This is a genomic window from Bacillus sp. UMB0728, assembly GCF_002858875.1.
GTDB lineage: Bacteria > Bacillota > Bacilli > Bacillales > Cytobacillaceae > Bacillus_AB > Bacillus_AB infantis.
This window is the reverse complement of record NZ_PKLA01000003.1, coordinates 220,177-316,135: the sequence shown is the minus strand read 5'-3', so window position 1 is coordinate 316,135 and position 95,959 is coordinate 220,177. Positions and strand designations below refer to the sequence as shown.

The following is a 95,959-nucleotide window of genomic DNA, read 5'->3' as shown; positions in this document are numbered from 1 at the left end:
TCCGGTCCCCCGCCATTTTCCAAAGATACAGGAAGCCCCCGGGACGCTTCTGGATATAGGAGGATTACATGCAAAACCAATTGCCCTTTGCAGTAGCAAAAACAGAATCATTTTTTGAAAAGCTTGGCGACTGGATCGGGGATGTTTTCTATGATCTGCTCCCTGAAGCCGGTTTTGAATTAAGAGACGAACAAATCTATATGGCTTTCCAGCTGGAAAATGCCTTCAAGGAGAAAAAGACAATCTTTGCTGAAGCTGGTGTCGGAACAGGAAAAACGCTTGTCTATCTCCTGTATTCCATCTGCTACGCGAGATATACGAATAAGCCGGCCATCATCGCCTGTGCCGATGAAACTCTCATCGAGCAGCTTGTTAAAAAAGAAGGTGATATTGCGAAGCTGGAAAAGGCGCTTGGATTGAATATTGATGTACGCCTGGCTAAGTCAAGGGATCAATATCTTTGCTTGAACAAGCTGGACAAGGCTGTAGCGGAACAGGACTATGAGGCATATGGAAACATTTATGACCAGCTTCCGTCCTTTACCCACAGCGGAGGATCGCTGCAGAATTTCGAAAGATACGGAGACAGGAAAGATTATCCTGAGCTGACAGACAGCGAATGGACCGGTGTATCATGGGATTCCCTTCAGGATTGCTTTACATGTGAGAAAAGGCACCGGTGCGGCCAGACACTTCACAGGGATTATTACCGGAACAGCCAGGACCTGATCATCTGCTCGCATGACTTTTATATGGAGCATATCTGGACAAAAGAATCCCGCAAAAGGGAAGGCCAGCTGCCCCTGCTGCCTGAATCCTGCACGGTTGTATTCGATGAAGGGCATCTGCTTGAGTATGCCAGCCAGAAAGCCTTGACATACAGGCTGACCGAGCAGATTCTTGAATCGCTCCTTACCCGCCTGATGGCAAATGACGTAAGGGAAAAAACTTTGAATCTGATTGAAGACACCATCGTCCAGAATGAGACCTTCTTCCATGCCCTTTCAGCTGCTGCCGGCAGCCGGACGGACTCTGAGAAACAGCAGATTGCCAAAGGGCCGGCTGTTCTGAAAGAAGGAAAGCTCCTGCTTGAAATGATCGGCTCGCTGGAAGAGGAGCTTGTCTTTGAAAGCGAAATGTATGTTATAAATGAATATGACCTCAAGGTTGTTGAAGAATATCTTGAGCAAATATCATTCTCGCTCTCCCTTTTCATGAAAGATAAGGGAGGAATCAATTGGTTTGAAGAACATAATGGTGAACGGACCCTTGTCATCATGCCTAGAATGGTAGAGGAAATCATGAGGGATGAGGTGTTTTCCCAAAAGAAGCCATTTATCTTTTCTTCCGCCACATTATCGGAAAAAGGCTCCTTTGATTATATGGCCACGAGCCTTGGCATCGACGACTATTTATCATTCACTGTAGCATCACCTTTCAGCTATGAAGAGAAAATGGCCATTCATATGCCTGAATACAGTGAAGAGGATATCACCGGCAAAATGGAATATACTCTGGAACAGCTTAAGAAATCTGGAGGCAGAGGCCTTGTGCTCTTTACAGATCAGAGAGAACTGAACCTTTTTAGGGACTATGCACAGGGCAAAACGGAATTCCCTGTCTATTTTGAAGGAGAGGCTGAAATCAGTACGCTCGTCTCAAAATTCCAGAACGAAGAAGAAGCGGTCCTTTGCTCTACAAATCTTTGGGAGGGCTTAGATATACCTGGCAGATCACTCGAAAATGTAATCATTTTCTCACTCCCGTTCCCTCCGCATGATCCGGTGTTTGATGCCAAGCGTGAAAGCGCGGAAGATTCGTTCCGGGAAATCGACATGCCATACATGCTCCTCAGGCTCCGCCAGGGAATCGGCAGGCTTATCAGGAGCCATGAGGACAGAGGAACAGTACACATCCTGACCAGCAGAGAAGAAGATGTTTCTGTGCTTGAGTCTGTTGAAGCTGTGCTGCCTGTCACACCTGTTAAATAAGGTTTTGATTGCCCCCCCTTGGCAGAGGGAGGGGCTTTTTGCATCCATTGAAGGGGACGGACAGGGAGAATAAACTTTACTTTGGTCCTCATTCGCTGCAGGTTTGTATTCCCTTTATTCAAGCAGGGATCAGCATGCAAACTAACGGCACAACCATAAAGAGAGATCTATTCCTTCAGCCTTCTTCACTGCATTCAAAGCAGATCGTTTTCTTGTCATCCGTTATGATTCCGTTGAAAAATCCGTCCAGGCAATAAATCGTTTTCCCGCATTGTACGCAGGTTCCGGCAGGTTCCCTCATCATTCTTCCTCCTGTTTTTAGGTGATTTGCAGTTCTATTCTAGCGTTTTATTCAGAAAAATGTGATAAAATATATGTTGCAAATGATTTTTAGGGGGATGCCAGCATGAACGAAGCATTGAAAAAAACTGAAAAAGACTTTCTTGATTTTGTTAAAAAGATGGGCGCTTATAATGAGGCTCTGTCATTAATATACTGGGATCTCCGTACGGGCGCTCCCAAGCAGGGGGTTGACCAGCGCACTGAAGTAATTGGCATGCTTTCTTCTGAAGTGTTCAAGATGTCCACTTCCGAGGAAATGGCTGCATACATAGCAAAGCTTTCAGGAGAAGAAGCGGCTGCATCACTTGATGCAATTACTGTGAAGGTTCTTGAAGAAAGCAAGAAAGAATATGACCGGAATAAGAAGATTCCGGCTGAGGAGTATAAGGAATACGTTATCCTGCAGTCAAAGGCTGAAAGTGTATGGGAAGAGGCAAAAGACAAATCGGATTTCACGCTTTTCCAGCCGTATCTCGAAAAGCTTGTGGAAGCCAATAAGCGCTTTATCCAGTATTGGGGCTATGAAGGCAATAAATACAACACACTCCTGGATTTGTATGAGCCGGGTGTGACAGTCGATGTGCTGGATGAAGTCTTTGGCGAGCTCAGAAGCAAAATCGTGCCTCTCGTCAAGAGCATATCCGAATCAGATTCAAAGCCGGATACCAGCTTTTTGTATGAAAATTTCCCAAAGGAGAAGCAGCGTGATTTCAGCCTGGAAATCCTGAAGCAGATGGGCTATAACTTTGATGCAGGAAGACTTGATGAAACGGTACATCCATTTGCGACCGGCTTGAATCCAGGGGATGTCAGGGTGACAACGAAATATGATGAGAAGGACTTCCGCACTGCTGTATTCGGTACAATCCATGAAGGCGGCCATGCGCTGTATGAACAGAATATTTCCAAAGACCTTATAGGCACTCCGCTGTGCACAGGGACATCAATGGGAATCCATGAATCACAGTCTCTCTTTTATGAGAATTTTGTAGGGCGCAGTGAGTCATTCTGGAAGAAAAATTACGGACTGCTCAAGCAGTACGCTGATGGCCAGTTTGATGGGGTGGAGCTGGAAGATTTCTATCGTGCCATCAATGAGTCAAAACCGTCGCTGATCAGGATTGAAGCAGACGAACTGACCTATCCGCTTCATGTTATTGTCCGCTATGAAATCGAAAAAGGACTGTTCAATGATGAAATTGAAGTGAAGGACCTTCCGGAAATCTGGAACAGCAAATACGAAGAATACCTGGGAGTGCGACCATCCAATGATGCAGAAGGAGTTCTTCAGGATGTCCATTGGGCCGGGGGCAGCTTTGGGTATTTCCCTTCCTATGCACTCGGATATATGTACGCGGCACAGCTAAAGCAGGCGCTGCTGAAGGATCTTCCTGATTACGACCAGCTTCTGGAAAAGGGGGATCTTGCGCCAGTCAAGGAATGGTTCACGAAAAATGTCCATCAGTACGGCAAGCTGAAAAAGCCGCTTGAGATTCTTGAAGATGTTACTGGCGAAGGGCTGAATGCCAGCTGCCTGTCAGAGTATCTTTATGAGAAATACGGGAAGGTTTACCGTTTAAAAGAGTCCTCCCGTTAATTTGAAAAAATAAAGAAAGGGAAAAAGAGCGGGGTGCAGCCGCTCTTTTTCTGCAGGGTGAGGCAATGAAGAAGCTGATGCCGTATTTTGCAATCTCTGCCGGTGCATCTTTATGGGGCCTGATTGCCTATTTTATCAGGGGCTTGTCCGGGTTCGGCTTTTCCTCAATGGAAATCGTCGGGATCCGGGCAGTAACTGCAGCTGCGGCTTTGCTGCTGATAGGGCTTTTTCTGGGCCCGGGCCGGCTGGCTTTAAAAAGGACTTCTGATATTGGCCTGTTTGCCGGCACCGGAATTTGCAGCATTGTATTTTTTAATTGGTGTTATTTTACGAGCATTAATTTGATGGATATTTCGATTGCAGTCATACTGCTGTATACTTCTCCCGCTTTTGTCGCAGTGTTGTCCTATATTTTCCTGAAAGAGAAAATAACCGGGCGGAAAATCATTGCCGTTTGCGGGACTGTTGCCGGCTGCATCCTGATTGCAGGGGTGGGGGGCGGTTCCGGTTTGAGTGTGATTGGGGTGGTAACTGGACTGGGAGCAGGTCTTGGCTATGCGCTTTACAGCATATTTGGGAAGTTTGCGCTCCAAAAGTATGAGCCGTTTACTGTCACGCTGTATACCTTCGTGACTGCCTCTGCTGTTCTGCTGCTTGTTACCAGGATATGGGAAAAAGCTTCTCTGTTTTTACAGCCGGAGGTTCTGTTCCTTGGCCTTGGCCTAGGCCTGCTGCCGACCGTCCTGGCCTATTTTCTGTACACCTGGGGTTTAGAAAAGACAGAAAGCAGCAAAGCAGCGGTCATTGCTACAATTGAGCCTGTCGTAGCCATCTTTATGGGTGTTGCTTTATATTCAGAATCACTGGGTTACATGCAGCTGTCCGGCTCTATCATAATCCTTCTGTGCGTCATCCTCGTGAACCTCCCGGAAAGAAAGGGGAGAACACCCCTTGAGACAGGGAATAGTGCATAAAGAAACACTCCAGCAGCTGCTGGAGTGTTTTCTTTCAGTCTGGAAAATTATTTTGGCTTGTCTTAAGCTGGCCCGCAGGACGCGGCGTTATTTGCCTGCGTTCCTTACTTCTGGCAAGATGATTACCATAGTTTATACCCTTTAGATCCCGGCGGTGCGTTTTGGATCAGGTCGATGAACGGGATGGTGTAGGCAAACAGGATGAGGGCAGCGGTGATGCCGAGCCAGAGCTTCCAGTTTTCAAAGACAAGCGGCGTTTTTTCGGCATTTTCCGCTGTTTCGCCTACCGGGAATTCTTCAGAGCCTTTAGGGGCCATGAATGCGAGATTTACAAAGATATACAGCATCAGGATGATAGCAAGGAACAGGATGGATCCTCCAATTGCCTGTGCGACCTGATAGGGAATCCATTCAGCTGCCTGTGCCGCTCCGCCGTACTCAGAAAAAGAAGAGCGGCGGGGGGCGCCCAATAATCCTGCAGCATGCATGGCCCCGGACATGAATGTCATGCCGATTGCCCAAAGCACTCCTTGTGTAATGGCGAGGCGGTTCATCGCTTTCGTAAGGACTCTGCCAGTCAAATGCGGCACCAGCCAGTAAGAAATGCCGAAGAATGTCAGGACCACAGCAGTTGCAACGGTCAAATGGAAGTGGCCGGTTACCCAGATTGTGTTGTGGACTACCTGGTTCATCTGGTGTGATGCGTTAACAATGCCTCCTGCACCTGCAGGGATGAAGGCAACCATTCCGATGAATGGAACTGTAAAGCGGGCATCCCCCCATGGCAGTTTTTTGAGCCAGCCGAATAAGCCTGTTGCCCCTTTGGATCTTCCAAATCCCTCAAATGTAGCAAACAGTGAAAAGGCAGTCATTAAAGAAGGGATAACAACCAGGAATGTCAGGATTACCTGCAGGAATTTCCATGCCGCGTCGATACCCGGCTCCATCAGCTGATGGTGGAATCCGACCGGTATGGAAAATAGCAGAAATAGAATGAATGACATCCGGGCCAGTGAATCAGAAAAAATTTTTGCGCCAATTACTTTCGGAATGACAACATACCAGCCCATATAAGCAGGAAGGAGCCAAAAATAGACGAGCGGATGTCCGAAATACCAGAAGAGCGTCCGGCTGACTCCGACATTGACGGTCTCGACCAGGCCAAGCGACCATGGCAGCAGCTGTATCAGCACCGTTGCGGCCACTCCAATGGTAGCGACGATCCACATGATGGTATTTACCAGGCTCATGAATGTAAGCAGGGGACTCGGCTGCCTGGGATTATCCCTGCGCCACTCTGCATATTTCATGATAATCGCAGCGCCATCAAACCAGCTGCCGACTACTACGAAAGTCAGTCCAAGATAATAAATGGCATGTGCCTGCAACGGGGCATAAAAGGTATACAAAACGCTTGCTTCATTCAGCAGTATCATGACGGCTGCCATCATGGTTCCGGCTGTCATGAGCCAAAAACCGATCCAGCCCATTGTCCGCTGCTTTTTCGTCAAGGTCCCGGCTGTTTTGCTGACTGCTGCAAGCTGGAAGCCCATAATGAAGAACGTTGTCAGTACCAGTCCCAATACGACTCCATGGACAGTGAGTATCTGATAATAGCCGATTCCAGCCGGCAGCTGGAACTTGCCGGAGCGGACGAGCACCTGCAGTAAGCCGGCAAGGCCGCCGATTGCGAGCGCTGTGAAGGCTACATAGAAATGAGCCATGGCTAGCTTCCCGTCCTGTCTGTCAACCTTTGTATTCTGATTTTGCTTCATGATGCTTCAACCACCTTTATTTTTGACGTCATCATATGATGTCCTGCACCGCAGTACTCATTGCACAAGATAAGATACTCTCCAGCTTTATCAAAAGTTGCTGTATGCTCACTGATATATCCGGGCTCCAGCATCATATTGATATTTGAGCCGGCGACCTCAAAGCCGTGGATAACGTCCTTTGTCGTTGCCATGATCTTCACCTTTGCCCCAAGAGGTATTTCAATTTCGCCAGGATTATAGGAAAAGGCGGAGGCAACGAATACAAGCTCATAATCCCATTCCTTTCCCTCCACTTTTTTTAGGCCGGGCTCATTGAAAGGCGCCGTCTGGTCCACCTTCTCCGGATTGATGGTTGCAAGGCAGCTCGGGGGCTGGTTGCCAAGATAGAATGCGCTGATGCCAAGAACCGTCAAGAAAACGATCAGTGAGCCGATTCCGAACCCGAGCCAGGCTTTTTCAAATTTATGCATATGCATAGCTTTCTTCTCCCTTCAGGCATTTCAATCATAATGGATAGCATGCTTGATGATTAAAATCGATCTGTAAATAAAAAATAGACGCCTGCCCATACTCCGATTAAAAATAAACCCAGAATAAACACAGAGGCCAAGGTTCCCTTTAAAGATGAAGCATCCTCGATCTTTGTTTTATTTTTCCTGCCAAGTTCCGTGTTTGCCATGGCTTTTTTCTCCTTTCAATATGGATGAATAAATAATGATTACATGTTCATCATACAAGGAATTTCTCCGGATTCTACCAGTCTTCACCTGTTTCACAAAGTGTTCATTCATTCTGTTGGCACTATGCCAATAGTGTAAAATTGCTGCAGCAGGCCGGAAGGACCGGGATTCTTATATAGAAATGTGAAATTTATGTGAAAAGGAGAAATACTCAATGCGTCATTAAGTAAATAAGCCCAGGCTGAGAAATGGAATGACTCTCCCCAGGGGATTATATTCACTATTTTAGGATTATTCAGAAATGGACTGTATAAGTGCTTCTCAAGAGCCAAAAAGCACCATATTATCACTAAAAGCGAACAATGCAAGTGGAATAAAAACAAATAATTCGACCTTTTTCTCTTATTAAACTATTGAAATATCTTGCTGGGGTGTTATAATGAAACATAATTTCATAACGATACACTCATATAATCGCGGGAATATGGCCTGCAAGTTTCTACCGGACTGCCGTTAACAGTCTGACTATGGGTGAGCAATGGGAGGCATTGGGATCTTTTGCTGTTGCCCCTGCCTTATAAAAGCCTGAAGGGATTGCTTCACTCATTTTTTTGCAGTGAGTGATTTCCTTCAGGCTTTTTTATTTTTCTATTCATAGGGAGGATAATGATGAAACTACTAGAAGAAACAATCAAAAGAGAAGGACGGGTGCTGTCTGACAGTGTCCTTAAGGTAGACTCGTTTCTCAACCATCAGATCGACCCTTTCCTGATGAAGGAAATAGGCAAAGAGTTTGCAGCACGTTTTGCAGGGGAGGCTATTACGAAGATTCTTACGCTGGAATCGTCAGGGATTGCTCCATCTGTCATGGCTGGGATCGAGCTTGGGGTGCCCGTGCTGTTCGCGAGAAAAAGAAAATCATTGACTCTCTCAGAAGGGCTGCTTTCCGCCAGTGTCTATTCTTTCACAAAGCAAGAGTCCAACGAGATTTCAGCATCTTCCAAATATCTTGGCGCTGATGACAGGGTCCTTATCATTGACGACTTCCTGGCCAATGGCCAGGCTGCTTTGGGGCTCATCGAACTTGCCGGACAGGCCGGGGCTTCAGTTGCGGGCGTTGGAATCGTTATTGAAAAGTCCTTCCAGGAAGGACGCAGCCTGCTGGAAGAGAAAGCTGTCAAAGTGGTTTCCCTTGCACGGATCCAGTCGCTTGGGAATGGAAGCATCACATTCTTGGAAAATAGCAGGGAGGCATCAACACGATGAAAAACTCACCATTTAAAATAGCTTCATTGGGAATCCAGCATGTTTTAGCCATGTATGCAGGTGCTGTCATTGTACCCCTTATAGTGGGCGGGGCCCTGGGGCTGTCAGGAGAAGAGCTGACATATCTTGTTTCCATTGATATCTTAATGTGCGGAGTGGCGACGATCCTCCAGGTATGGCGCAATCAATTCTTCGGCATCGGCCTTCCGGTTGTGCTTGGCTGTACGTTTACCGCAGTCAGCCCGATGATTGCGATTGGCGGGCAATATGGCATTACAGCTATTTATGGATCTATTTTGGTTTCGGGCCTTTTTGTTATACTGGTAGGAAAATATTTCGGAAATCTTGTGCGTTTCTTCCCTCCGGTTGTAACAGGCTCGGTTGTTACCATCATTGGTATCACACTTATCCCGGTTGCCATGAATAATATGGCTGGCGGCGAAGGCAGTGCCGATTATGGTTCGCTTTCCAATCTGGCCCTTGCATTTGGAACTTTATTCTTCATCATTATTTTGTATCGCTTGTTTACCGGATTTATCCGCTCTGTTTCAATCCTGCTAGGACTATTTGCTGGAACAGCCGCTGCATTCCTGATGGGTAAATCAGATTTCTCGGCAGTGGGTGAGGCTTCATGGTTCCATATGGTCCAGCCTTTCTATTTCGGGATGCCGACATTTGAACCGGCAGCAATCCTGACAATGATCATTATCGCGATGGTCAGCCTGGTTGAATCAACAGGCGTTTATTTCGCCCTGGGGGATATTTGCGGCAAGAAGCTGGATAAGAAAGACCTGGCAAACGGCTACAGGGCAGAAGGGCTTGCGATTGTCCTTGGCGGGCTGTTCAATGCATTTCCATATACAACGTATTCTCAGAATGTCGGCCTTCTCCAGCTGTCAGGTGTGAAAACCAAGAATGTCATTTACACAGCGGGCGTATTCCTTGTCCTCCTTGGCCTGGTTCCAAAAATCGGCGCCATGACTACAGTCATTCCATCAGCTGTATTGGGCGGCGCAATGATTGCCATGTTTGGGATGGTCATCGCCTATGGAATCAAAATGCTCAGCCAGGTGGACTTTTCTTCACAGGAAAATCTGCTGATCATCGCCTGCTCTGTCGGAATGGGGCTTGGAGTCACAGCAGTTCCAGGCCTGTTCGCTGAAATGCCTGAGAGCATCAGGATCCTGACAGATAACGGCATTGTAGCGGGAAGTTTGACGGCTATTGCACTCAATCTTGTATTTAATGTAAAAACCTCCAAAGCAAAGACCGCGGCCTCTAAGCTTGAAGAGAAGGCAGCATAATAATAGCCAGCCATCCCGCTTTTAATGGGGATGGTTTTTTTGTGAAACATATTCTCATGATAAACGTATTGAATAATATGAAACTTAAAGGAGGAATGAAAGTATTGAAGATAATCTTCCGGCTGTTCATGTTTGCAGTGACAGCCCTTTCGCTTGCAGGCTGCTCCTTTCTGGAAGAGGCTGCCGGCACTGCAGAGTATGCCAATAAAGCTGCAGAGCATATTGAAAAGCTGAATGCATTTGCCGAGGATGCCCCGGGGATGATTGAAGTAGCTGCCGGGGATTCAGAAATCCGGCACCAGCTTGAGGAAAGGCTGGTTAATCTAAAACAGGATATTGAGAACTTTATTCAGCTTCAGGATATACCTGCTGCCGCTGAGGCCATTCATGAGGAGCTGGCTGCCAAAAATGAAGAGCTGCTGGAAGAAATCAATCTGGCTATAGATGGCGGCAATCTGGCCCTTGATCAATTGGAAAACTCAGAAATGATTAAAACAATAAATGATGCATCTGCCCTGCTGAACCGGATTGAAGGGCTGATGAATTAACTGATAAAAGGGCATCGCCATGATGCCCTTTTAACTTGTCATTTTCCTTCCAGCAGCTCATCCGTAAATTTAATGCTCTTTTCCAGCCTCTCCCGGTAGCTGCCGTTGATTATTTTATAGCACACATGATGTTCATCAAGAAGAGATTTCAGAAGGAGATGATTCTTCCAGCGCAAATCCTGATGCCCGAAGCTTCTTGTTCCGTCATCGACCCAATCTACATCCGGCTCCAATAAAAGCCATAAATCATACTCCTGCAGTCTGGCCATTTCATCGAGCACAGGCTGTCTTTTATTCAGATAGGCGTGAGAGAAAAACTGGGTGGTGATTGCCTCAGTATCAACAAAAAGGATTTTGTCTGCCAGCTTCAGCTGCTTCCATTCCTCCAGCTTATGGGCATATGCAATATGGGGGTAGTCTTCCGGTACTGTTATTCCCTCGCATCCTCCAAGTTCTTCATAAAAGGTCCGGCCATACTCCTTCACAAAAGAAGTATTATAAATCTGGGCCATATTGGCTGTCAGCGTGGATTTTCCGCAGCTTTCAGTCCCGGCAATCACCACTTTTTTGACGAAATGCGGCCGGACACATTTAGGCACCATATCCCAATGCTTCAGCACGCCATCTTTCCTGAACATCGTACCTGATACCGGATACCTTTTTCTCTCCGGATCTATGAGGATATGCTCAGCTTCCGGGTAAAGACGGGAAAAAATCGGTCCGTAATCCGGCTCTGAGCTGAACACAAAATCGATCGGACTGCCGATTGCGGCACGGATCTTTTTTGCGCCATTTTCCCAATCGGAGAAAGAGCCGGTCTGTTCATCATAAATTTCATGGACATGTACATGCGGCAGCTCCCTGGTCAGCTGTTTCCACCAGCGGAGCCGCAGTGTAAAGCTGACATGCTCTGCACAGCCGCCTTCAAAAAGCTTTCTTTCATAGTCGCTGTCGTGTGAGATGATGACATGAAGCTCGTCAGCTGTTGCAGCTGCCGCCGTCATGCTGTATACATGGCCAAGATGGGGGAAAGGCAGGAACTTTCCCCCGTACATACCAATTGTTTTTTTCTTCAAACCGCTGCAGCTCCCTGTTTTTTATAAAGTTTCGTCCAATTTATATACCCATAAATGCTGTTAAACAAGAATGCCGTCCACATGACGAGCATAGATATATCATTGCCCCCTGTTGAAATCAGAGCATTAAACCAGAGGATGACCGACAGGACATTGACAAGGATCCATAGAAGCCACTGCTCGGCGAATCTTCTCAGCATCAATATCTGTGCTGTTACGGAAAGGACATTTGTGGCAGAGTCAATATAAACAGATCTCCCCCCCAGATAGTCAAGGAGGAGGGCATATAGAAAAATGGACACCAGCACAGTAATTCCGAGAAGGGACCATCCCTTGGAATCAAGCGTCTTAACCTTCACATCTTCCCCTTTTATGCTGTCCTTTGTCATATTCTTTCTCCAGAGATAAATGCCGATAAACTGAATGGGAAAATAGAACAGGCCATTGAGCATGGCTTCCCCATACAGCCCGTAGGTATAGGAAATATAAGCATATGTCCCTGTCTGGATAATGCCGAAATAATAGTTTGCGATTTTTCCCTTTGCTACGAGGACAACACAAAGCATCCCGGCCAAAGAAGAAATAAGGCCAAGAAGGGAATCCTGCCAGGCAATAAACAAATACACATTAATAAGTGTAAAAACAAGAAGCCAGCTTATTTCAAATATCGTCCAATCGCGGAATATTTTCATGGTTTCCTCCTATGAAAGCAGATGCGGCCATACAGCCTAAAACTTATTATAGGTGATTATTTTCTGAAAAGGGAATAAATTTCCTGTTTTTTTACCATGGAAGCTTAGCAGAGGAACATTTTGTTTTTTAATAAATAAAATATAATTGCAGCAATACAGAATGAGGGTGAAGAAGTGGAAAAGTTCTATTGCGAGCATTGCAGGCTCCTTTACAATGAAGAGGGAAGCTGTAAAGTATGCGGTTCTGCTGCAGGCAAGAAAATTATCATAAACGTCCAGGCACAGGAGCTTTCATCTGATAAATCCAAGGAATAGGCTGGAAGGGCGCCGGCAGCGTGCCCTTTTTCCTGCATGAGGCAGAGAGTTAGGTGTCCCGGCATGCTGTATGTTAAAATTTATATGAATTTTCTAAAAAGGGTGATGGATATGTATTTGCCTGATTTCAGGGTAGAAGGGAAAAAGGCATTAGTGACCGGTGCGGGGCGGGGAATAGGACGGGCCCTTGCAATTGGGCTGGCAGAAGCGGGTGCAGATGTAGCCCTGATGGCAAGAACGAAGGCCGATCTGGAGGAAACCGCCGCAGAAGTGAGGAAGACTGGCAGGGAGGCCATTGTCATCCAGGCTGATGCAGCCAAAAGGGAAGATGTACATAATGCAGTCAAAACCGCTGCAGAACATTGGGGAAGACTGGATATTGCCGTCAATAATGCAGGCATGAATATCCGTTCAAAAGCGCTTGATGTAACAGATGAAGAATGGCAGACAATCATGGATACTAATCTCAAATCCGCATTCATGGTCTCCCAGGAGGCCGGAAGGGTTATGAAGGACAGCGGGACACCGGGCAGGATCATTACGATTGCCTCAGTTGCCGGACATGTTGCTTTAAGGACGGGAGTTGTGTATGCAGCAACAAAAGCCGCATTAATCCAGATGACTAAAGTACTTGCCATGGAATGGGGCCCTTACAACATCAACGTCAATGCAATAGGTCCGTGGTATTTTAAAACGCCGCTTACAGAAAAGCTCCTTGCAGATCCGGAATATCTGCAGGAAATATTGGATGTGACGCCGCTGAACCGGGTCGGCGAGCTGGAGGAGCTGGTTGGTCCGACAGTATTCCTGGCGAGTGCTGCCGGCAGCTATGTGACCGGCCAGACACTATTTGTTGACGGCGGCATGACGATTAAAGGATTTTAGACAGAATAGTCAAATCCCCCGGCGATGTGCCGGGGGATGTCTATTCCTTTTATCCAGCTGATAGGCGTCCGCTGCGGCTATTCAAGCATCAGGACGACCATCAGCTCACCTGCGCCTGAAAGCTTTACAGGCAGGCTGTAGGCCTTCTCAAACCCATAGACCTTCGTCTCGCCTACAAGGACCGTAGGGGGAGTGATATCAATCTGAAGGCCCTGCCCTGATAAGTTAATAGATAGATTGCCGGCAATCATATTTCCGAGTTCACCCGCGAAAGATTCCAGCATTTCACCTTCCAGCAGCATTCCAAACATAGCTTCGCCGATTTTGCTGAAAGCCTGCTCTTCTCCATCTATAATGACTCTGCCCCGCAAATCGCCCGTCATTCCAATCAGCACACCAATGCTATGCTGTGTAAAGGGCTGTGAAAATTGCGCCGGCTCCTCAACTGAAGATTCAAAAGGAAAAACACTTTTAATTGATTCAATAGTCCCGCTAATGATATCTTCAACATTTTTTGTCAATGACATGAATGATCCCTCCAGCAACCAGCTAACATTAATATTAACATAATTTCCCGCTGCTGGTAGTAAGTTTTTTGCAAAAACGTATCTTATTATTTCCCAAAGGCTGCGGGTCAAAAGTCTCTGGGCTGAAAGTATCGCTTCGGGTGGATATTAATTGGAAAAGATTAAATAATGAATGCCCCAGTAAAACAATATATAATAAAAGAGCACAGCAACTCCTTCAAAACGTGAAGCTTCCTCCAGGCGGGGAAGCTTTTTTTTGTCCGCGCTCCCGCTGTTCCTGCTGCATCCCGAAAGCCGTGCCAGATGAGAAACTGTGTATAATACTTCTTTGTTTGGAAAAATTAACAAGGAATTGTTTATAGAGCGAGGAGCGTATAAAAATGCCAGCTATCATCTCGGCTGCCGAAGCCATTCCTGCCCACAGGCTGGAGCAGGGACAAGTAATGGAGTTTGCAAGGGACTTGTTTTCGGAGTCCTTCAAGGATGTTGAAAGGCTTTTAAAAGCCTTCCATAATGGCCAGATATATAAGAGGCATTTTGCCAAAGGAATGGACTGGTACAGGAGAGAACATTCTTTTGAAGAAAAAAATCAGGCTTTTATTGAGTGTGCGGTAGAGCTTGGGGCAGAAGCCATCCGGAATTGCCTCCATAACAGACAGTTCCTGGGACGAAAAATAGATTATTCGGAGATTGATGCCATATTCATGGTGACAAGCACCGGAATTTCCACTCCAAGCCTGGACGCAAGAATCATGAACGTCCTGCCTTTTTCACAGCATACAAAAAGGATCCCTTTATGGGGGCTCGGCTGTGCCGGAGGAGCGTCAGGGTTATCAAGGGCTTATGAGTACTGCCTTGCTTATCCAAAGGCGAAAGTGATTGTCCTGGCAGTCGAGCTTTGCAGCCTGACCTTCCAGAAAAATGATCGGAGCAAAAGCAATCTGATCGGCACTTCTTTATTTGCAGACGGTGCTGCATGTGTCTTAATGGCCGGTGATCAAGCGGAATTGGTTAATATGGAGCGTTCTCACGCCATTCCAAGGATAATTGGCACAGCTTCGACAACCATGCCTGATTCCCTTGACGTAATGGGGTGGGATGTGAGGAACGAGGGTCTCTATGTAGTGTTTTCCAAGGATATTCCCTCCATTATTGAAAACTGGCTCAAGCCCAATGTAGAAAGCTTTCTGAAAAGGATGGACACCAGACTGGACGAAATAGATCATTTTGTTGCTCATCCCGGCGGGAAAAAGGTGCTGGATGCCTATGTCACCAGCCTGCAGTTTTCTCCCCATATGACAGATATATCCCTTCAGGTGCTGAAGGAGTTCGGCAATATGTCTTCAGCTACAATCTTGTATGTACTGAGAAGATTCATGGAAAAAGGGAAGGCAGGCGAGCTTGGGATTGCGGCAGCACTGGGGCCGGGCTTCAGCTCTGAACTGCTATTGCTGAGGTGGGAATGATATGGATTGGTTCACTGTTTTTATTTTGATCATCATGCTCCAAAGGGTCGGGGAACTGGCAGTAGCCAGAAGCAATGAAAAATGGATGAAAAGCCGGGGAGCCCTTGAGTTTGGCAAGGGGCACTACAGTATAATGGTCATGATTCATGCTTCTTTCTTTCTTTTTTACAGTTTTGAGGTTTCGTGGGGGAGCAGGACCCTTTCGTCCTTGTGGCCGGCAATTTTGACAGTGATCATAATCACTCAGGCTGGCCGGCTCTGGGCGTTGCTTTCCCTGGGGAAGTACTGGAATACAAAAATCCTGGTTATACCCCATGCCAATGTGGTCATGAGAGGGCCTTACCGGTTCATCCGGCATCCGAACTATGTAATTGTAACCTTGGAATTCCTCGCTTTTCCTCTGATGTTCCAGGCGTATTGGACATTGGCCGTATTTTCAATTCTTAATCTAGCCATCCTCTCAGTCAGGATACCTGCAGAAGAACAGGCTCTCAGCGGCCTGACTGAATACCGGCAAAAATTGCGGCGTAACCGTTTTCTTCCTGGAAGAAAACGAATTTCTGAAGAAAGCAGTTGAAAATGATTATCATTGATGATAAACTTCTAAATGAGGCTGAATATTATTCTCAATTGAAAAAATAATTCAACCAAGGACGGTGTTACATATGGTATCTGTTTTTATTATTGGTGTGATCGCTGTATACTCGTTTGTCATGAAGCACGTCTTAAGCCATGTTGCTAAGCCGCAGACAGTGAAATAAAATATTCCAGGCCCTTTCCCTTTAAGGAAAGGGTTTTTTGTTTATTTTTTTTAGCTTATAAGAGCTCCTTCCGCACGGCCTGGCAGCTGCATAGTTATAAATATATGAAAAGAGCGAATTATCGTTTAAAATGATAGTAAATTCATAAAAGCAAGGAGAAGTATCGGATGTCATTCACATTGCCTGAACAGCGGACAGCAGAGAAGCTCAACAAAGCCGCTGCCTTTCATGATTATTTAGCAGAACAGAAAGATGCCCAAACAGCAGAAAAGGCGGGCCAGCTTGCCAGAAAAATCAGCCGGGATGAGTTTACTATTGCTTTTTGCGGCCATTTCTCAGCCGGAAAATCAAGCATGGTCAATAAAATCATCGGTGAAGACCTCTTGCCGTCGAGCCCGATCCCTACCAGCGCCAATTTAGTGAAAATTAAAGCGGGGGAGGATTATGCCAAGGTCTATTTTAAAGAAGGTAATCCCCGCCTCTATCCTGCTCCATATGATTATGAGCGTGTAAAGCAGTATTGCCGGGATGGCGGCCAGATCCACTCGATCGAAATCAGCAAGCCGGGAACAATCCTCCCGGAGAATATCGCAGTCATGGATACACCGGGAATCGATTCGGCAGATGATGCCCACAGAATTTCAACAGAATCTGCCCTTCACCTTTCCGACCTCATTTTTTACGTGATGGATTATAATCATGTCCAGTCAGAGCTTAATTTTCTGTTTACAAAAGAGCTTGCTGCTGCTGGAAAAGAGATTTATCTGATCATCAATCAGATTGATAAACACAGTGAAGAAGAAATAAGCATGGCAAAGTTCAAAGCCAGTGTGAGAGAGTCATTTTCTTCCTGGGGGGTTCAGCCTGAACATATTTTCTATACCTCACTAAAGCAAGAGGAACATCCTCATAATGAGTTCGGAAAGCTGCGCCAATTCATCCATGAAAAGATGGCTTTAAGCAGGGAATTGCTTCCCCGGGCAGCAGAGGAAGCTATAAAAAGGCTCGCTGATGAGCATATCCGATTCCTGGAGGCGCTCGATGAGTCAGAAGAACAGCGTTTGAACGGAATATTGGAAGGGCTTCCGGGACAGCGGAGAGAGACTCTAGAAAAGGACGCTGCTGCTTTGGCGGATAAGCTCAATAAGAGAAAGGCAGAAAGGGATTCTTTCCAGGAACACCTTGGAAAGGAGCTGGAAAAGGTCTTAAAGAATGCTTACCTGATGCCTTACCAGACAAGGGAGCTTGCAGAAAAGTATCTCGAATCCCGTCAGCCGGGATTTAAAGTCGGCCTGTTTTTCTCACGCCAGAAAACCGGGGAGGAATCAGCCCGCCGCCTTGATGCCTTTTATCAGGACCTTCATGACCGGGTAAGGTCGGAGCTGGTCTGGCATATAAAGGAAGTGTTTTCAAGAACGATAAAAGAAAAAGAGCTGCTTGATCCGGAACTGCTGGAAGCGGTGCAAAGCTTCTCCATCCCGTTTACAGCACAAATGATCGAACAGACTGTGAAAAGCGGAGCCATGCTGACAGGTGAATATGTGCTTAACTATACAGAGGATGTTGCCTCAGCGGTCAAAAAAACGGCTAAGGATCATTTCGAACAAATCAAAAACATCATGATCCAAAAAGCGGCAGAAAATTCTTCCGAAGCAATTGAAAAATCAGAAGCGGAATACAGGGAAGTCAAAGGTCTTGCAGAGGCGTGGATCAGCCTGAATGAAATGAAAGAAAAACAGCTGGCTGCAAAAATGAGGCTGGAGCAGGTAATCCATGAAGACTATCCTTCTGATCAGCTCAGTGCCAGCGCAATCGAGCTGACAGCAGACACAGAAACAGCCGAAGTTGCGCCGGATGAAGAAGAAGACTTTTTGGATAAGGTGAACGATAAAGCTGAGATGGAAGAAGAAGAGATTCAATTTGCCGGGCGAAGCGCAGATCCGGATGACATAATCAAAAAGCTATTATTTACAGCTGAGAAATTGAAGGGCGTTCCCGGCTTTTCCAAGACGGCTGCCGAATTGGCCAGAAAAGCAGTGCGGCTGAAGGACAAGGACTATACGGTTGCATTATTCGGAGCCTTCAGTGCCGGCAAGTCATCGTTCGCAAATGCGCTGATTGGCGAAAGGCTGCTGCCGGTTTCGCCAAATCCGACTACAGCAGCAATCAACAAGATCAGGCCTGTCGATCATGATCATACCCATGGCACAAGCCTGGTGCATTTTAAAACAGCCGAGGTCCTTTACGGAGATGTCAATCGTTCCCTTAAGGCTTTCAATGAACAGGCAACAGATCTTGAAGATGCCCTGCGAAAAATAGGAAAGCTGAGTGAAGCAGGGGATCTGAACAGCAGTGAAAAAACCCATCTGGCTTTCCTGAATGCCTTTTCGAAAGGTTATCCAGATTACCGTGCCAAGCTGGGAGATACGATGACAGTGAGTCTGGCAGAATTCGGGGCCTTTGTGGCAGATGAAGAGAAATCCTGTCTGGTGGAGCTGATTGAGGTGTTTTATGACTGCCCATTGACGAGGCAGGGCATCACCCTTGTCGACACTCCTGGAGCCGATTCCATCAATGCCCGCCATACAGGTGTTGCATTCGATTATATAAAAAATTCAGATGCCATCCTTTTTGTCACCTATTATAATCATGCATTTTCAAGGGCTGACAGGGAATTCCTCATCCAGCTTGGAAGGGTGAAGGAGTCTTTTGAACTCGACAAAATGTTCTTTGCCGTCAATGCAGTAGATCTCGCCTCAAGTGAGGAGGAGATGGAGTCTGTGCTCCGCTATGTGGAAGATCAGCTGACTCAGTACGGCATTCGCCGGCCGCATCTGAATCCGGTCTCAAGTCTGCTTGGACTTCAGGAGAAGCTGGGAGAGGCAGCCGGCAAATCTTATTTGGCAGAGTTCGAGGAACGGTTTTATTCGTTCATTTCCAGCGAGCTCTCTGCCATTGCCGTAAACTCGGCTGAAAATGAATGGGAACGAGCCATCGGTCAGCTCAGGAGTTTTATCCGCTCTTCCCGGGTAGATGAGTCGGCAAAGCAGATGAAACGCGAGAAGATAGCAGGGGAGAAGGCTGGAGTCCGGGATATTCTTGAAAAAGGCTCTTCCCTGATGCTGAAGAAAAGACTTGAGCAGGAAGCGGATGAGCTCATCTTTTACATTAAGCAGCGGGTATTTTTCAGGTTTGGCGATTTTATCAAAGAAGCCTTTAATCCTTCTGTCCTGAAAGATGATGGAAGGAATATGAAGAAAGCGCTCCAGGATGCCCTGGCAGACTTCCTCAGCTCTTTCGGATTTGATTTTGCCCAGGAGATGAGGGCGACCTCGCTGAGACTTGAGGTATTTGCCGGCAAGCTGGCAAAGGAAGCCCAGGCCTCCCTGGTATCTTCCATCAGCAAAATCAGCGGAGACATTACTTTTACAGAATTTGAAGTCTCCAGCCATCCAGGGCTTGATTTCACATCCGCTTTTTCGGACCTGGAGCCCGGACTGTTCAAAAAGGCTTTAAGCTATTTTAAAAGCCCTAAGACATTCTTTGAACAGAATGGCAGAAAACAGCTGGGCGAGGAACTGCACAAAGTGCTGGATGGACCGGCTGACAATTATCTGGCTTCCGAGAGCAGCAGGCTGAAAGACTATTATGCACGCATTCTGGAAGAAGAATACCGAAAGCTGACTGCCGAAATGGCAGATCAGGCAGCAGAATACTATGAAGGGATTTCCGCAGCGCTGAGTGATGAAATTCCTCTTGATAAATTGATTGAACTGGAACGCTCACTCGTCCAGTTCACATCTGGCAGTAAAGGGTGATCACGTGAAGGAATGGCTTCAGGATCTGGAAAAGAAGCATAACATCACCATATATTATGCATGTGAAGCAGGAAGCCGCGCCTGGGGAACGGCTTCCGAACAATCGGATTACGATGTTCGTTTTATTTACAAATACAATGAGGTACGCAGCTATTTAGCGTTAAAGCCTGAACAGCAGACAATTGTCCATGCCTCGCCGGCAGACTCGGCAGGCTGGGATTTGTTCAAGGCTTTCAGCCTGCTGGAAAAATCGAATCCGAGCCTTTATGAATGGGCGTATTCGCCAATCGTCTATATTGACAGGCAGGATTTTGCCAGCCGTCTCCGGAACTTCATCAGTGAAGAATATTCTTCTTTTAAGCTTGCAAAGCATTATCAGGGACTGATGGTTCGGAACTTAAAAGAAATCTCGGGCAAGGAATTGACGCCAAGGAGGCAGAAACAGCTGATTCACGCTGCAAGATCCGGCCTGCTGGCAGGAATGCTGTCAAAAAAAATGAAAGCTGTGCCTTGGTCCGATCTCTTTGCCTGTGCTCCTGAAGGACAGGACTTTGCCCAAATACTGCCATACTATCATATCCTTGGAGAATCAAAGGCGAGCGGCAGACTGATAAAGGAAAGTGAAAGAGCAGAATTGGAGATCCTTTTATACCGGCAGACAAACCAGCTGGACATTCCGGCGGGGGAGGCTGGCAAAAGGGAAAATACCAGGGGGAAGCTGAACCAATGGCTTTGGGAACTTCTCAATATTTAGGGGGAAATGATGGGGAAATCATTTCATGCTTGTGCTACCTGCATCCATTTCCAGGCAGAAAGGGCCGGGGGAAAAATGGAGTACCGGTGCAGGCGGCTCGGCTTTGACACATTGCCATATTACCAGTTCAATTGCTGGGATCCAAAGGAAAATGTCAGGAAACTGATGGAGAAAAGGGAAGGGGGAAAAGAAAATGAAATGGGTGAAAGAACTGAATGAGGTGATAGAAGGGCTCGGCAGCGAAGACGTCAGGTTTTGTGATTGCCGGTTCAGTCTGGGGGAGCCGGAAAAAGGGGAAAAGGCCAATCTTGAAGAACATATCCCGGGCGCTGTTTATTTTCATTTGGAAAAGGACCTTTCCGGACAAGTGTCAAAGCATGGCGGAAGGCACCCCCTCCCGGATATGGATGATTTCAAGGGAAAACTTGAACAGGCGGGAATCTCCAATCATTCAACTGTCATTGCTTATGACGGCGGAGAAGGGGCGTTTGCTGCAAGATTATGGTGGCTGCTCAAATATGCCGGCCACGAAAACGTCTATGTCCTGAATGGCGGCTTCAAAGAATGGAAGAAGGAAGGACAGCCTGTGACAAAAGAAATTCCCCACATTGTGAGGAGTGAATATGCCTTAAGCCTAAATGCTGAGATACTGGCTGATACAGAAGAGGCAACAAAGGTTTCCGAGGCTGAAAGCAAGAAAACCTTAATAGATTCACGGGAGGCAAAACGCTATCTGGGAATAGAGGAGCCTATTGATAAAAAAGCTGGCCATATTCCCGGAGCAGTCAATTATCCATGGACAGACGGATTCGCTAGCGGAAAATACAGGAATGCGGAAGAACAAAGGAAAAGATTCAGCAGCATCAGACTGGAAGATCCTGTCATTGTTTATTGCGGTTCAGGCGTCACGGCCGCCCCGAATTTCATTGCTTTAAAGGAAGCAGGCTATGAAAATGTAAAGCTGTATGTCGGCAGCTTCAGCGACTGGATTTCCTATCCGGAGAATCCAGTAGCTCAGGCAGCTGGCAAATAAAAAGAAAATCCCTCAAAAAGGGATTTTTTTACTTTTTCGTATATTGTATAATTGAGAAGGTTCTGAAATTTTAATAGGGGGATCTTTTTTCATGAGCACAGGCTATACCATTACAAAAAAGAGAAAAACGGAAAAGAGCCAAATCTTTGTTTCATGTGCAATCATCTTGATTTTGTCGTCATGTTTTGTGCCGATTTTCATTCTGATACCACTGCAGGAGATCCTGTTTTCACCATCAGGCGAATGGTTCTTTGAACCCTTAAGGGCTGCTTATGGCGTTTTCATTGCCGGCCTGCTGCTGCTGGCAGCCATATGCATAACTGCAGCTGTACTGCTCAGCAAGCAGAGAATGACAGCAGGATTGAAAGGGTTATTGGCAGGCAGTGCTGTTATTGGTGTGCTGCTCATCCTGCTTAGTACAGACGGGTATCATTATGCAGACCAGAAGGGCATTACAATCGATCCTATTTTTTCGCTGAAGGAAAAAACATACACATGGGATGAAGTGGCAGCTGCGGAGCAGACAGCCAAACTATCAGGAGGAATAGCAACTGATGACAAATTCATTGTGACCTTTAAGGATGGAAAGAAATATTCCATGGTGCTGAATAACAATGTAGTCAAAGCAAGGGTTGCCATGCAGTATGTACTCAAAGAAAAGGGAATAGAAGTCATTAAAAAAGACCCGCAGGCAGAGTGATGGACCTGTAAACAGAAAGGCCTTTACAAGGCCTTTTTCCCGTTAAAGGAACCTAAATCTTTACAGGGAAGCCGTGTCTTCATCCATGTTATAATAGTGAAATATGAAGAGAAAAGGGGCTGTACATGATGAATGAAAATAAACCTTCCCTGCTGCTTGTTGATGGCATGGCACTGTTATTCAGGGCGTTCTTTGCAACTGCTGTCACCGGCCAGTTTATGATCAATTCAAAAGGGGTTCCGACTAATGCGATTCAGGGATTTCTGAAGCATTTTTTCACAGCCGTATCATCCTTTAAGCCAACACATGTGGCTGTTTGCTGGGATATGGGCAGCAAAACCTTCAGGACTGAAATGTTCAGCGGCTATAAAGCAAACCGCTCAGAAGCGCCAATCGAATTGCTTCCTCAGTTTGATCTGGTCAAAGAAGCTGTAGAAGCTATGGATATTCCCAATATCGGGCTGGCCGGGTTTGAAGCTGATGACTGCATCGGCACGATTGCGAGAAACCTTCAGCCGGAGGCCAGGGTTTCTATCCTGACGGGCGACCAGGATATTCTGCAGCTCCTTGACAAAGATATTTCGGTCATCCTGCTTAAAAAAGGGTTTGGCAATTATCTTGTCCATACAGCAGATACCTTTTATGAAGAAAAAGGGATTACGCCAAGGCAGATGATCGACCTCAAAGCTTTTATGGGAGATCCAAGCGATAACTATCCTGGGGTAAAAGGAATCGGCGAAAAAACAGCATTAAAGCTTTTGCAGCAGTTCGAACATGTGGATGGCGTTATCGAGAATCTGGACAAGCTCACAAAAGCGCAAAAAGCTAAAATTGAAGAGGGGCTTGAAATGCTCCATCTAAGCAGGCAGCTGGCAGAGATTAAATGCGATGTTCCAGTCCAATGTGTCCTGGATGATGCTGTTTATAAAATCAATCAGCAAAAGGCGATGGAAAAGTTCAGTGAACTGGAATTAAGGGGGCTGTACAGGCATCTCGAAAAGCTTGGGGAAAGCAAGAGCCTTGCCTGAGTTCTGCAGATATAAGATTGGAGGAGCTGCCACAGCTGCAGCTCCTTTTGCTGTTATTTCGTATTTTTCTTTTTTGCAGCATTCTCAAGCTTGCTTTTTGGCTCTTCAGCAAACTCGGCATCCTGTCCGTAGCCTTGGGGATTGACGCCAGGGGCTTTTTTCCCCCTGTTGGCATGGCCATTTTTACTCACGTGCATTCACCTCCGGAAAAGTGATGCAGCTGCTGATTATTGCACCTGCAGCTTTAGTATTTGCCAAACGAATATTTAAACCCCCTCATCTTCACAATATAAAATGAGGTGATGGCCATTGAATAAAGGAGTCATTGTAGCGCTGCTCAGCATCATCATTGCCCAGGGCATGAAAATACCTCTCCACTTTTTAAAGAAAAGGGAATGGAAGCCGGGTTTGTTTTTCCAGACAGGCGGGATGCCGAGCTCCCATTCAGCAGGCGTGTCCTCCCTGACTACATTTATCGCCCTGAAACGCGGGCTGCCGACAATTGATTTTGCTCTGTCTCTTGTATTCGGCTTGATTGTCATGTATGATGCGCAGGGAATTAGGAGGCAAACGGGCGAGCTGACCTTGAAGGTTAACTCTATGGAAGAGCTGATGGACAAAGTCCACAAAGATGAAGCAGTGGAATTCAGTGAAGAAAAACCGAAAAAGCTTAAAGAAATGCTCGGGCATCAGCCACAGGAAGTGCTTGGTGGCGCCCTGCTTGGAATCCTTACCGGTTCGGCAGGCTATCTGCTCTCAAATAAAGATAGAAAATTGTCGAAATTTAAGGTAAAATTTAGAAGATAGGATGACAAGATTCAGGGAGCTGCAGCATATTGAAAACCGTTGAAGAATATTTGACTCACCTTGAAAGCAAAGGCTTTCAATTCCGTGAAGACGCAAAAGGATTTGTATACTTTGGCAAGCAATATACGAATGCCTCGGATGAACTGGCAAATGCCGCTATCGAAATAACACTAAAAGCACAAAAAGCCTTTGACGGGAGCTTTTATGTGTCCCTGCTGGAAATGCTGATCGCCAATGGGATCACTACCCGCAAAGAAGCGCTCCATTTCATCAAACAAAAAGAGCTTTTGGCTATATAAGCCAGAGGGGAGGCCCGTGCCTCTCCTCTTTTTTATCCTGCAGTTTGAATTGGTGCAGCTGAAAAAGAAATATAGGCCCTGGCAAGTGCCAGGGCCTTATCGTCTCTTTACACAGCATTCAGCCGTGCTTTCTGCTGTTTTCTATATTAAGCGGATTTTTGCTCGCGCGCCACTTCCCTTTTTTCCTTCCTTGAAGGCAGCTCTGCATAGACCATTCCCGCAAAAATCAGCCCGCATCCAGCAAGGGCCGAAATCGTGAGGCGGTCCCCTGCCCAGAGATAGCCGGCTGCCGCTGCAAAGACAGGCTCCATTGCAAAGATAAGCGCCACTCTTGTGGGAGTGGTGAATTTCTGGAAAGCAGTCTGCGCCAAAAAGGCGAGAGCGGTAGCAAATATGGAAGTCACCAGCAAAGCCGTAACAACATTTCCTTCGAGGAGAATATCAGGATTCAGGGCTGACTGCCAATCCTCGAATAAAAGAGCAGAAACACTTGCAAGACCTGACACAGTCAATATTTGAACAACCGTCAAAAGCAGGGCCGGATGGTGTTTGCTGAATTTGCCGGTGAAAATGATATGAAGGGCAAATCCTGCAGCACAGACAAATGTCAGCATATCCCCTTTGTTCAGGGAAGATGCATCTGTCATGGCGAGCAGATAGAGGCCGGCCGCAGCAGCAGCCACTCCGATGACGCTGTTGGCGCCTGGCTTAATTTTCAGCAGAGCAAAGGCCAATAAAGGGACCATTACGACACTTAAGCCCGTAATAAAGCCTGCTTTTGAAGAAGTTGTATAAAGAAGGCCGGCTGTCTGGAAGGCATATCCTGCAAACAGCCAAAGGCCTATGAAGATGCCTGAGGATACCAGCTTCCAATTGAGGCGGGCCAGCTGTTCCCGTTTAAAAATAAAGAGCCACATGGCAAGGAGCATTCCGGCGATAAAAAAACGCACCGCATTGAAAGTGAATGGCTCCAGAAAAGAAATGGCATTCTGGACCAGCACAAAGGTCGCACCCCACACGAGTGCTACCAGAAGAAGGCAGATATCTGCCAAGGATCGGGACTGTGTCATTCAGCGGTCCCTTCTTTCCCATTGTCGCGGACCGCTTTCCTGGCCAGTTCATCCGCTGTTTTATTCTCACTGCTTGGAATCCATTTCATAAAGAAAAGGTCGAACTGCCTGGAGAGGCCCAGAGCTTTTTCCAGAAGACTGCTGTAAAGAGGGTTCTTGACGAATTCCTTCTCGACTGCTGCATTCACAAGCTGGGAATCTGTGCGAAAAGAAACGGTCCTGTAGCCACTTTGCAGGCAAATCTCCAGTGCGTGGATAAAAGCGTGATATTCTGCCTCATGATTGCTCATTTCACCGAGCGGTATGCTATGGCGTTCAACAGTGCCTCCAGCCTTGATGAAAATTCCGGCGCCGCTTGGTCCAGGGTTGCCGGCGCTTGCACCGTCAATATATACTTCGATCATCGCAAATCCTCCATTTAAAAGAATGAAACTTGCTTATCCCGCATGAGAACGGGTAACACTATATGTAAGTTTATCACAGAAACGGTTCTTTCTTATCACCGTGAATGCAAAAAAAGAGTGCCGAGGCACTCTCTTCATTCTATTGGTCGATGGATGTATTCGCCTTATTTGTTTTATGCATTTTCTTGGCAAGATAGCCAAAAGGCGTATCCAGGATGGCAACAAAGAACTTCAGCAGGTAAGTTGTAATGAATATCTGGATCCATTCATTGAAGGGAAAGACCCCTGCAAAAGCAATCCCGGTAAAAACAAGTGTATCAATAAACTGGCTGATGATCGTACTTCCGTTATTCCTGATCCAAAACTGATTGTCTTTGGGGAATTTCCTTTTCAGGAACTGAAAAATATAAACATCCAGGAATTGGCTTGCAAGATAAGCAGCAAGGCTTCCCAGCGCTATTTGCGGAAGAAACGAGAAAATCGTGCTTAATGCACCTTGTGCCATATCAATTTCATGCGGTTTGAAAAGCAGCACCATCTGCATGATCACTGTCATGGACAGAAGTGTCAAAAATCCAAGCCAGACCGCCTTTTTCGCTTCTTCTTTACCGTACTTTTCGTTCAGGATGTCCGTAACAAGGAAGGCGGTGCCATACATGGCATTTCCAAGTGTGGCAGTCATACCGAATATTTCAATTGTTTTTATAACCTGCAGATTGGCAAGTACAGTAGAAAGGCCAATCCAGACAAAAAGTCCGGTTTTGCCGAAAATGCGGTAAAATAATAGGACAAAAGCAAAATTAACTAAAGCAAAAATGAGGCCAAACCATTCGTTAAACATAAGATCCTCCTAGTTTTGATAGTGCGGGAAGTTGCGAACCGCCATATATTTAATTGTCCTTGACCATTATAGCGTGAATATAGAAGGAAAGACACATCTCAGGAGAAGTGAAAGTTTTAGCAATTTTGTGATACTTGTGCACGAACTGGAATAGGTTAAACAAATACTTGATACTGAAGCGAAAGGCGGATACTATGAAATACAAGTTAGAGTGGCTTTACAGGCTGAAAGGAACAGACGGAATCCGGTTCACCTCAGACTGGATGGACGGGGAAACTGCGCTTGAACTCGGCGGAGATCTCGAAAAGGGAGGAAAGGCCCTGGATCTTGAGTTTTTCGATGAGATGGGTACCGGCTGGTCACTGAAGGAAATGAGGAAGCTGCTGGCCGAAGTGGAAGCCGAGCCTCATGACATAACCGTGTACTTTGACGGCGGATTCAATAAAGATACCTATCAGGCAGGACTGGGAGCAGTCATTTATTATAAGCAGGGAAAAAAGAAGTTCCGCATCCGGGCAAATGAAAGAATCAGCGAAATGGAAACCAATAACGAAGCGGAATATGCTGCCATGCATTATGCTGTTACACTGCTGGAAGAAATGGGAGCTCATCATATGACATGCCGCTTCCTGGGTGATTCACAGGTCGTGCTTAAGCAGCTTGAAGGAGAATGGCCCTGTTATGAAGAGAGTTTGAACAGATGGCTTGACCGGATAGAAGAGAAAATAAAAAAACTTGGCCTTGAGCCGAAATATGAGCCTATACCGAGGTCCGAGAATAAAGAAGCGGATAAGCTGGCCAGCCAGGCGCTGGAAGGAAAGCTGATCAACAGCAGAATGCAGATTATATAAAAGCTGGAATATTGTTTTCTGAAGAGGAAAGGAAGGACAGAGTTGGAACGAAAGGATATCTATAAAGAAACAGAAGAGCTTATGGAACAGTACTGCAAAGGCTGCTTTCTCCACAAGTATCACAAAGAAGAAAAAGGGAAGAGGTTCGCTCACCGATTTTGCATTACTCAATGCACAATCGGGGAAAAAATAAAAAAATGCGGCAGCAGACTGTCTTAGAAACAGTCTGCTGCCGCTTTCATTTACCTATGTAAAAAAGGCTGGCAAAATGCCAGCCTTTTTTAATTGGTCTCCAATGGGCCAATATCTATAAGTGCTGATTAAAGTTTTACAACATTAGCTGCTTGAGGTCCGCGGTTTCCTTCAACGATTTCAAAAGAAACTTCCTGGCCTTCTTCCAAAGATTTGAAGCCGTCGCCTTGGATAGCAGTGAAGTGAACGAACACATCGTCTCCGCCTTCAACTTCAATAAAACCAAAACCTTTTTCGTTATTGAACCATTTAACTTTGCCGTTTTGCATGTGAACTTTTCCTCCTAAGCCTTTCAAGACACAGATTGTGTCGAAATAAATATTATCACTAGCAGAATAATTAACTAGTTCTGGAAAACTCAAAAATTATTCTGTTAAATGATGTCTATAATATACACGAAGGAAAATTTCCAGTCAAGGAATAATGCAGAATTTTTACAAAAATCTCTTAAATTTTTTGAATCTTTTGTATTTATGAAAAAAAGGACAAAAAATGATAGGTGGCGTTTCCTGTTTTTGTTAAAATTAAAGCTATAAAATAATTCTGGAGGCAGGGTGAGATGGTGAAAACCTTTAAGGAACCCGGCAGGGAGAAGCCTTTATCTTCAGCAGAAATCGATCGGCTCCTTTTCCAGCTGAAAAGAGACAGGCCAGGACCTCCTGCGTTTGCTTCAGGCTCCATAAGCGATGGAGGAGGCGGGAAGGATACTGCCGGGCTGATCGATCATGCGGTGGGGCAGGTGGAGGATATATTCGCTGGAGCAAGACTAGGGAAGGGTGTTGGAATAACTGCAATCAAAAAAGATATATTGCCTGCCATCCGGACACTTGCGGATATTCCCGGAGTGTCCCATGTTTTCCATCAGCTCGACCGAAAAGACAGATATACCTCGAGCCATGCCGTATGTGTCAGTATGATAGCCGGGATGATCGGACGCTGGCTTGGCATTGGCGGAGCACTGATGGAGGATTTGCTTCTTGGATCCATCCTTCACGATATCGGTAAAATTAAGATTCCGGATGAAATTCTATCAAAACCCGGAAAACTTACTCTATCAGAATATGAAGAAATGAAACTTCATTCTGTTTATGGATATGAAATGGTCAGGGATTTGGATGCTGTAAGCCCGAAAGCAGCCCTTATTGTTCTGCAGCATCATGAAAGAGAAGACGGAAGGGGATATCCGCTGGGCCTGAAAGGAAGGGAAATAGAGCATTTAGCAAAAATTACAGCCATTGCAGACGTTTTTCATGCCATGTCGTCTGCCCGCATTTACCATGAGGCCCTGCCATTTTACCAGGTCATGCGCAAGATGAAGGATGGCGCTTTCGGTTCATTTGAACCTGGTTTTATGCTTATTTTTATCCAAAACCTGATGAACAGCCTGGCCGGTTCTAGGGTCAGGATGACAGACCAGTCAGAGGGCAGGATCCTGATGATTCACCCATATGATCCTTTATCCGCACTTGTGCAGACAGAAGACCGCCTCATTGACTTAAGATACAGCAGGGGGCTGCAAATCGAACGGATATTATGAATAGGAGAGATTGCTTGTCATTTTCAGCCCTTTTTCTCATAAATTATAAAACAGCCGGCTGCATCCTGAATAAAGTGCAGCCTGCTGAAAAACAAAGAAAAAGGTGAGAAGATGTTCAGGTTCTTGATAGGGAATGAGGAATGGATATTAAGATTTTCCCCGAATATCGAGCTGGATCCTGAAATCAAACAGGCTATCTTCAGTTCGCTCATACAGCTGGGCAAAACTTTTGTGCAAAGTTCTCACGGCGATTCCTTTTCTATCATAGATGAACAAATCGGCATGATCATTTTTACTCTCGAGAAAATTCCGTCCCTGATCCTTACTGTATCACATGTGATTCCAAAAGAAAGATGGTATACCCAGTGCAATCTGTCTATAAAGCCATATCAACCCTAAACCGGCGCAGCCGGTTTATTTTTTTTTATTAAATAGATTGACATATCTTACACTGAGGTTAAAATGTTTACCAAGGGAAACTTTTATGTTTTAGTTAAAAATTTATAGTCCTGTTTAAAAAGTGTGCACATCGCTAAAAGAGGTGCATACAATTTAGGACTGAGGATGAAGAAAAACAGAAGGAAGAGGTGTCGGGATTGAAAAAATGGATGATGTTAGCTTTTGCTTTTAGTCTGATTGTGCTGGGGGGATGCTCCGGGAAGACCGCTGAAAGTGAAGGGGATGGAAAGAAGCTTTATATCACCACAACGATCGGGCAGATAGCCGATGCTGTGAAAATAATAGCGGGGGATAAGGCGGAAGTGCACAGTTTGATGGGGCCGGGCACAGACCCCCATCTTTATAAAGCAACACAGGGTGATATGGAGAAGCTTCAGGAAGCGGATATCATTTTTTACAGCGGTCTGCACCTGGAGGGAAAGATGCTTGATATCTTTGAGAAAATGAATGAACAGAAACCCACATACGCCATAGCTGAATCTATAGAACCAGAGAAGCTTTTGGCTGCAGACGGCAGCAAAGCCTATGATCCCCACGTATGGTTCGATATCGATCTATGGAAAACCGCTCTCAAAAAGGCAGAAGAAGGACTGATTAAGGCAGATCCTGATAATGAACAATACTACCGGGAAAATGCAGATGCCTATTTTGCAGAAATGGATGAATTAAAACGATTTGCGGAAAAGGAAATGGCAGGGATTCCGGAAGAACAGCGTGTGCTGGTTACAGCCCATGATGCTTTTGGCTATTTCGGAAGAGCATACGATATGGAAGTGATGGGCCTTCAGGGATTGAGCACTGATGCCGAATACGGACTCGGCGATGTTCAGGCCCTTGTCGATACACTGGTCACGCGTAATATAAAGGCAGTTTTCGTTGAATCGAGCATCTCGGAAAGATCCATCAACGCGGTCATAGAAGGAGCAAAGGAAAAAGGCCATACCGTTTCTATCGGAGGAGAGCTGTTCTCTGACGCAATGGGAGAGGAAGGGACAGAGGAAGGAACTTATCTGGGGATGTATAGGCATAATGTCGATACCATCGCGAAAGCGCTGAAATAGGAGGAAAGGCCATGAATCCAGTAGAAATAAAAAATCTGACAGTCGCATATCAGAAGAAGCCGGTCCTGAGCGATGTAAGCTTTTCGGTCGGGGAAGGAAGCCTGGTAGGAATAATCGGGCCGAATGGAGCCGGAAAATCTACGCTTATTAAAGCCATACTGGGGCTGATTCCGAGAGCTTCGGGGGAGATAAAGGTATACGGCAGAGAATACCGGCCCAAAGACAGGCTCGTTGGGTATGTGCCGCAAAGGGGTACTGTAGACTGGGATTTCCCGACGAATGCGCTTGATGTTGTCCTTATGGGGCGATACGGCCATGTCGGCTGGTTCAAGCGTCCCAAAAGAGCCGATGTGGAAGCAGCAAGGGAATGCCTGCGCAAAGTAGGCATGGAAGCTTTTCAGCACAGGCAGATCAGCCAGCTGTCAGGAGGACAGCAGCAGAGGGTCTTCCTTGCAAGGGCACTTGCACAGGATGCAAGCGTCTATTTCATGGATGAACCATTTGTCGGGGTGGATGCCGCTACAGAAAGGGCAATCATCAGCCTGCTGAATGAATTGAAGGCCCAGGGGAAAACGGTGCTGGTTGTGCATCACGACCTGCAGACTGTAAAAGAATATTTTGATTCTGTCATCCTGCTCAATATGAGAACCATAGCCCACGGTCCGGCAGATAAAACATTTACAATGGAAAACCTGCACAAGACATATGGCGGCAAGCTGGCCTTCCTGGAAAAGGGCCAAGTGATGGTCGAGCAAAAGTGAGGTGTCTTATATGAATGAACTATTGCAAATGCTGGGCAACGCGAATACACAGTGGGTCCTGTTTGGAACAATGCTGCTGGGTGCAGCAAGCGGAGTGCTTGGAAGCATAGCCCTTCTGAGAAAGCAAAGCCTGATCGGGGATGCTGTTGCACATGCAGCATTGCCGGGGATATGCATTGCTTTTATGCTCACAGGTCAAAAATCTCTGCCTGCCCTCCTTATCGGAGCAGCAATTACCGGTCTGCTTGCCGCCTATTGTATCCAATTCATCACTTCCAGCTCAATTCTAAAAGAGGATAGCGCGATTTGCCTGGTATTGTCTGTATTTTTCGGATTCGGGATTGTCCTGCTGACAAAGATATCCCAATCGCCTGCAGGCAACAAGAGCGGGCTGGATGACTTTATCTTCGGGCAGGCTGCTTCCATGGTAGGGAGCGATGTAAAGCTGATGGCAGGTGCCTCTGCCGTTCTCATCGTGGTGACTTTGCTGTTCTTTAAAGAGCTGAAGGTCCTGACCTTCGATCCTGATTTTGCGAGGGGGCTCGGACTTCCTGCCGGCTGGCTGAACTTTATGTTTCTTACCCTTCTGGCTGGCACTGTTGTCATCGGTATCCAGGCGGTAGGCGTAATCCTTATGGCTGCAATGCTGATCACACCAAGCGTTGCTGCAAGGTATTGGACAGAGTCACTTGGGAAAATGGTCATCATTTCAGGAGGATTCGGGGCCTTATCAGGAATGGCCGGAACCCTTCTGAGCACGCTGGGGCAGGGGCTTGCAACTGGGCCGTTCATTGTTGTTACGGCTACTGGCTTATTTCTGTTCTCTGTCCTGGCTGCCCCGCAGAGAGGACTGCTGACAAAGCTGGCCAAAAGAATCGTCTTTAACAGGAAGACGAAGAGGAGCCAGGTGCTTAGGGCAATGTACAAACTGACAGAATCTGCTTACAGGGAGACAGGGAAGGAACAAATGATCATAGCTGAAAGCAGGATCTCCGATGAGCTCGCTTTCTCAAAATCACATACCATGAGGCTGATGAGCGACCTGTACAAGGAGCACTTAATTGCAAAAGATCCAGGAGGATGGATGCTCACGGACAAAGGCGTTCTCGAAGGTTATATCCTGACGCTGAAAGGACGCATAAATGAACTTTGCCTAATGCACAGTGAAGAATTTAATGAGGACCAGAGGGAAGCGCTGGCTGAAAAGCTGATGGTAAAACCGTCAGATCCGCTTGCCAAAAGAGCGGAGAAACTGCTCTGGCAATATAATATGATGCCGGTCCTTTCACCTTTTCCCCTTCCAGAAAGGAGAGAGAATCTATGAGCTATGAATTATGGATTTTGGCAGTAGGATCACTGGCCGGAATCACCTGTGCCATCACCGGATGCTTCCTGATATTGCGGAAGCTGTCCATGCTTGCCGATGCCATCAGCCATACCGTGCTCCTTGGAATCGTCCTTGCTTTTCTGATCAGCCAGAGCATGAACGGATTTTACATGCTCCTTGGAGCAGCAGCAACAGGTCTGGCAACGGCCTTCCTTGTCCAGACCTTTAACAGCAGCGGCGTTCAGGAGGATGCTTCAATCGGCGTAGTGTTCACCTTCCTGTTTGCTGTAGGAGTAATCCTGGTCTCGCTTTTTGCTGAAAATGTCCACCTGGATGTCGACCATGCATTGATGGGGGAGATTGCTTTTGTCCCTTGGGATGTCGTCCGGATTGGAATGCTTCCAGAAGTCCCGAAAGCCTTTCTGATGCTTGGGGGTGTCCTGCTGTTTAATCTGCTGCTGATTGGATTATTCTACAAGGAATTCAAAATTACATCTTTTGATCCCCAGATGGCAGCAGCGATAGGGATTCCGGTTCTGTTCATCCATTACCTGCTCATGGGAATGGTTTCGATTACAACTGTAGCTTCTTTTGACAGCGTCGGGGCAGTCCTTGTCGTTGCTATGCTGATTGCACCGGGAGCATCAGCATACCTGCTGACAGACAGGCTTGGGACCATGCTTATCTATAGTGCATTGATCGGAGCGGCTGCCGCTGTCGGCGGATATTTCGCTGCAAGCTGGCTGAATGCCTCGATATCCGGAAGCATGGCAGCTGCCAATGGAATACTATTTGCCCTTGTTTTCCTGTTTTCGCCTACTAAAGGGTATATAATGAAAAAACGGAACAGCATGCGGGTCCGTACAGCAGAATGATCATACTCTCTAGTCTTTTGGTTTGCAGGGAGCTTTAAAGAGAGAAAGTTTAATAGTATAATAGAAGAAGCGCCGGGAATGGCGCTTTTTTCTGCTGCCTCAAGCCATATGTACATCAGCAGCTACCCTCAAGCCATCCATCTCCCATAGAACCCCCCATTTATTCAATTCTGAAAAAAGTGCATGATCCCAATCTGACAGGAGCTAAAGGGTGCCTGAACAGCCTGGAATCATGTATAATCTTTTTTTTCGGGCCCTGCTGCCATTGAGGTTAGCAGTAAAATAATCAAGTCGGACTTGCGCAGTCCCGAGCAAGGAGAATGAATATGAAACTGATTATTGCAGAGAAGCCTGATCAGGGAATGAAGCTTGCCGCCCCATTTTCATTCAAGAAAAAAGAAGGCTATCTGGAAATCGCTCCGAACCAACTGTTCCCTGATGGTGCTTTCATGACTTGGGCCATTGGCCATTTATGTGAACTGGTTCCTCCCGAGGAATATGATTCTAAATGGAAAAAGTGGTCACTGAGCACTCTGCCGATACTTCCGGAGCAATTTAAGCACCGTGTATCCAAGTCAAAGTGGAAGCAATTCAAAGTCATCAAAGAACTGGTCCACCATAAAGAAGTCAATGAAATCATCATTGCCGGTGATGCAGAAAGAGAAGGGGAAGCCATTATCCGAGTCATTCTGACTCAGTGCGGCAGCAGAAAGCCGATGAAGCGGCTATGGATTTCATCGCTCACCGCCAAATCTGTAACAAATGGCTTTGCCAATCTCCTTGATGAGTCTAAGACAAGAAATATTTATTATGAGGCGCTCAGCAGGGCATGTGCCGACTGGCTTGTCGGTATGAATGCTTCGAGGGCATACACCCTGCTGCTCCAGCAAAAAGGGATCCAGGATGTGTTTTCTACCGGAAGGGTCCAGACCCCGACCCTTGCACTGATTGTAAAAAGAGAAAAAGAAATCGAGAATTTTAAGTCAGAGCCTTTCTGGGAAGTCATGGCTACTTTCAATATGGAAGGAAAGACATATAAAGGGAAATGGCATAAAGATGGGAATTCCCGTCTCGATAATGAAGGGATGGCCAGGAAAATCCAGCAGTTTGCAGAAGGAAAGAACGCCAGGATTGAATCAATCGATAAAGACAGGAAGGAATTCCTGCCTCCTTATTTATTCAATCTCTCGTCCCTGCAGGCTGAAGCAAACAAACTTTACAAATATTCCCCGCAAAAAACATTGGAAATCGCCCAAAAGCTTTATGTGAAAGGAATTATTTCGTACCCTCGCTCTGACTCAAGCTTTGTCACGAAAGAGGAGGCGGCGGCATTTCCTGAAACACTGGAAAAGCTTTCGAAAATGGATGCTTTTAAAGCTTTTTTCCCGCTTCCTGTTTCATCCATACTGGATAATAAAAGATTTGTGAATGAAAAGAAAGTGACAGACCACTATGCCATCATTCCTACAGAACAGGCAGCCGACCCGGCTAAAATGGGTGCCGATGAAGCAAGGATTTATGAGCTGATTGTAAAAAGGCTGATTGCCGCCCATTATGAAAAAGCCATCTTCGATTATACAACCATCCATACATTGGCGGATGAGAGAGCTGCTTTCCTGTCAAAAGGGAAGGAAATGATTCAGGAAGGCTGGAGGAAGGTCCTGTTCAGCAACAAGAAGAGTGCTGCTAAAGATGAAGATGAGCAGGATCTCCCGTCCCTCGAATCCGGCGAAAGAGGGATTGTACAGGATACAGAGGTTAAAGAGAGCAAGACGCAGCCGCCTAAGCGGTATACCGAGGGGCAGCTTATCACCCTGATGAAAACTGCCGGGAAGCATTTGGAGGATTCTGATCTGGTCAAAGTGATGAATCAGACTGAAGGGCTTGGCACTGAAGCTACGCGTGCCGGGATCATTGGCATTCTTAAGGACCGGATGTATATTGATGTCCGCAAGAACCAGGTGTATGCGACGAACAAGGGAAAGCTTTTGATCGATTCAATCGGCGAAAGTGTGCTTGGATCCCCTGAAATGACCGCCAAATGGGAGCAGCGCCTGAATGAAATCGGTGAGGGGGCAGCATCGCCAAAAGAATTTATGGAGCAGGCGAAGAAGCTGTCAATCAAATTAATCAATGATGCGACAGAACAGAGTTCCCGGTGGAGCTTTGATGGATATGACCTGGAGGAATTCAAGGATAGAAGGCCGGGGAAAAAAGGCAAAAGGGGCGGTGCGGGCACGAAGGTCGGCAAATGTAAGCTGTGCGGCGGCGATGTTGTTGACAAAGGGACTTTTTATGGCTGTGCGAATTATAAAGCCTCTGACTGCCGTTTCACCATATCCAAAAAAGTGCTTGGGAAGACCATAAGCCAGGCAAATGTCCGCAAGCTTTTGAAAGATGGGCAGACAGATCTTATCAAAGGGTTCAAAAAAGGCGAAAAGGAATTTCAGGCCAGGCTAGAATGGGGAGAAGGCAGGCTTAACTTCGTCTTTGAAAACAGCATAAAGCAGCAATAAATGCAGGGGAGGGGCACAAGCTTCTCCCTGGTGTTTCGCTTGCCTGACTTGTTTGTCCTCCCCATCTATAGTAAAATTTTTATTGGACAATTTTTACGGGGCTGCATGGTGGAGCTTTCTGTTTGCAGGAAAGCAATGGGCCGGTGACGATTATTTAACAGGACACAGCAGTAAAGCTGAAACCGGATGTGTATTTCTGTCCGGCAAGAAGCTGGTTTTAATACTTAGGAGGTTATCGGATGCCTACTCCAAGCATGGAAGATTATATAGAACAAATATACATACTGATAGAAGATAAAGGTTATGCACGTGTATCCGATATCGCCGAAGCTTTGTCAGTCCATCCTTCTTCAGTTACTAAGATGGTGCAGAAGCTGGATAAAGACGAATATCTTGTTTATGAAAAATACAGAGGGCTGATCCTGACTCCAAAAGGCAAAAAGATCGGCAAAAGGCTTGTATACCGCCATGAACTTCTCGAACAGCTGTTAAGGATCATCGGCGTGAAGGAAGAGAATATTTATGAAGATGTGGAAGGCATAGAGCATCATTTAAGCTGGGATGCGATTGACCGGGTGGGTGACCTAGTCCAGTTCTTTGAAGAAGATCAGGGGAGAGTGGATTCTCTCCGCGAAATCGCCAGGAAAAATGAGCAGACTGAAGGATGAAGACAGAATAAAAAGCGGTAAGGCGTTAAAGGATGCCTTGCCGCTATTTATTATCACATTTTTAAAAGGGATCGAAGGGGTGGTGGTAATAAAGAACTGCCATTTAATTATTTGAGCCCTGTTGATCTTCGTTCCAGGCACGTAGACTCCTGCGGGATTGCAGCGGCAGAGCTGAGACCCCGCAGGAGGTACGGAGGCTCAGCGCCGCCCCGCGGAAAGCGAAGTGCCTGGAACGCAAATCAACAGACTACATTTGAAAGGCATACTTCATGAAACTTTCTTATTTCTTGTGCCAAAGGCATAGATGAATACGAATATTTCTTAATTTTACCTTAACGGTTATTAAGCCTCGTTTATACCCTTACCCAAAGCTCGGAAAATCCTCTAACAGATTCACCGTGTTAACATTGTTTTCCATCAGGCTGTGTTCCGCCTCTGCAAGCTCGATGAGTCCTTCTTCTGCTTCCATCATTGCTTTTCTGAACGATATGATCCGCCCTCCCGAGGTCTGGAAAGACATAATCTCTCCCAGGTGGTTTCTTTGGACAGCAATTAATTTTTCCGGCTGCATGTAAAGCCCCTCCTTTAATTTCCTTAGTACAAAGGATTACCAGCTGCCCTTATAGAAATACAAGAATGAAACTTTTTTAGAATATATCCGTAATAAAAGTGAGGGATCATCAGGATGGAATTTAATTGGGCCTCTGAAGCAGAAAGGCTTTGGGATGAGAAATCCGGCTCATGGAGCCGGCAGAGCAGGGAAATGTGGGAATCAGGCAGCCGGAAGGAAATTGCAGGCTTCTTCAATCAGCATGTCCCTGCAGGTTCTGCAGTCTGTGACCTTGGATGCGGAGATGGCTTTGGCACACTGAAACTCGCAAATGCCGGCTATAAAGTAACAGGGGCAGATGTTTCAGAGGAAATGATACATAAAGCCATTAAGGTGAATGAAGGAAATGATGCAAGATTTATTAAATCTGATATTGCATCTTTGGATGTTCCTGATCATGCCTTTGATGCAGTGCTTGCGATCAATTCCCTTGAGTGGACTGAGAGCCCACTTGCAGTCCTCAGGGAAATGCAGAGGGTGGTCAGGCCGGGAGGATTTGGATGCGTCGGCATTTTAGGCCCCACTGCGAAGCCGCGGGAAAACAGCTATGAAAGGCTTTACGGCAAGAAAGCTGTCTGCAATACAATGATGCCATGGGAGTTCGAAAGGCTAGCTGCTGAAAACGGATGGAGCAGGACAGCCGGGTTCGGTGTTTATAAAAGGAGTGCAGAACTGATTTCCAAAGGCTCCTTAACAGAAGAATTGCAGCAGGCATTATCGTTTATGTGGGTATTCATGATCAAAAATGATAAATAAGAGGAGGTAGTAGGGATGAGCAGATATTCAATCGAAGAATTCGTCAGCCAGACAAAACAGCAGGATAAAGGAGAAGGCCTGTTTGAGCTTGAAACACCAAGGATGCTTGAGATCAACCTGACAAATCAGATCTGGGCAAAAACCGGTGCCATGGTTTCCTACAGGGGAAACATAAAGTTTGAAAGAGAAGGGATCCTGGAGCACGGTCTCGGGAAAATGTTCAAAAAGGCGCTGACAGGGGAAGGGACGTCACTGATGAAAGCGACAGGGAATGGCAAACTCTATCTGGCAGACCAGGGGAAAAAGATATCAATCCTTAACCTTGGCGGTGAAGCGATTTTTGTGAACGGAAATGACTTGCTGGCATTCGAACCCGGCATCAGCTGGGATATCAAGCTGATGAAAAGGATCGCCGGCATGATGGCAGGCGGGCTCTTCAATGTCCGCCTTGAAGGGCGCGGCATGGTCGCCATCACTTCCCATTATGAGCCGCTGACACTGCTGGTCACACCGGATAATCCAGTGTACACAGATCCAAATGCTACAGTAGCCTGGTCAGGCAGCCTTCAGCCGGAGTTTGTGACTGATATATCCTTTAAGACCTTCCTTGGAAGAGGAAGCGGGGAATCAATCCAAATGAAATTCTCGGGCAACGGTTTTGTTGTAGTGCAGCCGTTTGAGGAAGTCTACTATAGCCAGCAAAGCTGATTGAATGGATGAAATGAAATGGCTGCCTCTAAGAGTGCAGCCATTTTGCCATTCTTTCAGAAGACAGGGCGTTACCATTCATATGGAGTTTCCTGGTATACATAATAGTTCAGCCAGTTTGAAAAAAGCAGATGCGCGTGAGACCTCCATCTGTTCTTTGGAGGCAGCATAGGGTTGTCTTCAGGGAAATAGTGCAATGGCAGGTCTGGCACAAGCCCCCTTGCTTTGTCCCTTTCATACTCATCAGCCAGTGTGAGTGCCTCATATTCCAGATGGCCGGTGACCATAATTCTTCTGCCGTCCTTTGAACTGATGATGAATGCGCCGGCCTCTTCTGATAAAGACAGAAGCTTCAGGGAAGGATGCTCGTTTATTTTTGCAATCGAAACGTCTGTATTCCTTGAATGAGGAGCAAGGAAATGGTCATCAAATCCTCTCAGCAGCTTTATGGAAGGGTCGCAAACGGTATGGGCGTATACCCCGGAGCATTTCCGCGAAAGGATCTCCTTGCCGATCCCATAATAATGATAAAGCGCAGCCTGGGCGCCCCAGCAAATATGCATGCTGGAGGTCACATTCTCTTTCGCCCAATCCATGATCCCAGTCAGTTCTTCCCAATAATCGACTTCCTCGAAATCCAGCATTTCAATCGGAGCCCCGGTTATGATCATCCCATCGAATTTATGATGCCTGATCTCTTGAAAAGTGGTATAAAACTGCTCAAGATGCAGTTCACTTGTATTTTTTGATTCATGTGTCGCTGTTTTAAGGAACGAAATATTTACCTGGAGCGGTGTGTTGCCAAGAAGCCTCAAAAGCTGTGCTTCTGTTTTTTCTTTTTCAGGCATGAGATTCAGGATGATGATATTAAGCGGACGGATGTCCTGCTGCCTTGCCCGGCTGTCATCCATGACAAAGATATTTTCTTTCTCCAGGATCTCACGGGCAGGCAGCAGAGGCGGAATACAAATGGGCACGGGCCTTCCTCCTTGTTTGAATATTCAATTATCTAATTATAAAAGCAAACGGCATGATCAGGCAATGCCGGGCAAAAGATTCATTATTTAAAATTCTATCACTTATTATTGGACGCGGTGGTACAATATAGAAGGAAACTTTGCATATTTCGGGGGGACAAGAATGAACGTGAAACCAAAGGTAAAGTCAGATATCGAAATCGCACAGGAATCAGAACTGAAACCGATCAAAGAAATTGCAGCCGGAATCGGGCTGGAAGAAGATGATTTAGAGCTTTACGGGAAGCACAAGGCCAAGCTCTCATATGAGGCCATGAAAAAGCTGCAGACAAAAGAGTCTGGAAAAGTCATTCTGGTTACAGCCATCAATCCAACTCCTGCAGGAGAAGGGAAGTCTACAGTGACTGTCGGTCTTGGTGATGCCCTGACAAGACTCGGGAAGAAAACCGTGATAGCGATGCGTGAACCTTCACTTGGCCCAACGATGGGAATCAAAGGGGGCGCCACCGGCGGCGGATATGCACAGGTACTGCCTATGGAGGATATCAATCTTCATTTCACGGGGGACCTGCATGCTATTACTTCAGCAAATAATGCGCTCTCTGCCTTGATTGATAACCATCTGCAGCAGGGAAATGAACTGGGTATCGACCAGCGGAGGATTGTCTGGAAGCGGGCAGTCGATCTGAATGACCGGGCCCTGAGAAAGGTGATCGTCGGTCTTGGCGGCCCTATGCAGGGAGTGCCAAGGGAAGATGGGTTTGATATTACGGTGGCCTCGGAAATCATGGCCGTTTTATGTCTGGCATCCGATCTGGCAGATTTGAAGCTGAGGCTTTCCAGGATGGTCATCGCCTATAATGATCAAAAGGAACCTGTAACAGCCGGAGATTTAGGTGCAGAAGGCGCGCTTGCCCTGCTTTTAAAGGATGCTATTAAGCCGAATCTGGTCCAGACGATTGAACATACACCAGCTTTGGTGCATGGAGGGCCATTTGCCAATATCGCCCATGGCTGCAACAGCGCTGCCGCGACAACAGCTGCCTCAAAGCTGGCCGATTATGTGGTTACAGAGGCCGGGTTCGGTGCAGATCTTGGAGCAGAGAAATTCCTTCATATTAAAACAAGAAATGCTGACATCCAGCCTGAAGCAGTGGTGATCGTGGCCACAATCAGGGCGCTTAAGATGCATGGCGGAGTAAAGAAAACAGATCTTGCAGAGGAAAATGCCGCTGCATTGGCAGAAGGATTCGCCAATCTGAAGAAGCACGCTGAAACGATTAAGAGCTTTGGCCTTCCGTTCACTGTTGCCATAAATAAATTTGTAACTGATACAGATCTGGAAGTGAGCACACTGCTTGGACTCTGCGAGAAAGAAGGCTTCCCTGCTGCCCTTACAGAAGTATGGGAAAAAGGCGGGGAAGGCGGACTTGCATTGGCAGAAACTGTCCTGAAGCTTATTGATAAAAAGGAAAGCAGTTTTGCTCCGTTATACAGCCTGTCAGATCCGCTTGAAGAGAAAATCAGGACTATCGTCCAGAAAGTATACGGGGGAGCCGATGTAGAATTTGCGGGCAAAGCTAAAAAGCAGCTTGCTGATTTTGAGACCTTTGGCTGGGGAAGCCTTCCGGTGTGCATGGCCAAAACTCAGTATTCGCTGTCAGATGACCCTGTAAAGCTGGGCAGGCCTGAAGGATTCACTGTGACAGTCCGCGAGCTGAAGCCTTCCATCGGGGCAGGTTTCATCGTAGCCCTTACAGGAGATGTCATGACAATGCCGGGGCTTCCGAAATCGCCTGCTGCTTTGAAAATGGATGTGGATGAGAACGGAAATGCTGTTGGTCTATTTTAAAAGGGGTGTTCAGCTTGTTTGACCCTACTGCGTATGAAAATATGAAGATCGTCATGGAAGGCCTTCTGTATGATAAGGACCTTGCCGGTCAAATCAGCATAATTGACCGCAACGAGCTGATTAATACCGCCAAGCTTTCGAGGACATTTGAAATCACTTTTCAGGACAGGGAATCTGTCAAAGCTTCATGCACCTTCATCATGCAAGCGGCGCTCGAAAATCTGGCGGCTGAGCTGCATCCCGCCCTCCTGTCTGAAAAGCTCTCAGGCTGCATGATCAGCATCCGATTTTCCTTCAGCCAAAAGAATGAGCCGGAACAGACAGCCGGGATCGACAGGCTCATGAAGGCCATTTGGGGAGAAAATAGAAGCATCACCCAAACAGTTTCCTATGATCCATTACGCAAGCCGGACACTGTGCAGAATATAACGGAAATCACTTTTGGCAGACTCATTTATGAAGACCAGATTGATGATCTTGCCCTTCTGTCCGATCATATGGCCGAATGCCTGAGGAAGCTTGAGGATGTGCTTTTTTAACCAAGAGTTTAAACTGGCATTATAGACTGATCGTGATTACGATAATAGCAGGAGGTGCGATGATGTCTATATATCAATTTAATGCAATGAAAGCAGATGGCTCGGATGTCCCGCTAAGGGAGTTTGAGGGGGATGTGCTCCTCATTGTCAATACAGCCAGCAAATGCGGCTTTACACCACAGTTCAAGGAGCTGCAGGAAATCTATGAACAGCTCCACAGGGAAGGTCTTGAAATTCTCGGATTCCCCTGCAATCAATTCATGAATCAGGATCCGGGCAGCAACGAAGAAATCCAGCAGTTCTGCCAGCTGAACTATGGGGTGTCCTTCCCTATGTTCGCGAAGGTGGATGTGAACGGGAAAAATGCCGACCCTATTTTTCAATATTTAACAGAAGAAGCGCCTGGCATGCTTGGCATGAAGGCTGTCAAATGGAATTTCACCAAATTCCTTGTGAACAAAAAAGGAGAAGTCGTCAAGCGGTATTCTCCCAATACAAATCCCAAAGAAATCCTCGGCGATATTAAAGAAGAATTGGCAAGATAATGCATCCGGTCCTAAACTGGATGTAACAAAAGGCTCTGCTTTGGCAGGGCCTTTTTGCCTGCCAATTTTTCTGTTTTAAAAATTTAGAATTGTCTTTACTTTGATTCTTTAACCTAATACGATAAGAATGGGCGTGCCAAAATGTTCCACCAAGGGGGAACAAGGCAAATAACTGCCCTGATCGAAGGAGGAAATAAAGATGGACAAAGCAGGAAAAATACAAATTCAATGCACCGATAAGATGGAAGGCACGTAGTTAAGAATCGAGGAGGAAGAGACATGGAAAAAGTGATGAATAAGATACAGGTGGTCCCCTACCAGCCTGGATTGGCGGATGCAGTTGCAAAAATGTGGAATATGAGCCGCGATAGCTGGGGCGGCGACAACCGGGTGATGACAGGGGAGCAAGTGAAGACGAAAGAGGAAAACTCGGATAATATCGAACTGTATATCGCCCTGGATGGGGAAGAGGTCGTAGGCTATTGCGGACTTTCAGAATATAAGGAAGATGAAGGTGCGCTTTATATTCCTCTCCTGAATGTGCGGCCTGATTATCATGGCAGAAAAATCGGCAAGCTCCTTGTTCTTGAGGCACTTGGAAAGACTGTGGAGCTCGGGTGGCCGCGTCTGGACCTGTATACTTGGCCAGGCAATACGAAGGCTGTGCCATTGTATAAAAAATGCGGATTCTTTTGGGAAGACAGAGACGGATAGAAACACACATAAAATTCACAGTATTATTTTAAAAAAGGGGCTATTTTGTTTTAACCCACTCGTCTAACTGTTCAGCGTTTTTCATCATACAGAGAATAGTTAAAGCTTCTTCAATATCATCATTCTCTAGTGTTTGCTGCAGATCCATTAACATTTCATTCATCTTTTCTTGTCTGGACACGAATCTCACATCCTTAGTAGTTTCATTTTCTTTACCAACTAGATAAATACAGGCTTTAAAAAGTTGATATAATAGGATTCCTAATTTTTAGTTGTTCCATTTTCTTTACCAACGAATTAACTCCAAATGCTTATGTATCAAGGGTTTTAACCACTATGACGGTTTCTATATCTCTACTTATTCTAACTATATTAACTATATTAACTTATATTATATTAATTAATAGTATATGTATCCTTAGAGTATTGATTAACTAATTCCTCTTCTAATTGACTTAGAAAATTATCAGTATCAATTTCTAAATCCTCCACAGGCTCATCATTCTCTTCATTGTTTACATTCTTCCATGTATCAGTAAATAGTTGATTTAACTCTTTAAATTTACCTTTGAGTTTTGTATCCATCATTTTACCTTTGTAGAATATATAGGGAGTGACCATATATCTCTTGGCATTATTAACTGTGTCATGCTGCTTTTCAAATATTAACTTCTTCTCAATTAAACCTTTGAGTAATCTGGAAACAGTAGGCTTTGACATTCCGCTAATCGCTACAATATCCTTTTGAGTACAGTTAGATCCGTCAGGATTCCTTAACGTATTATCCTCGTATTGAGTTAATTTTAATGCTAAAAATACCATAAATCCTAACTCCTGAAAGTTAATCACACCGTTATCAAATAGCATCTCCAACTCTTTCTCATATAACTTAATAAAGCGAGCCTTAGAGGATTTCCATTGTGACTTAGACATATCTTTTACATAAAGATTAATAGCAACTTTTTCTACATCTTCAACAGGTATTCCATATTTATCTGACATCTCATTCATTTCATCTTTAACTCTTGCAATTATTATTTCATGAACCATTCTGGCTAATTGGGACTTATCGTACATCATCTTCTATTACATCTCCTAAACATATAATATAATTTATTTAATTAATTGTTATTAAGGTAATTCTTTAATTCTCTAAATGCAGATATAAATTTCTTCAATTCATCATTCTTGTTGTATTCTCTTACAGCATCATGTAACGCATCAGTTTTGGTGAAATAGATAGTTACACCTCGTTCAATTTTCCTTTTACCTACTGGACTGAATCCTTTAGCCATTAGAAATGAAGCCAAGTTTAATGACTGTGTGTAATATAACTCTTGCATGTAAAACACTCCTTATCGATTTAATATTTGAAGATATTAATCTTCATTCAAATCACCAATATTGATGAGTTGTAGAAAATTAATAAATGGATTGTTCAAACGCTACTCCTGAACAATCTCCCAAGGAACTTTCGTTAGAAAGTGGGTGCGGGACACCGATCTTCAACAATCATCTTCAATAAAATAAAAAGGAGAAGCCCACAACAGACTCCTCCAACTTGCATATCTAATTAATTTACCTTATACTGAAGTTCATCATTTGTAACAATTTACGAAGGGAAGGGGTTATCCTTTCCCTTTATTTGTACAGTTCAGCAGCTTTGGCTAGTAATGCTTTGGATGGCGTCTCATATTTAATGTAACCGTCCATTTTAGTCAACCAACAACCTCCGCCTAGGTCATACTGTCCACCGTAATCGTTTCTGTAACCATATACTCGATATTGAGAAGGAGGCTGAAGGATCTTTACAACTTCCAGCTTTCCATTCTCTCCATCACGCCAGAGGTTAATTGGTTTCAGTATGGTTACTCGACCAATTTGCCCTTTCCTATATTCAACATCTCCCCACATTAGTTTATCTTGTTTTGGAGGAGCAGGTTTAACTGCAGCAACTTTCTTCAGTTTCAAATCACCGTACTCAGCAACAGCTTTTGCAACACCAATTCCAGCATTCCTAAGTACGTTGTCATCCCTGAGCTTAACTATATCTATAGTGGAATCCATATAGCACCCTTCCAATAGTACAGAAGGCATTCTAGTCTCTCTGCAAATATGTAGATTTGCTTTCTTAACTCCTCTGTCACGAAGACCATAAGCCTTGACCATTTCAGGGTGAATAAGGCTGGCTAATTTCTCACTCTTAGGATTTGATCCTGTATAAACGAATGTCTCTGTTCCAGTCCAATTACCCCATTTTCCAGTGTTGGCATTATGATGTACTGAAATATAGATGTCAGCTCCCCAAGCATTTGCTATATTTGTACGAGTTGAGAGGGATACATCTGTTCTACCTGTAGCATCATCCATACGTCTAACTTCTACATTTTCATACTTATTAATTTCAGCCATAAACGCACGTACAACTTTATCATTAAAATTCCATTCGTATTCATTGTCAGGAGTTCTTTTGCCCGGAGTCGAATTGTTACCACCATGACCAGCACATATAGCAATTTTCATATTGGAACACTCCTTATCATATTTAGTTAATTCGTATTGCTCAATGACTCTTATAATTTTGGCTACGTACAGTGGATCAGTTGCATAACCTGCATTTTTAATTATGTTTATAGCATTTCTATAATCCTTTTCACCAACTACAGCACTATAGAGAAACTTATTCCAACTTACTCCGTTGACATACTTATTAGCTAAATCTCTGAAGCTTTCATACCAAGAGGGATACTTTCTAAATTTAGTAGTAATGGAGTAGGGGATATGTTCACCGTTTTCTAATTTATACTCAGTTGTTTTGGCTTCAATAGATTGACCGTTATACTCACCTTTGATGCCAAAGAGATTCTTACCTTCAACAGCGAGTACACTTCTTCCCATACTTGACTCAAGGACTGCCTGAGCCATCATTACTGATGCTAATACATTACTTTCTTTGCTTACTTTCATTGCATATGGAGCTATTTCATTAATAAAATCCAATTCAATCACATCCTAAGTGTTGTCTTGGTTATTTTTCTTCTTCGTTCTCATTCTTCAAAGCAGCTTTATCAACAGAAGCTTCAGCAAAGATATAGACTGCAACTGATCCAAAAGCAGAAATAATTGCAGTTACTTGAGCAATGTCATTTTCACCCATGTTAAATGCAACTAGAAGTGAGCCGATAAATCCAGCCAATAAAGCCCAAAATTTCCTTGAGGATAATTTGTTAATTAGATTTTTACTCATTAATAAAACACTCCTTATTTGTTTATTTCTTCTTCATATGTGACTTCTTCTGGATAAGTTATCTCATCTGGTATATCTCCATAATCAGGAGTAGGAGGGGAGGAGATAACTTGTTCCTTTTTAACATTAACCTGTGTTGTTCTCCTATTAGTAAAAGCCTCAACAGCATTGATACCGAAGACACTCCCAACAATCATCATGACTACAGGGCTTACCATATCTAATAACGAAAGATACATCTTGTCTATTTCCTGATTGAATAGGATCATGATTAATCCAACTGAAACAAACAGAAAGAAGATTGTAGTGGAGATGAGAAGTAAATAATCTTTCGCACTTAGTCCATCTTTGTCATTTAGAAAAGTCCTAAATTTCCGTGGAGGAAGAGGGGAGTTAGTCATTTAAATCAACTCCTTATTTTCTATAAATTAAGCTTAAATAGGACATAAGCCATAATTATGCCGCCTAATAATGTTCCTACATAACCTAAAATCTTCATGAAAACTTGCACAGCATTAATATTTTGTGACTGTAAAGTGCCTTCGATATCTGATACACGTTCTCCAAGTTGCTCCTGAGTGCTAGTTAGTTTTTCTTGGGAATTGTTTAAGTTAGTTAAGTTCAAATCGATATTACTCAATGTCGTTGCAAAACGATCCATTTGCTCCTGTTGACGCTTATCACGGTCTTCATATCTTCTTTCACGCTCTAGGTTGCTTCTTTCTTGATTTTCAAATTGAGTTACCAGTCTGATTAACGAATCGTTTTTCTCTTCCTGTAAACCAATCCTTCTCTCAAATTGATCAGACCTTTCCTCGACTCTTGTAATTCGCTCATTTAAGGTTTCTAATGACATTTGTAATCAACACTCCTACAAGTTAGTTATTTACTTATTTACAAACACATCACCACCTTGATATAATAAAGATGGTACATACGTGTACTGGCTGACTGTCTACCTCAACCGTGGCAGTCAGTTTTTTATTTTTACATAAAGAAAGCACCCAAAAGAGGGTGCAAGTGGTGGAGATTCTAATACATTCATTAAGATACAACAAATAAAAAAAGTTTGTGAAAAATGAGTTTTCTGACCCCTTGGTATAAAAGGGTTTCTAACTCAATTTCACAAACTTTTTCTTGTTTTTCCCTATAAAAGGACTGTTTTAATCTATCTTAGTTAAATATCTACTTTTTGATAAGGAATCGGGAGTAAGGAAGACATCCTTATCCAACAATTCAATTCCAACTAAAGAAAAAGCGTCAACTATTAACTCGTCACATGAATATAAATGTTCAGAGTTTTTAATCTTAGTTCCAAATAGTAAATTCATTCCTCGACTGATAACAAACTTTTTATCGTAGCCACTAGCAATATTAATTTTTATAAAATTTTTTATTGCCTTTTGCTGTTCCTCGGTCAACTCTATATTCAACTGATAAATCTCGTATCTGTCCAAACTGTAGGAAAAATGCTGAATCACACATGGCAACCTCCAAGTAAGCTCCAGCGTATGTAGAGAGTCAAGTGTCATGGCTACATGACTAAATTTACTCTTTGATACTTTACGAATAACTTTTGATATTAAACTATCAGACTTTGCGAAAATAAAAGTAAAAGGCTGAAACATATTGTCTCAACCCTCCTCACCAATTGATATTGTCTATTTCATAAGCGGTTTCTGCCTTTTCAACCATTGGTTGTAATTCATTTCTCAACTTGCTGATATTATCATTAATATGCTGGAAAACATGTAGTTTTATTGAGGTAAACATTTCTTTGTCTATTAAAATCCTCTCAATCCTACCATTCTCAATATTTTCAACTGTCCATTCAGCTTCCGTTATTAATCCATCTTTAAACAATGCATCAGAGCCTTGAAAATTTGCCTGAGCAGACAGAGAGCAGGAGAATAGATAGTTAATACCATTAATAGGGTGAATGAAACCTTTGATAATGGATAGATTACATGCCTCGTCTAGTTGTGCCATCTTGTAAATTTTCATCTCTTCAATAGGAGCACTATTTTTATCTAAAAGCTCATATTTTTCATTTGCTGTTAGTTGCTTTTCTTTTAGTTGATTTATATCATTCTGATTGGCAAGATATGAAATATATTCGTCCTTATTCCACTGTACTTCATCATATTCCCAACCAACAAATTCATCAGTTTCAATTCGTTGAATATTAGAGCGAACATAAACTGTATCAACATTTACTTCAATTTCTTTTACATAGTCCATACTACCTTGAATCCTCAATACCTTCATTCCTTTCATCAGACATAACACAATCGGGCAGTGATATCTGAATATGCATCTGAAGCAGAGAAAAACACACGTAATCTAAAAGCGCCAGCATTAGACGCCGCACTCCAATTTCCACCGAAGATAGGTAGAGCAGATTCCTTCAAAGATCCATTATCACAATAATAAGTAGAGGAGGTCCCATTTCCAGACTTAGAAATAAAGCCGGTTACTGTGCCTCCTTGAATCTCATTTGTGTATCCCGTAATAGTTGAAGCGGATGCTTGCCCATAGTTTAGATACTCTGAACCATTATCATTAAAATAACTACTACTAATTAATAGATTCCTATTTATGTCAGTAACTAATCCATCAATCCAGTAGTGACTATTTCCCCAAAAATCTTCTATTCCAGCAAATTTCATTTGTCTATTTCCAGTTGTTTCTCCATAGTAAAATTCTCTCAGGTTGGCTCCACCAGTCATGGCTGCAGATGAATTTCCATCTACATACCCTCTTCCTAACGATGTTTGAGAATCGAGAGATTTATAACGAACAAGATATAGGATTTGCAACATCAACAATTGAAAGTACCCCATTTGCTGATAATTATTGCCGTTATTTTGTGCCGAAGTCCTGAATGAACCTATGGTTTGAGCTGTAGTAGGTTGCTTATCGCTAAGTGAGCGCAATTTAGAAGAAGCCAAATAACCTAAATATGCCCCAATGTATATTTTTTCTTTTTCTTCATTACCCTTTGTATGTGCTAAGCATTTCCAACTAGAATCAATTTGTTTATCTGTATACTTAATAAACAAGTCGGTACCGATAGTCTCAAACTTCCACCATATCTTTGGAAACTCAATCATTACGTCCCCAGCATTTCCTGAAGTGATATCAGCTACTGACCCATTTAGAAACTTACTAAAATCATTTTTCCGCAACTCTCCAACAACTTTTCCATCCTTTAATATGACAGGTCTAATTTGATTGAAAGGATAGACATTATCCCATCCAGAAGCACTACCTCCTGCAGGGGCTGGAGCCATTCCCACTGCATCATCTGTGTAGGTTACCGCAGTAAGTGGATTAGAGTTGTTTTTATCAATTTTAACGCCATATATCTTAATAATTTCTGGAGTAGCTGTTATTTTCTGAGTGCTATTTCCATTAACATTCAATGAATTATCATAGGTAAATCCTCTAAAAAAATATTGTGTATCATTAGTTAATCCAGTAATACTTGCGGAAGTACCAGATCCCTCATAGCCAACAAATCCATCCGTAGGTGAAGTAGGGTATCCACCTGTCTTGAATAGGATTTTAACCTTTAAGAAATCAGTATCTGAAGGGTTAGCCCATGAGAGATTTACTCTTGAATTATTCACCGTTGCTAACATATTCACTATGGGAGAAGGTGGAGTAGTATCAATTGCCGTTACTGATGAAGTAACTCCACGAGAGACAACTGTTTCTCCAAATGTTGTGTAGGTAACATAGGCTTTAAAATAATATGCAATACCAACAGTTGAGTTATGCGTATAAGATGATTGAGTCCCATTAATAACTCTGGTTGCATTAGATACTGTTTGATCGTAATCTAAATTCGATATATCTGAAGTAGATACAAAAAGTTCAGTTTTCACGTATTCTGGAATAGTGGGATTTGTCCAAGTTACAGATAACTGTGTCCCATTAATTAAAGTCTGAACAGCTAAGTTACTAACACTTTCATAGATGATTTTGCTCCCACTGTCTCGCCCTGTAATCCCATGAGCAGCGAGCACATAGTTAATATTCAAGTTTAGGAAACCTCCTTTTTCATGATGACCCCTGATTCATCATATGTGATAGTCCAGTTTACAACCAATGCCTCAGTGGAACCGTCTGTTGAGTAAAACTTCCAATTGACAGTTTGGTAATTGCCACTTCCATTAGGGTTTGAGAGTACTGATTTTAGATAAAGTGTTCCGTCAGACCTTTTAAAATCAACAGTTGTATAAACTCCATTTACATCAGGATTACTTGCGAACTCAGATAATCCACTGTCATGAGGCATGTAATCACTAAGATGATCATCAATTTTTCCATCAACTGTTTGAACATCTTCCGATAAGAGAGCATTTTTATTGTCCACAGCTGATAATTCACTTTGAGTAGCAAACTCAGAAGTGTCAGGAATTTGGATAGAAATATCTCCATTTTCATTAGGGGAGATACCATTGACACTCTTTACTTTACCTTCAACCGCATTTCCGTTTTTATCCAATACCTGTCCTTGTTCATTGAATCCTGCAATATTGACACCAATGTCAAAAGAGGAGAGCGCACCAAAGTCACTAGCTGTTAAAGGAACATTTCCATTATCATCAGGGGAAATACCGCCTACAGAAGTAACTGACCCAGTTCCATCAATTCCTCTTTGAGCTACAAGTGTCCAGTGTTCTCCCTCGGCTGGGGTAACGCCTGTACAGTTAATCATACAGCGCCAAGTGGAACCATTATGTCTTACTTGGTTATTTTTAATATAACTGGTTGTTGAATTGTATTCTCTTAGGTGTACAGATGAGTCTATTAAGGACTGAGCGTTGATAGTTGCCTCGTTTACGTTATTTAATGCAGTACTCGTATCTATCTGCCTTTGCTCTTCATTGAATTGTCTTTTAGCTTCACTAGTTTCTCTATCGGCTTCATTACTTTCTCGATTCAATTCATTTGAAATTCTTACATCTTCATTTAGAGCTCTTATGCTTTCAGAGTTAGCTCTGATTTCTTCTGCAGTTTGTCTTTCTTCTTCGTTAGTAAGGCGCTCTTCTTCATTAGATATTCGAATATTTTCCTGAGAATTTCTTTGGGTTTCATTGTCAATCCAAGTAACTTCTTTTGAATCATAGCGACTTTCTATTTCTCCAATTTTATCTTCAATTGCAGAATTACCGTAGGCATCTATTTCAGAAATTTTATCCTGAATGAGATTGTCTGCGTTATCTATTTTTAAATGTAACTCAATAATCTTTTCTTCAGCTTTACCAGTTGCTTCTTTGGCAAATTCTGCAGACTCATTTGCATTGAGAATTGCATTCTCAGCGTTATTGATAACCATGTTGACTTCTTTAATATTCTCAATTGCAGATTGACCTGATGTAACAATATCATCTAAAGTCTCTACAACATTTCCGTTATTTTGTTTGGTGTAAACAGATTTAACACTGATAAAAGTATTACCTGTTCCCAAGTAATTAAAATTAAGTTGTTTTCCTACATTAGTAGAGTTAAATGTTACAGCTCTACCTGCGTAATCAACTTTATATTGTGTCTCATTAGGAATGCCACGAGTAATCTCTGACCACTCTGTATTCTCTCCAGTAACAATAACTCTGTTAAATTTATCAGGTTGCTCAGTTAAATCCACTTTCCCATTCGTATTAACAACCAACGACTCATCTTTCTCAATGAAAGGATCATCTTTTTTCCCAGTTCTTCTTCGATGAATTATCATACTGTCTTCGTTGTACATAATTATCACATCCTAACAATTAAAGAGTAGGGTATATCCCTACTCAGTAACTTGAATTTCACCAGTTTTAATAATTGTCTTGATATTATGCTTATTGATTACTAAATCACCGATAGCAACCATAAGTTTCTCTTGAGTGTTAATACTGTCTGCTATTTCATTTGCACTATATTCAGGAAGGTTGATACTGAAAATCTTTCCATCCAGTAATGTGATTTCAATGTTTATCATTATTTATTTTCCTCCATTTGAGATGTTATTTGTTAAAGCTTCGATTTCTTCTTGAAGCATTTCATTCTGAACTTTAAGGATTGCGTTTTCTTTCGCATACATACCGATTTCCATTGTCAATTTATCAATTACTTTATTAGCATCCACATTTACATTCATCCTTTTCCTCCTTATGTAACTCCATTTAAAGCATTCATTAAGGCATTAAAATAAGAGGCATATACTTGGCTACCTCTTGTCACGTTACTAATACCTGTTGATCTCATCGCACCGATAGCTGTATTGGCTTCGTTGAATATATAAAAATAAAAATCACTTCCCCTAATGGCAGAAGTGAAATTGTAGTTACTCAATCCTTTAAAACTCCTAAAGGCATTTATTCTATTGGCAAAGGCATTCCATTCCGAGGCTAACATACTAAACTGAACACCACTTATTTTATGACCATTTGAGTTAGCTGCAGTCGTCCATTTCCAATTCTCAGGTCGTGCTGCTTCATTCTTTATTGTTAGCCATCCACCATAAGGGGAGGTACTTGTATACGTTCCATCACTTCTAGTTTTAGATGCTTTTGCTCTGAATAAATAGCTTGCATTCTGTACTAATCCAGCAAATTGTACAGTGAAAGCAGAGCCACCATTCCATCCTTGTGTCTTGGATGCAATCATTCCTTGTGCGTTTATATCCCACATTTCAACTGTGATTAAATCGAATCCACTTCTCGGACTAACATTGACAACGATTGTATTATTACCTGCTGTACCACCACTAGTTATACTTGGTGCTTGGGTTTCTGTTAAAGCATAAGCTAACTTTTCACCTGTGGAACCCGAAGCATTTATTCCGATTGCACCTATGATATATTCTGTACCGTAAGAAGGTGCATAGAAAGCTTCAGTATAAGGTGTGCTCTGTACTGACCTAGTATAAGTACCAAATGGAGTATTCCATTGAATACTAGTAGCACCATAAGCATTATCTACAATCATGTAAATGGTCGTACCGGAAGCACTATGCTGCCTTATTGCAGGTCTGTCAGTAGGTGGACGAGCAGAGGGAGTAAAATAAAAGGAGACAGGCTCATAATACCCATCTCCGTAATACCAAACTCCATTTACCATCATTCGGGAATACACCATGTAACTGTAACCCGGACTTAGGCTTATATTGAAGTTTGATGAATAGTAACCGTTATAGGAAACAGGGGGAGTATTAGTCCAACCTGATGACCAACCTGTTGTCGTATTATAAACATTATACTGAGTGCCGTCATAAGATGAGCGACCAAGATTAGCAAAGCGGAAGGTGACAAAATTACTGTTGGGATATTCCGCAACTTTCTCTATAAAAGCTGTCATCCGAACACCGCCACCGAATTCAGTGGTTGCCCATTGTGATACACTCCTGTTGGATCAACCCTGAAGTATCTAGAGCCTTGCCTGTATAGGTTGAGGGAGTCGTAATATACTTCCATTGCTTTATCACTCTTAGAGCCAATGTAAATGTTAAATGGAGTGGTGTGATGATTACTCATCCAATCAATACCTGTAATTGTTCCACCGACAATCTTATCGGCACTAATTGTTCCAGAGTATACTCCATTTTGGTCTATATAAGTGAAGCGAGAAGATGTATTTGATACTCCACCAAGTTGCTCAACTGTCGGTTTATCTCCTATCTGACCCCAACTAATAACCGAAGTAGGAGACATAAATATTCCTTCTTCTATCATCGCTTTACCAATTTTGGCAGTTCCAGCAACCAACTGATTAGTTGTTATATAGTTAATATTCCGTCCATCAATTTGTAATTGGTCAGCAGTAAGAACACTTTTACCTTGAACCTTTAAGTCACGAGCATTGATAACACCGTCAACATTTAAATTTGCAGAAACAGGATCATAATACAGAGCATCCACATATTGAGTACCACGTTTAACACTAAATTTCAGTCCGTCCGTAGCATTAAATGTAGCTTTAACTCTTTCATCTGAGCGAGTAACGACCAGACCTTCTTCGGTCGATATTGTTACACCGTTATAAGTTTTACCTCTTACCACTAGCTCATCGGCAAAGGAAGGATCTAGTTGGTCTTTTGGTAATCCACCTATTATTTTTAAAGAGCCGCCTTCGATAGTGAAGCCGTTAGAATCCATTCTATATTTTCCACTATCGTTTTCTACAACCAAGTTAACACCCGCAATTAACTTACCGAAAATTCGCTCACCCACAATGCCCGAAGCGGTTATTGCTTGTTTCCAAGAATTACCCTTATCATTACTAATGGCTAGAATTCCATTTTGGGCAATTAGTACGTTATTCGGATTGTCACTACTCTCAATCATCAATCCTCTACGGGACATTGTGATTGAATTATTTACACCAAAGCTTATTTCTCTAGCATTTGCATCCCATTGATTATTGATAATGTCATTAATCTCACCAAGTTTGTCAGAAGTATTGTTCCACTTAGTTTCAGACATATCAACTTTCTTAGAAGTCGAGATAGAAGAATACAATTGCTTAATAAACTTTTCTTCATCGTCTTCAATTTCTCTCACATTAGCAATTGTTAATTTGATAGATTGATTACTATAGTCATAATCAATTGTGATAATCTTAGCCAATACATCCAAATTAAATTGCTCATAGTGAACGAAAATATCATCACCGATAGAAAGTTTATCCCAATTCCTTTTTTCCTCTAGGACTTCAAGGAAATTAACAATGTCTACCTCAAGTAGAGTCTTAGGCTTCTTCATGTTCTCGAATTGCTTTACTGCCTCATCGTACAACTCTTGTTCATCAGAAATATATTCATTTTCCCATGTAGCTTCAATGATATATTTATTCCGTTCCTTGAGAAGTTGAGGGGAGAATACTTTTTCTAAGGCAATATCATCTTGAAGTTGTTGGATGTCAGAGTTAATTGAATTTAGCTCAGTATTTAATCCGTTCAGTGTAGATTGCTTAGAATTAATCTGTGATTGCTTTGCAGATTTCTCTTGCTCAATAGATGAGGTATCATTACCCTGAGACTTAGCAACCTGTAAACGATCCTCAATAATCTCTAAATCAATTTCTAAGAGGGTAATTTCATTTTGCAACAAAGTAACTTGTGCTTGTTTACTTTCTAACCGTTCAAGTAGAGTTTTGAATTGTCCTTGTTTACCTTCCAACAGCTCCTGATAATCGAGGATAGCATGACACAAATCATCTTCCATATAAGCACTCTTACTAATTACTTTCCTATTCTCATCACGTTGGAAAGGGTAGAGGAAGTACTCAAATGATTCAATGTAATTTGAACCTGTAGGATTGATTTTCTGAATGCTGATTCCTTCCTTGCCGAATACAAGTAGGCGAGTGACTAAATCATCTGGTACAGAAGTTTTGTTGAGTGTTTTAAGATACTTTCTATATGACAGGCGAAGAGGGTGGAGATTATTAGTCCTGTCAGTCCGTACAAAATTTAGCTGCCTATTTACAGTATCAAACTCAACAACGGCATTAAATGTCTCAGCTACTTCATAAATGAAATCCAACACAGTTTTTTCAACAACATCAAATGGACGATATTTAATATCGAAATCTACATCTACATATCCAAGTGACCAAATGGTACTTGATAAGACTTCACGTAGAATAGTGGATAGATTCTTAGGGTCAGTTTTATATGTACGAAGCATTTTATCACGTAGCTCATAACCAAGAGAGAAGGCATGGATTTCTTTTACATCACCGTTCTGATCCATACTATCTTTAGTCTCATTGATAATGTACCATTCGATAATATCTCCAATACGTGTCTTAATCAGATACCTATCCTTCAATTTATCAACATTAGGGTTCCGTATTAGTTTATTTCTTTTATCAATTTGATAAGGAACCTTGAAGGATATCTCGTTCAGTTGTCCTAAATTAGTAGTCTGATTCACATCATATGCTTCAGGTAAGTTACCAACTTTACGTCCACTTGGCATAGCAATTTCCATTTTGAGGGTACGTGGCTTATTTCCAATTATTGAATCAAATCCAGACAAATCCGGTCTACCTGTGTCCATTAAAAGACTACTTTTATTGTACAGTTTTGCACTCAAATGAGCTTGAACTGTGCCACTAGTAAACATATTTGATTGATTACCAATGTTCGCTTTAATTGTTTTAAATGACTGAGCATTGGAAGTAAGAGTGGCTTTACCTTTTGGATTAGACTTAGCATAACGAATATTAATTGACTTAGCAGAAAGGATACCTTTTGGATTTAGAATTAGTCTAGTATTCTGCATTTTATTAGCATAGACACTCATTAGAGAGTCTGTAAGCATCATTGCAAATCCGTGAGAAGCAACGAGTTTGGAAGTGACGTTGAAATTGGCTCCGGTAAACTTCATTAACTGATTGCTTTGTGATAAAGTTGCCTTACTGTTGACTGTAGACTTTGCTGAGTTAATTTTAGTAGCTTTGACACTCTGAGTAGCTTTGCCTCTTAATTGAGTGGATGCAGGAACATTTCTATTCAGGTGGACATTTAATTTAGATTTGTTGCTTGTGATACTTGCTGAATTTACATAGGATGCAGCAGTATTGACTTGTATAGATGCATTTGAATAATATTGAACATTTGATTCAACTACATTTATTACAGAGACTTCAAATGGATCAGAGTAAGTATATTCACTAAGTAATCCATATTCATCAATGGCTCTTACACGATACTGAGCATTGGTTGCAATAATGTTAGGAATCCTATGAATAAAATCAATCGTTGTTAAACTTTTCCCCAAACTATTCCAAAGAGTACCATCAAAGAATTCCAAATCATATACAAGTTTATTGTTCTCAGCGTCTGTGGAGGCTCCCCATTTAACCGAGTATTCTTTATTGTATATCCTTTTCTCACCTCGTACTGGCGAAGTGAAATTATTTGGGGTGGTTGGTGCAGTATTTGGCAATGGATTATATGTTAGAGTAAGTTTAGGTATTTTCGTTACATCTGAATATGTTCGAGAAGAAAATCCAACAGCATAATTTCCACCGTAGTTTTGTGTATAAAAAATGATTCCATTATTCGGTAGATTTCCACTTGCCCACTTTTTCGCCAATTCACTAATGTCGAATCTTTTCCAACCAGTACCCGATATACCATAAGTGCCGCTAGTGTAATATGCACCACCAATAGGGAAATAACCTTGACTTAGTGTATCTTCGCTCCATTCAGAATATGAATCGTTAAGTGTTACGGTTGGCGTATAATTTGTTGCATTGTAGTCAATGTACATGTCTAAATAAACTGAACTAACACTGGAGTTTTTGAAGTCAAGAGGCAGGTCAAATCTTATTATTGATTCATATCGTTCGTTATATTCCCCATTATATCCAACATAAATTTTATCTCCACTACCTGTAGTAAATCTTCCCGTAGTGTATCCATCCTGAATTAAATTACTATCTTGTATGACTACAGTTTTTACTGCCACCAAACCACCTCCTTTCCATATGTAAGATTAATTAGTCAAGATTTACTGTTAAGCTACCAGATGAGATTTTCAATTGGTCATCAATATTGATTGTTTTAGAGGCAGTCAATGCACCGTGAAACAGTAAATTTCCACCTGTGGCAGCATCAAAAATAGCCGTATGAGTTACTGTTCCCCAGTTAGCAGTAGCAACAGGAAATGTAATGTCTGCATTCGTTGAGATTGAACCGTTTGTAGCAGTATTAAATGTTGCTGTTCTCCTTGTATAACCTCCACCAGATACTTCTGTACCTGTACCTGCATCTGTAGGATCAGTTGTAAATAAAGCTACATATAGAGTTGATGGGGGAGTATAGGCTGTACCTTTTAATACATGGTCTAATAATTTATTTTCTAAGTAGTTACTGATTGCTGACATTTATAATTCCTCCAATGTTAAATTAATTTTTATTAAATAAAAAAGAGACTGAAATGAATCAGCCTCTTAGAAACCTAGTAAAAATTTATATCTGTATCTAATTTTCATTTGAATCTTTCCGTACACTTGTAATCGATTGACACCATATTGTAAGTTGAAAAATACTCCATTGTGATTGTCATAACGATAGGCGAGAGGGAGGTCACTTTCAATTTCCTCATTGTCCGAGTCAATGTATAATGATTCCCCATTTTGTAAATTAGAAAATCTCATCTCTCTTCCTGAATCAGATTTATTTACAATGGAAAAGTCACCGATTTCTTTTGTTGTTATCCAAATTTCAGGGTAAGTTTCTTCACCTTTATTTTCTAATTTAATTTCCGTTCCAGTTGAAGTATTGTTGCTTAAATCATATTCATAAGTCATATATGGACTGTATGTATAAGGTGAGTTGCATCTCATTGTGAGCTTTAAATAACCCTGTTTAATTCCATTGTGAATAACGGATATATCATCAACTGGCATACAATAAAAAATACGCTCAGGGTTAGTGAGCGTATAGAATGGAGTATAATATTGTTTATTTAACCAACGAGCAACTTTATAACTTTTCTCATCTGACATTCCTTCATCAAAATATAACTCAAGAGGGAAGGAGAGAGGATCATAATCTACACTGTAAAGAAATGATGTGTCTCGACCTCTGATTCTTTCCTCGTTGATTTTCTTAGATGCCATGAAAGTTTCCTCATACAAACCAGCAGATGAGTTAACTTGTCTAACTTCCATTTCCTCAGATGATATACCATCATATACAAATCCTTCACTTTGTCTCATTAAGTCCTCACTCCTCTCGATTTAAGTTTATTGTTGATTCTGCTGTAAAGATTATCTACATCTTGCTGAGTACCGTTCATATTAGCAACATGGATTCCACCAAGATTGATGATGGTATTTCCACCAGAAGCAGAAGGGGATAGGCTGCCTACTAAATTGCTGATATTTTTGAAAATGTTAGGGATATTCTTAGGTGGAATTTGTAACTCACCCTGTAGGGATTTAATTACTTGCTCACCTTTACCAACATTGAATAGTTTGTTAGCCATTTCCGTAAGCCTGTTACCTTTACCTCCGACAATTCCTCCATCGTGATACTTGTCGAACAGGTCTTTACTCGGAGTCATATATTTAATATGAGAAGGCATGTTTGTAACCCACATTCCTCCACCTACGTCATATTGACCACCGTAAGCACTGTCATATCCATACACACGGAATTTTTCACCCGGTTTAAGGATACGTTCCTCTACAAGTTTACCGTTAACCCTTTTCCATAGATTGATTGCTTTGTTGACTTCAATCATTCCAATTTGACCAGATTTGAATTCTAACCCATTCCACATTGTAGGAGTAGAAGGTTTAGTGCTGCCACCTGAGCTTCCACCACTAGTAGAAGGGGAGGTAGGAGTCGATGGATTAGAGATACCGGATTGGAATCCACCTACACCTGCAGAGCTTACTTGCTTCATTAGGTCGATAGCTTCTTTAAGTCTGTCTATTAGATTATTTTTTATCGAGTCACCCATGTGAGACATATTCAAAGCAACATCATTAGAGAATCCGACCAATTCAGAAGACAGATTAGTTAAGTTGCCTTTCATTATATCTTCACGGATTTTAGCCCATTTACGCTCATCATTGATGATATTGTCATAGTGACGTTGGATAGCTTTCTTATCTTCTTCCAATTTATCCGTTAATGCTCTATGGGATTGTTCAAGTTGCTCCTGTTCAGCTTCTTGTTTCTCCCCTAAGGCATCCTTAGCATTTTCAATTTCTTCTGTTTTCTGATCTAAGTCATCCTGTAAACTTTGCTTACGTAGAGAAATCTCACGCTGATATTTTAATTCCTCGATTTGCTCCAATTTATCCTTGAGTTGTTCTTCAATTTCAAGCCTACGTGCATTACCTTCAAATGAAGTATCAAGGGATAATTTGTTTCGCTCAGCTTCGAGTTTTAACTTTTCAGCAGATAACTTTTCTAACTCTTTATTATAGTCACGTTCAGAGTCAAGGTCATCAATCATTCTTAAACGTTGGTTGACTGCATCCTGATAAGCTTTAAGCTCCTTATCCAACAATTCAATTTGACGCTTATGATTATCTTCCATTGCTTTACGTTCTTTATCATAAGAATCCTGTATAGCCTTATCACGCTCATCAAGTGCATCCAATTCAGCGTTTAGTCTTTCTTGATAGTAATCCTTCTGAGCTTGGATAACCTTGTCGGCTAGGTCAGCGTAAATACCTTGAATGGAAGTTTCCACACCCATAAGTGCTTCTTTCCACTTTTGAGTTTCTTGCTTATTCTTCTCTAAGGCATCTTTACTGTTAACTAAATTCTTATTCTGAGACTCTAGCAACTTGATATTATTCTGAATTTCTTTACGTTGTTTAGCGAGTAGGGACAGTTTCTGAGTTTGTAATTTATTCTGTTCTGATTCGTTACCATTTGAAACAGCCATCAAATGCTCAATGATTTGAATCTGATCAGTATACTTCTGATTAGCCTCATCTAATCGCTTATTTAAACCATCTAATGCACTGTTCAGGAAGCTATTACGGTTATCGACTATACTGTTATCCAAATCAACTAAAGAATCTCTAAGGTCAAGATAAGTCTGCTGCAGTTCATCACGTTGAATCTGAGTGAGATTTTTATTCTTTTTTAACTCATTTTCAATGTAGACCATATTCTGCTCAGTTAACTTTTTCTTCTCTTTGAGGAGGATTACCTGATTCTCTAATTCAGTACGGTAAGCTTTTGACGTTTCATCCTGCTTACTCATACGAGCATCAATAATCTTCATATTAGAGTCGATTTGTCTGAAACGATTCTCTGCCTGATAGAGAGGAGTCTTAATTAATTCAAGTTGTAACCTTTCAATTTCGGCTTGGACAGACATTGAATCGGAGCGAAGTTGCAATAAGTCACTCTTAGCTTGGTCAACATTTTGAGCATTCTCAGCCGCTATTCTCGATGCTTCAGATGCTGCTTCAAGTGGATCAGTGGATGACGTAGAAACAGAGACAGGAACGCTTCCACTTTTACCTGCAAATTGACTGAGGTATTGATTGGCGTATGCTTGACGTTGAGGGATGTGAGTACCCTCGCTGCGTTCAAACAATTTGTCGAACATTGCTGCTACTTGAGATGCACTAGCATTCTGAGCACCTTGCAGATAACTCATAGTCCGTCTTTCTGAACCGTTCAACTCTTTCCAAAGGAAGTTAAGTTGTGTATTCAGATCGTACATAGATGTACCAGACTGTTTTGCAAAGTTAGAAAGATTAGTCTTACGTCCACCTAACCATTGAGCAATACCTGTAGCACCAGAAGACTTATTGATTGCATTAGGATTCAAACCGGATTCAAGCTTCAAGTTACCCATAATACCAGCAACAATTGAATCAGAGAAACCTTTTGACTTGAAGAAATTCCATATTGTAGCTGCAGAACTACTACCTGATGCGTATGAATTAGTGGCTGTTGTTGATACAGGAACAGGAGAGGTGACAGTTGATTTAGTTGTGAGTATACCTGTCTGCTGTATATTACCTGATCTAATTTGAGCATCTAGGGATTTAGCTTGAGCTTCAAGTAAGGATTTCTTTTGACCAAGAAGGGAGATCTCATTTTTTAGTGCTGTCTGATATTGCTTGGAATGCTTGGCTGTTTTTTCTTGGATAAGGCGTTGTTTTTCTAGGGCGGAATTTACATTGTCGAGTGATTGCTTGAATTTATCTGAGACGTAAGTGCTGTTGGAATATTCCTTACTAGCTTTCTCTGTAGCTTTATTTTGCTTATCGATAGCCTCAGCTTCTCTACCTCTATAATCTATTACTGTGCCTAATGCATCGATTTGAGCGTTGAAGTCAGGTAATTGAATGTCAATATCAGAGGTGAGTCTTCTTGCTCTGTCATATGCTTTGCTCGCTAATTTCTCTTGCTCTAATCCCATTGCATTATCTGCAAGAGTCTTAGACATTTCATTAAACTTTTGAACAATTGCTTGTTGGGCAGCTAGTTCTTGTTTGAGAATGTCAATACGTTTCTTAGCTTGCAGGGCAGTGACTGTGGTTTGCTGTTGCTCCTTCGTGAGCTTACCCTGAGTTAGGGACTCGACTGCCTTGAGAAGGATGTCCTGAGCCTTAGCTTCTTCCTCCACAGCTTTAATGTTAATTAACTTATTTTTAGCAAGGTGAGGGTAGATAGCAGCAAGTTGATCAGTTACAGCCAGTAATTCTTCAGATTTATCTGCATTGTCGGCTTCTAGGGCAGAGAGAACATTATAAGTACCAATTAATTCATAGATGGAATCAATTTGGTCTGTTGTAACTCCAGCCAATTTTTCAGCTGACGTCCTTCTGTCTTCCTCAACTTCCACAGCTTCTTCATTAGCATCCACATAAGCGATAGTTGCCCCAGTAGCTTCGTCATGACCTGTCTTAAGTAAATTTAAGATGGATGTGACTTCATTGCCGCTAAATCCGACCTTTTCAAGACTGTCTCCATATTTGTCCCAGTCCTGATTACCATTCTTCATGGCGGTAGACATCTCATTAAAAAGATTTACCGCATCTGCATTAAATTTAGATAAATGCTGAATACGCTCAGTATCAAAAAGATTTCCTGATACTTTTCTTATTTCTCCTACAGATCCAATATAGGCTTTAACTTGATTCTCAACCTCTTTGATGCCTTTCTTAGATTCTAGGAGCTTACTATTTTTAGTAACAATAGTGTCTATATACTTTTGATCTTCTTCAGTTACATTGCTTTGTACACCATAATAAGTGGCATATGATTTACCTAAGTCTTGGAATAGGCGTTTTCTTTCTTCTAGTTTGGCTTCTATATCTCTTCTGCCAATAATACTGTCTGCCATATCCTCAAGTTGAGCTTTTTCCCTAACACCAAACCAAGGAATTAATTCGGAGTATCCACTGTTTTGTCTTTCATTAATTTCATTAAGTTTATCCTGAGTTTCTGAAATTTTGTTATTTAAATCAGCCAACTTAGATTGAAAGTCATTAATAAACTGTTCAGCATCAACTTTAGAAAGTTCTTTAAGGTATCCAACTTCCTGACGAATTGCATCTGCAGAGCGTAAATGTGCTTGACCTTTTTCATCAACTGAAGCAGCCACAGAAGGGAGGAGTGTGTAAAGATCCTGTTGAACTTTTAAGTACTCACTATCGGTTTCAGCAATACTTCCACTTTTAACTTGCTTATCTAACTGCTCATATCTTGAAATAAGTGATTCTATCTGAGTCTCATTTTCACCATATGATTTAGTTAGCTTATCTATTTCTTCCTGAGATTCCTTTTGTGCCTGTCTATGCTCTACAACTTTATTTGTAGCATAAGAAATAGCCGCACCTAAAGCAGCAAAAGCAGCCAATGGCAGTGCTGCGGTAGTCAAAAAGGACAGTGCTCCACCCATTGCTTTACCCATGAAACCAAATGAAGCAGCAGTGGCTCTTCCTGCTAATGTTAAGTTATATAATTGTTGTTGAAGTACTCTAGACCTACCAGTAGCTATTGTCATAGCATCGCCAGTTCTAACTAAACTAGTAGCCAACACTCCTTGAGAAGCAATTGAAGTCCTAGTGTGATTATTAAAGGCTAAAAATGCTGCTCCAGCAATAGTAAAAAGAGGAGGTAAAAGTCCTATTTTATCAACAACAAATGATGTTGCGTTGGCTATAGATGTTAAACTTTCAGATACAACAACGATCCCTGAACCGAGGACTTTTTCTCCCATAGTAGTTGAAAGTGTTGTCCAACTATTAGCAAGTTGATTTAATTTTGCCTGATAGCTATCTAGGAAAGCCTCATTCTCACGATAAGCCGAACCTTCTGAATTGAGGGCAGTAGTTGATGCTTTTTGAGCTTCTTGGAATTGATCCATTAAAATTAAAAATCGGCTTAATTGATATCTCGAATTTTCTGTTACTTTCGCTTGTATTTCAAAGCTACTGACCAATTTTATATTGGCGGTTAATTCTTTCAAATTAACTCTGTGCCTTCAAAATGTTATACGCACAGTTCGGACTGTACCTTCGCCCTCAGCTTAATCTGTTAGGGTGGGTGATGGCAGTCTCTAGCAGTCCCCTAATAGGGTTTCTGTCGGTATTGTCCACTTCTGGAGTTTCACCGATATACACCTTTGTTTTCTAACTGTTTCCAATTAGGCTGGCAGATAATTTTTTTTACCAGCAATTTGTAAGCCTAAATTTTGTTGTTGTTCTTTCGAAAGAGACTTCCATTGCCCTGCAAGATCGGTGAGGATATTCTGTACGTCTCTCATGTCTCCAGAAGAAGTTTTTATGTTAATTCCAATTGCTGCAAGGGAATCTATAGCAGGTTGGATACTGGTAATTCTGGAGTAGATGCTCTTCAAGGAATTTCCAATTATACTTCCTGATTCCCTAGTAACTTGCCCGATGGCTGTCGCAAATCCCAAGGTATTTTCGAGACTTACACCGTAAGTTTGCGCTGCCCCGGCTGATTTCATTAACGCAGTAGACAAATCTTGTGTTGTTCGTTATACCCTGTCTTTCGACATATTTAAAGAGGGTCTAGACTATCTCTTTATCCTCGTTAAGGAGGATACTCAGCACTTCCAACAGTAGCTCAACCTTCTGCTGTACTTCCACTAGGGAATAGTCGTTACACCTTCTCATTTATTAAATGAGCTTGGCACGGTATTGTCATAGGATTTCTCCCTTAGAGTTTCACCGTTAGCATGGTAAAAGCCATACACCCCTGAGCAATAGGGTTCACTGAGTTTTCACTAGTATATTACTATACTAGGCGACTATTAAAAATCGCATAATTGTTGTCTACTTCATTTAAAGCGTTAATAACATGAAGACTTTCTTCCATTTCAAGGTTTAACCCTTTGACTGCTGCAGTTATAGTTGATGCAGATTCTTCAACTGACATATCGGAAATATTGCCGAGTAATGTTGCATACTCAGCCATCATTGTTAAATCTTCTCCACGAAATCCTTGACGGGCAAAAGCGATAACACCTTCGTTGACCTGTTGTACAGTATTACCTAGCTTTTGTGCGAGAGCGACACTATCCTCAAGGGCTTTGTTAATTTCAATTTGTCCGTTTGATACTCGATCTAGTACAGTGAGTTGGGAGTCAATAGCGATAATTTGAGAAAGTGCATCTTGCATTCCACGTAACGGAGCATAGAACATGGTCATTCCAGTTACCCATACGGGTATCCTAGCCATCGCAACTTGCAATTGTTGTCCGAAAGACAATACATGGCTAGTTGCTGAATTTACATTTGCAGACACTGATCTAAACTGCATAGCCAACTGTTGCATTTGTTGATTCAAATTAGGTGTAGTCGCTTTCAACCTATTCACTGCTGCAAGATAATTATTTAGTTGCCTGTTACCGTCATCACCAAGAGCACTACCGTATCTACGTCTAAGATTCTGAGCATTAATCTCAGCTTGTTTTCTGTACAAGTCTAATTGATGTTCTAACTCTCTAGTTTGTTTGCGTGAATTTGAACTATCTTGAACTCGATTTAAAACTTGTGCAATTCTACTTAACTCTTTCTCTGATTGAGCACCTTTAATCGCATTAGACATTCTTGAGAGGGAGGCGTTAGTTATTGTGCCAGCATTGTTGAGTTCTTGTAATTTACTTTTTAGTCTTTCAACAGCTTGTTCTTGTGCTCTAAAATTCTCAACAGTTCTTTGACTTGTTTGCTCATTGCTACCATTGTAAGTAGTAGTGACATTCTTAAATTTATCTCCAGTAGTAACTGAACCACCTGAATATTTACCCTGTGCGTTTTGCTTTGTTACTTGTTTTTGTTTATTAGCCAATCTGTCCATTTCAACAGTTAGTTTCCGAGTCTCTTCGGCTTGTTTCTGAGTAGCTTTAGTTTGTTCTTTAATTTTAGTTATTTCTTTATCAATAATTTCTCCACTTTTGAGATGCTGCCTAATCTTCTCTTTAACAGTACCATCTGCTTCTTTAGTAACTGTCTTTTCTTCTCTGATGACACGATTTAAATCTGCAGCAACCTTTTTATGTTGCTCCATTGCTTTCGAGAAATTGGATAAGGTTTTAATTACGTTTGCATCAATATCCGCACTTATCTTCAACTTGTTTATTTTCTTTTCAATACCCTTTAAGGCGGTATTGATTTCCCTTATGGTATTGCCGATGTTCAGCTGACCAGTGATCAGCAATTTTAAGTCGTTATTTCCAGCCAATTAAGTCAACTCCTTTTTACAAAATAAAAAGAAGTGCCTAATTGACACTTCTTAAACGTTTACTGATTTATTTTGTTGTCTGATTATTATTTCCATAATTCCATGCCATTTCTCAATATTGCCTAAAGCAGCTCTTACTTCACTACTGTCTTTCAAGTATCCATCCTTAATGACTTCACCTGTGTTCGGATCTACATTTTTAAGAAAGTTAAGTTTGTGAATAGGGGAGTTAACATCCTCTGTTAGAATCTTTAAGTCAATTGATTTTATTTTTTCTTGCTTAAGTTTATCAGATGTTAATCCTCCAATAAGAGCACCGACTGAACCAAATAAAGCTCCACCTACAGCAGTATTTAAGATTTGTTGCCCTCTAACTGTTTTGTGAATTGTTTGATTATCAATAATTATTTCTGCTTCAATAATTTTTGAAGAGGGGAGAGAGGTGTAATTAAATTCATATTCTCCATTATCTTTCTTAAGCTTGGGAGATATAAGATAGACATTATTTTTCTCTTCGGAATATGCCAATGCACAGGAATAATCCCTAGCAATAAACTTTTGAATTCCATCAAAATTATTAAGATAATCCAAGATTTTATTTTGGTTTAAAATGTTTATCGAAGTCTTAGTCTTGTGTTTTGTCTTGTTATTATTTACAATTCCAATTACTAATATTAATAAGACAATAAATATAATAATCTCCATAAGGTATCACCTCAAAAGGTTTTTGAGACCATTATACCATTAAATTGTCAAATTAATGCCTAGTGATTTAAACTTTTTAATTAATCCCTTTAAGTTGTCTTCTAGATCAGAGGGATAAAGGTCAATAAACTGATAGTTTGGCAAACCTTTGTAGTAATTATTTTTTCTTCTTGCTTTATCCATATATTTTTTCAGCAACTTATGCGTTTCGTAATATTTATCATTGTACCATCCATAATACTCAACAATTATTGAATCATTAATAATCCAATCAGGAATGTAACTTTCCTTATGATCTTCATTTACAAAATTACCTATGTTAGCTATTTTATTTTCAAAGTAAGTTACTTTTAAATTATTTTTAATAAATATGTCATGAATTTTTACTTCAGCTTTAGAGTCCAATTTAGTGCCATCTATACCAATATTTTGATAGAAATCACTGTCAGTGAAAGTATTAGGGTAACACTCATTAATCCATTGAAATAGACTTGAGGAATAGTATATATCACAAATAGCTGCAAATTTCCTATGCTGTTTTACCAAAAGAGAATACGAAAATTCATTTGGGATATTGGAAATAGACATATTCAATTTTAATTCAATTAACTCTTTGAGGGCTTTTATTCGATTCTCTGGATTTTCCCAATAGTGTTTGGGAGTATGGCAATATTCCCACTCTAACCACTTATTTGGAAATAAATAATTCCAAAACCCATAGTGACTAGAGCTGAATCTTGTATAAAATAATCCATCTAATTTATATTTCTTAAAAAGGACTCCGTAGTTTTTAATTGTTAAGATTTCCTCTTCTGAATTAATTACTTTGTCTTCTAACAATTTTTGATAGAACCATATAGAAGCCTCTCTAACATTATCTTCATTGTTCCAAAATTTAGGTGGGCAAGAAGAAAGTTCCCAAGGCTTAAATAAGTTAGGATAGACAAGATCTAAGATTTCAAAATTACTATTTTCCTTCAATAATCCACTTAACTTATACTTTCTTAACATATCATGAGATACAATTTTAGCTATATCATCTGTTTCATTCTTTGCCACACTAATGTAATAATTGACCAAGCCTTTAAGGTCTTTTAAAGAATAATGTTGAAAAAATCCTTTAGGGAAAGTTTTCAACTTGCCTGACAGAATAGCTTTGTATGTTTCAATAATATCTATATTTGATACAGCCAGTAAGCTATTTTCAAGTTTACTTTCTTTCTGACAAGCCAAGCAGTTATGCGTGATTTTCCTCAATCTGACTGCATTAGTTGTTTGAGTTTTTAATTCTGGGTGCTTTGAACATACAAAGTCAAGTTTTTGTTTGTTCCCCACATACTCCGTAGTAAGCAATAGATATTTTTTTAATATAAATATTCTTCTTAAATAATCTAAGTCTAATTTCTTTTCTTGATTATATCTCAGTATTCCATCTAATTTACCCATTTCCCAATCACCTTCCCAAGTCAGTTTTCCTTCCTCATATAAAAGAATATAAAAGAAACTTGTGAGTGCAAAGCAGGGAAGGGTGCTAATTATAGATGATCAGTCTATAACCGCACTCACAAGATACAAACAATCCAATATGTAGCCTCATCAGCTATCAATTTATCAATCTTATTAATCAGTAACCTCATCGAGTGTTACTTTTCCACTATGGCAATCCAATTCAATCTCATTACCTTTGCTGTCTGTAGCAATTACTTTATAGCTAACTATCAAATCTGGATGTAGCCTATAATTCACATCAAGCATTGCTAAAGTATCATCATTAAACTTAGAGGGAAGGGAAACGTCCAATTCTAACTTGCCGTGTACATCAACCATTTAAATTCCTCCTCAATATTATGTTGTCTAAGTTGTCGTCTTGGTTTGTAATATCATAATAAAGGGTTTATAAACCTTTTGTCAACCAATATATGAAAATATTTTTAAAAGGTTTATAAAAGGTGTGGAAACTAAAAAGTTAATCCATTATAATTACTTATAAGTAAGATACATTAGTGTAATTGGTCGGAGGGATTTAATGAGCATATCAGCAGATAATGATCGTTTGACTGTTATCATTCCTAAGAAAGTAAAGAATGAGCTTAAGGAACTTGCTGCTAAGGAAAATCGCAGTCTAAGTAATTATGTAGTTAATCTATTGGAGTCGCATGTTATAGAATCAAAGAACGGCATCCAACGTGACCAACAACGTACACTAGGATCACAAGGAATTCCAAGAGATGAGTACAATCAACCTTCACAGCCAGCAGTAAAGTACGCCGGTAAAGAGGTATATAATCCTTATGAAGTTGATTTAAATACTCCGTCACCTAAGAGAAGAAATACTACAAACTTCAAAGAGGATCAATATAAGAAAGCTTTAAACGATCCCAAAGGCGATAAATAACCACAACAAAAAACACACTCCTTCAACCCAGAGTAGGGAAGAGGGAAGTGTGTTTTAATTTGTGGAGTATTAAGTTTAGACAATGAAAAAGACCTCTCACATGGGTAGTGAAAGGTCTAATCCTTCAAAAATCCATATAAAAATATGGCTATGCGCTACTAGGCGCTTCAATATCTTAAGTCAATAATAACAAATTATTGTAAGTAAAGTCAATACTTAACTTTTATCAGCTATAAGTTTTTCTTTTTCAGCTTTTAAAATTCCAATTTCCAGCATTAATTGAGACTTTTCTAATTCAAGCTTGTCTATTTTCTTCTTAACAGGTGAGAAGTAAAGTTCAATAATTTGATTTGTAATTTCATTAAATTTCTTATTACTTACTCTACCCAATACTTTTCCTTCGATTCTGTGTTTATCTATTACCCTTAATTTATCTAATTGAATCCCAGTTTTTTCATTAAATCCGTCTGTTCTTTCTCCCTTTAAAATGTACTCATTTTTCACATGATACCTTCCAGTGGAACAAGGTATTACGAGTGCATCATTATAACCATTTTGATATATTATACAAGGATGTCTATAAGAGGCTTCATAGCCAATGTTGTTAGATCCTAAATTTACAAAAACAATATCTCTTCTATTGTACTTATAGGGCTTGGTGCTAGGGTATTTGAATTTTTCCCAGTGTCCCATATCGTGAATAATGCTAGCCACATCATAGGCAGATAAATCATCAAGGAAATTAGAATACTTTTCTAGGAATGGACTCTTATTATTCACAATATCATGATGACTCACGCTTTTGATACCCTTATTACTTAGGTTGCTTATTACTCTTCTAACCTCAGCATAATTAACAGTCACTTGATTTCCCCCTCCCATTCTTCTCTATATTTTACCATATTTCGAGAATTATAGGAGATTTGTTGTAGATAAATGGGAGGCATTGTTACTTCAATTTCAAGCAGTCAGCCGATAAACTCAGCTGTACTGATTCAAATAAAAGTTGAATATTATTTAAAGATTTGATTCTTTTCTTCTTCAAAGTCACGTAAGTCATAATGAGCTATCGTTGTGCCGACCTGCTCATGGTGGGCTACATACTTGGAGACAAGCTCAAGCTTAATTCCTTGTTCCAATAAGAAAGTTACACAGCTAGCTTTAAATAAGTGAGGATTGATCCTACGTCCCAATATGTCTGACAACACATTTGAGCAGAAATAATTAGCCCAACCAGATGACATCTGTTCAATCTTACCGTCATACTTAGTTGTAAATATGTATTCATGGTCATATCCACGTTTCTCTAGCCAAAGATTTATATACTGTAAAGCTTCTCGATTCACCATATAAGGCTCCACTTTGCCATCAATGCCTCTGCCTTTTAAGCGTACATTGTGACTATATATGAAAGTTGACTCTTCAGGAAAATCATATTTTGTTATTTCAGTTTTGAATTGAATGATTTCGGATCTTCTTGCTCCTACGTTGAATGCTGTGGCTAACCAAGCCATGCCTAAATAGTTTTCATCACTTTCAAGAACTTGCATCATTTCTTTATATTCATCGTAAGAAATTTTAACTTTTTCATAGACACTTGATTTGGGAATAGCAGGTAGTCCTCTTGTAAAGTTTCTGAACAAATCATAATGCTTAAAGTCTTCTTCTCCCACAATTACATTCTCTATATAATTACACAGACTTGATACACATGCTTTCTTGAAACCAATACCACTAGGTGACATTTTTCTATCATCTCTAAGAAAACTCATGTATCTCATAAAGTCACGCTTAGTAATTTTATGGAATGGTTTGTTGTTCATTGAACTATAGACATAGTATCCAAACTGTCTAAGACCACTGATATACTGCTTCTTAGTGGCAGGAGAATGGGATTGGACAGATATGTACTCTTCCACTAATTCTCTATATTCCTGATTCACAAGTTTCCACATCTCATCAGTTACATCAGGCATTCTTTTAGCTCTATCCCTCAGCATATTCTTTTCAATTGTCATTATTTCACCTCCTACTTTACATCTAGTCCTTTTTTATTTAGACTCTTTCTTAATTCATCTGCATGTATATTTTCATTCAAAATTTGCTGCCTTGTATTTTCAATAAATGGTCTTGGCTGCGTAAAGTTGTCGCCACCGGGATAATACGCAGGGTATTCGTATCCTTGTGCAGATTTGTCATGACCATACTCAATAATTTCATCAATTTCTCTGTTACCGTCTTTTCGCGTATTCTCAATTTCAATACCATTCGGAATCTCTTTTACTTCAAAACTCTTTTTTAATTCACCGGAACGAGTGTACTCCTTCGGTGTGTAAACGTTATACACATCTTTTTGAACTCTGTCCTCAGCAACTTTAACTATCTTCTTAGACACATCAGTTTTTAAAGAGTCCTGTATTGTTTGATTTAAAAACTTCTCTAATTCCTTCATGTTTTTAAAACTGGGCAAACTATATCAACTCACTTACTGAACATTCATTTTGTTTAATTGCTCAAACACATCAGCATTCTTTAACTTCAAATCCTCAAATTTCTTCTGAGCTTTAACTCCCAATTCCTCAAGCAACTGACTTGCACCGATGAATTCAGCGATTTTGTCATGAACCTTCATCACTTGATCCTTCATAAACACTTCATCCATAATTGTTTTCAGCAGCCCTGTATCAGCAAAGTGATTTAACCAATCTAATAATCCAGCTTTCTTTCCTTCAGCAAATAGGCTGTCTGGCATATCTTTTTTGAAATGGGTGAAATATTTAATCATCATTAGATTGATGAAATACAGATTCATTTTCTCTGAAAATTCGATGTCATTTTCATGTAAAGTGATGTAGTGTTTCTGAATTTCTTCAAGCATTTGCTCAATCATCAATTCAGGGAAGAGGGGATAGAAGGTAATAGTCTTACCATCTTCTAATTCGTAGGGTTCCATCGTGTGCATGGATTTAGCGTTTTTCTTGATGTCCGATAATTTCAGCTCTGTTGATTTTTTAGCCATTTATTTTTCCTCCTTTTAATCCTAAAAAAAAGAGTAGGGGAGATTAGTCCACCTACTCATGTTAGTTTATTTATTATTGAATCAGTGAATCATCATAAATCTTCATAGTCCACATATCTGTACTTGAAGGGTCACGAAGTACTTCAATAGGGATAGAAAGCGTAGCAGGATCTCCATCAGGAGTAAAGCTGAATTCCCACTCATCTTCAATTTTACCGTTTGGAATAATTAACTGAGCAGCAAAGTCTTTCTTAGTGTAGTAGTCACGCACAAGAACGTCCAAGACAAGTTTGAAAGAACCACCAAATGCATCAGAAGTAACTTTGATTTCAGTTGCAGTAGTGTCAGACTCCACCATGTAGTAAACTGCAATTTTTCTACCGTTTAAAGCAGTGTCAACAGTCAATTCCTTACCAACTAGCTCATATGTACCTTCATCGGCAACAGGGATACCTTCAACTTGCAGTTCATCATGAGTTCCATCAACTTTAAGAGAATATACGCTCAAAAGGTCGCCTTTAGGAGTTTTAGAAAGAGTAACTTTACCTCCGACAACTTCAAGAATTTCACGCTTGTAAATGTCTTGTGCTACTCCAGTTACTACATCATTACCTGTAAGCATTCCAAGAACAGTGTTGTCAAAAATAGCATCCTCTAGAGTAATCCTAGATTCTTTGTTGGAACTGAATCCAACTAGCTTAACGTTACCGTCTCCACCACGAGCATAAGAAGTTTCAGAAGTTGTATTTACTCCAGAAGTTTTTAGAGTGTCAAGGTAAGCAATAGCATTATTAGTTACAAGATCATAGAATGTTGCACGAGCAACCGAGCGTACTGCCCATTTATTAGGTGTAGCCATGTAGAAATCATCCTCCATTAAATTTAATTATTTTTTAATAATGTTTGCCCAATGTTTATCGGACAGGTTGGCTTTCTTAAGGTCAACTGTTCCACTGTAGATTCCGGTTAAAGTATAGTGGTAATCATCAATCGCATTTAACCTCGAAAAACCGTCATACAGTTGATAAACGGTCAGATTATTGATATTTTCAGATTCACAAGATTTCCAGCGCAAAGAAGATATTATACTAATCAAGTTAATTTTCTCTTTTCTCTTTGGCTGCTTTTTCTTATTTTTCTTGATCATATCCATGAATTTTTTTGCCATTTCATTTGCTGGATTAAAATCTTCCTCATCACTGTCTTTTTCAATGTTGTTTGCTATACGCAAAATATCTTGAATGAAGTAAAATTGATCTTCAGATAGGGGAGAGGAGGAAGTGTCTGTAGAAATAAAAAAATTCTCATCAGAAAATGAGAACCTACTTTTAGTGAAGTATTCCAAAGCTTCTATTACAACTTCTTTGAATTCAGGTACACCAATGCAAATAGTACGATATGCTTCAAAGTCAGACATAGAGTTAAATTCAGACAAATAATCATCCTTAATCTCTAGCATCTTTATGAAGTCATTTTTAGTGATAAGAAGGTTTGATAAGTATGTCTGATAATTAGTAAATCCAATTGTAGCTATTTCTTTAATGGTGGGTAAGTATATGTAGCCTAAGTCATCCAGTTTTACAGGAGTACCAACGATTAATGAAAATTCAACATCTGGACTCATTAATAGTTCTCACTGACGTATTCATACACCAATCTGAATCCTAAGTAATCTTTGGTTACTGAAATAGGGGATCTTCTTCTAAAGAAAGTATTACCGACTCCACCAATTTGTTTATTGGATACTAGATCATTTATTCTGTCGCAAATCATCTCAAGTCTCTTATCAATTATCTGAAAATCATACGGCACTAAAATTTCAAATACATACTCTTGGTTACTAAACAAATAGTTATTGTTTGTTGGATTTCCAGCACCAGCATAATAGAATATCCTGCATTTCTTTTCATTTTCTAGGTCGTCCAGTTTAATTGCAGGAACAATGTGATGTCGGATTATATCCCATTTATCTTCACTTGGTTTGTCGAGTATATTAGGTTTTGAGGAATCAAGAGGGTCATCCATACCATTTTTAGGGGAGTAATGTAGGAGCCTCAATAATTCTTCATCGACTAAAATAGCTTCTACTTCAATGGAGAAATCTTTAAGGTTCACTTATTTGCACCCTTTCAGCAGTGATGACTATGATACCTTTTCCGTTTAATACTTTTGTCTTATCAATATTAAGAACCTTATAGCGCTCATCATACATAGAAAATTCAAAGTTATGCTGAATAGGTAAGGATTCCTTGTATTGCATTGTAATGAGCATAGTTCCATCAGGAATGGGGATCTTATCATTGTTCTCCCTAATGGAATACTTAGTTTCAGTTACACAAGGAACAAGTGTTTCTTCACCTTCAACCCAATCATAAATAGGCTCACCAGTTCTAGGATTGTTTCCAATTAAAACTCTTGTTTTACCGGATTGGATAGGCAGGGTAGAGTTGCATTTCTTAAGAACACCTGTCGGATAAACCTCATTAATTCCTTCGTTAAAAGAATCAAGCGTCAGATAATGAAAATCACCAATGTAAACCAGTGATCCAATATTCAACTTTTCGTCAGGTAGTAATAGAATTTTCTTATCATCACTAGTCTTACCTTGAGAAATAATTGATTCCTTCTCCACACCGTCAATCAATACAGTCTGATATCCTAAAGAAGAACTAAAACTGCCATTTATGCTTTGCTTAGTCGAATTAATAATTGATTCACTTGAAGAGTTTCCAGCAGAATTAAGTCGTCTATTATATAAGTCCAAATAACTCATATTTATTCTCCTTTCTGCAGACTCTCAACAAGACCAATTAATTTAAATATTTCGCTTCTGATGAATTTAAAGTCTCTTTCATTGACCAGAGTTTCATCAAGGATAGATTCTAATCCGCAAAGAATTGACAGATAAGAAAAGGAATCCTTAACTCCATTCACTACATATTGCAAGCCGTATAATTCAAACAAAAGAGAATCAATGTAATGATACAAGCCATCATTTTCTTCCTCAATGAGTGGAAGGATCTTAAATATCCGGTTTTTAGAAACTTCGAGATAGTTATGATATAAGGTGCTTTCCATTGCTAACATGACTTGAAACCGTCCATTCTAGTCGCCTTGTATGTGTACAGCATCATCATTGAGTTAGCTTTGCTTGAAAAGTCATCTCGAACTTGTCTGATTTCTTTAATTTGATTGGCTTGGGAGTAAAGTGAATAGTCTTTGGAATTGAGTTTTTGCTTTAATAAATCATCAGTAAGTAATTTTGGCGTAAGATATTCCACGCACATTAGAACAGACAGTATTTCTTGTTCCTCATCGGATAAATCTAGATTAAACTGTTTAAGGGAATCATCACGATCACCTAACTTATCACAGTATCTAAAATTTACGATGGATGATTTAAGAAGAGGGAGCATGAAGTCCTCTACTTCTTCCTTGGGTGCATTGTAGAAAGTATAGTCTGTAATTTTAGGTAGAAACCGAGAGTAAATTTCTTCATAAGAGGTAGTCATCCTAATACCTCCTATTATTCAACAAACATTTTTAGTTCAATCTTCAATGCTTCCTCAAGTGCAGAAATTTTCCTTGTATCATAAAGTTCACCAGACTCAATTAGCTTTCTAGCCCTTGTTCCAATAGTATCTTGCAACCCTTTTGGAAGTTTAGTTAATGCCTCAGCCATATCAGAAGGAGACTTATCAAAGAAAGAATCCACATCATCAATATCCACAATGTTTTTATAAATGTGTTTAAGTCCCAAAAATTCCACTACATCTTCGTCATCAATTACAAGCCATACATCATTCAAGAATTTAGGTTGTGAAGCTTTCATTGTGAGAAGTTCAGCAACTTCAAGATATTCTGTGTCACCATGATTCATCCAAACAGTTGTCAAACCATTTTTACGAGATTTGTAGATCAATTGACCATCAGTTACATTTCTACAAGAAACTAACTCGTTGCGGTCAATTTCAACTTTTTGCTTACGCTTAGGTGTAGGTGCTGGAGTTTCAGTAACTTCTTCTGCTTTTTCAACAATTTGAGTTTCTTCAACCGCTTTTTTAGCAGGTGCTTTCCTTTTTGCAGGTGTTTTCTTTTCAGCCATTTTATTTCCTCCTTATAATCCATTTAAAAGAGGGCAGATGTAAATCCACCCTCATACATTAACTTATTTTGTATTTAATTAGCTAAGTTTGTAAACTCCGTACAGGCTAGAGAATACTACATTAGTACCGAACTTTGTGATGAATTTGTACTCAAGAGACATATCCATGTTTTCTGTTCCATCAGAAACTTCTTTAACAAGGCTGTCACCTTCGTATACAAGTTTAACTGGCTTATTCTCACCAGAAGGGAGGATAAGAAGTTGGTTATCGTCATAAGCGAATTCAAAAGAGTTGGCTTTATGAACAGTTGGAAGTTGAACAAGAGTCATACCATTTACAACTTCAATACGACCAGTGTTGTTAAGGTTGTCCTTAGTACGGTCAGAAAGAAGTGCAGGGTTGATTCCAGCAGTAACTTTAGCAAGTGCTTTACGAGTACCAACGATAACTGGAGCAGTTCCAGAAGCAGCTTCTACATGTGCAGCAATTTCAACCAATTGAGACTCATCGTATGTACCAGTAGCCTTGAATTGAGATGGAAGGGAAGCAGATGCAGCGGCGAATGAAGCAGCAACTTCTTGGTAAATAAGATCTTGCATTGCACGAGCAACTTTTGCAACAAGAGCAGCGAAATCGATACGACCAGCAAGGAAAGCCAAGAAGTCGGCATAGACAGCAAGACCGAAAGCTTTTGTATCAACTGTGAAATCTACACCAGCATCTAATTTTTGACGAGTGATATCCCAGTGGTTTCCTGCAAGCTCAGAAGCAACAAGAAGGCTGTTATCAGGTACGTTGAATTTAATGGAATCACCAAGAGCAACGTTACGAACTTCAGCAAATTGCATGAAGAACTCATCTTCGTTTACTCCATTGATCACAGTGTTATCAAGAACTTCTTCAAGGATTTCAAATACTTCTACTTTATGTCTACGAACATCTTTGAAAGTTGGCTTTTCAGTGCCCATAATTTCAAAGAACGCTTTACGAATTACATCACTTGCTTTTTCTGAAGAGTAGTTCTGTACTTGACCACGTACAGTATCTACACATAATTTTACCAAATCTTGTTTCATTATTAATTTCCTCCTAAAATATCAATGTACTAAATTATTTTACATTAATTAGTTTTTGTTTTTAACGACTTCGATTACAACGTAAGTAAGGATGCGACCACTAGCGGCAATTGTGCTAGTACCAATTTGATCTTGACGAACGATTTTACCAACGAAAGCTTCATCACCAGTTAGAGTTGCTACTTCTTTAAGTTTGAAAGAACCATTTTGTGCAACTACATAGTTACCTTTAACTGCGTCTGCACCGATAAGAGAAAGACCTTCTTTAGTAACAGAGAAGATGTCACGCTCGTTCAGCTCGTAAGCACGAACAGCTTCACCAGCTTCGATTTTGTAATCTTGCTCAGAACGAAGCCTTTCATCATAGTTGATAGCAGGGTTAGCAATCAATACAAGACCTTTTTCAGCGATAGTAGCAGTAGCTGGCTTGTCAATTGCGTAAACTTCACGCTCACCATCTTCAAGATTTCCAAGGTGTGCAACAAAACCATTCTGCATTTCTTCAGCAGCACGAACTGAGAAAATGTGACCTCCGTAAACGGATTTAAGCTTATCTAATCTAACAACACTGTTTGCCATTATTTATTTCCTCCTAATTTTTATAAAAATAAAAAAGCCTTCTTAATAAGAACGCTCAATGAAACCTAAATTATTTTGAAAATTTTTCTAAAAGCCCACCGTATGGTGCAGGTTCTTCAGTTGAAGTATTTTCAACTTCTATTTTTACAGATGTTTGTTTTTCACGTTTAGGTTGCTTAGTAAAATTAGCTTTCTTTTTACCAACCAAAGTGAACAACTTTTCTTCTAATTGCTCAAGAGAGAACTCAGATGCAGTTTCTTTTAGATCCTTAACATCTTCTTCAGTCAATTCGTTTGAGAAACTATCAAATAGAGCAGATTCCTTTTCAGTGCGCTCTTCTTGAAGTTTGCCAGCTTTGAATTGACGAAGTTCTTCAGCATCTTGCTCAAGCTTAGAGAATTGTTCTTTAAGGGTTTCTTGTTCTTTGCCAAATTTATCTTCAATCTTCTTTTCAGCTACTTTTACTTCATACTCAAGAGCATCTTTAGGGATTACACTGAATTCCCCTGAAGTACCTTCATCAAAGTCAACAATTTCAAACTTCTTACGCTTCTTAGAATCAAAATCAATTGTAATTTTGTCTCCATCGGCTGAGAATGTGAATCCATAAAGTGTATAGTTTTCTGTCCAGTCATAAGCAAATACTTCATTCTCTTTGTAGTCAACATAACTGTAACGGGAATATTCCCAATCCCAATCATCTTTGATTTTTTCTTTGCGTAATTCATTCACTAGTTCTGAAACAAACTGCTCGCCTGTCAAAGTGAATTCTTGCTCTGGCTCTTTTAACTCAATAAGTTTTGCTTCTAATTCCTCAACAGAAAAGTCTGCTAAAACAATACCTTTTTCAGCAAGGTCTTCTTCAGTTAATGAATACTTAGCCAAAAGTTCTAACTTTTCATCCACTTTTGCATTACCTCCTTTTTCAAACTCACTGTATGTAAGTTTAAATTTTTCCATCTTACTATTGATTTCCTCAAAGAGTTTATCTTGAGAGAATTGAGCTTCTATGGTAGCTGATCTCATAGCAGGGAGAACGTCATTTCCTAAAGCACACGCACCGTAAAAGGAGAATTTAGTGAAATGGAATAAACCATCATCCTTCCATTCACCTTGATAATTGTCATGCAACTCCATAGACTGAGATTTAATTTCATCTCTATTAAAAATATCAATAGGTGAATCAAATTTTGTCCAGACATATCCAGTAACCGTTAGGAACTCACGTTCAATTCCATCATCACAGACTCTGCTTTCAAATTGGGCATCATTATTTTCAGGAATAAGTCCTATTGCCTGCCCTACATACTTAACCTTAAACTTTCCATCTTCTTTAACTAAAATCATTCTGTGATCAGAGAAATCCTCTTCACCTTCAGAATTATCTTCAATGTATGCGAGAATTGGAGTGTTAGCCAGTGTAGGGATTGCTGCTTCAACAGACTCCTTACTGAAGTAACTACCATTGAGATTTTCTTCTGTATGCATCAGCCAGATTTTCACTTTAAGAAAACGTGTATCTTCGGATTCGTCTTCATAAGTTTTTAGTTTCTGAAATAGAACAGGAACTAGCGTGTCAATCTTATTATCCAACCATTTCACCTCCTCTCAATGGGAACTTCTTAATCATTCCCTAATGTTTCCATCATTGTCTCTAGTTTGAACACCAGAATCCGTTAACTCATCTTCATTCTTAGCAGGTGCTCCTGCACCATCTTTCCCAGAAGTAGTGTGAGAAGAAGAGAGGGGGATAAGTTTTTCTGGCAGATTCATAATCTCATTTTCTAGGAATGTCATATTCATAAAAGCACTTGGAGTATACCCCCATGTAGCAGCTAGAGCAGATTTTACTGGCATTCCATACTGAGCAGATTTAAGTAACCCATCTCGAACGGTATCTACGTTAAATCTTGTAGTTTCTAAGAATTTTACTCGGAACTTATACTTACCATTACTTTGCTTTAATTTTCGATTGAGCCATCTTTCTAATTGCTGAAGAGCCATAAAGACAATCTGTTCGTCAGTTATAATAGATTTTCCCATACTAGCTACGGATGATTTGTCCGTGTTAAACAGAGCCTGACTAACTCCTGCTGCGTTATAGTAATTTCTCTCTGATTCAGCAACATTGTCATTGTCGTTATTCTTTCCACGTTCCAATTTGATTGCTTCGATGTCCATAGGGGATGTTATTAGTCCAACTTCATCAGGAAGTGAACCAGAAGCCATCTTATGAAAGTTCATAGCTGTATCCATATCAATGAGAAATTTATTAGGTTCTGTCTGATTACTTGCGATTGGAATCTTTTGTGTCAGAATCATGTAATTATCCATTTTTGTTTTTACTTTTCTCATTCTCTTGTTGTCATCAATGTCAAATATAGCTTCGAACACAGAGGAAAAGGGAGGCATGGGATATACAAGTTCCTCATTCACTTTAAAACAAATGGTATTTTTAGATTCTAACTCCTGCCACTGTTTCTTCCTGTCATTTTTATATTGCTTATATTTGGACTTGAATTCTTGTGGATAGGCTTCTACTTCACTGTCCTTTTTGAAAAACGAAAAGTCAAAAGAAAAGTTGTAAACTCCATCTTCAATAGACGAAATTTTACAGAAATCAGGATCAAGTCTTTTAATGTAATAGGAGTCATCTGTGGAAAATTCATATCCGTAGAAGACATCTTCTTTAAATCCGTATTTAAGAACTTTGGTGAACTCATGAGGAATATTCATTATCTCCAATGACTTCAATGTTTTGTTGTATTGCTTCTTAAATTGGTCAATATTTACTTTCTCAATATCTAAGTCATAAGGTTCTACAATATAATCAAACCTAAGTAGACCTGCAAAGTATTGAACAAGTCTCTTGTAGTTTGGAGAGACGTTGTAGAGGTATTGACTCAAACTCCTCAATTCCTTCATTGCCTTTTCAGGAGCTTGAAGATATCCAATTATTTTATCTTTATTGTATTTTGCATTAAGAGAAGTTTTCGAACTAGATTCAATATCTGAGAGAATAACCTTTGCTAATTGCGATGCAAAAAATAAGGGTGATTGAAGATCTGTATTGTTTTTTTCTTTCTCTGTCATTTCGCACCTCCTCTTTTAATTATTTTTATATTGCTGGCTTTTTAAACATAAACAAGTTGTTTATATCCTGTAGGGGTGTAGGCTTGTTCGTGATTTTTTCACGCCTCAGTTTCTGTAAATACCAAGCCAACATGGCAATTGTATATGCCCTGTCATCACCAATTTTACTTTGTTTGTCAGGTGGAAGATCATACCTCACGTTGCCATTCGAACTCTTAAAAGCATATATACTAACCAATTCCTCTTTTGCAATATCGATATTTGTCAGTGAAAGTATTTCTTCATCTGTTAGTTTATATTTTTTTACTTCACCATTCTCCAAAGGAATAGTAAGTTCACCTTTATAATCATAAGCTTCAGGAAATGAGATTAAGTTTAGATTCATCATTTCTATCAAAGCTTCGAACATATCCTTTTTGTACTTTTGTGGAGAAATCAAAGTAATCTTATCTACTGCATTAGGATACTTAGAAATGTAGTTTTTGTATTCGTCATGATTCTTATCTATTAGTCCTCTATGGGAATTACCATTTGAATCATTCCAGTCTTCTAATAGACCATCTGCCCAAGCACTCATACCGGCTCCACCAGCACCAGCATCGATAAGAACTCTATGTATGTTTTCATAATCAGCAGCTTTTACGCCATTAAAATCAATTAACATACGTTTGAAGTCTTTAATTTGATCAGGAGTCTTAATTGGAGTCTTCTTCTTCTTTTCCAAGTCAGTCCAAGATACATTGTGTGAAATTTCCATTCTGTATCCAATGTTTGGATCATCAATAATTTCAGCAACAGTAGATACTGAGTTATCATGATTACGAGCCGGATCAATTGCAAATACAAATTGCCTACCACCATCATTAGATAGAGTAGGAGGTCTAGTTTCAGAGTTTCTAATTATCATAGCCCTCTTGATGATCTGATTGTCAGAACCCTCAGTTGTGAAAATGTTCTTATATTCCCTCATTGCTTTTTCTTTATTTTCACGCATTGCTGCGTCTACAGTCTCTTGAGAAAGAAGAGAAACAGGATAGAGTTTTCCATTAAATGTAGCGTTAATAACAACGTCAGAACTTATATCTGCAACAAAATATCTTTTATCTCCAAGAAACATTTTCTTAGCAAAGTCAGAATACTTTCGATAAAAATATGTATCTGTTGAGGATGCTGAAGAGGCATACACAAGTTGGTTAGGCATCTGTTTAGGGAAAAGGGTAACATCTACATCTCCGCCTAAACGGAAGTCGCTATTCTGTACCGCAAAAGGTTCAGAAGTTGTGAATAGTTCATCTGGAGCAAATCCAGATTCATCATAAAAGTTTAAATTTGAACGTTTCGAACGGTTATTATCAAAAGATCCATTCAGAGAGTTTACAATGGAGCCATTATATAACTTGTATTGGAATGAAGCGGGATTATGAGTGAAACCATCAGTATTAGCAGCACTCTTAACGGTTTCGTTATAAAATACATCTGTAAGACCTGTGAACGAGGCAATTTCCCTCTTTGCGATTTTTTCTATTTTTAAGAACATTTCTTGTGACTGAGAACCGACACCTGCTAGTATATAAGCTTGGAAGTTAGGAATGAGTAAGCTTTTAGCCATTATAAAAGGGGAGCCAAGTGTAGTTTTACCACTGTTACGCCCCATACACCACAGCACATATTGCTTATACCAACTCTCCATAAATACATACTTTTGATAGTCTAGTAACTCCATACCGAAAAATCGCTCAACAAATTTTACTGGATTTTTTCGACCCCACTGTATTACTTCTGCTAACTTTAAATATCCATCAATCTTTCTTTGCGACATATTTTGATTATTCATTGTTGTCGCCTTCTTGCTTTCTATACTTTAATAGTTCCTTCTTCAATAGCCTGTTCTCTTCTTCAAATTTCGATGCTTTGGCTTCTAATTCTTGAATGATTTCTCTTTGCTCTAGAATCATTTGTGTGTAATCATTTTCATCAAATTGCAATTGAGCAAAGATGCTTTTATTGCTTAGATCAGCAACCTGTCTCATACCGAGGGAAGTTTCAATATCGAATAAGTTGACTTCACCTTGCTCAAAACCTTTTTCTTGAAGAGTTTTGATGATTCCTGTTAATGTTCCTGCCCCTTTACTTTTTTGATTATTGTGTTTAACTGAAATCCCGTTATCTTCAGCGAGCTTGAGCAGAGATGATAATATTTTCTGCTTTGAATCAATTAAAGTTTTAATACCACCGGAACTGTTAGACATTTTATCAATGTCTGTTGTCAAACTGGTTATTGCCATATTTATTCTATCTATTTGATTGAATCCTTTTACAATCTCTATGCAAGCTTGTAGTTTAAATCCATCTTCCAAAGCACTTTCATCAAGGAAATCAACTAACTTATTATAAAGATGCCTTCTGTCTTCCAAGTTCTCATATTCGAAAGGGTCATACCCAATCATTCTGAGAACATCTTCACGGTTTTTGTTTTCTGCCTCTAAAACTTCATCCGACTTAGGTAGAGGAGTAGCAACTACAATTTGCTTAGTCTCAGCAGCATTAGAACCTGTTGTTTTTTCAACAAATTCACTCTCTCTCCAAGTTAAGCTTCTGAAGTTTTGAAAGACATTTTTCATATATAAACCAAACAAATCTTTTCCCGTTTTATTTGATTCTTCAACCGAAGTTATCCATAAACTTTGTATGAATGGTCGATTCATCTCTAATAGGACATTCTTTACAGAATCTATACTTAAAGTACTCATTGGATCATCTAATTGTAATGTTTCTTTTACGCATTGTTTACAGATAGGATGTCTCTTGTCAGCGTGATTTGGTGAATCAGATACATAGAAGTCTCGATTCATTGCTTTTACTTTCTCACACTTTAAACAGGATTTCCGTGGAATTTCTGAATCTGTTTTTACACTCCTTGCCATCTCGGTCACCGCCTTAAAATTAAAAAGAATTTTTGTATCACCACCTCAGAAGGAGGGAAGGGAGAGGGGGAAACCTTTTCCAAAGTGGCAATACAAAAATTCCTTAAATAAAAAACACACTCCTCAATTGGAAAGAGAAGTGTGTTATTATAGAATAAGTATTGTATTAATTAATCTTCTTCATCAATTAATAATTCATCATCTGTCTCATATAAATGAATATCTTCTAGTCCTTGCAAACAGGCTTTTGCTTGGTCAATGAGGAATTGCTTGGACGACCACCTGTAAACATCATCGAAAAAATACCCAAGAACTTCTCCTAACGGAATTCCGTGATCTAAATTATATTGGATCATATCACAGTAATCTTCAATAATATCTTCCGCAGATTCTTGAGTTGGCACTATTACTACATTAGGGCTATCTTCCATTGTTTAACCTCCAAAAGAGGCATCGGATGAATACTCATCATACCAAATATGTGTTATGGTTTATTTAGTACACTCGTCACAATCACAAGCAGTGTCGTTATCTAATTCTTCCTCGATGTCGGCAATAATTTGCTTCTTAATTTCCATATCAGACTCTAGAGCATCTTTATAGCCTACTTTATGCCCAATATCAAAGCCTCGTTCAAATCCTTCATCCGTTCCCGTGTTGTTAGAAATCAAAGCTAGTTCGGCTAGTAAGGAGAATAATTCTTCTGGTGATTCAGATTCAGCTACGTCTTCCATGAATTCTGAAACCAAATCACAGATTGGGCAATTTTCTTCTTTTTTAAATTGAATGACCTTAGACATTTAATTCTCCTTGGTATTTAATTATTTTAGTTTAAAATAAAATTATAAGAAATTGTACGACCCTTACCTTTTTCATAGATAGATAAGTTAGCTCCAGACTTAGCACCAGTCATCAATGAGTCACTGTATTCATCTGATCCCATGATAGAAGGTAGCTGAACTACTTCGATATTGTGAGTGTCAGTTTCACCAACAGTCAGGCTACTCCCATGATGGAAGTGTGAGACATAAAGGAAGTCATAAAACTTACGCTTCATCATTGAGATGTCTTTCAGTGCATTCTTTTTACCTTTAAGCTGATGCCCATGACATGCAGCAAAGTTATATCCATTTACCTCGAAATCAACAATTCCTTCATCACATAAAGGTACATCAATACGCTCATTATCTTTAAGCATATCATGAATATATACTGCAATAATTCGCTCAACATCTTCCTTAGGCATTTCCGAGCGACTTGAATTATGTAATCTTAATTCAGTATGATTTGCAGATGGGATATGTATGTATCTGATTTTCACATGCTTGGATAACTCTTTTAGCCACTCAACTTTATACCGAGCATATTTAATTACTTGGTCTATAAATCCATACTGTAGAGCTGTAAGTTGTGAAACCCTTAATGCCATACCTTCAACTGAATCTGCTCCGTTAAGGACTGTCAATTCATCCAATTGTTCCTTTTGAATTGTTGAAACAGTTTCAGATAGAAGTTTACTCATCCGATCCAAATAAATCTTCTCGTTATATTCATTATTTTGACTCACAAATTCTTTACCGAAATGCTCATCGCCAAATCCTAGAATACCTGCTTTAGACTCAGTGTTTGTTTGCAACGTTTCAAAAGTAGGTGAGGGGAGAGTACCAACTTCTTCAATCTTCCTAGAAACTTCCTCAAAGAACAGAGTACGTCTGCCATTCTCTCTAGAAATCTTGTGGAATTCAGATTTAATAGATTGGAGTTTCTTTTGCTCTTCCATAATCTGAAGCTTCTTAAGTTCTAGTTCAACCATTGCTTCATCAGATGAGATTGATTGTTGTTTTGAAAACTCCATACCTTGAAAGAATGAGTACCACCATTTACGGTAGACTGACTCACCATTGCTTTCACCAGTCTCGGAATTAATTAAGTCTTTAATTTCATCCCAAGTGAGGGAGTATGTATCCTTGTTATTACAAATCCTTATTTTCCATTCAAGAAGATTCTCATCATCAAGACGTTTTGTTTGAATAGGATCTATCACTCTATCACTTCCTATTCTTCAATATCTTCGATTGTGTCTTCTTGTTTTACTGCAATGGAAATTTCCTGACCATCTTTAGCAAGGAGAGCAAGAACATCTAGAATATTTGTTTCTTCGCCATCTTTGGAGCCTGTGATAACTTGTGTATCAGGGTTGTACAAACCTTTTTCTTGAAATGCTTTAATTGTTTTTGTGAATTTTTTGCCCATATGTGTAACTCCTCCTTATAATCCTTTTATAACTTATTTTGTTTTGAGAGTAGGACGCTGCTTGAGGTATAGTTTTAGCCATACCAACCTTTCAATTACATCTTGTCTGCTAAATCTGCTAGACGGGATCTCCACACGTTCTGAAGCTCAACTTCACCGTACAATTCAGTTCCACGGAATACTTCGCTCATTCGCTTCATACCGTTGTCAGTTACATAGATATCTTTATCAACCTGTTGGTGATAGTCGCCATCTACAATTACCTTAGTATCCTCGGCTATCCGTTGTAATCCGAGTTTCATTAATTCGGCAGTCATATTCTGACTTTCAATCATCCAAACAATAGTTTTCTGACCTCCAGAATCGTAACCTCGTAAGTCAACCATAGGAAGGATATCTAGCTTATCATCTTGGATTTGACGCATAATCTCAACTTCATCCCCAAACTTAGATTTCAACATTGTGCCGACAGACTGCATTAATTTTTCTAATCTATCACCTTTGTAAAAGCCTAATTCCTGAGAATTCAAAACAGGTACTGGATTACAGAAAATAATTAACTTATATCCTTCTTTTTCAACAAGGTACCATGCTGTATTGAGAGCCACTAAAGATTTACCACTACCAGCTCTACCTCTAATAGAAGTAAGTTGATTAGTCAGAATGCTATCGACAGCCATAATTTGGTGCTCATCTCTGGGAACAAAGTTACCAAATTGGAAAGTTTTAAACCCTTTTCCTAAATTCCCTTTTTTATCTCTAAGTGAAATAAGGTGCTGCCCATTCCACTTGAGAATATCTAAAAGTTCTCCATCAGTTTCATCATTAAGTACTATATATTCGTTGATTTGTAAGTTAAACTGGTTGACTCCTAAGTTTAAGTAAATGTCACTCAACTCATCCTTAGAAATAAACTTTTCTACAAATCCTTTATGTTCAATAAAATTTGATTGCTCAATGTTCTTGAAAGGAATATCATACTGGCGACATTTTCTTCTTAGAAGTCTGTCATGAGTGATAATTCCGTAACCTTCATCACGTGCAACTTGTAGTAAGATGTTGTCTGTATATTGAGGATCAAGTTCATCATCAAGTGTAAATTTATAATCCCTGATATTCACGTAAGCATTATTATTTTCATCACACTTTTTCTTAAACCTTCTAATCTGCCATTGTAATGTTCTGTCCTGTTTACGAGTTAATTCAAGATGTTCAATTTCTCTGTTTACATGAGAAGGAATAATTACATCATACTCATCCAACACTTCAGGATTATTTAGAAGTACATTAGTGTCTGCAATCCACTTTTCAGTCATTTAATATCCCCTTAATTTATTTTTGTTTCTACCAAGACAGGAATAGAACGAGGGGTATTGATAACCTGTCTTTAGTGTATATTTATAATATAGTAAAGAGAGTAGGGGATTAGCCCTACTCATATATGTAATTATTTATTATTAAGTTTAGTCTTAATTGCCTTGGAAGGCTTAAATTTAGGTGCTCTTGATGCTTGTATATCCACTTCGGCTTGACGTTTAGCATCTTCATCAGATACACCTTGTTCTTTTAGCTCTTTAAGTAGCTTAGGGTTAATGCCTTTTCTTGCTGCACGATCTGCAACAGTTAATTTGCCCATATCTCCAAGTGGTACTTCTCCAAATTCAACAAGTGCTTCCTCAACAATTGAGAATACCTTGTCTAGTGTTTCAGTTGCCTCTTTACCTGTTGTTTCTAGTCTTTCTGCTGCAAACTTAATAAATTCTGCTTTCTTCATATGTAAAACTCCTCCTTGATATCTTATTATTGTTTATTATTAAATTAGTTATGTACATTAAATTATTTAGCCTTTCCTATTGTCGATACTTAAAACCCAGTCATATCAAGGGTTTTAGGCGTTTTTTCTGAAAATAACATTCAAAAATCCCCATTTTTAAAGGTTTTTAAGAATTTTTCTTTTTGTGATTGATATAAAACATTGAGCACTCGTAATAATAATTTGTTATCTGTATCGGAGATATATCTAATAATCATATAAATTGTATCTTCATTAATTTTTAATTTCTTCAAATAGTTTAGGAGGTCTAAAGTAATGTCCTCTATTTTTGTATTTTTTTCATCTTTGTCTTTAAATTTAGCATTCTCACTCCTTATTAAGTCATCCATTTCTGTAATTTTGTTAATCACTTTATCAAACTGCCTATAGTTAGCTTTAGAAATATCTTTCTCAATTAAGAAACTTTCAAGGTGAACATTTTCTCTATATGCAGCATAGTCAAGCTGATCCAATTCATTAATCAAATAATCCATAGGACAATCATATGGTTCGATTCTATTTTTGATAGTTTTACTTTGGCTTACATATTTCCAAAAATTTGGCTTGTTTTTTCTTTCCTTTAAAAATTTATTTTTTTCAACGTTTCTTATTTCTGCACTGATGTTAATTTCATAGAACTTTTTTGCCATGTCAATTGCAATTCCTGAAAGAACAGTCATGACATCGACTTTTTTTAATAATTCGTTCACTTCTTCACCGCGTACATCTTTATTCAATAAGTCCCAATAAACTGACATACAAAATTGACCTAAGTTCACTACTTTCCCAATGTTTCTTTGACTTGTTGAGAGTTGACAATCTATGTCGTACATGTCGTTTTTATTTAATCTATATTTCTTTTTCTGTCCTTCTATGTTATTGATACAAACTAGGTAGTTTCCATAACATTTTTTTCCTAGTTGAAGTAATTTAGGATCATCGAACAATAGTACTGTATCTGAATCATAGTCTGCACCACTCAAAATATCTTGGATTGCAAAGTTGATTGCGTTTACACAAACTATGTTATCAGTTAGATTGAAATATTTATCGATATCATTATTTTTAATGTTTTTAACAATGAGTACGTTGCTAGGGGAGGTATTCGGATTTCTAAATCCAACAAGCTCCTTATTAAACTTAAACAAACCTGTATGTACCTCATTATCTTTTAAAGATGGTTCACTATGTATATCAAATTGACCTATTGCATGTTTCAGATATTCCATTGGATTGCCTAACATCACACAGTAATCACCGTTTAATTTAATTTTTCCTTTTTTAGAATGATTCATGTGACCGAAAATGAAATCCTTACGAAACTTTCTGAACATATTAGTATTGATTATTTTATTATTGATGTTATATAGTGCCAATAACATTTCATTACTATTAATTAGATTTGCACCTTCTTTTATTTTCTCAATAAAGAAGTCATCATCATTTTTCAATCTAAAAATGTAATCTTTTTCTGTCTTTGTTAGTTCGACTACATCTGCCTTTGTTAAAGGGAGACAATTGATCATCTGATATGACGTCTGCTGAAGAACATTACCGGATAAATCGCTGCCGAATTTAGATGGTTTCTCATGTTTACAAATTCCAAAAATGTTTCCATCTTCATTTACTTTTTGTTTCCAATATTCCCACATTATTTTATCTGATCCAATTACTTTGCTAAATTTTAATGCTTTTAAGCTATTTGGCGTAATAATGAAATCTATATCTTTTGCAAAAATATTATTTCCAAACATATCTGTAAGTTGCCATTCATCATACTTAATCCCAACCGGACAATTGTCCATTAAAAACTGCTTAACATTACAATTGAACGCTGCAGATTTGAACATATGATTTCTCAACAGTTTCATTGATGTACCATCATCAAAGTATTTGGAATCTAAAAGTGATTCCCCGTCAAACAGTGAATTAGTTACAGTAGTCTCTTCTTTAAAACTATCTAAGAACTTATCTTCGCCTTTTCTAACTACATTACATACTTGTTTAAACTTACTTTCTACATCGGCAACAATCAAGATTCTATTGGGATCAATTTTTATTGTACCTTCTAACGAAGAACCGACTAGAGATTCATAAGCCAATAATCCAGCTAAATCAATTTCCATGTCCTTTCTAAGAGGTAAACTCATTCTAGACCATTTTATCATCTTATTGTAAAGGGATTTTTTTATAAAAAGACATTGACCAGTTCTACTTTTAGAAGAAGATCTTTTATACACCACATACTCTGTTTCACGTATCTCACCCGTACTCTTAACTATGTTTCTAACTTTAAATCCTTCAGTGTAAAACTGTTTTCTTAATTCATCCACACTAACTTCTTGCCAATTGAAATTAGACTCATTTTTATTAATAATTTCAATAAATTCATCTAATTTACTGGCATAATCTATATTCGTATTATCTTTGTTTTTCTTTGTTAGTATTTTTTTAAGTTCATTTCCAGACTTGACTTTAGACTTAAATTTAACATTAATAATGTCGCTGCTAATTTCTTTATCTCTACTACTAATATATCTTACTCGCAAGCCTTCTTTTTTTAGTTTAATTAATTCTAGGCTATATGGAATCATCCCACAGTAGTCATGATCAATTATAGTCCCTCGATACATATGACTCCACAAGTCACTTGCTTCCAAACTCATTATGTATACTTGCTTATTATACTCAGACATTTAATTCCCCCATTATATTTAATTACTTTATTAAACACATTTCATAGTCTTCTTTATACTTAAATTTAAATCCTTTTACTTGTTCTCTTTTACCCTCGCAAACTTGTTGAATCCCACTTTTATATATAGAGAGTATTTTAGATGCTTGACCTCTACTATTAAATTCATCAATGAATTCTCCATTTAAACTTAATCTAACAACAGGTCTAGGTGTCGTGTCTTTGGGAATTTTGCCAATCTCTTTCATGATCTTACTAGGATCGTAGTTGCACCAACCTAATTCATTTGCTTGTTTCAAATACTTAATTATTGTTGTACCGCTGTTTACTTTCATTATTTCTTTTATATCTAAAACCTTTTTTCCACTGTTCCATAAATCACTGGCTGATTTAATTAGAGTTCCACATGCATATTTGTGACACTCAAGCCAATTTACTTTTTCCAATTTCAATGTGTCATTTAATCGATTGAAAATACTATTTTGAACAAATTTAAATTCAGACCTAGAGCAGTCTACGCTAATGTAGTATTCAATACCGTTGCTTTTAGCTACAGATTCTTTCTGTCTATCATTTTCCTTCACTTCTTCCAGCGTTAGTCCGTTTAATTTCGAGAAACCTTTTCCGTAATGTTGCTCTCCGTGAATTTCAATAATACATTTTAAACTAGGGATATAAAAATCATACCTTTTTCCTACAAACCAACTAAAAATCTTTTGTTGTTCAAATTCTATATTTAATTGATTTAGAACATTATACATAAACTTTTCAGGGTAGCTTACTCCATCAGAACACTTAGGGCAAGACAATCCGTATATGATTATGTTCGGTATTTGTTTATTCTTAACTTCGTTAGAGCAATTTGGACATATGAAATCTTGTCTTTTATGGCTACCATGAGATAACTCATAGCCCATTTCTTTATATTTTAATAAACTTGCAGTATTAGGATGAGTTGTCCATAAATCATTATAACCAATTAAAATTTTCTTCGATGGATTACAACAAACGTTACATCCTTGCATTTTGTTTAAATTGCCTTCAAAGATATTATCATTGTTTCCGCAGTTTAAACATTCGTATTCGTATGTTTTTGAATTGGTATTACCCGATCTAAAACATTTTCTAATAAGGATATTACCCGTTCTTGTTTCAACAATGTTTCCGACTTTATACTTGAATTCCTCCTGTCTGGATGATCTTGCTCCTACAAAAGTACCTATTTGACATTTAACCAACATGTCTGTCAATATCTTCTTTTCTTTGCCTTTAAACTTTATGTTTAATTTTCTCCCATCATAACTAACGATTTCCAACGTACCCTGAATCTCATCATAAACAAATCTAATTTTGTGACCTATACTTTTCTTCCAATTATATTTGTTTCCACGCTTGGGTATATCGTCTAAAAACAATTTTCTCAATTAAGTAACTCCCTTCGTGATTTCATAATATTTGCACCTATAGACCTTCAATAAGATTGTTCTCCCCTTATTTAAATTCTAAGCTTATTTTTTCTTACTGTACGTGTAAAAAGTCAGAAAGAAATATCTCCCTAGACCAATTACACTATATGAGTATGTAATTAATTTTTCTTTAACAATTCATTGATTTATTCATTATGTATTATTTGGCACGCATTGCCTTACTTCGTTCACTCATTTTTGCTCGCTGCTCTTCAGAATACTCCCTAACTTTTTTCATTGACACCTGTTTTTCTTCTAACTTACCTTTAATTGCAATTGGACGGTCTTCATCATAATGAGTAACCTCCATTTCACCTAATTTCATCAGTTTTCTAATATGCTTCGGTACTGTAGAGTAAACCATCCACTTACCAGTTTCTACTTCAAATACTAAAACAGTTTCTTGCTCATCTCTAGGATAACCAGCCATCTATAACTCTCCCTTATTATTAAAATGGTTATGTATAATTATTTTATATTAAAACTCACCTAAATATGTATTTCTCATTTCCCTAAGCAATCTTTTAAATGCATAATCCTTCTTATTAACCTTATCGCTCCACTTGTACTCACTGTATAGATCATCTTCTGCTTGAGTAGCTAATCCCATTGCAATCTTTTCTTCCAAATATGCAATCACATCAGATGTACGAAAACTTACTTTCTCCAACACTGTTCTCACCTCCCGGTCAATCAATTTAATTCCTTGTCTTAATTATATTAGTTTGTTTTGTATTAATCAAGATATATTTTATAAATATTTCAAACTATTAATCATACATAGCAAAGACGAACCATTTATTCTGATTCGTCCGGTATTTCCTCATATATATCTTCTAGCCTACAATCGAGTGTTCTCTTGATCCTCAGTAGGTACGCAACGGAAGGGGTACTGAATGCTTCTCCTTTAGTATCATTTTTACACCATCTATTTAGCTGACTGTTATCAGCACCGATCTGATTAGCCAGCCACACTTTCTTAATACCCCGATTTCTTAAATACTCTCCAAGGTTACTTCTAACTCTTATCTTCAATATAATCACCCGTCTTTGTTCTATATAAATAGGATACCAAATAACAATTACATAGTCATTAATTGTTTAATACCCTAATAAAAGATGATAAATTTATCAATTTTAGTTGTAACTTTTATCAACTTTGGCATATAATGGTTTCAAGTAAGCCCAGATATTTAAATATCTACAAATATCTTAAATGATAAAGGAGGATATTCATGGATAGGTATTTCTTATCTCTAACAGAAAGACTAAGTTTAGAAGAAATTGAGATTCTTAATTCCCTTACCAGTAATGAAGCTTCGAACAGATTCTCAGCAAGAACTAAGAAAGAGGTACAGGAGGAATCAAAATTAAGTGAAGCTAAGTTTAGAAAAATCCTCTATAGACTTGAAGCAATGAATTTCATTGAAATTGTATCAGGGAGCAAGGAGCATCTAATGTTCGTTACTGAATATGGTCAGAATGCCATTCACACTATATATGAGAGGAGAAATGCATAATGTATTTATCTGTTATCGGCTTAGGGCAAGCTGGAGGTAATATTGCTGATGAGTTTGCTAAGAGGGGCTTCTATACTGCAGCCATTAACTTTTCATCAACTGATCTAAACTCCCTTGAACATGTAGAAAAACGCCTCAAGTTAATTGGGAGTGAGGGGATAGGTAAGCAGAGAGCAGATGCATTATCTCTCATGAATAATAACTGGGATTTAGCAGTCAACTTTGTAAAGGAAAACTTCTCACATTCATCAGTTGAAATTATACTTGTTCCTTTCTCATGTGCAGGAGGAAGTGGGGCAGGAATGGCTCCGGTATTATTAAGTCTCCTTACAGAAGCAATGCCTGAGAAAATATTTGTAGCAGCTCCAATTTTACCTGACTTAAAGGAAGCTTATACGAATCAACGGAATGCATTAGAGACATTTGAGGACTTATCCCAACTTGGAATCTCGATACTTCCTATAGACAATGAGAAGGCTAAATCAACTATTCCTAACTATGGCAAAAATCAATTGTATAAAAAGGTGAATGAGCGAACAGTTGACTTAATTGAGTCATTGATTTCCTACACAGACAGACATTCTAAATATGGAATATTAGATAAGAAGGATCTGAAGACAATTTTTTCTCAACCCGGAATGGCAACTATAGGGGAAACTGACCTGAGTGCTTTATCACCTAAGCACGACAGTAGTGAAATAGGATTTGCCAACAGGATTAAAGAATCTTGGATTACTTCATTCTTTGCAGATGTAGAAGTGGAGAGAGTAGTCAGTGCAGGATTCATCTTTGATGGTCAGGAAAGACTCATGGAAATGATTAACATGGAGAAGGTGTTCAATAACTTCCAAAATAAGATGCCTATAAGTCTATTTGAGGGCTATTACACAGGGGACA

At 40.2% G+C, this 95,959-nt stretch carries 101 protein-coding genes, 1 pseudogene and 1 riboswitch (1 of these 103 cut by a window edge); of the genes and pseudogenes, 37 read left to right on the top strand and 65 right to left on the bottom strand.

The window, feature by feature from the left end:
* Nucleotides 1-68 precede the first annotated feature (68 nt).
* The gene (locus CYJ37_RS12585; RefSeq protein ID WP_094767178.1) at nt 69-1,991 is read left to right on the top strand and encodes an ATP-dependent DNA helicase; all 1,923 of its coding nucleotides are present in this window, start codon (nt 69-71) and stop codon (nt 1,989-1,991) included.
* A 175-nt stretch (nt 1,992-2,166) separates the two neighbouring features.
* Here the strand turns inward: CYJ37_RS12585 and CYJ37_RS27775 are convergent, their stop codons facing one another.
* Complete coding sequence (locus tag CYJ37_RS27775; protein WP_257964231.1) at nt 2,167-2,295, bottom strand: hypothetical protein; 129 nt, start codon at nt 2,293-2,295, stop codon at nt 2,167-2,169.
* Between the two features lie 102 nt (nt 2,296-2,397).
* On the opposite strand from CYJ37_RS27775, the gene CYJ37_RS12580 reads away from it, so the two are divergent.
* Together CYJ37_RS12580 and CYJ37_RS12575 are read left to right on the top strand one after the other, a co-directional pair.
* Nucleotides 2,398-3,930, top strand: a complete 1,533-nt coding sequence (locus tag CYJ37_RS12580; RefSeq protein WP_094767179.1) for a carboxypeptidase M32 — start codon at nt 2,398-2,400, stop codon at nt 3,928-3,930.
* Between the two features lie 65 nt (nt 3,931-3,995).
* Nucleotides 3,996-4,904 (top strand): DMT family transporter, encoded by a 909-nt coding sequence (locus CYJ37_RS12575; RefSeq protein ID WP_101550150.1) that lies wholly within the window; start codon nt 3,996-3,998, stop codon nt 4,902-4,904.
* Between the two features lie 122 nt (nt 4,905-5,026).
* Here CYJ37_RS12575 and CYJ37_RS12570 read toward each other — a convergent pair whose 3' ends face one another.
* From CYJ37_RS12570 to CYJ37_RS12560, 3 genes are read right to left on the bottom strand one after another with little or no spacing between them, the layout of a single operon-like run.
* Nucleotides 5,027-6,679, bottom strand: coding sequence for a b(o/a)3-type cytochrome-c oxidase subunit 1 (locus CYJ37_RS12570; protein ID WP_101550148.1), 1,653 nt, complete (start codon nt 6,677-6,679; stop codon nt 5,027-5,029).
* Nucleotides 6,676-7,158, bottom strand: coding sequence for a cytochrome c oxidase subunit II (locus CYJ37_RS12565; RefSeq protein WP_101550147.1), 483 nt, complete (start codon nt 7,156-7,158; stop codon nt 6,676-6,678). Before CYJ37_RS12565 ends, CYJ37_RS12570 begins: the two co-directional genes overlap by 4 nt.
* 53 nt (nt 7,159-7,211) lie before the next feature.
* Entirely contained in the window at nt 7,212-7,361 is a 150-nt protein-coding gene (locus CYJ37_RS12560; RefSeq protein WP_009791219.1) for a hypothetical protein, read from the bottom strand.
* A 447-nt stretch (nt 7,362-7,808) separates the two neighbouring features.
* Nucleotides 7,809-7,910: riboswitch (purine riboswitch) on the top strand.
* A 121-nt stretch (nt 7,911-8,031) separates the two neighbouring features.
* On the opposite strand from CYJ37_RS12560, the gene CYJ37_RS12555 reads away from it, so the two are divergent.
* The 3 genes from CYJ37_RS12555 to CYJ37_RS12545 all read left to right on the top strand — a co-directional run bounded on the left by CYJ37_RS12555 (nt 8,032) and on the right by CYJ37_RS12545 (nt 10,480).
* Nucleotides 8,032-8,628: a xanthine phosphoribosyltransferase gene (locus CYJ37_RS12555; protein WP_101550145.1), complete on the top strand. Its 597-nt coding sequence runs from the start codon at nt 8,032-8,034 to the stop codon at nt 8,626-8,628.
* Nucleotides 8,625-9,932, top strand: coding sequence for a nucleobase:cation symporter-2 family protein (locus CYJ37_RS12550; protein ID WP_009791217.1), 1,308 nt, complete (start codon nt 8,625-8,627; stop codon nt 9,930-9,932). Before CYJ37_RS12555 ends, CYJ37_RS12550 begins: the two co-directional genes overlap by 4 nt.
* A gap of 95 nt (nt 9,933-10,027) precedes the next feature.
* Entirely contained in the window at nt 10,028-10,480 is a 453-nt protein-coding gene (locus CYJ37_RS12545; RefSeq protein WP_224952026.1) for a DUF6376 family protein, read from the top strand.
* 38 nt (nt 10,481-10,518) lie between these two features.
* On the opposite strand, the gene nadR is transcribed toward CYJ37_RS12545, so the two are convergent.
* The gene (nadR, locus tag CYJ37_RS12540; RefSeq protein WP_009791215.1) at nt 10,519-11,556 is read right to left on the bottom strand and encodes a multifunctional transcriptional regulator/nicotinamide-nucleotide adenylyltransferase/ribosylnicotinamide kinase NadR; all 1,038 of its coding nucleotides are present in this window, start codon (nt 11,554-11,556) and stop codon (nt 10,519-10,521) included.
* Nucleotides 11,553-12,248: a nicotinamide riboside transporter PnuC gene (gene pnuC / locus CYJ37_RS12535; RefSeq protein WP_101550143.1), complete on the bottom strand. Its 696-nt coding sequence runs from the start codon at nt 12,246-12,248 to the stop codon at nt 11,553-11,555. Before pnuC ends, nadR begins: the two co-directional genes overlap by 4 nt.
* Nucleotides 12,249-12,422: 174 nt before the next feature.
* Between pnuC and CYJ37_RS27270 the strand changes: the two genes are divergently transcribed.
* Nucleotides 12,423-12,563, top strand: coding sequence for a hypothetical protein (locus CYJ37_RS27270; protein ID WP_009791213.1), 141 nt, complete (start codon nt 12,423-12,425; stop codon nt 12,561-12,563).
* Between the two features lie 111 nt (nt 12,564-12,674).
* Nucleotides 12,675-13,448: an SDR family NAD(P)-dependent oxidoreductase gene (locus tag CYJ37_RS12530; protein WP_101550581.1), complete on the top strand. Its 774-nt coding sequence runs from the start codon at nt 12,675-12,677 to the stop codon at nt 13,446-13,448.
* A 77-nt stretch (nt 13,449-13,525) separates the two neighbouring features.
* Here the strand turns inward: CYJ37_RS12530 and CYJ37_RS12525 are convergent, their stop codons facing one another.
* Nucleotides 13,526-13,975 (bottom strand): chemotaxis protein CheX, encoded by a 450-nt coding sequence (locus tag CYJ37_RS12525; protein ID WP_022544113.1) that lies wholly within the window; start codon nt 13,973-13,975, stop codon nt 13,526-13,528.
* A gap of 380 nt (nt 13,976-14,355) precedes the next feature.
* Here CYJ37_RS12525 and CYJ37_RS12520 point away from each other — a divergent pair, with 380 nt between their 5' ends.
* The 8 genes from CYJ37_RS12520 to CYJ37_RS12485 all read left to right on the top strand — a co-directional run bounded on the left by CYJ37_RS12520 (nt 14,356) and on the right by CYJ37_RS12485 (nt 23,535).
* Nucleotides 14,356-15,441 carry a type III polyketide synthase gene (locus CYJ37_RS12520; RefSeq protein ID WP_101550142.1) on the top strand — a complete coding sequence of 362 codons (1,086 nt, stop codon included), beginning with the start codon at nt 14,356-14,358 and terminating at the stop codon, nt 15,439-15,441.
* Nucleotide 15,442: 1 nt separating this feature from the next.
* Complete coding sequence (locus CYJ37_RS12515) at nt 15,443-16,018, top strand: isoprenylcysteine carboxyl methyltransferase family protein (protein WP_009791208.1); 576 nt, start codon at nt 15,443-15,445, stop codon at nt 16,016-16,018.
* A gap of 351 nt (nt 16,019-16,369) precedes the next feature.
* Nucleotides 16,370-20,020, top strand: a complete 3,651-nt coding sequence (locus CYJ37_RS12510; RefSeq protein ID WP_101550141.1) for a dynamin family protein — start codon at nt 16,370-16,372, stop codon at nt 20,018-20,020.
* Nucleotides 20,021-20,024: 4 nt separating this feature from the next.
* Nucleotides 20,025-20,774: a nucleotidyltransferase domain-containing protein gene (locus tag CYJ37_RS12505; protein ID WP_165352517.1), complete on the top strand. Its 750-nt coding sequence runs from the start codon at nt 20,025-20,027 to the stop codon at nt 20,772-20,774.
* Between the two features lie 9 nt (nt 20,775-20,783).
* Nucleotides 20,784-20,993: a hypothetical protein gene (locus tag CYJ37_RS12500; protein WP_022544112.1), complete on the top strand. Its 210-nt coding sequence runs from the start codon at nt 20,784-20,786 to the stop codon at nt 20,991-20,993.
* Entirely contained in the window at nt 20,968-21,807 is an 840-nt protein-coding gene (locus tag CYJ37_RS12495; RefSeq protein ID WP_101550139.1) for a sulfurtransferase, read from the top strand. The genes CYJ37_RS12500 and CYJ37_RS12495 overlap by 26 nt, the downstream gene beginning before the upstream one ends.
* A gap of 91 nt (nt 21,808-21,898) precedes the next feature.
* On the top strand, nt 21,899-22,507 hold the full coding sequence (locus CYJ37_RS12490) for a hypothetical protein (protein WP_009791203.1): 609 nt from the start codon (nt 21,899-21,901) through the stop codon (nt 22,505-22,507).
* A gap of 128 nt (nt 22,508-22,635) precedes the next feature.
* Nucleotides 22,636-23,535: a 5'-3' exonuclease gene (locus tag CYJ37_RS12485; RefSeq protein WP_101550579.1), complete on the top strand. Its 900-nt coding sequence runs from the start codon at nt 22,636-22,638 to the stop codon at nt 23,533-23,535.
* 53 nt (nt 23,536-23,588) lie between these two features.
* On the opposite strand, the gene sspL is transcribed toward CYJ37_RS12485, so the two are convergent.
* Nucleotides 23,589-23,726 (bottom strand): small, acid-soluble spore protein L, encoded by a 138-nt coding sequence (gene sspL, locus CYJ37_RS12480; protein WP_022544111.1) that lies wholly within the window; start codon nt 23,724-23,726, stop codon nt 23,589-23,591.
* 118 nt (nt 23,727-23,844) lie between these two features.
* On the opposite strand from sspL, the gene CYJ37_RS12475 reads away from it, so the two are divergent.
* Both CYJ37_RS12475 and CYJ37_RS12470 read left to right on the top strand, forming a co-directional pair.
* Complete coding sequence (locus CYJ37_RS12475) at nt 23,845-24,342, top strand: divergent PAP2 family protein (protein ID WP_101550138.1); 498 nt, start codon at nt 23,845-23,847, stop codon at nt 24,340-24,342.
* A 29-nt stretch (nt 24,343-24,371) separates the two neighbouring features.
* A complete protein-coding gene (locus CYJ37_RS12470; RefSeq protein ID WP_101550137.1) occupies nt 24,372-24,641 on the top strand; it encodes a DUF6123 family protein in 270 nt (89 codons plus the stop codon).
* A 146-nt stretch (nt 24,642-24,787) separates the two neighbouring features.
* Here CYJ37_RS12470 and CYJ37_RS12465 read toward each other — a convergent pair whose 3' ends face one another.
* The 3 genes from CYJ37_RS12465 to CYJ37_RS12455 form a co-directional block, all read right to left on the bottom strand.
* Entirely contained in the window at nt 24,788-25,711 is a 924-nt protein-coding gene (locus CYJ37_RS12465; protein WP_101550136.1) for a DMT family transporter, read from the bottom strand.
* Nucleotides 25,708-26,115: a reverse transcriptase-like protein gene (locus tag CYJ37_RS12460; protein WP_094767189.1), complete on the bottom strand. Its 408-nt coding sequence runs from the start codon at nt 26,113-26,115 to the stop codon at nt 25,708-25,710. The genes CYJ37_RS12465 and CYJ37_RS12460 overlap by 4 nt, the downstream gene beginning before the upstream one ends.
* Nucleotides 26,116-26,254: 139 nt before the next feature.
* The gene (locus CYJ37_RS12455) at nt 26,255-26,956 is read right to left on the bottom strand and encodes a queuosine precursor transporter (protein ID WP_101550135.1); all 702 of its coding nucleotides are present in this window, start codon (nt 26,954-26,956) and stop codon (nt 26,255-26,257) included.
* Between the two features lie 194 nt (nt 26,957-27,150).
* On the opposite strand from CYJ37_RS12455, the gene CYJ37_RS12450 reads away from it, so the two are divergent.
* Entirely contained in the window at nt 27,151-27,807 is a 657-nt protein-coding gene (locus CYJ37_RS12450; protein ID WP_022544110.1) for a ribonuclease H family protein, read from the top strand.
* Between the two features lie 42 nt (nt 27,808-27,849).
* Complete coding sequence (locus CYJ37_RS12445; protein WP_009791750.1) at nt 27,850-28,026, top strand: zinc-finger domain-containing protein; 177 nt, start codon at nt 27,850-27,852, stop codon at nt 28,024-28,026.
* A 101-nt stretch (nt 28,027-28,127) separates the two neighbouring features.
* On the opposite strand, the gene cspD is transcribed toward CYJ37_RS12445, so the two are convergent.
* Nucleotides 28,128-28,328 carry a cold-shock protein CspD gene (cspD, locus tag CYJ37_RS12440; protein ID WP_009791749.1) on the bottom strand — a complete coding sequence of 67 codons (201 nt, stop codon included), beginning with the start codon at nt 28,326-28,328 and terminating at the stop codon, nt 28,128-28,130.
* Nucleotides 28,329-28,618: 290 nt separating this feature from the next.
* Between cspD and CYJ37_RS12435 the strand changes: the two genes are divergently transcribed.
* From CYJ37_RS12435 to mntR, 8 genes are all read left to right on the top strand, one after another.
* Nucleotides 28,619-29,596 (top strand): HD-GYP domain-containing protein, encoded by a 978-nt coding sequence (locus tag CYJ37_RS12435; protein WP_101550134.1) that lies wholly within the window; start codon nt 28,619-28,621, stop codon nt 29,594-29,596.
* A gap of 111 nt (nt 29,597-29,707) precedes the next feature.
* On the top strand, nt 29,708-29,995 hold the full coding sequence (locus tag CYJ37_RS12430; protein WP_009791745.1) for a hypothetical protein: 288 nt from the start codon (nt 29,708-29,710) through the stop codon (nt 29,993-29,995).
* 197 nt (nt 29,996-30,192) lie between these two features.
* On the top strand, nt 30,193-31,116 hold the full coding sequence (locus CYJ37_RS12425; protein ID WP_101550133.1) for a metal ABC transporter solute-binding protein, Zn/Mn family: 924 nt from the start codon (nt 30,193-30,195) through the stop codon (nt 31,114-31,116).
* 11 nt (nt 31,117-31,127) lie between these two features.
* A complete protein-coding gene (locus CYJ37_RS12420) occupies nt 31,128-31,877 on the top strand; it encodes a metal ABC transporter ATP-binding protein (protein ID WP_009791617.1) in 750 nt (249 codons plus the stop codon).
* 10 nt (nt 31,878-31,887) lie between these two features.
* Nucleotides 31,888-33,201 (top strand): metal ABC transporter permease, encoded by a 1,314-nt coding sequence (locus tag CYJ37_RS12415; protein ID WP_180827349.1) that lies wholly within the window; start codon nt 31,888-31,890, stop codon nt 33,199-33,201.
* Nucleotides 33,198-34,079 (top strand): metal ABC transporter permease, encoded by an 882-nt coding sequence (locus tag CYJ37_RS12410; RefSeq protein WP_101550132.1) that lies wholly within the window; start codon nt 33,198-33,200, stop codon nt 34,077-34,079. The genes CYJ37_RS12415 and CYJ37_RS12410 overlap by 4 nt, the downstream gene beginning before the upstream one ends.
* A 326-nt stretch (nt 34,080-34,405) precedes the next feature.
* Nucleotides 34,406-36,595 (top strand): DNA topoisomerase III, encoded by a 2,190-nt coding sequence (locus tag CYJ37_RS12405; protein WP_101550131.1) that lies wholly within the window; start codon nt 34,406-34,408, stop codon nt 36,593-36,595.
* Nucleotides 36,596-36,834: 239 nt separating this feature from the next.
* Complete coding sequence (gene mntR, locus CYJ37_RS12400; RefSeq protein ID WP_009791612.1) at nt 36,835-37,263, top strand: transcriptional regulator MntR; 429 nt, start codon at nt 36,835-36,837, stop codon at nt 37,261-37,263.
* 361 nt (nt 37,264-37,624) lie between these two features.
* Here mntR and CYJ37_RS12395 read toward each other — a convergent pair whose 3' ends face one another.
* A complete protein-coding gene (locus tag CYJ37_RS12395) occupies nt 37,625-37,834 on the bottom strand; it encodes a manganese transport transcriptional regulator (RefSeq protein WP_009791610.1) in 210 nt (69 codons plus the stop codon).
* A gap of 114 nt (nt 37,835-37,948) precedes the next feature.
* On the opposite strand from CYJ37_RS12395, the gene CYJ37_RS12390 reads away from it, so the two are divergent.
* Together CYJ37_RS12390 and CYJ37_RS12385 are read left to right on the top strand one after the other, a co-directional pair.
* Entirely contained in the window at nt 37,949-38,629 is a 681-nt protein-coding gene (locus tag CYJ37_RS12390) for a class I SAM-dependent methyltransferase (protein ID WP_009791609.1), read from the top strand.
* Between the two features lie 15 nt (nt 38,630-38,644).
* Nucleotides 38,645-39,337, top strand: coding sequence for an AIM24 family protein (locus CYJ37_RS12385; RefSeq protein ID WP_009791608.1), 693 nt, complete (start codon nt 38,645-38,647; stop codon nt 39,335-39,337).
* A gap of 71 nt (nt 39,338-39,408) precedes the next feature.
* On the opposite strand, the gene metA is transcribed toward CYJ37_RS12385, so the two are convergent.
* A complete protein-coding gene (gene metA, locus CYJ37_RS12380; protein WP_009791607.1) occupies nt 39,409-40,314 on the bottom strand; it encodes a homoserine O-acetyltransferase MetA in 906 nt (301 codons plus the stop codon).
* A gap of 163 nt (nt 40,315-40,477) precedes the next feature.
* On the opposite strand from metA, the gene CYJ37_RS12375 reads away from it, so the two are divergent.
* The 4 genes and pseudogenes from CYJ37_RS12375 to CYJ37_RS12360 all read left to right on the top strand — a co-directional run.
* Nucleotides 40,478-42,166: a formate--tetrahydrofolate ligase gene (locus CYJ37_RS12375; RefSeq protein ID WP_101550130.1), complete on the top strand. Its 1,689-nt coding sequence runs from the start codon at nt 40,478-40,480 to the stop codon at nt 42,164-42,166.
* Nucleotides 42,167-42,180: 14 nt separating this feature from the next.
* Entirely contained in the window at nt 42,181-42,705 is a 525-nt protein-coding gene (locus CYJ37_RS12370; protein WP_022544105.1) for a hypothetical protein, read from the top strand.
* A gap of 62 nt (nt 42,706-42,767) precedes the next feature.
* Entirely contained in the window at nt 42,768-43,250 is a 483-nt protein-coding gene (locus CYJ37_RS12365) for a glutathione peroxidase (protein ID WP_022544104.1), read from the top strand.
* A 291-nt stretch (nt 43,251-43,541) separates the two neighbouring features.
* Nucleotides 43,542-43,958, top strand: a pseudogene (locus CYJ37_RS12360) (GNAT family N-acetyltransferase); the annotation flags it as partial.
* A 46-nt stretch (nt 43,959-44,004) separates the two neighbouring features.
* Here the strand turns inward: CYJ37_RS12360 and CYJ37_RS27265 are convergent.
* The 23 genes from CYJ37_RS27265 to CYJ37_RS12255 all read right to left on the bottom strand — a co-directional run bounded on the left by CYJ37_RS27265 (nt 44,005) and on the right by CYJ37_RS12255 (nt 69,949).
* Nucleotides 44,005-44,145, bottom strand: coding sequence for a hypothetical protein (locus tag CYJ37_RS27265; protein ID WP_180827348.1), 141 nt, complete (start codon nt 44,143-44,145; stop codon nt 44,005-44,007).
* A 215-nt stretch (nt 44,146-44,360) separates the two neighbouring features.
* Entirely contained in the window at nt 44,361-45,044 is a 684-nt protein-coding gene (locus tag CYJ37_RS12355) for a MarR family transcriptional regulator (protein WP_101550128.1), read from the bottom strand.
* Nucleotides 45,045-45,085: 41 nt separating this feature from the next.
* Nucleotides 45,086-45,307 (bottom strand): DUF5659 domain-containing protein, encoded by a 222-nt coding sequence (locus CYJ37_RS12350; protein WP_101550127.1) that lies wholly within the window; start codon nt 45,305-45,307, stop codon nt 45,086-45,088.
* A gap of 298 nt (nt 45,308-45,605) precedes the next feature.
* Nucleotides 45,606-46,964, bottom strand: coding sequence for an N-acetylmuramoyl-L-alanine amidase (locus CYJ37_RS12345; protein WP_101550126.1), 1,359 nt, complete (start codon nt 46,962-46,964; stop codon nt 45,606-45,608).
* 28 nt (nt 46,965-46,992) lie between these two features.
* Nucleotides 46,993-47,211, bottom strand: a complete 219-nt coding sequence (locus CYJ37_RS12340; RefSeq protein WP_101550125.1) for a hypothetical protein — start codon at nt 47,209-47,211, stop codon at nt 46,993-46,995.
* A gap of 14 nt (nt 47,212-47,225) precedes the next feature.
* Nucleotides 47,226-47,612, bottom strand: coding sequence for a hypothetical protein (locus CYJ37_RS12335; protein ID WP_101550124.1), 387 nt, complete (start codon nt 47,610-47,612; stop codon nt 47,226-47,228).
* A 20-nt stretch (nt 47,613-47,632) separates the two neighbouring features.
* Nucleotides 47,633-48,067 carry a hypothetical protein gene (locus CYJ37_RS12330; protein ID WP_101550123.1) on the bottom strand — a complete coding sequence of 145 codons (435 nt, stop codon included), beginning with the start codon at nt 48,065-48,067 and terminating at the stop codon, nt 47,633-47,635.
* 307 nt (nt 48,068-48,374) lie between these two features.
* Entirely contained in the window at nt 48,375-48,839 is a 465-nt protein-coding gene (locus CYJ37_RS12325; protein ID WP_101550122.1) for a hypothetical protein, read from the bottom strand.
* Nucleotides 48,840-48,855: 16 nt separating this feature from the next.
* Nucleotides 48,856-49,452 (bottom strand): hypothetical protein, encoded by a 597-nt coding sequence (locus CYJ37_RS12320; protein WP_180827347.1) that lies wholly within the window; start codon nt 49,450-49,452, stop codon nt 48,856-48,858.
* 35 nt (nt 49,453-49,487) lie between these two features.
* Nucleotides 49,488-51,257, bottom strand: coding sequence for a fibronectin type III domain-containing protein (locus CYJ37_RS12315; protein WP_101550120.1), 1,770 nt, complete (start codon nt 51,255-51,257; stop codon nt 49,488-49,490).
* Between the two features lie 2 nt (nt 51,258-51,259).
* The gene (locus tag CYJ37_RS12310; RefSeq protein WP_101550119.1) at nt 51,260-52,972 is read right to left on the bottom strand and encodes a hypothetical protein; all 1,713 of its coding nucleotides are present in this window, start codon (nt 52,970-52,972) and stop codon (nt 51,260-51,262) included.
* A gap of 39 nt (nt 52,973-53,011) precedes the next feature.
* The gene (locus CYJ37_RS12305; RefSeq protein WP_101550118.1) at nt 53,012-53,203 is read right to left on the bottom strand and encodes a hypothetical protein; all 192 of its coding nucleotides are present in this window, start codon (nt 53,201-53,203) and stop codon (nt 53,012-53,014) included.
* A gap of 3 nt (nt 53,204-53,206) precedes the next feature.
* Nucleotides 53,207-53,362, bottom strand: a complete 156-nt coding sequence (locus CYJ37_RS27260; protein ID WP_180827346.1) for a hypothetical protein — start codon at nt 53,360-53,362, stop codon at nt 53,207-53,209.
* 11 nt (nt 53,363-53,373) lie between these two features.
* Complete coding sequence (locus CYJ37_RS12300) at nt 53,374-54,561, bottom strand: hypothetical protein (RefSeq protein ID WP_101550117.1); 1,188 nt, start codon at nt 54,559-54,561, stop codon at nt 53,374-53,376.
* On the bottom strand, nt 54,558-58,682 hold the full coding sequence (locus tag CYJ37_RS12295; protein WP_101550116.1) for a phage tail spike protein: 4,125 nt from the start codon (nt 58,680-58,682) through the stop codon (nt 54,558-54,560). The genes CYJ37_RS12300 and CYJ37_RS12295 overlap by 4 nt, the downstream gene beginning before the upstream one ends.
* A gap of 31 nt (nt 58,683-58,713) precedes the next feature.
* Nucleotides 58,714-59,100, bottom strand: coding sequence for a phage tail fiber protein (locus tag CYJ37_RS12290; RefSeq protein ID WP_101550115.1), 387 nt, complete (start codon nt 59,098-59,100; stop codon nt 58,714-58,716).
* Nucleotides 59,101-59,166: 66 nt separating this feature from the next.
* Nucleotides 59,167-59,937, bottom strand: coding sequence for a phage tail domain-containing protein (locus CYJ37_RS12285; protein ID WP_101550114.1), 771 nt, complete (start codon nt 59,935-59,937; stop codon nt 59,167-59,169).
* Nucleotides 59,937-65,177: a phage tail tip lysozyme gene (locus CYJ37_RS12280; RefSeq protein WP_101550113.1), complete on the bottom strand. Its 5,241-nt coding sequence runs from the start codon at nt 65,175-65,177 to the stop codon at nt 59,937-59,939. Before CYJ37_RS12280 ends, CYJ37_RS12285 begins: the two co-directional genes overlap by 1 nt.
* Before the next feature lie 177 nt (nt 65,178-65,354).
* Nucleotides 65,355-65,696, bottom strand: coding sequence for a phage tail tape measure protein (locus CYJ37_RS12275; protein ID WP_180827345.1), 342 nt, complete (start codon nt 65,694-65,696; stop codon nt 65,355-65,357).
* Nucleotides 65,697-65,971: 275 nt separating this feature from the next.
* Nucleotides 65,972-67,417 (bottom strand): phage tail tape measure protein, encoded by a 1,446-nt coding sequence (locus CYJ37_RS12270; protein WP_101550111.1) that lies wholly within the window; start codon nt 67,415-67,417, stop codon nt 65,972-65,974.
* 51 nt (nt 67,418-67,468) lie between these two features.
* A complete protein-coding gene (locus CYJ37_RS12265; RefSeq protein ID WP_101550110.1) occupies nt 67,469-68,122 on the bottom strand; it encodes a hypothetical protein in 654 nt (217 codons plus the stop codon).
* Between the two features lie 39 nt (nt 68,123-68,161).
* Nucleotides 68,162-69,568, bottom strand: coding sequence for a hypothetical protein (locus CYJ37_RS12260; RefSeq protein ID WP_101550109.1), 1,407 nt, complete (start codon nt 69,566-69,568; stop codon nt 68,162-68,164).
* Nucleotides 69,569-69,742: 174 nt separating this feature from the next.
* Nucleotides 69,743-69,949 (bottom strand): hypothetical protein, encoded by a 207-nt coding sequence (locus tag CYJ37_RS12255; protein ID WP_101550108.1) that lies wholly within the window; start codon nt 69,947-69,949, stop codon nt 69,743-69,745.
* A 199-nt stretch (nt 69,950-70,148) separates the two neighbouring features.
* Here CYJ37_RS12255 and CYJ37_RS12250 point away from each other — a divergent pair, with 199 nt between their 5' ends.
* Nucleotides 70,149-70,517 (top strand): hypothetical protein, encoded by a 369-nt coding sequence (locus CYJ37_RS12250; RefSeq protein ID WP_101550107.1) that lies wholly within the window; start codon nt 70,149-70,151, stop codon nt 70,515-70,517.
* A 216-nt stretch (nt 70,518-70,733) separates the two neighbouring features.
* On the opposite strand, the gene CYJ37_RS12245 is transcribed toward CYJ37_RS12250, so the two are convergent.
* From CYJ37_RS12245 to CYJ37_RS28050, 28 genes are all read right to left on the bottom strand, one after another.
* On the bottom strand, nt 70,734-71,381 hold the full coding sequence (locus CYJ37_RS12245) for a type II toxin-antitoxin system PemK/MazF family toxin (protein WP_180827344.1): 648 nt from the start codon (nt 71,379-71,381) through the stop codon (nt 70,734-70,736).
* Between the two features lie 149 nt (nt 71,382-71,530).
* On the bottom strand, nt 71,531-72,535 hold the full coding sequence (locus CYJ37_RS12240; RefSeq protein ID WP_101550105.1) for a tyrosine-type recombinase/integrase: 1,005 nt from the start codon (nt 72,533-72,535) through the stop codon (nt 71,531-71,533).
* Nucleotides 72,536-72,546: 11 nt separating this feature from the next.
* Nucleotides 72,547-72,969 (bottom strand): hypothetical protein, encoded by a 423-nt coding sequence (locus CYJ37_RS12235; protein ID WP_142385269.1) that lies wholly within the window; start codon nt 72,967-72,969, stop codon nt 72,547-72,549.
* 33 nt (nt 72,970-73,002) lie between these two features.
* The gene (locus CYJ37_RS12230; protein ID WP_101550103.1) at nt 73,003-73,536 is read right to left on the bottom strand and encodes a hypothetical protein; all 534 of its coding nucleotides are present in this window, start codon (nt 73,534-73,536) and stop codon (nt 73,003-73,005) included.
* Between the two features lie 73 nt (nt 73,537-73,609).
* A complete protein-coding gene (locus CYJ37_RS12225; RefSeq protein ID WP_101550102.1) occupies nt 73,610-74,395 on the bottom strand; it encodes a hypothetical protein in 786 nt (261 codons plus the stop codon).
* A 27-nt stretch (nt 74,396-74,422) separates the two neighbouring features.
* The gene (locus CYJ37_RS12220; RefSeq protein WP_101550100.1) at nt 74,423-75,160 is read right to left on the bottom strand and encodes a hypothetical protein; all 738 of its coding nucleotides are present in this window, start codon (nt 75,158-75,160) and stop codon (nt 74,423-74,425) included.
* A complete protein-coding gene (locus CYJ37_RS12215) occupies nt 75,160-75,651 on the bottom strand; it encodes a hypothetical protein (RefSeq protein ID WP_101550099.1) in 492 nt (163 codons plus the stop codon). The genes CYJ37_RS12220 and CYJ37_RS12215 overlap by 1 nt, the downstream gene beginning before the upstream one ends.
* Nucleotides 75,641-76,309 (bottom strand): hypothetical protein, encoded by a 669-nt coding sequence (locus tag CYJ37_RS12210; RefSeq protein ID WP_101550097.1) that lies wholly within the window; start codon nt 76,307-76,309, stop codon nt 75,641-75,643. Before CYJ37_RS12210 ends, CYJ37_RS12215 begins: the two co-directional genes overlap by 11 nt.
* A gap of 2 nt (nt 76,310-76,311) precedes the next feature.
* Complete coding sequence (locus CYJ37_RS12205) at nt 76,312-76,623, bottom strand: hypothetical protein (protein ID WP_180827343.1); 312 nt, start codon at nt 76,621-76,623, stop codon at nt 76,312-76,314.
* On the bottom strand, nt 76,617-77,048 hold the full coding sequence (locus tag CYJ37_RS12200) for a hypothetical protein (protein ID WP_257964230.1): 432 nt from the start codon (nt 77,046-77,048) through the stop codon (nt 76,617-76,619). The genes CYJ37_RS12205 and CYJ37_RS12200 overlap by 7 nt, the downstream gene beginning before the upstream one ends.
* 14 nt (nt 77,049-77,062) lie before the next feature.
* On the bottom strand, nt 77,063-77,641 hold the full coding sequence (locus CYJ37_RS12195) for a hypothetical protein (protein ID WP_101550093.1): 579 nt from the start codon (nt 77,639-77,641) through the stop codon (nt 77,063-77,065).
* 78 nt (nt 77,642-77,719) lie between these two features.
* Nucleotides 77,720-78,718: a hypothetical protein gene (locus CYJ37_RS12190; protein ID WP_101550091.1), complete on the bottom strand. Its 999-nt coding sequence runs from the start codon at nt 78,716-78,718 to the stop codon at nt 77,720-77,722.
* A 48-nt stretch (nt 78,719-78,766) separates the two neighbouring features.
* Entirely contained in the window at nt 78,767-79,297 is a 531-nt protein-coding gene (locus CYJ37_RS12185) for a hypothetical protein (RefSeq protein ID WP_101550089.1), read from the bottom strand.
* A gap of 70 nt (nt 79,298-79,367) precedes the next feature.
* Nucleotides 79,368-80,891 carry a hypothetical protein gene (locus tag CYJ37_RS12180; protein ID WP_101550087.1) on the bottom strand — a complete coding sequence of 508 codons (1,524 nt, stop codon included), beginning with the start codon at nt 80,889-80,891 and terminating at the stop codon, nt 79,368-79,370.
* Between the two features lie 33 nt (nt 80,892-80,924).
* Nucleotides 80,925-82,391: a hypothetical protein gene (locus tag CYJ37_RS12175; RefSeq protein WP_101550085.1), complete on the bottom strand. Its 1,467-nt coding sequence runs from the start codon at nt 82,389-82,391 to the stop codon at nt 80,925-80,927.
* A 25-nt stretch (nt 82,392-82,416) separates the two neighbouring features.
* Entirely contained in the window at nt 82,417-84,225 is a 1,809-nt protein-coding gene (locus tag CYJ37_RS12170) for a terminase (protein ID WP_101550082.1), read from the bottom strand.
* Complete coding sequence (locus CYJ37_RS27770; RefSeq protein WP_257964229.1) at nt 84,218-85,315, bottom strand: hypothetical protein; 1,098 nt, start codon at nt 85,313-85,315, stop codon at nt 84,218-84,220. The genes CYJ37_RS12170 and CYJ37_RS27770 overlap by 8 nt, the downstream gene beginning before the upstream one ends.
* 170 nt (nt 85,316-85,485) lie before the next feature.
* Nucleotides 85,486-85,746 (bottom strand): hypothetical protein, encoded by a 261-nt coding sequence (locus tag CYJ37_RS12160; RefSeq protein ID WP_101550080.1) that lies wholly within the window; start codon nt 85,744-85,746, stop codon nt 85,486-85,488.
* 60 nt (nt 85,747-85,806) lie between these two features.
* A complete protein-coding gene (locus CYJ37_RS12155) occupies nt 85,807-86,115 on the bottom strand; it encodes a hypothetical protein (protein ID WP_101550078.1) in 309 nt (102 codons plus the stop codon).
* A 26-nt stretch (nt 86,116-86,141) separates the two neighbouring features.
* On the bottom strand, nt 86,142-87,359 hold the full coding sequence (locus CYJ37_RS12150) for a hypothetical protein (protein WP_101550075.1): 1,218 nt from the start codon (nt 87,357-87,359) through the stop codon (nt 86,142-86,144).
* Nucleotides 87,360-87,370: 11 nt separating this feature from the next.
* Nucleotides 87,371-87,568, bottom strand: coding sequence for a hypothetical protein (locus CYJ37_RS12145; protein WP_101550073.1), 198 nt, complete (start codon nt 87,566-87,568; stop codon nt 87,371-87,373).
* A gap of 95 nt (nt 87,569-87,663) precedes the next feature.
* Complete coding sequence (locus CYJ37_RS12140; RefSeq protein ID WP_101550070.1) at nt 87,664-88,884, bottom strand: PhoH family protein; 1,221 nt, start codon at nt 88,882-88,884, stop codon at nt 87,664-87,666.
* A gap of 131 nt (nt 88,885-89,015) precedes the next feature.
* Nucleotides 89,016-89,342, bottom strand: coding sequence for an HU family DNA-binding protein (locus CYJ37_RS12135; protein ID WP_101550068.1), 327 nt, complete (start codon nt 89,340-89,342; stop codon nt 89,016-89,018).
* Between the two features lie 140 nt (nt 89,343-89,482).
* Nucleotides 89,483-92,077, bottom strand: coding sequence for an RNA dependent RNA polymerase (locus tag CYJ37_RS12130; RefSeq protein ID WP_101550065.1), 2,595 nt, complete (start codon nt 92,075-92,077; stop codon nt 89,483-89,485).
* A gap of 22 nt (nt 92,078-92,099) precedes the next feature.
* Nucleotides 92,100-93,500 carry a hypothetical protein gene (locus CYJ37_RS12125; protein WP_101550063.1) on the bottom strand — a complete coding sequence of 467 codons (1,401 nt, stop codon included), beginning with the start codon at nt 93,498-93,500 and terminating at the stop codon, nt 92,100-92,102.
* Between the two features lie 202 nt (nt 93,501-93,702).
* Nucleotides 93,703-93,972 (bottom strand): hypothetical protein, encoded by a 270-nt coding sequence (locus CYJ37_RS12120; protein ID WP_101550062.1) that lies wholly within the window; start codon nt 93,970-93,972, stop codon nt 93,703-93,705.
* Between the two features lie 48 nt (nt 93,973-94,020).
* The gene (locus CYJ37_RS12115; RefSeq protein WP_101550061.1) at nt 94,021-94,215 is read right to left on the bottom strand and encodes a hypothetical protein; all 195 of its coding nucleotides are present in this window, start codon (nt 94,213-94,215) and stop codon (nt 94,021-94,023) included.
* Nucleotides 94,216-94,340: 125 nt separating this feature from the next.
* Nucleotides 94,341-94,586 carry a helix-turn-helix domain-containing protein gene (locus CYJ37_RS28050; protein ID WP_374703160.1) on the bottom strand — a complete coding sequence of 82 codons (246 nt, stop codon included), beginning with the start codon at nt 94,584-94,586 and terminating at the stop codon, nt 94,341-94,343.
* A gap of 191 nt (nt 94,587-94,777) precedes the next feature.
* On the opposite strand from CYJ37_RS28050, the gene CYJ37_RS12105 reads away from it, so the two are divergent.
* Together CYJ37_RS12105 and CYJ37_RS12100 are read left to right on the top strand one after the other, a co-directional pair.
* Nucleotides 94,778-95,062, top strand: a complete 285-nt coding sequence (locus CYJ37_RS12105; RefSeq protein WP_101550057.1) for a hypothetical protein — start codon at nt 94,778-94,780, stop codon at nt 95,060-95,062.
* Nucleotides 95,062-95,959: the 5' portion of a cell division protein FtsZ gene (locus CYJ37_RS12100; protein WP_101550055.1), read on the top strand. 224 nt of this gene lie beyond the right edge of the window; only the first 898 of its 1,122 coding nucleotides appear in the window; it begins with the start codon at nt 95,062-95,064; its stop codon lies beyond the right edge, outside the window. The genes CYJ37_RS12105 and CYJ37_RS12100 overlap by 1 nt, the downstream gene beginning before the upstream one ends.

What these genes read in the sequence shown, in the direction of transcription:
- CYJ37_RS12195 (WP_101550093.1), bottom strand. Translation starts at nt 77,641, where the DNA reads ATGGCTGAAAAGAAAACACCTGCAAAAAGGAAAGCACCTGCTAAAAAA.
- CYJ37_RS12350 (WP_101550127.1), bottom strand. Translation starts at nt 45,307, where the DNA reads ATGCAAGAGTTATATTACACACAGTCATTAAACTTGGCTTCATTTCTA.
- CYJ37_RS12250 (WP_101550107.1), top strand. Translation starts at nt 70,149, where the DNA reads ATGAGCATATCAGCAGATAATGATCGTTTGACTGTTATCATTCCTAAG.
- CYJ37_RS12420 (WP_009791617.1), top strand. Translation starts at nt 31,128, where the DNA reads ATGAATCCAGTAGAAATAAAAAATCTGACAGTCGCATATCAGAAGAAG.
- CYJ37_RS12120 (WP_101550062.1), bottom strand. Translation starts at nt 93,972, where the DNA reads ATGGCTGGTTATCCTAGAGATGAGCAAGAAACTGTTTTAGTATTTGAA.
- CYJ37_RS12485 (WP_101550579.1), top strand. Translation starts at nt 22,636, where the DNA reads ATGAATGAAAATAAACCTTCCCTGCTGCTTGTTGATGGCATGGCACTG.
- CYJ37_RS12175 (WP_101550085.1), bottom strand. Translation starts at nt 82,391, where the DNA reads ATGACAGAGAAAGAAAAAAACAATACAGATCTTCAATCACCCTTATTT.
- CYJ37_RS12155 (WP_101550078.1), bottom strand. Translation starts at nt 86,115, where the DNA reads ATGTCTAAGGTCATTCAATTTAAAAAAGAAGAAAATTGCCCAATCTGT.
- CYJ37_RS12415 (WP_180827349.1), top strand. Translation starts at nt 31,888, where the DNA reads ATGAATGAACTATTGCAAATGCTGGGCAACGCGAATACACAGTGGGTC.
- CYJ37_RS12375 (WP_101550130.1), top strand. Translation starts at nt 40,478, where the DNA reads ATGAACGTGAAACCAAAGGTAAAGTCAGATATCGAAATCGCACAGGAA.
- CYJ37_RS12450 (WP_022544110.1), top strand. Translation starts at nt 27,151, where the DNA reads ATGAAATACAAGTTAGAGTGGCTTTACAGGCTGAAAGGAACAGACGGA.
- CYJ37_RS12255 (WP_101550108.1), bottom strand. Translation starts at nt 69,949, where the DNA reads ATGGTTGATGTACACGGCAAGTTAGAATTGGACGTTTCCCTTCCCTCT.
- CYJ37_RS12300 (WP_101550117.1), bottom strand. Translation starts at nt 54,561, where the DNA reads ATGACAGCTTTTATAGAGAAAGTTGCGGAATATCCCAACAGTAATTTT.
- CYJ37_RS12240 (WP_101550105.1), bottom strand. Translation starts at nt 72,535, where the DNA reads ATGACAATTGAAAAGAATATGCTGAGGGATAGAGCTAAAAGAATGCCT.
- CYJ37_RS12105 (WP_101550057.1), top strand. Translation starts at nt 94,778, where the DNA reads ATGGATAGGTATTTCTTATCTCTAACAGAAAGACTAAGTTTAGAAGAA.
- CYJ37_RS12230 (WP_101550103.1), bottom strand. Translation starts at nt 73,536, where the DNA reads ATGGCTAAAAAATCAACAGAGCTGAAATTATCGGACATCAAGAAAAAC.
- CYJ37_RS12355 (WP_101550128.1), bottom strand. Translation starts at nt 45,044, where the DNA reads ATGATGTACGATAAGTCCCAATTAGCCAGAATGGTTCATGAAATAATA.
- CYJ37_RS12510 (WP_101550141.1), top strand. Translation starts at nt 16,370, where the DNA reads ATGTCATTCACATTGCCTGAACAGCGGACAGCAGAGAAGCTCAACAAA.
- CYJ37_RS12200 (WP_257964230.1), bottom strand. Translation starts at nt 77,048, where the DNA reads ATGACTACCTCTTATGAAGAAATTTACTCTCGGTTTCTACCTAAAATT.
- CYJ37_RS12550 (WP_009791217.1), top strand. Translation starts at nt 8,625, where the DNA reads ATGAAAAACTCACCATTTAAAATAGCTTCATTGGGAATCCAGCATGTT.
- CYJ37_RS12460 (WP_094767189.1), bottom strand. Translation starts at nt 26,115, where the DNA reads ATGATCGAAGTATATATTGACGGTGCAAGCGCCGGCAACCCTGGACCA.
- CYJ37_RS12220 (WP_101550100.1), bottom strand. Translation starts at nt 75,160, where the DNA reads ATGAGTCCAGATGTTGAATTTTCATTAATCGTTGGTACTCCTGTAAAA.
- CYJ37_RS12520 (WP_101550142.1), top strand. Translation starts at nt 14,356, where the DNA reads ATGCCAGCTATCATCTCGGCTGCCGAAGCCATTCCTGCCCACAGGCTG.
- CYJ37_RS12340 (WP_101550125.1), bottom strand. Translation starts at nt 47,211, where the DNA reads ATGAGTAAAAATCTAATTAACAAATTATCCTCAAGGAAATTTTGGGCT.
- CYJ37_RS12210 (WP_101550097.1), bottom strand. Translation starts at nt 76,309, where the DNA reads ATGAGTTATTTGGACTTATATAATAGACGACTTAATTCTGCTGGAAAC.
- CYJ37_RS12455 (WP_101550135.1), bottom strand. Translation starts at nt 26,956, where the DNA reads ATGTTTAACGAATGGTTTGGCCTCATTTTTGCTTTAGTTAATTTTGCT.
- cspD (WP_009791749.1), bottom strand. Translation starts at nt 28,328, where the DNA reads ATGCAAAACGGCAAAGTTAAATGGTTCAATAACGAAAAAGGTTTTGGT.
- CYJ37_RS12205 (WP_180827343.1), bottom strand. Translation starts at nt 76,623, where the DNA reads ATGTTAGCAATGGAAAGCACCTTATATCATAACTATCTCGAAGTTTCT.
- CYJ37_RS27260 (WP_180827346.1), bottom strand. Translation starts at nt 53,362, where the DNA reads ATGAATGTAAATGTGGATGCTAATAAAGTAATTGATAAATTGACAATG.
- CYJ37_RS12495 (WP_101550139.1), top strand. Translation starts at nt 20,968, where the DNA reads ATGAAATGGGTGAAAGAACTGAATGAGGTGATAGAAGGGCTCGGCAGC.
- CYJ37_RS12265 (WP_101550110.1), bottom strand. Translation starts at nt 68,122, where the DNA reads ATGGAGATTATTATATTTATTGTCTTATTAATATTAGTAATTGGAATT.
- CYJ37_RS12405 (WP_101550131.1), top strand. Translation starts at nt 34,406, where the DNA reads ATGAAACTGATTATTGCAGAGAAGCCTGATCAGGGAATGAAGCTTGCC.
- CYJ37_RS12310 (WP_101550119.1), bottom strand. Translation starts at nt 52,972, where the DNA reads ATGTACAACGAAGACAGTATGATAATTCATCGAAGAAGAACTGGGAAA.
- CYJ37_RS12585 (WP_094767178.1), top strand. Translation starts at nt 69, where the DNA reads ATGCAAAACCAATTGCCCTTTGCAGTAGCAAAAACAGAATCATTTTTT.
- CYJ37_RS12500 (WP_022544112.1), top strand. Translation starts at nt 20,784, where the DNA reads ATGGGGAAATCATTTCATGCTTGTGCTACCTGCATCCATTTCCAGGCA.
- CYJ37_RS12555 (WP_101550145.1), top strand. Translation starts at nt 8,032, where the DNA reads ATGAAACTACTAGAAGAAACAATCAAAAGAGAAGGACGGGTGCTGTCT.
- CYJ37_RS12235 (WP_142385269.1), bottom strand. Translation starts at nt 72,969, where the DNA reads ATGAAGGAATTAGAGAAGTTTTTAAATCAAACAATACAGGACTCTTTA.
- CYJ37_RS12570 (WP_101550148.1), bottom strand. Translation starts at nt 6,679, where the DNA reads ATGAAGCAAAATCAGAATACAAAGGTTGACAGACAGGACGGGAAGCTA.
- CYJ37_RS12560 (WP_009791219.1), bottom strand. Translation starts at nt 7,361, where the DNA reads ATGGCAAACACGGAACTTGGCAGGAAAAATAAAACAAAGATCGAGGAT.
- CYJ37_RS12575 (WP_101550150.1), top strand. Translation starts at nt 3,996, where the DNA reads ATGAAGAAGCTGATGCCGTATTTTGCAATCTCTGCCGGTGCATCTTTA.
- CYJ37_RS12290 (WP_101550115.1), bottom strand. Translation starts at nt 59,100, where the DNA reads ATGTCAGCAATCAGTAACTACTTAGAAAATAAATTATTAGACCATGTA.
- CYJ37_RS12335 (WP_101550124.1), bottom strand. Translation starts at nt 47,612, where the DNA reads ATGACTAACTCCCCTCTTCCTCCACGGAAATTTAGGACTTTTCTAAAT.
- mntR (WP_009791612.1), top strand. Translation starts at nt 36,835, where the DNA reads ATGCCTACTCCAAGCATGGAAGATTATATAGAACAAATATACATACTG.
- CYJ37_RS12465 (WP_101550136.1), bottom strand. Translation starts at nt 25,711, where the DNA reads ATGACACAGTCCCGATCCTTGGCAGATATCTGCCTTCTTCTGGTAGCA.
- CYJ37_RS12530 (WP_101550581.1), top strand. Translation starts at nt 12,675, where the DNA reads ATGTATTTGCCTGATTTCAGGGTAGAAGGGAAAAAGGCATTAGTGACC.
- CYJ37_RS12580 (WP_094767179.1), top strand. Translation starts at nt 2,398, where the DNA reads ATGAACGAAGCATTGAAAAAAACTGAAAAAGACTTTCTTGATTTTGTT.
- CYJ37_RS27770 (WP_257964229.1), bottom strand. Translation starts at nt 85,315, where the DNA reads ATGGCAAGGAGTGTAAAAACAGATTCAGAAATTCCACGGAAATCCTGT.
- CYJ37_RS12140 (WP_101550070.1), bottom strand. Translation starts at nt 88,884, where the DNA reads ATGACTGAAAAGTGGATTGCAGACACTAATGTACTTCTAAATAATCCT.
- CYJ37_RS12395 (WP_009791610.1), bottom strand. Translation starts at nt 37,834, where the DNA reads ATGCAGCCGGAAAAATTAATTGCTGTCCAAAGAAACCACCTGGGAGAG.
- CYJ37_RS12385 (WP_009791608.1), top strand. Translation starts at nt 38,645, where the DNA reads ATGAGCAGATATTCAATCGAAGAATTCGTCAGCCAGACAAAACAGCAG.
- CYJ37_RS12145 (WP_101550073.1), bottom strand. Translation starts at nt 87,568, where the DNA reads ATGGGCAAAAAATTCACAAAAACAATTAAAGCATTTCAAGAAAAAGGT.
- CYJ37_RS27775 (WP_257964231.1), bottom strand. Translation starts at nt 2,295, where the DNA reads ATGATGAGGGAACCTGCCGGAACCTGCGTACAATGCGGGAAAACGATT.
- CYJ37_RS12170 (WP_101550082.1), bottom strand. Translation starts at nt 84,225, where the DNA reads ATGAATAATCAAAATATGTCGCAAAGAAAGATTGATGGATATTTAAAG.
- CYJ37_RS12515 (WP_009791208.1), top strand. Translation starts at nt 15,443, where the DNA reads ATGGATTGGTTCACTGTTTTTATTTTGATCATCATGCTCCAAAGGGTC.
- CYJ37_RS12320 (WP_180827347.1), bottom strand. Translation starts at nt 49,452, where the DNA reads ATGGACTATGTAAAAGAAATTGAAGTAAATGTTGATACAGTTTATGTT.
- CYJ37_RS12190 (WP_101550091.1), bottom strand. Translation starts at nt 78,718, where the DNA reads ATGAAACAAGATTTGGTAAAATTATGTGTAGATACTGTACGTGGTCAA.
- CYJ37_RS12435 (WP_101550134.1), top strand. Translation starts at nt 28,619, where the DNA reads ATGGTGAAAACCTTTAAGGAACCCGGCAGGGAGAAGCCTTTATCTTCA.
- CYJ37_RS12490 (WP_009791203.1), top strand. Translation starts at nt 21,899, where the DNA reads ATGAGCACAGGCTATACCATTACAAAAAAGAGAAAAACGGAAAAGAGC.
- CYJ37_RS12305 (WP_101550118.1), bottom strand. Translation starts at nt 53,203, where the DNA reads ATGATAAACATTGAAATCACATTACTGGATGGAAAGATTTTCAGTATC.
- CYJ37_RS12130 (WP_101550065.1), bottom strand. Translation starts at nt 92,077, where the DNA reads ATGTCTGAGTATAATAAGCAAGTATACATAATGAGTTTGGAAGCAAGT.
- CYJ37_RS12325 (WP_101550122.1), bottom strand. Translation starts at nt 48,839, where the DNA reads ATGTTTCAGCCTTTTACTTTTATTTTCGCAAAGTCTGATAGTTTAATA.
- CYJ37_RS12565 (WP_101550147.1), bottom strand. Translation starts at nt 7,158, where the DNA reads ATGCATATGCATAAATTTGAAAAAGCCTGGCTCGGGTTCGGAATCGGC.
- CYJ37_RS12225 (WP_101550102.1), bottom strand. Translation starts at nt 74,395, where the DNA reads ATGGCTACACCTAATAAATGGGCAGTACGCTCGGTTGCTCGTGCAACA.
- CYJ37_RS12365 (WP_022544104.1), top strand. Translation starts at nt 42,768, where the DNA reads ATGTCTATATATCAATTTAATGCAATGAAAGCAGATGGCTCGGATGTC.
- CYJ37_RS12135 (WP_101550068.1), bottom strand. Translation starts at nt 89,342, where the DNA reads ATGAAGAAAGCAGAATTTATTAAGTTTGCAGCAGAAAGACTAGAAACA.
- CYJ37_RS12260 (WP_101550109.1), bottom strand. Translation starts at nt 69,568, where the DNA reads ATGGGTAAATTAGATGGAATACTGAGATATAATCAAGAAAAGAAATTA.
- CYJ37_RS12330 (WP_101550123.1), bottom strand. Translation starts at nt 48,067, where the DNA reads ATGTCATTAGAAACCTTAAATGAGCGAATTACAAGAGTCGAGGAAAGG.
- CYJ37_RS12430 (WP_009791745.1), top strand. Translation starts at nt 29,708, where the DNA reads ATGTTCAGGTTCTTGATAGGGAATGAGGAATGGATATTAAGATTTTCC.
- CYJ37_RS12185 (WP_101550089.1), bottom strand. Translation starts at nt 79,297, where the DNA reads ATGGCAAACAGTGTTGTTAGATTAGATAAGCTTAAATCCGTTTACGGA.
- CYJ37_RS12390 (WP_009791609.1), top strand. Translation starts at nt 37,949, where the DNA reads ATGGAATTTAATTGGGCCTCTGAAGCAGAAAGGCTTTGGGATGAGAAA.
- CYJ37_RS12525 (WP_022544113.1), bottom strand. Translation starts at nt 13,975, where the DNA reads ATGTCATTGACAAAAAATGTTGAAGATATCATTAGCGGGACTATTGAA.
- CYJ37_RS12545 (WP_224952026.1), top strand. Translation starts at nt 10,028, where the DNA reads ATGAAAGTATTGAAGATAATCTTCCGGCTGTTCATGTTTGCAGTGACA.
- pnuC (WP_101550143.1), bottom strand. Translation starts at nt 12,248, where the DNA reads ATGAAAATATTCCGCGATTGGACGATATTTGAAATAAGCTGGCTTCTT.
- CYJ37_RS12285 (WP_101550114.1), bottom strand. Translation starts at nt 59,937, where the DNA reads ATGAGACAAAGTGAAGGATTTGTATATGATGGTATATCATCTGAGGAA.
- CYJ37_RS12160 (WP_101550080.1), bottom strand. Translation starts at nt 85,746, where the DNA reads ATGGAAGATAGCCCTAATGTAGTAATAGTGCCAACTCAAGAATCTGCG.
- CYJ37_RS12410 (WP_101550132.1), top strand. Translation starts at nt 33,198, where the DNA reads ATGAGCTATGAATTATGGATTTTGGCAGTAGGATCACTGGCCGGAATC.